Raw genomic sequence first — 115,343 nt, 5'->3', positions numbered from 1 at the left:
CATATCGGCCACACGCCACGGGGCGACCGCACCGGAGACCGCGAGCAGGCGCACGGGAATGCCCGCATCCAGTGCCAGCCGGGCGAATTCGAAGGCCACCACCGAACCCATGGAGTGCCCGAATACGGTGATCGGCACGCCACTGTTCTGCGGAGAACGCACGAATTCCGCGAACGCTCCGGCCGCGATGTCCGGGACGCTGCGCAGGGCTTCCTCGCGGGCGCGGTCCTGCCGGCCCGGGTACTGGAAGATCGAGACGTCGAAGTCCTCGCTGAGCGCCTTGGAGAAGGGCCGGTAGGTGGAGGCGCCGCCGCCCGCGTGCGGGCAGATCAGCAGCGGCGGGTTGGCGGCCGCGCGGGGGCGATGGAATTTGCGGATCCATCCGAGGGTGTTGCTCATGGTCGTTCGCTCCTGTTCTGCACGCCGGAATTCCCGCTGCTCACTGCCACATCCGGCGCATGACCAGCAGGCCGTGGTCCTCGTCGCCGATCACCGTGGTCGCGTCGATGCGACGGTCCGGGTCGAAGGCGATGGCGCGCAGGGTGTCGTGGAAGGCGGCCTCGATGATCTCGGCCTCGGTGGGGTCGAAGGAGTCCTCCGCGTAGAAGACGACCGCTTGCACGCCGTCGGCGGGCAGCAGCGAATTGGCGGGGAAGATCATCACCAGCAGCGCATTGTCGGTGGCGCCGCCGCCTTCGAAGGTGACGAGTTCCAGTTCCGCCCGGGCCAGCAGGCTTTCGAGTTCCTCGCGGCCGGGCGGGTAGGACTGGAAGACGAACATGCTGTCGAACAGCTTGCGCACGCCGGTGGCGCGAATGGCGGAGGTGAGCCGGTACTGGTGGAACTCCATGAGATCCACGCGCCGGCGCTGGATTTCGGCCAGCAGGTCACGCCAGCTGGCGTCGCCGCGCAGGCCGACCGCGACGGGGATGGTGTTGGCGAAGCAGCCCACGGCATTGTCGACCTCGTCGAGGTCGGCGGGGCGGCCGGAGACCACCTCACCGAATACCGCAGTGTCCGAACCGGTCACGTAGTGCAGCACATTCGCCCAGGCCAGCTGGCAGACCACGCTGAACGTGGTGCCGAGGTCGGCGGCCAGGGCGGTGAGCCGGTCCACCACTTCCGGGTCGATGACCGCCGCGCGGCCGGTGGGCACGCCGCCGCCGTCCGGCACCCGGTCGGGGGCGACGAGGCAGGGCGGTACACCGTCGAGGTAGCCGGACCAGGCTGCTTCGGTGGCGGCCTCGCGGTCCTGGGTGAGGCGCAGGAACTCGGCGAAGGTATCGGGATTGCCGAGCGGTGCCGCGGTGCCATCGCTCAGGTAGGCGGCGAAGATCTCCTGCGGCAGCAGCTGTCCCGACCAGCCGTCGGTGAGCAGGTGGTGCGAGGTGAGGACCAGCATGTGCACCGCGCCTGGCAGGTGCACGACGGTGGCGCGGGTGAGCGGGCCGTGCGCGAGGTCGAACTGCTCGCCCTGATCGGCGCGCAGGAAGTCCTGCAGCCGCTCGTCGGCGTCCTGCCGATTCGCGTAGTCGACTTCGCGCACCTCGACATCCACGTGATCGGTGACGATCGCGTAGGGTTGGCCGCCCTGTGAGACCGAGATGGCCACGCGCAGATTGGGATAGCGGTTGATCACCGTGTCCAGGGCGGCGGTCAGGCGCGGCAGGTCCAGGGCGCCGCGCACGGCGATCATGGTCTGCACGTTGTAGAAGTCCTTGCCGCCCGAGCCCAGTGCGGTGAAGTACAGGCCGGACTGCATGGGCGCCAGCGGGTGCACGTCGGCGAAGGCGCCGTAGAGGGTCTGCCAGCGGTCCAGGTCCAGCTGGGTGACCTCGCGGGCGAGCACATCGCTGGGGGTGAGTCGACGGATCGGGTTGTCGCGCACCGTCTTCGCGAAGTCGCGCAGGCCACCCGCCCACAGGTCGGCGAGTTCGTGCACGTCCGCGTCGGAGAGCACGCCGGCGGGGAAGCGGAACGACGCCCGCAGAGTGGCGTTGTCGCCGTCGGTGACGGTCACCGTGTTCACGTCGAGGACGGCGGCAACCGGCATCGCCGGGTCGGCGTGGCCACCCAGGTAGCCGAATTCCGGTGCAGCATCCCAGGTTTCGGCGGTCTCGGCGACAGCGAAACGGCCCATGTAGTTGAAGCTCAGCTGTGGTGCGGACCGGTCGGCCAGGACCGTGCGGCCCTCCTCGTTCAGCCAGCGCAGCAGACCCCAGCCGATACCGGAATCGGGCACGGCGAGCAGCTGCTCCTTGACCGCCTTCACCGCGTCCACGATGTCGGCCTGCCCGGCGCGCAGCACATTCAGCGCGACCGGGTAGGCACTGGTGAACCAGCCGACGGTATTGGCCAGATCGGCTCCGGCGAACAGGGTTTCGACGCGACCGTGCCGCTCCATGGTGAGCGAGACGGTATCGGCGTCGGCATCACGCGAACGGCGGAAGCGGTGCACGGCAACCGCCAGCGCAGCCACCTGGATATCCAGGAAGTCGCACCCGAACGCCTGCGCGCCCGTGGTCATGAGGAATCGAGTGTCCTCGGCATCGAGCTCGGTGGTGACCTCGTGCAGCGTCGCGATGGTGTCGACGGCCGGATCGAAGGCGCGGCTGCCCAGCAGCGGGTCGGCGCTCTCGGCGACGGCCTGCCACCGCGGCAGTTCCGCCGCCAACTCCTCCCCCTGCGCGTAGCGAACCAGGTTGGTATTCCACGTCTTCACCGAGGTCCCGGTCTCCGGCTCCAGCGCACCGTCCCGCCAGAACTGGCGCAGATCATCGTGCAGGATCCGCCAGGAGACACCGTCCACCACCAGGTGATGCACGACCAGCAGCAGGCGGCCGGTGCTCCGATCGGGCGTCCGCGCCCACACCGCGGCGACCATCCGGCCCGCGGCCGGATCCAGCGATGTACCCGCCGCATGCAGCTGCTCCTGCAACAGATCCGGCGTGATGGCTTCCCATTCCGCGTCGTCGATCACCACCTCTGTCACCGGCACCTCGGGCTGCGGCTCGTCGGCCGCGGGCACGTAGTAAGCCGGACGGCCCCTCCGACCAGCGCCGGCCGAGATCGCGGACAGGACCTGCGCATGCGGATCGGCGGCAGTTCGCGGCGCGGTGAGATCGCCGGAACCGGCGGCGGCCCGCGGTATTGCGGTGTCACTCGATCCGCCGGCAGCCTGAGACAGTACGACCTCGCCCGATCCGCCGGCAGCCGCAGCTGCGTGGGCGGGAACAGCCTGCGCGGCAAGGCCTTCCGGCGCGGCGGCGATGCGGGCGCGCAGCAGCGAGTGGCGGTCCAGCAGGGCGCGGACGGCAGCGGTGAGGCGTTCCATGGTCGCGTCCGGCGGCGTCACCACGGCCGTGGCCTGGCTGTATCCGGTGTATTCGCCGACCTTTTCGACGAGCATGGCGGCGATCGGGCCGAGGGGGATCCAGCCCGTGTCGGCGCCGGCGTCTACCAGGGCGGGGGCGCCGGTGTCGAGGATCGGTTCGGTGGCGGCGGCTATGGCGGCTATGGTGCGGGCGTCGAAGAGGGCGCTGGTGGTGATGGCGAGGCCGCGCTTCTTGAGGGCGGAGGCCATGCGGATGGCGGTGATGGAGTCGCCGCCGAGGGCGAGGAAGTCGTCGTCGGCTGCTAGGTCGATGTCCGCGGTCAGGCCGAGGACCAGGCGGGTTACCTCGGCTACCAGTTGTTCGGGGCCGTCCTGCAATTCGCGGCCGCGGCCGGTGCTGCCGCCCAGGTCGGGGACGGGGAGGGCACGGCGGTCGAGTTTGCCGTTGGCGGTCAGGGGCAGGGTCGGCATGCGGACCAGGGCGGTGGGAATCATGTAGTCCGGCAGGCGTTCCGCGAGGTAGGCGCGGATGCGACCGGCCACGACGGTCTCGGATTCGGTGGCGCACTCCGTATTCGGTTCGGCTACGTAGTAGGCGACCAGGACCGTGTCATTGCCGCGGGGCAGGGCGACGGCGGCGGCGGAGCCGATGCCGGGCATGCGGCGCAGGGTGGTGCCGATCTCGCCGAGTTCGATGCGGTGGCCGCGGATCTTCACCTGATCGTCGACGCGGCCCAGGTATTCGAGGCGACCGCGCGAATTCCAGCGCACGATATCGCCGGTGCGGTACATGCGCGCACCGGTCTCGGGGGCGAAGGGGCAGGCCACGAAGGTGGCGGCGCTCAATCCCGAACGGTGGTGGTAGCCCTGGGCGAGCTGGACGCCGCCCAGGTAGAGCTCGCCGGTGACGCCGGGCGGCACCTGACGCAGCTGCTCGTCGAGGACGAAGACCGAGGAATTCGATTCGGGGACACCGATCAGCGCGGAGCGGATCTCGTCGCCGCCTTGCGTGCCGGCGAAGTCCTCGTGGGTGAGGTCCATGGCGGCCTCGGTCGGACCGTACAAGCCGAGAACCGTGCCGCCGAAGACGCGGCTCGCCTCCTCGACCAGGGCGGGCGGCACGGATTCACCGCCCAGGTATACGTAGCGCATGGACTGCAGCCGGACCGGGTCGGGACCGGCGTCCAGGAAGGCGCGGGTGACGCTGGGTACCAGGGACAGCTGGGTCACCCGGTGCCGCTCGATGATTCCCGCGAGCGCTTCCACATCGGCCTGCCACCATTCCGGGTGCGGCAGCACGGTGGTGGAGCCGGTGCAGAGTGCGTTGACGAGCTCGAAGACCGAGACGTCGAAGCCGATGGGGGCCTTCTGCAGAATGCGTTCCACACCGAAACCGAGGTAGTCGCGCATCCACTGCACGTGGTTGGCGATGGCGCGGTGATGGATCACCACACCCTTCGGACGGCCGGTGGTGCCGGAGGTGTAGAGCAGGTAGGCGGCATCCAGCGGGTGGATGGGACGCGCGAGTTCCTCCGGGCGAACCGGGGTGGCATCCGCGGCGGCGAGCTCGGCCTGCACGGCCTCGTCGGCGAGATCCATTACGGGGACGGCGATTCGGGCCGTGAGCCGGCGTTCCGGCGAGACCGAGGTGATCAGCAGCCGGGGGTCGGCATCGCCGAGCATGTACTCGATGCGGTCGAGCGGGTAGCTCGGATCGGCGGGCACGTACACCGCGCCCGCCCGCAGGACGGCGGCGAACACGATGGGCAGCCATTCGCTGCGTTCGGCGTACACGCCGACCCGATCGCCATTGCGCACGCCACGTTCCAGCAGCATGCGGGTGAGTCCGTTGACGCGGGAATCGAATTCGGCGTAGGCGAGTTCGGTGTCCTCGAACACCACGGCCACTCGTTCCGGATGATCCTGCGCCGAGGTGCGGATCATGGCGTCGACGGTTTCCGGGGTGATGTCCGGACGGTCGCCGAAGGACCAGTCGTCGAGGCGGGCACGGTCCGAGGCGGACAGTGTCTCCAGCGATCCGAGGGTGGCGCCGGGGGTAGCGGCGGCCAATATCTGGTCGATGTACTCGTGCAGCCGCTCGATGGTGCCGACGTCGAAAAGGTCGGTGCGGTAGGTGATCTGGACGTCGGTGCGGTCGTGATGCATGAAGGTCTCGACGACCAGCGGCAGCAGGGCGCCGCCATTGTCGATCAACTCCCAGCTGGTGACCGCGCCCGGCAGCTGCGGGCCGTCGATCTTCTGGTGCAGGAACAGCACCATGGTGTCGAAGAGTTTGGAGCCGACGTGGCCGGTGGCCTGATTGGCGGCCCGGACGATGCCTTCCTGCGGGAAGTGCTTGTGCCGGAACGCTTCCGTGGTGGTGGTGCGCACCTGCGTGACGAGTTCGGCGAAGGTGGCCGCGCCCGCTCCGGTGAAGCGCAGCGGAATCATGTTCGACAGGTTGCCGATCAGCAGTTCCTGACCGGATTCCTCGCGATTGGCCACGGTGGTGCCGACCACGATGTCCCGCTGGCCGGTGGTCTGGCGCAGAGCCAGGTAGTAGGCGGCCAGGAAGACGGAGAACGGGGTGCTGCGCAGGTCGGTGCCGAGCCGGCGCAGATTCGCGTCGGCCCGTGCGCTCAGCAGCCGGTCGAAGCGATCGCCGCGTTCGGTGACGGTGACGGGGCGGCGATCGTACGGCAGTTGCAGTTCGTGGACTTCACCGTCGAACCGGCTTGCCCAGAAGTCGGTGTCGGCACTGTGGTCGCCGTCGCGGAAGCGGTCCTGCTCCCATTCGGCGAAGTCGGCGACCTGCAGGCGCAGCGGCTCCACGGTGATGTCGCCGGTGCGGGCCTGGCGGTAGAAGTTCTCCACATCGCGGGACAGGGCGGGCAGGGTCATACCGTCCCAGGCGATGTGCTGGATGACCACGACCGCTACGAGTCGGTCCGGGCGGGTGCGGGCGAAGGTGACGCGCAGCGAGGATTCGGCTGACAGGTCGAAGGTTTCGTGCGCCGCCGCGCGGGTGAGCTCCGCGAGCACGCGGTCCGCCGCGGCCGCCACACGTTCGGCGACGGACTCCGCGGTGGCGGTGCCCGCTATGACGGAGTCCGCGGTGGCGACCGGATCGCCCTCGGCCGGACCGGCGGTCGTCAGGTCGATATCGGTGAGTCGGGGCGGCAGGTCGTCGTGGATGAGCTGGTAGGGGTCGCCCTGCTCGTCATTGTGGTAGGTGGTGCGCAGGACCTCGTGGCGGCGGACCAGTGCGAGGAAGGCGCGGCGCAGGGCGTCCGCGTCCACCTCGCCGTCGAAGGTCAGGGCCAGGCACAGGTTGTAGGCGGCGCTGTCGGGTGAAATCTGCTGGTGCGCCCAGACATAGCGCTGCCCGAAGGACAGGGCCGCCCGGGTGGGATCACGACGGACCGGGACCGCAGGAGTGGCGGCCAGGCCTTCCCGCGTGAGCCGGGCCAGCATGGCTTCCTGCAGGTCTTCCAGTGATTTCATTGCTGTCGAACCAATCCTTGTCTTCGGGATTCCCTTGCGCTGCAGCATGTTCCGGCGGCGGACCGCTCAGGACACGGCGACCGGTTCGGGCAATGCGACCTCGGCGAGCTCGAGCAGGATCCGGGCCACCTGATCCAGGCGATCCGGAGTGGACTCGCCCGCCAGCAGCGCCGCGCAGATACCGCGCACCGTGCGGCCCTCCAGCACGCCGGTGACGCCGAAGCCCTCCACCGCGAGCAGGCCGCGCAGCTTGGCGGTGAGCGTGGTGGCCAGGATGGAATTGCCGCCCACCTCGAAGAAATCGGTGGTGGCGCCGAGCCTTTCGATACCCAGCACCTGGGTGGCGATGTACTCGACGGCCGCTTCCAACGGGGTTTCCGGGGCGGCATAGGTGTCGCGGGCGGCCTCGTCGCCGGCGGCCACCATGCGGCGGATGGCGGCACGATCCAGCTTGCCGTTGCCGGTCAGTGGGATGGCGGGCACCAGTTCGACGATTTCCGGAATCATGTGCGCGGGCAGCAGTTCCCGCACATCCGCGAGGATCGCGTCGGTGGAAACCGCGCCACCGGAGCCGGCACCGGCGGATGACGCGTCGGACGATCCCTCGGTTCCGAAGGCGGCGACCGCGGCCAGGCGGCCCGAATCGGTCACCAGCGCAACGGCTTCCCGGATGCCCGGCTGGGCGGCGAGGGCGGATTCGACCTCGCCGAGTTCTACGCGGAAGCCGCGGATCTTCACCTGGTGGTCGGCGCGGCCCAGGAAGTCCAGGGTGCCGTCGGGCAGGTAGCGGGCCATATCGCCGGTGCGGTACCAGCGGAGGCCATCGACGGTGACGAAGCGGTCGGCGGTGCGGTCGGCATCGCCGCGGTAGCCGTCGGCGACGCTGACGCCGCCGATCCACAGTTCACCCGGTACCCAGTCCGGGCAGTCCTCACCGCGGGTGTTCACCACGCGGCAGCGCACATTCGCCATCGGGGTGCCGTACGGGACATTGGCCCGGTCGGCCGGGTAGGCGTCGGTGATCTCGCAGACCGTGGAGTGGATGGCGGTTTCGGTGGTGCCGCCCAGGCCCGCGAAACGCACGCCCGGCACCAGGTCGCGGAAACGGTGTCCCTGCTGGGATTTCACGCGGTCGCCACCGGTGATCACCACGCGCACGGTGCGCAGCTGCGCGGCGGACGCGGTGTCCAGCAGCATGGTGATGAGGCCCGGCGCGCAGTTCACCACGGTCACACCGGTTTCCGCGATCAGCCGCGACCAGGCGACGGCGTCGCGTTCGATCTCCGCCTCGACCGCGACCACCGCGCCGCCCAGCGACAGCGGCGCGAAGATGTCGAATACCGACAGGTCGAACTCGAGCGCGGACAGCCCGATGGTGTGATCGTCGGCGCCCAGCTCGAAGTGCGTGATGAGGGCGTCGATGGTGTTGGCCGCCGCCCGATGACTCACCTCGACGCCCTTCGGCTCACCGGTGGAGCCGGAGGTGAACAGCACGTACGCGATCGAATCGGCCGGCGGCACATGGGCGTTGTCCAGGCGCGGGCCCTCGCTGGCTTCGGTCAGCAGCAGCGGTGTCACCTGCGCAGGCAGCTCGACCGCGGCATCCACGATGATCACGCGCGCGCCACCACGCTCGAGAATGCGGTTCCGGCGCGCCGCCGGCTGCTCGGTGCCGATCGGCAGATACGTCGCACCCGCCGCGAGCACACCGAGCACGGCCGGAATCTGCTTGTGTCCCTTGGGCACCATGACCGCCACGGTGTCACCGGGCCGCACACCGGCATCCGCCAGCGCCCGGCCGATCGACAGCGCCTGCCCGGCCAACTCGGCGTAGGTGTGCTGAGCTACGGCGCCCGCTCCCGCGAGCACACCCGCAGTGTCCGTGGACCGGTCGGGCGCACAGCCGGTGAGCGCGCCTGAGGCTACCGCGCCACGGCCGCTCGAATCCGCGGCTACCGTGCCGAAGTCACTCGAATCTGCGGTGTCCGTGCTGTGTGCGCTCGGGCCGGCCTGCCAGCGCAGCGCGGGCCGATGCGGATAGCGCTGGGCCAGTGCGAAGAACGCCTCGTGCAGGGTGCGGGGGCCGCCCAATTCCAGGTCGGTCGCGTTGACGGCTTCGCGGACCGCGCGCTGGGCGGGCGGGAGGGCGATGGCCAGGTCGGCGTTCCAGTCGGCGTCCGGGGCCACGAGTTCGTCCAGCAGTGTGCGGAATTCGGTGAACATGGCCTCGGCCACGCCCTCGGGGAGGGCATCGCGGCGGATGTCCCAGTTCACCAGCAGGCCGCCGTTCAGTTCGACCACCTGGGCGTCCAGATCCACCTGCGGGCCCTGGGAGATGATCCACACCGGTTCGCCGAAGGCGCGCAGGACGCGCTCGGAGAACAGTTCACCCAGGTCGAGGCCGGAGGTGAAGACGACCGACGGGGTGACGGGTGCGCCGCGCAGGCGACCCAGGTCGCGCAGCACGTCCAGGCCCTCGTAGACGGAATGCGCTGCGCAGGTGTGCAGTTCGCGCTGCAGGCGTTTGGCGCGCGACACCATGGATTCGCGTTCGGCGGCGTCGACATCGACGAGTACCGAGTTGGTGAAGTCGCCGACCACCTGATCGACGTCGTCGTGCAGTTGTTCGCGGTTGAACAGCGGCACGTTAAGCAGGAAGCGCTGTTGCGCCGACCAGCGGGCAATGGCTTCGGAGAAGACGGTGGCCAGGGCGACCGCGGGGGTGACGCCGTGCCCGTGGGCGGCGCGGTGCAGGCGGGCCTTGGCCTCCGGATCGAACCAGTGGTGCAGGCGGACGCTGGCGCTCGGGTCGCGGCGCTCGGATTCGGGCAGTACCGGGAGGGCCGGGATGTCCGGCAGGTCGCCGATGCGGTCGCCCCACCAGCGGCGATCCGCCGAATTATCGGGCGCGGTGCGCTCTTTCGCGTCCAGGTAGGCGCGGAAGGTGTAGGTGAGCGGGGCGAGGGTGTCGGCGTCGGCCTCGTACAGGGTGGCCAGATCCTCGAGGATGCGGCGGTAGCTCTGGGCGTCGGCGGCCAGCATGTCCACGTCGACGTGCAGGCGGTGGCGGCCGTCTTCGAGGGTGGACAGGGTGATGTCGATGACCTGCCCGGCGGCCACGTCCATGCGCTGGTGGCTCTTGGCCTGGCGCAGGCGTTCCAGCTCGGCGGTCTCGGAAGCGGCGTCGATCGTGACGGATTCGAAGATCGGGCGTTGTGGTTCGGGCAGGGTGCGCTGGGTGCCGCTGTCGGTGAACCGGGCGCGCAGCTGCTCGTGCCGGCGCACCAGGCGGGTGACCGCGCGGCGCAGGCGCTCGGGTTCCAGGCCGCTGCCGTCGAATTCGACGTACAGGTGGGCGGCGACGCCGCCGAGGGCCTGATCCTGGCGGCGGCCCATCCAGTAGGCGTGCTGCATGGTGGCGAGGCCGAATTCGGCGTCGGCCGGGGCGGATTCGGCGGGGGCGGCGGCCGCGGAGGTGGCGGCCAGGATCGCTGCGGCGCCCGCGGCGGCGGAGGTCTGCTCGGCGTGGCCCGCGCGCAGCAGGGCGGTCCAGGCGGCGAGGGTGGGTTCGAGGGCGAGCTCCGAACTGCGGACCTCGTAGCCGCGCTTGCGCCATTTGGCCGACAGCTGCATGAGCATCATGGAGTGCATTCCCAGGCTCACGAGATCGTCGTCGTCACCGATCGATTCGGGGGCGGCGTCCAGCGCGGCCGCCACGATTTCGCGAACCTCAGCAATGTCGAGCATCGAACTCCCTCATCAGCGAACAGTCAGCCGTCATCCCGTGCAGTAGGAAAGGCTTGCCTAACCTTTCTGGGATGGTAGCCCATGGTTACCCACCGGGTACAGCGGTGTGGTTTGGCTTACCTAAACTGTTCACTTCATGCCTCTGACAAGCGAATACGCCGACGGGGCCCGGGGGACGACCTGTCCCACGGACCCCGTTGACCGCTCCGCGCGGCGGCTCTCCGACGCGGGATCAACCCACGCGCGACTCCTCGGATGCCCTCGAATCGGCGGCCACCCCGGCAAGATCGGACGCCATTCCCGCGAATCCCGACAGCACGGCATTCCAGCGCGCGACCCGGGCATCCACCGCGGATTCGTCCAGGACGGCCGCGTTCACATCGAACTGCGCCACCAGCGAAGGACCATCCGCCCGCGGCACCACAGCCGTGGTGACATCCACGGTGAACCGCAACGGCAGATCCGGATGCGCCGCCACCCCGAACTCACTCGTGAACTCGGCCAGCGGCACCGGAGACCACGGCCCGGAACCGAACTGCAGCACATCGAAGCGCCCCAGATGATTCAGCCGCAACTGACCTCGCGCCGCGAACGTCCGATCCGACAGATCCGGGAGAACATCGGCCGGCGTCCAAGCCCCAGCCTCCTCGACCGGGACCAGCACCGTCTCTTCGACCGTGAACCAGCCGACGCGACGCGAGTCGTCCTCGGCCGGGCGGCCGTGGGATTCCCGGGTGATGGCGATCCGATCCGCCGCGTCCGCGATATCGGGGAAAGTCCCGGCGCACGCCAGGATCAGCGCATCCTCGAGTCCGACCTCCGCCTCCGCACAACGCGCGAGCAGCTCCGCGGTACGTTCCGGGCCGAACTCGACCACCCGCTGCACGACATTCCCCGCGCGGTCGGTAGCCGGATCCGTGAGCCGCCCGGCCAGCGGTGTGCCCAGTACCTCGGCGCCGGAAGTAATTGCCACCGAATCGGTCTCGCCGTACGGAGTCTCGTTCGGCGGAACCTCGCCCTGCGCCATACGACGCAGATCGTCCGCCACGATGAGCCACGAGACAACGTCCACCGCCAGGTGATGGACCGACAAGAGCAACCGCGGCTGTGGCCCCTCCAGGATCGTCGCGGCCACCATGCGACCGGCCTCGGGATCCAGCCGAGCAACCGTCTCCGCCAGATGCGTTGCGGATGAGCCGGTTCCGGATCCGACGCGCAACCAGGACCCGGCCTCCGGCGACTCCTCGACCAACAGCGCCGGCGTGCCGCTGCCGCCGGGTGTCGCGCCCCCACCGGCACCCGGTGCCGATCCTGGCCGTCCGCCTGCCAGGACCAGAGATTCGCCCGCCGGGATCAAGGAGTCGCCCGACTGGACCGATGTGTCGCCCGCCGAGCGGGGTACGTCGATTGCCAGGCGGGATGCCTCGGCCGCGATCGACGTCGACCCGCGATCCGCCACGGTGTCGGAGGCTGTGCTCCAGATCAGTCGCGAGCGCAAGGCCGGGTGGGCGGTGGCCAGCGCGGCCAGGCGATCCGCCACTGCCTCCGGCGTCGCGTCCGCTGGGAGCGAGATCACCTGGGACTGGGCCAGATATCGGTAGTTGCCGTTCGCGATGATCTCGCGGGCCAGGGCGGTCAGCGGGAGGACTGTGCCTGCCGGGGTGACCGGTGCGGCTTCCTCGTCGGCGCCGCCCGCCGCGAGTTCGTCCAGGCGGGCCGCCAGTTCGCGGAGATCGCCCGCGGCCAGGACATCCCGGGCGGCCACTCGGAAACCGGCGCCGCGCAAACGGGATACGAGGTCGATGACGCCGATGCTGTCGATACCCAGATCGACCAGGCTGTCGGTGATGCCGGGCCCGGCTCCGGCGTTCGCGGCGCTCAGGGCCGACAGGACGCCGAGCAGGGTGCGTTCGGTGCCGGTGGCCGGTTCGGTCCCGCGCGCTCCGGCCACCGGGGCGGTGAGCAGGGCGGTGGCGGCGTGCACATCCAATTTGTCGTTGCGGTTCAACGGAATTTCGGCGACCGGGACGATGCGGGTGGGCACCAGGAAGCGCGGGAGCCGCCGGGCCAGACCGGCGCGCAGGCGCGGGACCGGGACCTCGCTGACCACGAGCGCGCCCAGGCGGGTGCGGCCGTTGTCGATGTAGGCGAGGACTGCCGCGTGCTCGACGCCGTCGAGTTCGCGGAGCACCACCGCCGCCTCGTCGGGTTCGACGCGGTAGCCGTTGATCTTCACCTGGCTGTCGATGCGCCCCTCGTAGATCACGGTGCCATCGACCGCGCGGCGTACGAGATCGCCGGTGCGGTAACGCCTTCCAGCCGGGCCGGCCACGAAGGCGGCGGCCGTGGTGCCCGGACGGCCCAAGTATCCGAGCGCCAGCTGCGGGCCCGAAAGATACAACTCGCCCAGTCCACCCGGCGGCACCGGGCGCAAGCGATGGTCCAGCACCTCGGCGGTCATCCCGTCGAAGGTGCGGCCGATGGTGGGCGAAACATGGTCGTGCACATCGGCCATCAAGGCTTCCACGGTGGCTTCGGTGGGCCCGTAGAAGTTGATGACCCGAGTCTCCGGCAGCCGCTGCAACCGCCTCCAGGTATCCGGATCGATGGCCTCACCACCCAGCGCCAGCACCGCCAGCGCACAATGCTCCACACCATCCCGCTCGGTGAACAACCCGAAAGCGATGAGCCGCGCCAGCATCGACGGCGAGGTATCGAAGATATCGATCCCCTGCCCGCTGATGGCCGCCGCGATCTGCTCCGCATCCGTACGCGCCTGCTCCCCCAGCATCACCACGGTATGCCCACTGAGCAGTGCAACGGTCGGCTGCCACGCCGCGTCGAACCCCGTCGACCACCCGTGCCCGATCCGCAACTGCCGCCCCACCCGCGCGGCCGCCGGCGCGAAGATCCGCCGCTCATGGTTCGCCCAGTGATTGAGCAGCGCACGATGCGGCACCACAACACCTTTCGGGCGCCCCGTGGTACCGGAGGTGAAGATGACATAGAGAGGCGTATCGGGCGTCGCCACTGCCGCTGCGTCCGGAGTGATGCGCGCGCCCGAGCCGGGCTGCGCCACTTCGCCATTCGCGCTGCCGACCGGCACTGCGGTGCCGAGCGACCCGCCCGGCTTCACACCGTCGCCGCAGGGCCCCGCGGCATCGGCACCAGACGTCCGCAGAGCATTGCCGCCCGCGGACGACAGGTCGTCCGCACCGAAACCGAGGAGGTGGAGTGCGCCGTCGCCGGTCGTGACACCGTGCACGCATTCCACGCCCTGCGCCCGGACCTGCACCAGCACGTCCATCAGCACCTCGTCACCGAGAACCAGGCGGGCGCCGGAGGTTTCCAGCAGGTAGGCCAGGCGGTCGGGCGGAGTGCCCGGATCCACGTGCACGCACAGACCACCGGCATGGGCGATGGCGAAGGGCGCGTGCAGTACTCGGCGATCGCGCGGCAGCACGACGGCGACGGCCGCGCCCGGGCGCAGCCCGCTCTCCCGGAGCTGCGCGGCCAAGGTACGGACCGCGGTGGCGAATTCGGCGAAGGTCTGTTCACCCGCCCCGTCGACCACCGCGACCGCGTCGCCCGCTCGGCCGGCGGCCGCGAGCAAGACATCGGACACGCCGAGGCCACCCGCCGCGGACGTGAAGGGAGAAGCGGTCCCGGCGAGGACTGCGGATTCGGCCGGCTCCTCGGAGGATTCGACTCGTGGTGCGCCATCCGAATTGTTCGAATCCGCATCGATGTCGCTGATCGCTTGCGGTACCGCGGAAGTCAGTTCGGCGGGTTCGTCCGCCAGAAGGAGGCTCATATCGGCGGCATTGGGGGCGGCGACGATTCGCTCGACTACCGCGAGCATGCGGTGGGCCAGGCGGTCGGGGTCGAAACGGGCTGTCAGGTCGGGGCGGACTTCTACGCGGGTGATGAGTTCGCCGTGTTCGACTACCGGGACCACTGCGATCGGGTAGTGGCTCGGGGAGTCGACTCGGCGGGGTTGGAGGCGGGCGCCGCGGCCCATGGGCATGTCGGCGGTGACGGCGCCCATCGGGGTGTTCTCGAAGACCAGGAGGGTGTCGAAGAGCTGGTTGCCGCCGGTGTGGCGGGTGATGTCCGCGATGCCCAGGTATTCGTGGGAGCGGAGGTGGGCGACTTCGCGTTGCAGAGCCGCGCCGATCTCCGCGGGGGCGCGCTGGTCCAGGCGCACTCGCACGGGGATGGTGGTGACCAATGCGCCGACCAGGCGATCGGCGTCCGGCAGGGAGGCGTCACGGCCGGACGTGGTCTGACCGAAGACCACGTCGTCGCGGCCGGTGAAACCCGAAAGGATACGGGCCCAGGCCATTTGGAGGACCGTGTTCAGGGTGAGGCCGTGGCTGCGCGCCCAGGCTGTCACCTGCTCGGTGGCCGCACGGTCCAGACAGGCTTCGCCCAGCGCCGGGATATCGGCGGGTGCGGGGGCGGCGAGCATGGCCATGGGGGCGAGGTCGGCCAAGGCCTGCTGCCATACCCGGATCGAGGCTTCGGTGTCGCGGGCCGCCAGCCAGGCGGCGTGGGCGCGCAGGGGCGGGGCAGGTGGCAGGGTCCCGGCCGTATCCGAGTGCAGGGCAATGAGATCCGCGAAGAGCAGCGGGATGGACCAGCCGTCGATGATGATGTGGTGTGCGGTGCACACGAGTTCGTAGGCGTGCTCGCCGACGCGGGCAGCGACAACCCGGAACAGGGGTCCGCTGTCCAGGTCCAGGCGGCGACGGCCTTCGTCCCAATACAGTTGCCGCGCAGCCGCTTCCGGGTCGGCGGCCGAGCGGAGATCCAGCTCACGCCAGCCGATTCGGCCGGCCGTGGTCATGACCAGCACCGGATGCGGCAGGCCGTCGGTCAGGACCGCGCCACCCAGGTGCGGATAGCGCTCCAGCAGGCCGTCGAATGCGGTACGGAGCGTGGACAAGTCGGTCAGATCCTCGATGCGCACCGAGAATGTGACCAGGTAGGGGTCCACCTCGCCGGACATGGCGCTGACCGAATACAGGCCGCGCTGCAGCGGGGACAGCGCGACGACGTCGAGAATCTCCACGCTCACCGGCCGGCGAGCTTCCCGGTCAGGGCGGCCAGCGCGGCCGCGTCGAGTCCGGAGGCCGCCAGCGGGGCCACCTCGGCGGCCGGGGCGGGGGTCGCGGTGTCGGCGCCGGTCAGGTTGGCGGCCATCTCGTGCACGGCCGGGAATTCGAAGACCTGCTGCACATCCAGGAGGTGACCGCGTTCGGCGAGCACGGTGACGAAGCGCAGCGCGGCCACACTGTCGCCGCCGAGCGCGAAGAAGTTGTCCTCCCGGCCGATCTCGTCGTCCTCGTCGAGTTCGAGAATCTCGCGCAGCGCATCGGCGACGGCCTGCTCGGCCGGGGTCTGCGGCGGACCACCGAGACCGGAGATGGCCAGCGGATCCAGCGCGAGGTCATCGTCGCCGGTGATGAACCAGTCGCACGGCTGCACCGGGATCTCGGTGCCCGATGCGACATCGGGTGCGGCGGACCAGGATTCGACGGTCTCCCGCAGCTGCCGCGCGAACTCCTCGGCGGAGTGGCGGCGTGACAACTCCTCGGCGAGATCGACGGTCACCGTCCAGCCCTCGGGGCCGACAATGGCGTCCACGACCAGGTCCACACCGTGCGGGCGGGCGGCGGCCCGCGCAACCTCGCGCACCCCGCCCTGACCCGCGATGCCACCGCCGCGAACGATCTCGCGCACGATACCGGCGGCCGCGGCGTCGGCGGCACTCGTCGCGCTGCCGGCCCCGGCCGCAGCGAGCGCGTCACCGGTGTCCGGCCGGGTCACGGCGCCATCGAGAATTCCTCCGGCAGTACCGAATTCGAGCGTGGCGCTGCGCACCGAGACCAGGACCTGGAAGAGGCCGCCCTTGGCGGCGCCGCCCGGTCCGCGCAGTTGGTGGGTCAGGCGTTCGATGCGGGTACCGGCGTGCGCACGGGCCTCGTCCAGGAGGTTCGCGGCGTCGGTGACCAGCTGCCACGGGGCGCCGCCGCGCGGCGAGTCCACCCGCACCACCAGGTAGTTGGCGAAGTTGCCGAGCACGTCGGCCGCGCCCTCGGGGCGGGCGGGGTCGGCGAGGCCGATCGGAACATCCGACGGGGCACCGAGTTCCCGCAGGGTGTCCGCTACCAGCGCGGTGAGCACGGCATCGGGTTCGGAGGGCAGGGCGGCGAGCACCGCGGCCGGGATCTGCAGCACGGCGCGGGCGCTGCGCGGGGTCTGCGGTCGCTCGCGCAGGGGCAGCAGCTGGTCCGGCAGGCCGGCCAGGCGCTGCTTCCAGTAGGCCAGTGAATCGTCCTCGGCTGCCAGGAGTTTCATCTGGGCGGCCGCGAAATCGCGGTACTGCGCGGCCGGCTCGACCGGGGCAGCGCCGAACAGGCGCGCTACCAGCAGGTCCAGGGTGCGGTCGTCGGCGGCGACCGGATGCACGGCGATGGACAGCACCGCCCGATCGGTCAACCGGTATAGCCGCATCCGGATCGGCACATCCCGGGCCAGGTCGAAACGGTGCCCGGCATCGACCATGAGCGCCGCGGGCAGGGCCAGGGCCTCGATCGCGACCGTCTCGACGGACGTGTCCGGCGCGGCCTCGACCCGCTGGTACGGCACCCGGCGATCATCCGGGTAGATCGTGCGCAGGATCTCGTGACCGGCCAGCAGTGCGGCCGACCGCTCGACCACGCCGTCCGCCAGTTCGGCCGGGAACTCCAGGGCCACATACACATTGGCGGCGGCCGTGCGCGCCAGCCGCTCGGGCAGCAGCGCGGCCTGCTGCGCCGGCGACAACGGCGCGCCACGCTCGGCGGACCGGTTCGCGGCGCCATCGGTGGACCGGGCGGGCGCGGCGGAGGTATCGAGGGTCATGACGAGAAGTCCTTCCTGGCTTCCGGCGACTAGCTGCCGGCGACGTTCGCGAACGTCGGTTCCAGCTTTTCCAGCACGTACGGCACCGACAGCGCCGTCGGCTGATTGATGGCATTGATGGCAACCACGTCGACGAACGCGATGCCGTTGTGGCGCACCGCGGGCAGATCGTTGTAGCCCGGCAGTTCCTTGAACTTGGCTTCGAAAGCGGGCATCGCACCGCACACCAGCAGATCGGAGGTGAGGTCACTCAGGCGTTCCGGCGACAGCGCCAACCGGCCACCCGAAGGGGCCTCGGCCACGATCTTCTCCGGCATGGTCATACCCAGGCGCTCGAACAGCGCGGCCGAACCGTCCTTGGGATCGGCCAGCACCATCAACTGCTGCGGACCGGTGAGCATGCAGGTCAGGAAGGTCTTGCCCTTCAGGCCCGGATGCTTCGCGGCCACCGCGTCGATCTTGCCGTTCACCTCGGCGACGACCTTGGCCGCCTCGGCGTCCTTGTGCAGCACCTTGCCCAGCGTGGTCACCTGGTCCTGCCACGGATCGATCTGCGCGCTGGACAGCGAATCGATGGTCGGCGCCAGCTTGGACAGCTTGTCGTAGGTGGCGCGATCGGCCATGAACGACGGCGCCACAATGAGATCCGGGTTCAAGGCGGCGATCTGCTCGCTGAAATCACCGGACATGTCGATGCGCTTGGCAGAATCCGGGATCTTCGGCTCCCACGGCACCGAGGACACCAGCCCCGGCACCACATAGCCGACCGGGGTCACGCCCAGCGACAGCACCGCGTCCAGCCACTGCGGGCCGAGCGCCACCACCCGCTTGGGCACGCCCTGAATCTCGGTCTTGCCCATCACATGCTCGACCGTGATCGATCCGCCACCGGACCCGCTGTCGCCGTCACCGGATCCGCACGCCGCCACGCCGATCACGAGTCCCATTGCCAGCACGCCGAATCCGGCGCGACGCACCAGTCCTCGCAGTCGACCTGTTCTCATTCCGCTCGCTCCTCGAATCCGGTGAACGAGGACCCCGCGGTCCTCGAAACTGCTGTGGCCTCCAGTACGGCGGCCAGGCCGCAGACCGATGGGGTGTCGAACACCGCCCGCACATCGATCTCGAACCCGAACTCGGCGTGGATCCGCGCCGCCAGCTGATTGGCCAGCAGCGAATGGCCGCCGAGTTCGAAGAACGAATCATCCGCGCCGACCGTGTCCCGGCCGAGCAACCGGCCGTACAGGGCGGCCAGCCGGATCTCGGTGCCGGTCACCGGCTCCCGATACGGCAGCGCGGTCACCCGCACCGGCTCGGGCAGGGCGCGGCGATCCAGCTTGCCGTGCTCGGTCAGCGGAATCGCGTCGATCACCGCGAAGGCCGTGGGCACCATGTATTCGGGCAGCGCGGCGGCCGCGTGCGCACGTACCGACTCCACCTGCACCGCACCGGATTCGGGGACCAGGTAGGCGGCGAGCAGGGGGCCTACGGCGGCATCACCGGCCAGTATCACCACACAGTCGCGCACCTCCGGATGCGAAGTGAGAGCAGCCTGCACCTCACCGAGTTCGATGCGGTAGCCGCGCACCTTCACCTGTTCGTCGGCGCGGCCCACGAATTCGAGTTCACCGTCGAGATCGCGGCGGGCCAGGTCACCGGTGCGATACAGGCGCGCACCCGGGAAGCCCGGGGAGGCGGGGCGGAACGGGTCCGCCACGAAACGCTCCGCTGTCGCGGGCGGACGGTCCAGATAGCCGCGCGCCAATTGCGGTCCGCCCAGGTAGATCTCACCGATCACACCCGGCGGGACCAGGCGCAGCCGGTCGTCGAGCAGATACAGGTCCACATTGCGGTTCGGGCGGCCGATCGGCACGATGCGACTGCCCTGCGGGCCCTCCACCGGCATATGGGTGGAGCTCACCACGGCCTCGGTCGGGCCGTAGTGATTGCGCAGTTCGGCATCCAGCACGCCCGCGAAACGGTCGGCGATCTCACCGAGCAGCGCCTCACCGCCCACCGGGACGAAACGCAGAGTGCGCCAATCACTCACCTGCGGCATCGACAGGAAGGTGCGCAGCAGCGACGGCACCATATGCAGCACCGTGATGCCGTACCGCGACATCAGGCCCGCGATGTACGCGAGATCGGCGAAACCACCCGGACGCGGAATGACCAGGCGCGCACCGAGAGTCAATGTCACGAACACATCCAGCAGCGAGGCGTCGAAACTCACCGAGGAGGATTGCAGCAGGCGATCCTCGGCCGTCATACCCCACTGGGCGGTGAATCCGACCAGATGATCGGCGATCGCGGCATGGCTGACCGGCACACCCTTCGGGCGGCCCGTCGAACCGGACGTGTAGATGACATAGGCCAGATTGCCCGGCCGCAGCGGTCGCACCCGATCGGCATCCGACGGATCCTGCGCACCGAACCCGGTGGCCTGCTCCTCGGCCGCATCCAACTCCACCCGACCCAAGACCAGACGCGGATTCGCATCGGAGATCAGGAAATCGATGCGTTCATCCGGATACGCCGGGTCGATCGGCAGATACGCCGCACCCGACTTGAGCACCGCCAGCACCGCCACCACGAACTCCACCGAGTTCGACAGCCGCAGCGCGACCACATCCTCCGCGCCGACACCTTGACCGATCAGCCAGTGCGCCAGGCGATTCGCGCGGCGATTCAAGGCACGGTAGGTCAGTTCGATATCGCCGGACACCTGCGGCGCGACCAGCGCGACCGCGGCGGCCGCCGCGTGCGCGCGCTCCTCGAACAACGCCACCAGCGTGGTCGGCGGCAGCGCCGAGCGATCACCATGCGACAGCGCCAGCAGTTCCGCCCGCTCGGTCACACCGAGCATGTCGAGCTCACCCAGCCGGCGATCCGGCAGGGCCACACCCTCGGCCAGCAACCGCACATAGTGGGTCAGCAGCCGATCGATCAGCTCCGGCGCGAAAGACCCGGTGCGGTACTCGGCCTCCAGATAAGCGCCGTCACCATCGCGAACCACGGTGAGCCGCAAGGACACCCGCGGCGCGGGACTCCCCAGCTCCAGCCGCTCGGCGCCGACACCGTCCAGCGCGGGACCGGTCGGCGCCTTGCGCACCCCGAACCCCAGCCGCACCAGATGATCCAGCCCGTCCCGATCCACACTGCGCTCGGGATTGACCGCGTGCACCACCCGATCGATCCCGACCCGCCCATGGGACTCGGCCTGCCGCCACGAATCACTCACGCCCGCGACGAAATCCTGGAACGCGGTATTCGAATCGACGCCCGCACGCACCAGCACACTGTTGCCGAAGTACCCGATCGGCGCGCTCGCACGACTCGGCGCCGACTGCTCGTCACGCGTGCTCACCGGCACCGACACGAGGAAATCGACGGCCCCGGTGTAGCGGTGCGTCAGCACCTCGAACGCGGCCAGCAGCACCGCGAACGGCGTCAGCCCACACTCTTCCGCGAACTCGTCCACGCGGGTCACCAGCTCCCGCGGCAACTCCCGCGCGGACCGCTGCGCACGTTCCGTCTCGGCCCCCGCACGGCCGGGCAGCTCCAGCGGCTCCGGCAGCGGTGACAATGCCCCGCGCCAGAACTCGAGAGCCCGCGCGTCCGGATCCATCTCACTCACAACGAAATCCGCCGCATTCGAGTCGGCAGCGGCCGATGCGGCCACGCGGACATCGCGTAGGTAACCGGTCGCGCCGGCGACCACCGAATCACGCACGCCGGCATCACTCGCGAAGTCGGTCGCGCCGGAAGACACCGAATCGCTCACGCGGTCATCGCCGGAGCGGTTTTCGCGGAACGGCACGGCAGTGCCGGGGTCGGGCGGGTGAGTGCCGGGCAGGGCGATAGCGGTGTAGGGGGTGGCGGGGGCTGCGGGGAGGCGGCCGTTGTAGGCGGTGGTGAGGTCGCGGGCGAAGATCTCCCAGGACTCGTCGTCCCAGCAGAGGGCGTGCGCGACCAGGACGAAGGCGAATTCGTCTGCGCCCGTGCGGAAGAGGGCGAAGCGGATGGGCGGGGTGGCGGCCGGGTCGAAGGGTTCCGCGCAGACGCGGCGGATGAGGACTTCGGCGCGGCGGGCGCGGCGGACGGGGCTCAGGTTCGAGAGGTCGTCCTCGCGCCAGTCCGGGGCTGCTTCGAGGGAAACCACCTGGTAGGGCTCGCCGTTCGTGGCACCGTAAGTGGTGCGGAGGATTTCGTGGCGGGCCACCACCTCACCGACGGCGGCGCGCAGCAGGGCCGTGTCCAGGGCGCCCGTCAAGCGGTAGGTCACGGCCACATTCAGGCTGGTGTCCGCGGGTTCGCGAGTCTGGAGGAACCAGGCCCGGCGCTGACCCGGGGAGAGTGGGCGGCGCATCTCCGTCTCGGTCTCCTCGGCGGCGGCCGGCATGACGGCCCGTCTCATTCGGGGGTGTCGGTGAGATAGCCGCCGCGCACGAAGAATTCGGCGCCGTCGCGCTCCACACCGTCGGCGGTGCGCACCCGGGTGATCACCAGGCCGTGATTGTGGCCGTGCCGCGGATTGGGGCCGCACACCACGGCGCCGCCGTCCTCCTGCACGATCACCCGGCCGGGGGTGCCGCCGTAGCGGGCCTCGGAGACGCGGGCGGCCAGCACCTCGACGCGCTCACCACGATAGAAGGAGAAGGCGGGCGGGTACGGGGCGGCCAGCGCGCGCACGAAACGCTCCAGATCGACCGCGTCCCAGGACCAGTCGATGCGGCTGTCACGATCCGAGCGCTTGTGGAAGTAGGTGCGTTCGGCCTTGTTCTGCGGCTGCCATTCCGCGGTGCCGCTCTCCAGCGCGCGCAGCGCCTCGTGCACCGCGCCGGGGATCAATTCCATTCCGGCGCGCACCAGTTCGGGGCCGGTGGCGTCGGCGGGGATGGTGAGGCGGTGCTGCACCAGGATGTCGCCGGTGTCCAGCTGCTCGTCCATGCGGTGCACGGTGAGGCCGAATTCCTCGGCGCCGCTGATCAGCGCCCACAGCACCGGGGAGAAGCCGGTGAACTTGGGCAGCAGCGAATCGTGCAGGTTCAGGGTGCCGTGCGGGGGCAGCTTGTACAGCTCCGGCGGCATCCAGGTGTACCAGCTGTTCACCACGATCACATCGGGTTCCGCGCGCTTGACGAGGTCGATGGTCTCGGCGTCGGCGCGCTCGGTGAGATGCACCGGAATGCCGTGCTCGCGGGCCAGCTCCTCGACCGAATCATTGAAGATGGCCTTGTAGGACGATTCGCTGGCCGGGTGGGTGACCGCGAGCACCACCTCGTGCTCCGAATCGATCAGGGCCTGCAGGGTTTTCCGTCCCCAGGTCTGGAAGCCGAACGACACGATACGCATTGAACCGAACCTCATCTCCTCTAAGTAAGGCAAGCCTAGCCTAGGAACCGGCCCGCGCGGGTTCCGACCCCACCCCGCTCGCACGGTGTGCTTGCTCACTAGTAGCTACTCTTGCCGACCGCAGCACACGATCCGAGAGTTCGCCCAGGCAGCTGAGATTCGGGAAGCCCGGACCCTGCGTCAGGGCGGCCAGGTTCGGCAGGAACAACTTCGACTCCAGACCGGAAACAGCCAGGTCATAGCCGATCGCCGTCTCGATGCGCGACTGCGTCACCGGGCCCCCCACCGCCAGCTCCAGCAGATCCGCGGCATCGGAATCGAACAGGTCCAGGAACCACAGCGGTTGCCCACCGGTCGCATCCACCACCAGATCGAAGGTGTGCACCTGATCGGGGCGGGGCGAATTGCGAAGCGTGAGAGCCACACCCGCACCCTCGTCGGCCACCCGCACGACCCGGCCCTGCAAGTGATGCACGCGGTTGTCGCCCAGCAGACTCTCCTGCACGCGCACCGAGAACACCCCGCGATCGGTGCGGCGGATGACATCGCGCCGCTGATCCACACTCAGCCCGGCCCACTTGGCGGGATCGCTGTAGAGCGAATTCTCGAAGAAGCTCTCGCCACGGGTGTACAGGGTGGCCATCGGCGAGATCACCGACACCGTCAGCATTTCGTGCCGGACCAGCTCGTCCAGCGCCGAACCCGCGGTCTCACCGCCGCCGATCACCGCGACCCGCGAGGACACCGGCAGTTCACGGCGGCCCGCCAGCTCCCAGAAGGCCGCGATGCTCAGCACTTTCGGATGCTCGGCGAGGGTCCCGCTGCTGCGGCCCGGACCGGTGATCATCAGCTCGTCCGCATCCAGCTGGCTGAGCACGCCGTCCGCGTCGGTCACCGAGACCAGCCAGCCGTCGGCGGCGGGTGCGATCGAATTCACGCGTCCCTGCACGAGTTCCAGGTCGCTCCGGTGCCCGACCCACTGCAGGTACTTGGCCCACACGTGATGCTGCGGGCTGGGCCGGCCGCGATCGATCCACTCCGCGTAACCACCCTGATCCACCAGGAACGACGTCCAGCTGAACGCCTGCATGGCCGCATCGATCTCGCGATTGCGGCCGCGCGCCCAGGTCGAGTGGTACGGGAAGCCCACATCCTTCTCCGGGCTGGTGCCGAGCCGGTGCCGGCCGTCGGTCCAGCCGCCGCTGGGCAGCCAATTGCCACCCACCGCATGCGCTTCGACCACCACGACGCGCGGCGCCGGCAATCCCAATTCGCGCAGGACGTGCGCTTTCGCGGCAACCGCAAGGGCTTTCGGGCCCGCACCGACGACCAGAAGTGTCTTCACCGGGTTCACACTCACTCTCTCTCGACCGCCTGGCGATCGCGTCACAGCGGCGGGGATCCCCTCCTATGTTTGCATAGGCTTACCTTATATTGCAGGGTATGGCCAGAGCACCGCTCGCGGGCTCACCGACCACGACGATGGGATGAACACATGCGCACCACCACCCGAAAAAAGCTGGGAGCAGCGGTTATCGCTGTCGCCGCCACCCTCGGCGGACTCACGGTCGCGGCCGGCGCACCGGCCCAGGCCCTGCCGATCGCCGCCCCGATCCGCGCCGCCCAGCCCGGCCTGGGCGACCTGCAGTCCCAACTGCAGCTGCTGCTCAACACCGGCGGCTCCCGCAGCGACCGCGCCAACCAGCTCGAAGCGGGTGAAGCCGGACTGCCACTGCTCGACCAGATCGGCGGTGTCATGAACACCGTGCCCAGCCTCGAGTGGAACCTCGCCGGACCCGTCAGCACCAACGGCGACACCACCACCGCCAACCTCCAGGTCAGCGTCGCCGGCTACGGCACCTTCCCGAACATCGAACTGACCTGGCGCGAAATCGACGGCACCTGGAAGCTCACCAAGGACTCCGAGTGCACCATCGCCTACTACGCCGGCCTCGGCTGCACCATCTGACAACGCGTAATCGGCAGCGCCACAACGGCGCCCGGCAATGCCGTGCAGGCCCCGGAGCAACCGCTCCGGGGCCTTTCGCGTAACGGTCAGGCCGGGGCGGCTTCCAGGCGCCAGCCCGCGGCGCGGGTGCGTTCGTTCCAGAACGCGGCGTAGCGGCCGTCGAGGGCCAGGAGCTCATCGTGCGTGCCGCGTTCGACGATGCGGCCCGCCTCCATGAACAGGATCTGATCGGCGTGCGCGATGGTGGCCAGACGATGCGCCACCACGATGACCGTGCGGTCCCGGGTCAACTCGTGAATGCCACGGACCACCACAGCCTCGCTCTGCGGATCGAGGGCGCTGGTGGCCTCGTCGAGCAGCACCACCGGCGCATCCTTGAGCAAGGCGCGGGCGATCGACACTCGTTGCCGCTCACCGCCGGACAAGCCGGCGCCGCCCTCACCGACCAGGGTGTCCCAGCCTTCCGGGAGACGCTCGGCGATCTCGTCGACCCGCGCCGCGGCGGCCGCGCGCCGCACCTCCGCATCGGTGGCATCGGGGCGACCGGCGCGAATGTTCTCCAGCACCGAGCGATTGAACAGATAGACATTCTGGAACACCAGCGACACCTGACCCAGCAGGGTCGGCGACGGCTGCTCGCGAACATCATTGCCGGACACCAGCACCCGGCCCGCACCCACATCGTGGAAACGCGCCGCCAACCGCAGCACCGTCGACTTACCGGCGCCGCTCGGACCCACGATCGCGGTGGTGGTGCCCGCCGGAACGGTGAACGACAGCTCCGACAGCACCTCGTCACCGGTGCTGTAGCCGAAGCTCACCTTGTCGAAGACCACCGCGGGAGCGCCCGGGGTCACCTCCGAATCCGGCTGCGGCAGCGTCGGTTCGGCCAGTAGCGCCGATACCCGATCGGCCGCCGAGGTCGCCATGCGCAGCGCGCCGCCCAACGTCGCCGCCTGCGTCAACGGCTCGATGAAGCGCGCCGAGACCGCGATCAATGCGATCGCCGCGGCCGCCGAGATGGCGCCGCCGGTCACCCAGCCGACCACCAGATACACCAGCACCAGGAACACGGCCTGCACACACAGCGAGAACACGATCAGGCCCGGCACACTCGCGAACAGCAAGCCGGACACCGCCTTCCGCTGCCGAACCAGCGCGGCATCGAGGGCCTTGTTGCCCGCGCCCACCGCGCCGAAGGACCGCAGCACCGGCTGCACCTGCGAGAACTCCAGCACTCGCGCATTGGCTTCCGCCGACGCCTCGTGCAACTGCTCATCCGCGGCCGCATACGAGCGATTCGCCCACAGATTCACCAGATACAGCACCGGCGCGGCGACGAACATGGCGAGCGAGATCCGCCAATCCACGAACAACATGCCCACCGCGACACCCAGCGGCACGATCACACCGGCCAGGATCGGGCCCAGCAGATACGCGATCAGCCGCTGCACCTCGCGCACATTGTCCACCGCGAGACGGGACAGCTCACCGGCATTGCGGGTCTCGAACCAGCCCAGCGGCAAGGCATTCAGATGATTCCCCAGGCGGGTCTGCAGGCCCTGCTGCATCCCCACACCGATGCGCAGGCCGTAAACCGCTTGGGCGAAACCGAATCCGATCACACCCGCCACCGCCGCCGCCAGGCCGATCGCCCAGCGCCACGCCGTACCGGTATCACCGTCGAACAACGCCTTCAACACCGGCACCAGCAGCACATAGGCCACGGACTGGCACAGCGCTTGCAGCACGATCGCGATCAGCAGACGCGGGATCAGTGGCGCGAATGCGCGCGGCACCAGCGCGAACACCTTGCGAATCATCGAGTTCCCTCCAACACCACGTCCAGCGCCGCCTCATTGATGTCCCACAGCCGCCGATACAGACCGTCGGCCACCAGCAGCGACTCGTGATCGCCCTGCTCGGCGAGCACACCGTTCTCCAGCACCAGGATTCGATCCACGCCGGTGATCGTGTGCAGGCGATGCGCGATCACCAGCACGGTGCGGCCCGCCACCAGCGCGGCCAGCGCATCCTGCACCGCCGCTTCGGATTCCGGGTCGGCGAAGGCGGTGGCCTCGTCCAGCACCAGCACGGGGGTGTCGGCCAGCAGTGTGCGCGCGATCGAAAGCCGCTGCGCCTCACCGCCGGACAGCGTGGCATCCACGCCGATCTCCGAGTCGTAACCACGCGGCAGGGCCACGATGCGATCGTGGATCTGGGCCGCGCGGGCCGCGCGCTCCAGCGCCGCATCGTCGGCGTCGGGACGCGCCAGCAGCAGGTTCTCGCGGATGCTGCCACGGATCAGCCGGACATCCTGGAAGACGAAGCCGACCCTCTTGTACAACTCGGCGGTCGGGAAATCACGAATATCGCGGCCGCCGATGGTGATCCGGCCCGCATTCACGTCATAGAAGCGCGGCAGCAGCTTGGCCAGCGTCGACTTGCCGGAACCACTCGGACCGACCAGCGCGGTGAGGGTGCCGGGCGCCAACTCCAGATCGACGCCGCGCAGCACCTCGTGGCCGGCGCGGTAGCCGAAGGTGACGGCCTCGAAGCGGACCGTCCCGGCGGGCACACCGGCCACGCCGACAGCAGCGACTGCCGGGGCGGCGGCGGATGCAGCTGTCGCGGCAACACGATCGGCGGAGACATCCGCCATGTCCGCGGTGGCAGACGCTTCGGATTCCGGGGCGCCGGAGGGCAATTCGGGGGTTTGTACGAGTTCGTGCAGGCGCAGGGCCGCGTCACCCGCGGTGCGAAGTGCTTGCCCGGCATAGCCGAGACCCATGAGCGAGCTGCCCAGACCCAGGCCGACCAGCAGGAACGGCAGTACGTCGAGGGGCTCGATCCAGCCCGCGCCGACACAGCCCAGGCCGGCCAGCACCACCAGGAGCAGTACGAAGACCGGGGACAGCGCGGCATCCGAGAGCGATTGCACGCGGATGTACGGTTCCTTGAAGCGGCGCAGGCTCTCGGTCTGATGCTCGACCGCGTCCTGGAAGTCGGTGTGCGCCTTGCCGGCCCGGCCGAAGGCGCGCACCACCTGGATGCCGTCGACGAACTCGACCGTCGCTTCGCGGGTGCGCTGTTCGGAGAGGTTGTAGGCCAGAATGCGTTCGCGCCCGGCCTCATCCATCATCACGCGCATGCACAGTGCGTAGATCACCAACGGCACCAACAGGACCAGGGCCAGCCGCCAGTCCACGGTGAACAGGTAGACGAGCGTCACCAGCGGGATGGTCACGCCGCCGACGAAATCCAGGCGGGCGTGCGCGACCAGATAATGCAGGGCATCCACATCGTCGTGCAGATACTTCTTCACCTCGGACGAGGTGCGAACACCGAACCAGCCCAGCGGAACCCGGGTCAGCTTCTCCGCCAGCAAGCGGCGCAGGGTCAGCTGATAACCCGCGTCCACGGTGTGCGTCCAGGTCAGTACCGCGGCCTGCAGGATCGCGCGGGCGACCAGCACCAGCACCGCGATCAGCAGCAGCCGCCACACCTTGCCGGTGTCCACCGGGGAGTGCAGCAGTTCCCGGCACGCGGACACGATGAGCAGGAAGGGCACCACGGCGCACACCGACGCGACCGCGTAGATCAGGCTCGCCAGGGACAGCACGCCGGCCACCGGCGCCATGATCTCCTTGCGTGCGGCGGCCTCCCGCTGCTTGCGTTGCTTCGCCTCCGCCTTCGGCGGCGCGACCTCGACCGTCATCAGTTCTGTTCCTCCACCCTCATCGGAATCGCCTCATCCTCACACAAAGAACGCCGACTTGATAGGTTAGGCTAACTTTCACTGGATGCCCAGAAACCCGCCACACCACCCCGGCTAGGGTCTTCTCGGTGAGACGCAGGCAGAAACCGCCGCTCCCCAAGCGGCACGGGCTGGACCCGGCCCGGTTGCGGCTGCCCGAGGAGGGCGACTGGACGACCATCCGGGACCACCTCGTCGAACGACTGCCCCGCGTCGCTCCGGGCCGCATCGACGAACTACTCCGCGAGGGCGGCATCGTCGACCTGGACGGGCCCATCGCCCCGGACGCGCCCTACGTCCCAGGCGGGGCGGTGTGGTTCCACCGCGACCTCCCGACGGAAACCGAGGTGCCGTTCCCCATCGGCATCGTCTACCGCGACGACGACATTCTGGTGGCGGACAAACCGCACTTCCTGTCGACCATCCCGCGCGGACAGCACATTCTGCAGACCGCGCTGGTGAAGCTGCGGCGCGAACTCGACCTGCCGGATCTGATTCCGGCGCATCGGCTCGACCGGGTGACCGCTGGGCTGGTCCTGTTCGTGGTGAATCCCGAACGCCGCGGCGCGTACCAGACCATGTTCCACAAACGGCTGGTGCACAAGGAATATCGGGCCATCGCCCGCGTCGATCCGGCGCTCGAACTGCCGCGCACGGTGATCAGCCGGATCGTCAAGGAACGCCAGGTGATCAAGGCCTACGAGACCGACGGCGAACCCAATGCCGAGACGCATATCGAACTGCTCGAGCAGCGCGACGGACTCGGCCGATATCTACTACGGCCGCGCACCGGGCGCACGCACCAACTCCGACTGCATATGAACAGCCTCGGCATCCCGATCCTCGGCGACGACTTCTATCCCGAACTCACCGACAAACCGGTCGACGACTACACCCGGCCACTGCAACTCCTGGCGTCGACGCTGGAATTCACCGATCCGATCACCCGGGAACCGCGGCGCTTCGACACCACCCGGACCTTGCAGGCTTGGGACGATTTCGACGGCTGGACGCGCGGAAATCAGCGGGCTTGACCACATTCGAAGACCATTCTTAGATTCCAGGCGTACGCTGGCCGCAATGTCTCAGAACGATAACGGTGAGGTCGCCGTACTCCCGGCCCCCGCCCCGATCCCCGGCCGCAAACTCCACGCATACGTCGACGTGGCCGTAGTAGTGATCGTTTTGACCTGCACCAACCTCATCGCCCACTTCACCACGTCCTGGGCCAGCATCATCACCGTCCCGATAGCCGCGGTGGTGCTGGTGGCCATGGTCCGCCGCCGCGGACTCGGCTGGTCGGAACTGGGCCTCTCGCCACGACACTGGCGACGCGGCACCCTCTGGGCGGTCGCGGCGGTCGGCGTGGTGCTGGGCGCGGTGGCCATCGGAGCATTGCTGCCGATCACCCGGCCCTTCTTCCTGAACGACCGGTACGCCACCATTTCGGGTGCGCTCATCGCATCCATGATCGTCATTCCGCTGCAGACCGCGATCCCGGAGGAACTCGCCTTCCGCGGCGTACTGCACGGGACCCTGGACCGGGCGGTCGGAGCGCGCGGACTGTTCGCGGCCGGATCGATGCTCTTCGGGCTCTGGCATGTGGCCTCCTCGCTGGGACTGACCAACGGGAACAAGGGACTGTCCGGATTCCTCGGCAGCGGTCTCGAGGGCCAGGTGCTCGGCATCGGCGGCGCGGTGCTGGCCACCGCCGCGGCCGGCGTCGTCTTCACCTGGTTGCGGCGGCGCAGCGGAAGTCTGCTCGCACCCATCGCACTGCATTGGTCACTGAACGGCGCGGGCGCGCTGGCCGCGGCCATCGTCTGGCATACCGCCCTGCGCTGACCGGCGGGCGCACCCGCCGGGGCAAAGCTCCGCCGCGGCAAAGCAAACCGGGCCCGCCGCCCTCGAAAGGGAAGCGGGCCCGGCTCGTTCGGACCACATTGTCCGTGCAGGTCAGCGGCGTGCCGTCCCCCGTTCCGGATCCAGGCGCGCCCACTCGGAATCCAGGTCCACCTCGCGGGCATCCCCGCCGTGACCCGGCCACCAGGCCTTACGGCCGATCAAGGCCGTCACCGCCGGCGTGAAGAACATCGCCATGACGAAGGCCGCGATCGCGATGCCCACCGAGATGGCGAAGCCCATCTGCGACATCATGTCGTTGCCCGACAACATCATCGAGGCGAAGGTACCCGCCAGGATGACACCGGCCGCCGCCACCGTCGGACCCGTGTGCCGCAGCGCCAGCGCGGCCGCCTGATGCGGATCCTTACCCTCCCGGGCCTCCTCACGCAGCCGGGCCACCATGAGGATGTTGTAGTCGGTGCCCAGCGCCACCACGAACAGGTACATGATCAGCGGCAACATGAAGATCAGGCCCGAATCGCCCCGCAGATGCTGGAAGACCAGCACCGCCGCACCCAGCGTCGCCGCGAAACCGAGGAACACCGACGCCATCAGATACCAGGGCGCCACGAAGCTACGCAGCAACAGCGCCAGCACGATCATGATCAGTACCGCGGCCACCGGGAACACCACCATGTAATCGCGGTTCATGGCGGCCTGGAAGTCGACGAACACCGAGGTCATACCGCCCACGTAGGCCTTGTCCCCGGCCGGCGCCGCCGCATGCGCGGCATCGCGGAGCGGACCCTTCACCGTCTTCAGCGCGGCATCCGACTCGGGCGAATCCGAAAGTGTCACCTGGTATTCGGCGATGGTCTTGTCATCGGACAGCTTCGCCTCCGAGACCTGACCCACGCCCTTCACCGCCAGCGCGGACTTGAAGTTGTCCGTCTCGGCCGTGGTCAGCGGGCCGTTCCCACTCTGCAGGTACACCTGCGACGGCTGCGTGGTGCCCGCGGGCATGCCCTTGAGCAATTCCTTCTGGTACACAACCGATTCCGAGGCATTCGAGGTCGAGCTCGAAGTCATATCGAAGGTCGGGTGGAAGTTCAGCGCGAAGATGCCCAGGATCAGCAGCACACCACCGGACACCGCCGCGAACACACCGGGCCGCCTGCCCAGCGCCGCACCCGCCGCTCCGAAACGCGCGCCCGTGGGCTCTTTCTGCCAGGCCTTCGAAGGCCAGAACACCTTGGTGCCCAACAGGGAAACAATGGCCGGCACCAGGGTCAGACCCGCCAGCAGCGTCACCGCCACCGCGATCGCCAGCGCCGGACCGAGCGATCGGTACATGCCCAGCGTCGACAGGGTCAGGGCGCCGAAGGCGATGATGACCGCGGCCGCCGCCGAAGTAATGGCCTCACCGACCCGGGCGACCGAGCTGACCATGGCGGTCTTGGGATCCTCACCCGCTCGCAGCCGCTCCCGATAACGGAACATCAGGAACAGGATGTAGTCGGTGCCGACCCCGAACAACACCACCGACAACAAGGTCTGGACCGAGGAATCGATCTTCAGATCGAAGGCGTGCGACACGTCCGCCACCAATCCGCCGACCAGCATGAAGACACCCACGATCACGATGATCGGGAGCAGCGCCAGCACCGGACTGCGGAATATGAGCAACAACAGCACCAGAATCAGGCCGATGGTCGCGAACATGATGATGGCCAGCGCCTTGTTACCGGATTCGGTCTGATCCAGCGTCTGCGCGGCCGTGCCGGTGACACCGGCCTTCAATCCGGTGCCGTTCACATCCTGCTTCAACGCGGTACGCAGGGCCTTCACGGCATCGGACTGCCTGGTGTCGCTGGGGTTGGTCACCTTGGTCATATCGACCGCGGCGATCTGGACCAGCCGGTTCTCCGAAGGGGGCGTCGCCTGGATCGCGGTGACATCCTTGATGTTCTGCCCGGCGAGCTGATTTGCCGCGTTCACGATGGTCGCGGAATCGGTCTCGGTCAGCGGTGCGCCGTCGGCGCGTTCGAAGACGATGAGCGCGGCGGGCGTGGTGCTGTTGGGAAACGCCTTCTGCTGCAGGTCCATCGCCTGGATGGACTCGTAATGCGAAGGCAGGAAGTCGGATTGGTCAGTGGTGGCGGTGAGCTTGGGCGCTGTCGCGACCACTGCGACGATGGCGATCAACCAGGCGGCGATCACCAGCCACGGGAATCGGACGACGAAGCGCCCCAATCGGGAGAACATGGCGGGAGAAGTCCTTTCAGGGTTTCGGCCGCGCTATTCAGATATCGAGGAATTGCGTTGATGGGTTCTCCACCGCATCGGCGACGATGCGGTAGACCTTGGCGGGAATCCGGTCGCGCAGTTCGTCCAGGGAGTCGACGATTTCCAGCGTGAAGTCGCCGGATCCGTCCTCACCGAGGCCGAACATCTCGCGCCAGTCCTTGAAACCCTTGGCCCAGTGCGTGAATACGGAGAAGTCCGAGCTGGTCGAGGCGCGGCGGGCGATCAGGAATTCGTCCTTCTTCTCCTGATAGGCCTGCTTGGTGGAGGCGGTGAAGTCGGCCCACTCCACGATGTGGCGGTGAATGACCAGCTTGCCCTTGCGGCTCTGATACACCCGGACCACTTCGGCGCCTTCGGGATTGAAGCGCTGCGACTCGCCGAGCTCCTTGCCGATGAAACGCTGGACGCGGTGGCCGGCGGGGCCGACGCGGACCTGGATCTCCTTCATGCCTTCGGGCAGTGCGTCCTGCACCAGCGCGGTGGTGGGCCGTGCGTCGTCCTCGCCGGGGTTCTGGATGTCGTCCATGACGTGCTCCAATTCATATTCGAATGCGCATATAGGCATGCGTGTACAGCACGGGTCTCTGGCTGATGATCAGCTGTGCCGCAATGGTTTTCGTGGTTCAGGGCGCTCGATGCCACCCATGAGAAGACTATAAGTAGACGTATACGTATAGCGCAACCCCGAGAACACCCTGAATTCCCCCTGAAACGCGAAAGGCCCGCCTCCACCTGGAGACGGACCCACGTGACCAGCCCGGATACGCCCGAAGACGGACCGGTATGCGACTAGCGGCCGCGTCGCTTACCCGGCTTCTTCGCCGCGCCCTGACGCGCCGCAGGCTTGCCGCCCTGCTTCGCCGCCGGCTTCCCGGACTGCTTGCGCACCGGCTGCTTCGCACTCCGCTCCGGCGTACGAGCAGCCTGCGGCGCCCGCGAACTGTTCGCCGAACGCCCGCGCACCACCCCGACGAACTCCTCCACCAGCTCGGTGGTCCGCGCCACCGGCCAGGCCAGTGCGATCTCCGTCTCCGGGACATCGGTCATGGTCCGATAGACCAGATCCTTGCGGTGATGCAGGCGCGCGATCGAATGCGGCACGATGGCCGCGCCGCTCACCGCCGCCACCAACTCCATGGTCATGGCCGCCGCATCCAGATCGGCGGCATCCTGCATCCGCTCATCTGCCAGATCGGCAGTACTCACCTGGTCGAACAGGGAGATCGGGTGATCCTTCGGCACCACCACGACCGGCACCTCACGATAGAGCGGGATGGCGTTCATCCCCTCGCGGTCCATGGGCAGGCGCACGAAACACATGTCCACCCGGCCCTCGCGCAGCGCCGACTCCTGTTCCGCCATCGGCACATTCACCAGATGCAGCCGGATATCCGGGAAACGATCGGCCCAGATCCGCTCCCACTTGGTGACCGTGACACCCGGCACGAAACCCACGCGCAGCCGCTCGGCGCCATCATCGACGGGTTCGGGTTCCGCCGCCTCCGCCGCGGCGATCAGATCCTTCGCCGCGGCCAGCAGCTCCCGGCCGGACTCCGCCAGCTCCGTCGGCTGCGAACCCGGCACGAACAACTTCGTACCGAGCTCCTCCTCCAGTTCGATGACCGTCCGGCTCAGCCGCTGCCGCGCAATACCCAGGTCACGGGCCGCCCGCGCGAAGTGCAATTCCTCCGCAACCGCGACGAACCAGCGCAGACGCTGCACCTCGATCGCCGCGAACCGGCCGGATACCGCCTCACCCGGCGCGGGCACCGCCTCGCCGCCGATACCGCTCGCCGTGTCTTCCGGGCCCTGACCGCTCATGTCCCCAGGTTATTGCACCGCGCGGTCCGTCCTGCCCACCCCGCCCGATACCCTTGATCGGTGAGCCCGGACAAGAACCCCCAGAACATGAAGCCGCTGACCGCGGCCGGCAAGCTCGATATCTACCTCCCGGCAACCCCCGAGGAATTCCGGAACTCACCCATCACCCGCGCCCAGCTCGAGGAACTGCGCACCAACCCGCCGCAATGGCTGCAGGACCTGCGCCAGAACGGCCCCTTCCCCCGTGATGTGGTGGCCCGCAAACTCGGCATCACCAACACCGGCCTGGCCCGCAACGGCATCGGCGACGCCCTCACCGCCGCCGAAATCGACGGCCTCCTCGCCGACCCGCCCGAATGGCTGCTCCGCGAACGCGAAAACCTGGTCAACGTCCGCAAGGAAGCCGACCGCGTCAAGGAAAAGGAAGCCGCCCGCCGCGCAGCCACCAACCGGCCCGCCAAAAACCGGTTCGGCAAGTAGTACTCAACCGGCATCAGTGCCGAGTGGCACACCAGGTTCGCGAATCGCGAGAAGCCTTGTCCGTCATGTGCCACTCGGCGGCATAGACCCAGGGTGACGGCGGGTCAGAGGCGGCGGAGGATTCTGTCTACGAAGTCCGGGGCCGCGCCGAGGTAGTTTTCGGGGCGGAGCAGGTCATGCAGCTCCGGCTTGGTGAGATGGGTTGCTACGTCGGGGGATTCGGCGAGAACGTCGACCAGGGGGCGGTTGGTCGCGTGGGATTCGAAGGATGCGGCTTGGAGGGTCTTCTTCGCGGTCGGTTTGCCGAGCAGGGGGGCCAGGCGGATCGAGAGGCGTTCGGAGACCAGTTGGCCTTCGGTGAGCGCCAGGTTCTCGCGCATACGGTCGGCATCGGCGGTCAGGCCCTCGGCGAGTTCGACGGCGGTGTGGGCGGCGCCGCCCACCAGGAGCAGGCAATCGCGCAGCGGCTGCCACTCCGCGTGCCAGGCGCCGGCGGGGCGCTCGTCCTCCGCCACCAGTGCACCGAACAGCGTGCAGGCCAAGGCCGGAACCTGCAGTGAGGCAGCGCGGATCATGGTGCTGAGCACCGGATTCCGCTTCTGCGGCATGGCCGAGGACTCGCCGCGACCGGGTGCCGCAGGCTCCGCCAGCTCGGCAATCTCGGTGCGGGACTGGGAGATCACATCCACCGCCAGCTTGCCGAGCACACCCGAGGTGAGCGCCAGCGCGGAGGCGAGGTCCGCGATCGGGGTGCGGATCGTATGCCACGGCGTGGCGCTCACCGACAATGACAGTTCCGCCGCGAATCCGGCCGTGAGACGCTCCATGATCTCACCGGTGGACGCCTCGGACAGCTCCGACTCCGCGCAGCGCGCACATTCGATGTACGAGGCCAGAGTGCCTGCGGCCCCGCCCAGTTGGACCGGCAGACCCGCACGCACCCGCACCAGGCGATCCCGGGCGTCGAGCAGGCCCTGCATCCACACCGCGACCTTCGCGCCGAAGGTCGTCGGCACCGCGTGCATGGCGAGGGTCCGGGCCGCGATGGGTGTGGTGCGATGCCGCCGGGCCAGCTCGGCCAGGGAAACGGTGACATGCTCCAGATCGTCGATGATCACGCCCAGCACACGGGAGGCGATGACCATGGTCGCCGTATCCAGGATGTCCTGGCTCGTCGACCCGTAATGGACATAGTTGGCGCTCACCGGATCGACCTCGGCGACCGCCACGTGCAGTTCCTCCACGAAGCTCACCACAGGATTGGCCGCACCCCGCGAGGCCCGCGCCAGCGCCCGAGCATCGAAGGCGTGCTCGCGCAGCGCCTCCGCCATGTGCTCCACGACGCCGGCGGGCACCATGCCCAGCCCGGCCTCCGCGCGGGCCAGTGCCAGCTCCACATCGGACATGGCCGCGATCCAGGCGTCATCGCTCAGCAGGGATTCCACCGGCGCACCGACACGCACCGGAGCGAACAGACCGCTGTCGTGTGTCATATCGTCCTGTCTTTCCGTGGAATTCGCCGCCGGCTCGTAGCGGTGGGCGGTGAGGATCTCGCGGGCGATGGCATCACCGTCCGCGAGGGTAACCGAATTGACACCCGGGCGCGGACCGGCCGCCGTCACCCAGCGCACCGCCTCCGTCGGCACGCCGAATGCGTAGCGGCGCGGGTGGATTCGATTGCCGGCGTCCACCAGGTGATGGGATCGCGGGGCGATGGTGAGCCCGCCGGTGACATACGCGGTGCCGTCGGGCGAACGGATCTCGTAACCGTGCACCTGCCCCCGGTCGAACAGGTTGCGCAGCAGGCGATCCGAGGTGCGGCGCAGATCCGGCGCCGGGAGGAACGCGTCGACGAGGACACCGCTCATGGCGCGGGAACCGTCCACGCGCGGTGACTCCGCGGTGAAGCAACCGAGTTCGGCATCCACGCCGACCCGCATGCCGGGACCCACGATGCGCACGATGCCGGCGCGGATCAGGGCCGCCAGCTCGGCGATGCGCTGCGCGGGCGGGCCGATGGACAGGAAGGCGTTCATCGGCGTGTACCAGCGATCCAGATCGTCCCGATACGACGACCCGGCGATACCGCCGTGATCGACCACCAGCCGGACCTCGTTGCGCAGGTCACGCAGGACATCCAGGGCCGCCTTCACCGGTCCGTGCAGATTACCCAGATTCGCTTGGCGCACATCGGCGTCCAGATAGTCGAGCAGCCATTCCTGGAAGGCGGCCGGATCGGAGAAGCGGCGGCCACGGGCCGGATCGGTGAGCGTCTCCCAGTCCCAGCGCTGCTGAATACCGCTCGCGGACAAGATCTCCTCGGTGACGCGGGCGGTGGGGGCGGCCAGATACAGCTCGCGGAAAACCCCCAAGGCGCGCGGGCTGGTGCGTTCGGCGATGAGGGCCGAGTAGTACACCGATTCGACCTCGCGCGCGATCAGCGGCCACACATCGTCCCGGAAGGACACGTCACCGTATTCCCTTGCGCGCCGCTGCAATCCGGCGATCCGCGCGGGTGTCAGCAGCAGCGGCGTGTGCCGGCCGTCCACGCCCTTCTGGTTCTCGCCGCGCGCGTGATGCGGGACGCCGCGGCGGCAGCCGGCGATCATCAGGGGTTCCCGGCCGGACGCGACATACTCCAGGCCACAATCGGATTCCTTGAAGCGGCCGCCGCGGCCGACCGTCAGCAGGACGAGATAGTCGAAGAAGGTGAGGCCCAGACCGCGCATCAGGACCGGCAGCCGCTCCGGAATCCGGTCCACGTCGATATCGGCGGCATTGCCGGGCGGAATGTGCGCGAGGCCGGAGCGGCGGGCCGAATCCGGCAGGGAGCCGGGCTCCACGGGCGGGGTCTCCCCCAGGTGCCCCTGGGTCAGGACGATCGCGTGCAGGCCGCGTATCCATTCCCCCGTGCTCAGGTGCAGGTCCTGCAGGCCGGTCGGACCGTCGCGCACATCCACTGCCGTAGCCACGATTTCGCGGATATGCACCCATTCCGCGTATCGGTCCCGGGTTCTTTCGAAAGCCCAGCGCAGATAATGGCCGTAGTAGTAGCGCGGCGGATAGGTGTCCGGCCGGATACCGAGGGCCTCCTGGTAGGCGGATCCGGGGAGTCCGGCGAAATTGCCGATCTTGGTAAGGAAATCCGACCATTCGTATAAACTCGGCCCGCGATCCACGGGCCCGGCCATTTCCACCGTATCGTCGGTGAATATGGTGACCTGCTCCGCGACAGTGTTCATCAGCAGGTGAGGCGACTGATCGGTCCGCCAGACCGCTCCGGTGCCGACCCTCTTCGCGTCGAGCAGAATCAGCTCCACGCCCGCGGTGAATCCCAGTTGCCGGGCATTGGCGCAAATACGTTCGAAAACATTGAGGCCACGAGGACCCATACCTACGACGGCGACGCGCAACACATTGTCGAGCATTCAATTTCACCGATCGAGCTCGAATCAGTTCGCCCGATTGCGAACGCGATGCCGAGGCTAGCAGCGCCCCGAATTCTCCTCAAGAACGCGTGGTATGGAATGCCTCGTTTACCCGAAAGGTCGGTAACTCCGGTACAACCGGCGCACGCCGCTCCAGCACCGCCGACACCACGGCCACCCCCAATGCCGAAACCGCCAGCGCCACACCGACCCAATTCGCCGACGTGTACCCGTAGCCGGCCGAGATCACCAGCCCACCCAGCCACGCCGCGATCGCATTCCCCAGATTGAACGCCCCGATATTCATGGCCGAAGCCAGCGTCGGCGCCGCATGCGCCTCATCCAGCACCCGCTTCTGCAGCGACGGAACCGTCGCGAAACCCAGCGCGCCGATCAGGAAGATCGTCACCGCGGCAAGGACTTTGCTGTGCGCGGTCACCGTGAACAGGCCCAGCGCCACCGCCAGCACACTCAGCGAGACATACAGCATGAGCATCGGGGCGCGGTCGGCGAACTTGCCGCCCACCAGATTCCCCAGCACCATACCCAAGCCGAACAACACCAGCAGCCACGTCACCGAACCCGACGAGAAACCCGCGACCTCGGTCATCATCGGCGCGATATAGGTAATGGCCGCGAACACGCCACCGAAACCCAGCACCGTCATGAGCATGGCCAGCGACACCTGAATGTTCTTGAACGCGGCCAATTCATGACGCAGATGCACGCCCTCCGGCTTCGGCACCTCCGGCACCAGCTTCGCGACCCCGAGCAGACCCGCCACCCCCAGCGCGGCCACCAGCGCGAAAGTGACACGCCAGCCCAGACTTTCGCCCACGAACGTACCCAGCGGCACACCCACCACATTCGCCACCGTCAAACCGGTGAACATGTACGCGAGCGCCGCTGCTTTCTTGTCCGGGGCCACCAACTCGGCGGCGACGACCGAGCCGATGCCGAAGAACGCGCCGTGCGTGAACGACGCCACCACCCGGCCCAGCAGCATGACCCCGAAGACCGGAGCCACCGCGGACAGCAGGTTGCCGGCAATGAACACGCCCATCAGCAGCAGGAGCATGCGCTTGCGGGGCACCTTGGTGCCGAGCACGGTCATGATCGGCGCACCGATCACCACACCCAGCGCATACCCGGTCACCAGCCAGCCGGCGGTCGGGATGGAGACGCCGAAATCACCCGCGACCTGCGGCAACACCCCCATGATGACGAATTCTGTGGTTCCGATTCCGAACGCCCCGATGGCGAGGGCGAGCAGCGCGAGCGGCATGAGAGCACCTTCCGAACGATTGCACGAGCGCTTACTTGCAGACACAATAGTTGCAGACGCGCGTTACTTGCAAGCGCGGGCTATCTCGAAGGTGGGCTATTCTGTTGAGCACCGCCTGGACCAGAGCAAACGCCCCGGAGAACAGCCATGACAGCCACCGACCCTGCCCTCACCGCCCTCGCCCAAGGCTGGTGCGCACTGTCCCTGCTGCACGGCAAGATCGAAAGCCACATCGAACGCGCCCTGCAATCCCGGCACCAGCTCAGCGTCCGCGAATACTCCCTGCTCGACGTCCTCTCCCGGCAACACGACGGCGACGGCGGGCACCTGCAGATGAAACAGGTCGCCGACGCGGTGGTACTCAGCCAGAGCGCCACCACCCGACTCGTCACCCGCCTCGAAGACCGCGGGCTGCTCGAGCGCTACCTCTGCCCCACCGACCGCCGCGGCATCTACACCAATGTCACCCCCAGCGGGCGCGAACTCCTCGAAACCGCCCGGCCCACCAACGATTCCGCGCTCCGCGAAGCCCTCGACGAGGCGGCGACCGATCCGGAGCTCGCGCCACTCGTCCGCGTCGTCGAGAACCTGCGCATACCCGCCTGACGACACCGCAGGCCCGCCTCCGACCGGGAAGCGGGCCTGCGGTTTCCGGCCGATCAGCGCGGCCCCGGCAACAGGGTGATCAGTCCAGCTCCCGGCTCAACGGCAGATTCACAAAACTCGGCTCGTCCGGATCCAGCATCAGATGCTGCGGCGCGAGCCGGCTCTCCACCAGCAGCGGCGGCAGCAACACACCGCGCGGGAAGTTGCTGGCGTACACATCGATCCGCGCCCGATGACCCGGCTGCAGCACCGCATCCACCGGATTCACCGCAATATCCAGCACCGTCGGCTGACCCGGCACCAGCGGTTCCCGGTCCGCCAAGGTCAGCTTGTAGGCCGTCTCCGTGTAGTCGCCCGCGGCGTCCTTCTTGCTCTTCGCCTCATCCACGGCACGCAGCGACGCGGTCAGCTGACCGCTCGCCAGCACCGTCGAACGACCGTCCGGCGCAATATCGTTCAGCGTGACGGACCAGTAGCCCTCGGTGGTGTCGTACATGGTGTTCAGATGCGCGGTGATCGGACCGGAGATGGTGGTGGCCTCCGAAACCGGTGCGCTGGTGAAGGTCAGGCCGCCCAGTTCGTGAATGCGATCGTCCTCGGCACAGAACGGGAGGATCGACAACGCACCCGCGGACTCCACCGCGGAATCCCGCGAGCACAAGGCCGTCGCACCCTGCAATGGCCAAACCGTCAGCTGCGCGGGGGCATCCGGGGCCTGAGCGGACAGCGAACCGTCATAGACACTGTTCGCCGTGCCACTGCGCGCCGCGGACAGATACACCCGCCGATAGTCGGCATCCGGCTTCGGGAAACCCTGCTGACTGACGAACCAGCCACCCTGCTGCCACAGGACGACCGGACCGTACTTGTCGATGCCATTGTCAATACCCTTGAGCCACTTGTCGTACCAGGCCATCTGCAATACATCCAGGCGCGGCGGACGACCCGGATTACCGAAACCGGAACCCGGATTCGCATGATACGTATTGCCCATGATCAGCTTCTTCTGCTCCGGCGGCAGCGGAATCCGGTCATAGACCATCGAACTCGACGGGGCGAAGATGTCCTGCCAGCCGCCGTACGCGAAGGTCGGCACATGAATACGCTCGGGATGACTGTCGGTGAACGCATTTCGCAGCGGACTGCCCGGCTCCAACTGTTTACGCAACGGCTCGGGTAGCTGACTCACATCCGGGACCAGCGCCATCAGGATGTAATCGAAGAATTCGAACGGCGTACCGATGCGGTCCAGCAGCCATTTCAGGTCCAGATGACCCATCAGCAGGCCGACCGGATCCGGGACGTTCTTGAGGGCGTCCACGCCGGCGATATACAGCGGCGCGAAAAGGCCCAGTCCCCCACCGGGAGCCGCGACATCACCGACGAGGTCGGAGCTGCCCTCCACCGGGAAGATCGCCTTCAGATGCGGCGGATTCTGCTCGGCGGCCATGTATTGATTGATGCCCGAATACGAGATGCCGTTCATGCCGATATTGCCGTCGGACCACGGCTGATTCGCGGCCCAGTCGATCACCTCGGAAGTGTCCTGGGTTTCCCGGGATTGGAAGAACTGCCAGGTGCCCTGCGAATAACCGGTGCCGCGCACATCGACCACGATCTGCGTGTAACCCTGCTGGATCAGCCTGCGGTCGGCGCCGAAACCCCGTGCGGCGCCGCCACTCAGCACACGGGTGAGATCGGTGAGCGACTGCAGCGGGGTACCGGTCAGGTCGACCGAATTGACCAGCTGGATGAGCGCATCGGACAACACCGGCACGGACAGCGCCACATCGGCCAGCCAGGAGGCGAACTTCGTGTACGGGGTGAGGTTGACTATGGTCGGCAGCGGCGTGTTCACCGGCGCGCCGTTCGCGTCCACGGGGCGATAGATATTGGCCTTCAGGACCGTGCCGTCGCTCATGGTGATCGGGACGTCGAAATCGATGTGGACCTCGCCCGGATAGCGGCCCGGGTACTTCGCGGGGCCGTCGTGCGCGGCGAGCCAGGAGCCCGCGAGTGCGCCGCCGTCCGACGGGGTGTCGGCGTGCGCGGTCGGCGTCACCCAGAGTGTGGTCAGGGCCAGGGTCACCGATAAGACGGCGGATCTGGCCAGAGCTTTGCGGAATCTCCTCATCATGCGGACCCCTTCCGGCGTCCCTTGCCCAGGGCGCGCGCGGCTTGTAAACAGTGGCGTACCTATGTTGGAGGTGAGCACAAACTGTCTGAGACATATTGAGGATTTTGTGCAGTAGATCACATGACAACGATCACTATGCTCGAAACATGGGACTGGAGACCGACATCGACCGCCGCCGCCTACCGCGCGGCACCCACGGGCTGAACCCCGCCGATGTCGTGCACTCCCAGCGCATGCGCATGTACATGGGCGTCCTCGAAGCCGTCGCCGAACGCGGCTACACCGCCACCACCGTCGCCGATATCGTGGCCCGCGCCAATGTCTCCCGCCGCACCTTCTACCAGCAGTTCACCGGCCGCGACGACTGCTTCTCCGCCGCCTTCGACGCCGCCGTCGACCTCGTCATCGACTACCTCGACGAGAGCATCCGCGACCTCCCGCACACCGACTGGCGCGGCCTCATCCACACCACCCTGCGCGAATACCTGCGCACCCTCACCGACAACGACTACTGCGCCCGCGCCCTCCACCTCGAATGCCTGGTCGCCGGCCCCACCGTCGCCGAACAACGCCGCCGCATGAAAACCCGCCTGGCCCAACGCATGCAAGCCGCCTTCCACATCGGCCGCACCCGCGGCGACATCCCCGCCGACCTCCCACCCGAAGTCTTCGAATCCCTCATCGGCGCCATCGACGACCGCATCCGCGACTGCCTCCAACTGACCGGCCCCCAAGCCCTCCCCACGCTCCTCCCCCACCTGCACGCCTTCACCCTCGCCCTCTTCGGCACCCCCGACTGGCCCGCACGCGCGAACTGACGCAACCCAATACCCGCACTGATCAGCGGTGATAGCATCCCGCTCCATGACCGAAGGTGGAGGCGGCCCAAACCTCTCAGTCGTCCCCGACGACGTCCGAGCCATCGGCGTCTACGCCTACGACCTGGCCGACACCCTCCGCCGAGCCCTCGCCTCCGCAGCCCGCGAAGTCGACGGCCTGACCGGCAAATCCTGGACAGGCACGGCCGCCGACAGCTTCGCCGAAGGCTGGTCCGAAGTCCACGACAGCGGCACCGAAATCCTCGACGCCCTCACCACCCTCGCCCGCGCCCTCGGCGTCACCGCCGACACCTACACCACCCGAGACACCCGATTCGCCACCGACATCACCACCCTGGACCTCCCATGACCGGCGAATTCGAAGTCGACCTCCCCCACCTCGACGAGGTAGTAACCAAACTCGCCAACCTCACCACCTACCTCACCGACCACCTGGCCACCCTCGACCAAAAGGTCGCCACCCTCCACACCGGCTCCTGGACCGGCACCGCCGCCGAAGCCCACCACCGAGCCCACACCGAATGGTCCAAAGCCGCACAAACTTTCACCACCGGCGTCTCGAACATGACCACCGCCGCCCACAACGCCCACACCCACTACACCAACGCAATCACCGCCAACACCACTATGTTCGGCGGACACTGACATGGTCGCCGTCGACCCACAGGCGTATGCCGATACCGCCGAGCAACTGTCCAAGCTCGGTGACGACATCGACACCGCCGCAACCACACTCACCACGAGCCTGGCCGGTACCGGGTCCATGGCGGGAACGACCGACCATGCCAAGCAGTGGGCCGCCGCTTACGACTCCAAGGCCGCCAACGCCACCGACAACACGCGCAAACTGGCCCAAACCCTCCGCTACTACGCGGGTCTGGTCGCGCTCGCGGGCCACAACCACGCCCTGGCCAACTATCAAGCCGATACGAATACCGCCAAGGGTCCTGCCCCGGTGAAGCCGCCGACCCCGGAATCTCCCGTTCCCTTCTGCTGGGTCGGCGCACCTGCGGCGGGTGGCCCCGGCCGCGGCCTGGAAACCGACATCCCCGATCTGCTCGAAAAGATCGGCATCCCGGTCCCGGACGGCGACACCGACAAACTCGACAAGGCCGCCCAGGCCTGGCACGCCTTCGCCCAATCCCCGGCCATAGCCGAATCCCAGCTCACCATCGGCGCAGCCGCCTCCCTCATCAACGGCATGGACTCCCCCGAGGTCCCCGACATCCTCGGCCACCTCACCACCCTGAGCTCCGCGGCCCGCAGCATCGAACTGGCCGCCACCACCCTCGAAGCCGACTGCCACAACCACCGCAGCCGCCTCACCGACCTTCGAAACAAGATCAAACACTTCATCGACGACCTCGCCGAAATGATCGCGGTCAGCATCGCCGTCTCGATAGTCGCCACTTTCATCACAGCCGGCATCGGCCTCATAGTCGACGCCGCAGCCGCCGCCAAAGCCGCCAAGAACATCACCGACACCGCCGCCCTCATCAAAGACGCCATCGAAACCAGCAAACTCTCCGAAACCCTCACCACCGCAGCCGAAGAAACCGACGCCCTCGCCACCACCAACTCCGACCTAGACAAACTCGCGCAACTCCCCGCGAAAGTCATCGACGAGGAATCCGCCGAGGCGACGGAGGCCTCAACAATCCGACTGGGATCGGACGTGAAGACCGTCGATGAGCAACCCCTATCGATCGATGGCAAACAGATCGAAGCGAAGTTCAAGCACGCCCAAGACTTCGGCGTGACCGAGGGCAGAGGCAGGGAGGGCTTCGATCAACTCACAGATGCCGTCGGGGAGCAGGTCGAAAACCCGAATACCCTGCATATCGCCGGTACATACCGCGGTAATCCAGCAATCCTGAACTACAATCCGGACTCTGGTCTGGTTGTTGTGCAATCGCCGTCGGGCGAGTTCGTATCCGGCTGGAAGCTGAGCCCGGCGCAGGCGAAATACGTTCTCGAACAAGGAAAGTTAGGTGGTGGATGATGGCCGCGAGCCAAGCGGAGGTCGATCGGATGCTGGCCAACTACAGGGAGTTGATTCATCGATTCATCGCCGGGGAGTCCAACGCCGACGACTTCGAACGAGACTTCCTGCGCACCTTCAAGAACGACACGAATCAGATACCCAGCACTGAATTCGAAGTACTGGACTCACTCTTCGCCGATGTCGATGACTATGTCGCCGATCAAGGTCTACGTGAGCAGGTCGGTGGTCTCGACGCGGAGGAACTCCGCGCCCGCGCACGTAACGCCTATCAGCGACTCTATCCCTGATCTTCGTCGTCGCATACCGAGCCACCGAACAACGAATGCCCGCTCTCGAATGAGTAGCGGGCATTCATGTTTCGAGCGCCGGGTGAATCAGCAGTAGTAGCAGATGCCGTTGGCGGGGAGTTCGGTGAAGCAGTTGGTGCAGACGGCTTTGCGGGCTTCGGGGTCTGGTTTGGGGGTGGAGGCGGGGGTGGTGGAGGTGACGCGGAGGGGGGCGCCGCCGTTGCGGGGGATGAGTGGGGGGATGCCGCCGTCGGCGGGGATGTCGGCGCCGTAGGCGGCGTAGCACTGCCAGCGGGCGTAGGCGGCGTGGACCTCGAGGTCGGCGGGGATGGGGAGGTGGGCCAGTTCGAGGACGTATTTGTAGCTGTCGCTCACCTTGTGGTTCTGCTTGACGCACAGGGCGGTCAGCGGGGGTTCGCCGGCGTTGTGGCAGCGGCGGGCCACCTTGCGGAGGATGGCGTCCATCCAGGTGCGGGTGGGGGCGTCGGTGCGGATACCGGACATCTCTTGGATGCGCTCGGCGAGTTCATTGATGGTGACGAAATGACCGTAGCCGGAAGCGGATTCGACCAGGACTTCGTGGGCGGCCAGTGCCCATGCCACCGCGGCATCGCGGAAAGTCACCGCTTCGCCGTCGTCCGTCCGCCAGGCTCCCGAAGTTGTTGCAGCATCCCTCATAGCCCGTCCAGGCTAATGCGTCGCGCGGGCGACACGCCAATCCTGTTTGGACATATAGAGTTTCAGTTTCATCACACTTGGACGTGTGCCCGCATACGTATGACGAACTCGCAAGAAAAATGTGAAGGACCCGCCCCTGGAAGAGGGCGGGCCCACCACGAAAAACACTGGCCCGCTTCCGTAAAGGAAGCGGGCCAGTGTCATGACTCGATCAAGTCATGGAGCAGGCTTACTTGGCCTTCTCCAGCACCTCGACCAGACGCCACCGCTTGGTGGCGGACAGCGGACGGGTCTCCATCAGCTGCACGCGGTCGCCGACACCGGCAACCTCGTTCTCGTCGTGCGCCTTGACCTTCGAGGTGGTGCGGATGATCTTGCCGTAAAGCTTGTGCTTCACACGATCTTCCAGCTCGACCACGATGGTCTTGGTCATCTTGTCGGAGACGACGTAGCCGATGCGCACCTTGCGCTGGCCACGGTCCTCCTGCTTGGCCGGCGTCTTGGCCGGGCCCTTGGCGTCACTCATGCCGCGTCTCCCTTGCCTTCAGGACCGGAGGCCAGGCCGAGCTCGCGCTCACGCATGACCGTGTAGATGCGCGCGATCTCGTGGCGGACCACACGCAGGCGCCGGTTGTTCTGCAACTGGCCGGTCGCCATCTGGAAGCGCAGGTTGAACAGCTCTTCCTTGCCTTCACGCAGTTTCGCGACGAGCTCCTCAGCGGTCAGCTCGCGCAGCTCTGCAGCCGGAGTTCCGGTAGCCATCAGAACTGCTCCTCTCGCGTCACGATCCTGCACTTCATCGGGAGCTTGTGCATCGCACGGCGCAGGGCCTCACGAGCGATCTCCTCGGTGGGGTAAGAGATCTCGAACATGACCCGACCGGGCTTCACGTTCGCGATCCACCACTCCGGCGAACCCTTACCGGAACCCATGCGGGTTTCGGCCGGCTTCTTGGTGATAGGACGGTCCGGGTAGATGTTGATCCAGACCTTGCCGCCACGCTTGATGTGGCGAGTCATCGCGATACGCGCCGACTCGATCTGACGGTTGGTGACGTAGGCCGGCTCCAGAGCCTGGATGCCGAACTCGCCGAACGTCACCGCGGTGCCGCCCTTGGACATGCCAGAGCGCTTGGGGTGATGCTGCTTACGGTGCTTGACCTTGCGGGGCATCAGCATTGGTCAGCCCTCCTGGTTCTCTGCCGGAGCCGGCGCCTCCGCGACTGCAGTCGCGGCCCGGCCGGCCTCGGTGCTGGTCGCCGTGGTGCCCTGGGCACCCGAGCGACGCGGACGACTCGGGCGCTCACGACGCTCGCGACGGTCACGATCACCGGACGGCGCGGCGGCAGCAGTGACCTCACGCTTGCCACCGACGATGTCGCCCTTGTAGATCCAGACCTTCACGCCGATACGACCGAAGGTGGTCTTGGCCTCGTACAGGCCGTAGTCGATGTCCGCACGCAGGGTGTGCAGCGGCACGCGACCCTCACGGTAGAACTCCGAGCGCGACATTTCGGCGCCACCGAGGCGGCCCGAGCACTGCACACGGATGCCCTTGACGTTCGGCGAACGCATGGCCGACTGGATGGCCTTACGCATCGCGCGACGGAACGCCACACGGTTCGACAGCTGCTCGGCCACACCCTGAGCAACGAGCTGCGCATCCGACTCGGGGTTCTTGACCTCGAGGATGTTCAGCTGCACCTGCTTCTTGGTGAGCTTCTCCAGCTCGGCGCGGATGCGGTCGGCCTCGGCGCCACGACGGCCGATCACGATGCCCGGACGCGCGGTGTGGATATCCACACGCACACGGTCACGGGTGCGCTCGATCTCGACCTTCGAGATGCCGGCCCGCTCCATGCCGGTGGCGAGGAGCTTGCGGATCTGGACGTCTTCGCCGACGTATTCCTTGTACTGCTTGTCGGCGTACCAGCGCGACTTCCAGTCGGTGGTGATACCGAGGCGGAAGCCATGGGGGTTGATTTTCTGTCCCATTTACTTTGCCCCTCCCTTCCGGCGGCTACGAGTGGCAGCGCCGGCGGTGGGCACGCTCTCGACCTCGATGGTGATGTGGCTGGTGCGCTTGCGGATCCGGAACGCGCGACCCTGGGCCCGCGGCTGGAAACGCTTCATGGTCGCGCCCTCGTCGACATACGCCGTCGAGATGACCAGGGTGGCCGGGTTCAGGCCGAGGTTGTTCTCGGCGTTGGCGGCCGCCGAAGCGACAACCTTCGCGACCGGCTCGCTCGCGGCCTGCGGCGCGAACTTCAGGATGTTCAGCGCATCCTCGACACGACGGCCACGGACCATGTCCACGACGCGACGCGCCTTCATCGGCGTCACGCGAACGTGCTTGGCGGTCGCGCGCGCGGTCGGGTTCTGAGTTTCAGTGCTCATCGCCGCTTGCTCTTCCGATCTTCCTTGACGTGGCTCTTGAACGTACGAGTCGGCGCGAATTCACCGAGCTTGTGTCCAACCATGTTCTCCGACACGAACACCGGCACGTGCTTGCGGCCATCGTGGACCGAGAACGTGTGACCGATGAAGTCGGGAATGATGGTGGAACGACGCGACCAGGTCTTGATGACCTGCTTCGTGCCCTTCTCGTTCTGGACGTCCACCTTCTTGAGGAGGTGTCCGTCGACGAACGGGCCCTTCTTCAGGCTACGTGGCATCTTTAACCTCCTCCTTAACGCTTCTTGCCGCGGCGGCGGACGATGAGCTTGTCGCTGGGACGGTTGGGCTTACGGGTACGGCCCTCGGGCTTGCCCCACGGGGAGACCGGGTGGCGACCACCGGAGGTCTTACCCTCACCACCACCGTGCGGGTGATCGACCGGGTTCATGACCACACCACGGACGGTCGGGCGAACGCCCTTCCACCGCATACGGCCGGCCTTGCCCCAGTTGATGTTCGACTGCTCGGCGTTGCCGACCTCGCCGACGGTGGCGCGGCAGCGCACGTCGACGCGACGGATCTCACCGGAAGGCATACGCAGCACGGCGTACTGGCCTTCCTTACCCAGCAGCTGGATGCTCATGCCGGCCGCGCGGGCCAGCTTGGCGCCGCCACCGGGACGCAGCTCCACCGCGTGGATGGTGGTACCGGTCGGGATCGAGCGCAGCGGCAGGTTGTTGCCGGGCTTGATGTCCGCGCCGGTGCCCGACTCGATCTTCGTGCCCTGGGCAATGCCCTTCGGCGCGATGATGTAGCGCTTCTCGCCGTCCGCGAAGTGCAGCAGAGCGATATTGGCGGTGCGGTTCGGGTCGTACTCGATGTGCGCGACCTTGGCCGGGATGCCGTCCTTGTCCAGCCGACGGAAGTCGATCAGACGGTAGGCGCGCTTGTGGCCGCCACCCTTGTGACGGGTGGTGATGCGGCCCTGCGCGTTACGGCCACCGGTCTTGGTGAGCGGACGCAGCAGCGACTTCTCGGGGGTCGAGCGGGTGATCTCGGCGAAGTCCGAGACCGATGCGCCGCGGCGACCCGGGGTCGTGGGCTTGTACTTACGGATTGCCATGAGTTCTTCTCTACTTTCTGGATGTCCGACCGCTTACGCGACCGGGCCTCCGAAGATCTCGATGGGCTTGCTGTCGGCCGAGATGGTCACGAGCGCGCGCTTGGTGCTCTTACGCGTGCCATAACCGAAGCGGGTCCGCTTGCGCTTGCCCTGACGATTGGCGGTGTTGACGCTGGTCACCTTGACGCCGAAAACCTTCTCGACGGCAATCTTGATCTGCGTCTTGTTCGAGTCCGGGTGCACGATGAAGGTGTAGGTGCCCTCCTCGATCAGTCCGTAGGACTTCTCGGAGATCACCGGCGCCAGCAGAATGTCGCGCGGGTCGGCGATGGTGGTCACTTGCTCTCCTCCTGTGCAGCTTCGGCAGGGCCGTGCACGAAGGCGTTGAGCGCCTCGACCGAGAACACGACCTCGTCCGACTTCAGGACGTCGTAGGTGTTCAGCTGATCGGGGGCGATCGGGTGCACGTTCTGCAGGTTCGCCACGCTCTTCCACGCGGTGACATCTTCACGACCGACGACGACCAGGATGTTCTTCCGGTCCGAGATCTCGGCCAGGAAGGACTTGGCCACCTTGGTCGACGGGGTCTGACCCGCAACCAGTTCGGTGATCACGTGGATGCGCTCGTTGCGCGCCCGGTCCGACAGGGCGCCACGCAGTGCGGCGACCTTCATCTTCTTGGGCAGGCGCTGGGTGTAGTCGCGCGGCTGCGGGCCGTGGACGGTGCCACCGCCGGCGAACTGCGGCGCACGGGTCGAACCCTGGCGCGCACGGCCGGTGCCCTTCTGGCGGTACGGCTTCTTGCCACCACCGCGGACTTCACCGCGGGTCTTGGTGGCGTGCGTGCCCTGGCGAGCCGCGGCCTGCTGGGCCACGACGACCTGGTGCATCAACGCGATGTTCGCCGTCACGTCGAAGATCTCCGCGGGGAGCTCGACGGTGCCCTCGGTCTTGCCGCCAGCGGCCTTGACCGTGAGCGTCAGGTTGGTCTTGGTCTCGGTGCTCATGCCCGGGCACCACCCTTCACTGCACTCTTGACGACCACGATGCCGCCGGTGCGGCCCGGGATCGCGCCCTTGATCAGCAGCAGGCCGTTCTCGGCATCCACCTTGTGGACCGAGAGGTTCTGCGTGGTGACGCGGTCGTTACCCATCCGGCCGGACATGCGCATGCCCTTGAACACGCGACCCGGGGTGGAGCAACCACCGATGGAGCCCGGACGACGGTGCACGGCCTGCGCACCGTGCGAGGCACCCTGGCCACGGAAACCGTGACGCTTCATGGTGCCCGCGAAGCCCTTGCCCTTGGAGGTGCCGGTCACGTCGACGTAGGCGCCCGCCTCGAAGACATCGGCGTTGATCTCCTGGCCGACCTCGATGCCGGCGACATCGGCGAGACGGATCTCGGCGATGTGGCGGCGCGGGGTGACACCGGCCTTGGTGAACTGGCCGGAGACCGGCTTGTTCACCTTGCGCGGGTCGATGGCGCCGTAGGCGACCTGGACGGCGGAATAGCCGTCGCGCTCGACCGTGCGGATCTGGGTAACGACGTTCGGGCCCGCCTTGATGACGGTCACGGGAACGACGCGGTTCTTTTCGTCGAAGACCTGGGTCATGCCGAGCTTGGTGCCCAGGATGCCCGCGGCCGGACGAGTCTTGTTGTCAGTCATATTCGAAGTCCCCGTCACTGAATGTTGACGTCGACACTGGCCGGCAGGTCGATGCGCATCAGGGCGTCAACCGTCTTCGGCGTCGGGTCGAGGATGTCGATAAGCCGCTTGTGGGTGCGCATCTCGAAGTGTTCGCGCGAATCCTTGTACTTATGCGGCGAACGGATGACGCAGTACACGTTCTTTTCGGTCGGCAACGGCACCGGTCCGACGACACGGGCGCCGGTACGGGTCACCGTCTCGACGATCTTGCGCGCAGACGCGTCGATCGCCTCATGGTCGTAGGCCTTGAGCCTGATGCGGATCTTCTGTCCCGCCACGCTGAGTGTCCTTTTCTCCGCTTGCGTTGTGGGCCAAGAGGTTTCCCTCTCAGACCACCCTCATTTGCACAGCCCGAACACACGAAGACGCATCAGCCACCACACGACCGGCCACCTGGGCCCGATCCATCGCCGCTGTTCATCTGTCATGGTTCATCCGGTCCACGCGGTCGGGCGTGTCGCTCCGCCGCTCATTCCTCGGCCCCGGAGTAAATCCGCTATGGCCTCGGAACATTGTCCCGGACGCACCCACGCCGCTATCAGCGGGGTGCAAAATTGGGTCATACTCACCCACGACCTGCATCTTTCCAATGGAATTGACACAACTCGGTGTGGGCAACCCGAACAGTATGCCTCGAGCGCAGGGCCGACTTCAAATCGGACCCCCTCCGCTACGTGACGGCGATGGCCCTGGTCACAACTGCCGCGACGGGTGATCCAGCCACGGCTCGTCGGACTGCCGATACCAGCGCAGGAAGCGACGGCCCAGCAGATGGATCAATGCGATCAGCGCCACACAGCCGGCCGCGAACATCAGCAGCCAGCGCGGCGAATCGGTGATGGCGGTATCCGCCGGAGGTTCGGCGGCGGCCTACTTCCGCTTAACTTACTTTTGAGTAAGATCGGCCGCATGACCAAAGAGACCGCCACCTACCGCGGCTGGAAGAAGCTTCCCGACAACCGCATCGGCCACACCTTGTTCTCCCTCGGCATGGTCGCGCGGGTCCCCTACTTCGGCACCGTGCTGCCCAGCGTGGTGCGCCTCGAGCCCGGCCTGTGCGAGGTGACGGCGCCCAAGTGGTTCGGTATTCACAACCACCTCGGCACTTTTCACGCCATCGCCGCCTGCAATCTCGCCGAGGTCGCCATGGGCATGCTGTCCGAGGCCACCGTCCCGGGCACCCACCGCTGGATCCCCAAATCCATGAACGTCCAATACCTCGCCAAGGCCAACTCCGGCCTCCGCGCCGTGGCCGAACTCCCCGAAGTCCCCGACTTCGACAAGATCACCGAAGGCCGGGACCTCATCGTCCCCGTCTCCATCTACGACAAGTCCGGCCTCGAAGTGGTCCACGCCGACATCACCACCTGGGTCACCCCGAAGTAGCCGACGATGGGCCCGGGCCGCCGGGCCCTTTTTGCCGCCCGCGAGAGACCGGGACGATGCTGGCGGACGTGGGGGCGGGCTGGTTGGATGCGGGTATGAGTGGCCGGGAGGTCGGCGGGGCGGCCGACGTGTGTGTGGTGGGGCTCGGGCCTACGGGGCGGGCGTTGGCGCATCGGGCGATGGTGGCGGGGATGCGGGTGATTGCGGTGGATCCGCGACCCGAGCGGCTTTGGGGGCCCACCTACTCCTGCTGGATCGACGAGCTGCCGGAGTGGTTGCCGCGCACGGCGATTGCCAGTCGGATCGAGGCGCCGGTTGTTTGGACTACCAGTGAGCATCGGATCCCTCGGCCCTACTGCGTGCTGTCGAAGCAAGGGTTGTTCGATTCGGTGCCGTTGGATGATGCGACCGTGATCGCGCGGCGGGCACGGACTGTCGAGGCGCATCGGGTGGAGCTGGCCGATGGGACCGAGGTGCGGGCCGCGACGGTGATCGATACGCGGGGGCAGGCCGGGCCGGGAGCGCGGCGGACCGCCAGTGCGCACGGGATTTTCGTGGATGAAGACATCGCGGCGCCGATGGTGAGTGCGGGGCAGGGGCTGCTGCTGGATTGGCGGGCGGAGAACGGGGCGGGGGCGGATGAGCCGCCGTCGTTCCTTTACTCGGTGCCGCTCGGGGATGGGACCGTCATCTTCGAGGAGACGAGTCTCGGACTGCGGGGTGGGATGCCGCAGCACGAATTGCGACGGCGGACGTTGAATCGGCTTGCTGCGCACGGGATTACATTGCGGGGGGATGAGCCTACCGAGGCGGCGCACTATCCGCTGGATCAGCTGCCGCCGAAAGCCGGTCGGGGGCAGGTGATTCCGTTCGGGTCCCGGGGCGGGATGATGCATCCGATCACGGGATACTGTGTGGCGGATTCGCTTTCGCTGGTGGATACGGCGGTGGAGGCCATCCGGCGGGGGCAGGATCCGATCGAGGCGATGTGGCCGTGGGAGGCGCGGCTCGTGTACTGGATGCGGATGCGGGGGGTGTACGGGCTGGGGCGGCTCACGACCGCGCAGTCGATCGCCATGTTCGAGGCGTTCTTCACGCGGCCGCCGCGGCAGCAGCGGGCACTGTTGTCGGCGCACGACGACTACACCGCGCTGGGGTCGGCGCTGTTCATGACGGTGGCCAGGACTTGGCCGTTCCGGTGGCGGTTCGATCTGGTCGGGTGGACCAACCGGAATCGGTGGGTGGGGTGGGAGTATCCGCGGCCCGCGGCCGGGACTTCGCTTTCCCGCCACGAGGATTCCCGGCACGAGGATTCCCGGCACGAGGATTCGGCCACGCCGTAGCGGTCACACCCAGTTTTCGATCCAGTACTTCCAGATGATGGGGGCGTAGGCCTCCAGCGGCGGGACGCGGATGTCGGTGCCGGACAAGGCGGCGGCGGTGTGCCGCGCGTCGAGCCGGCAGTTCAGCTGGGTGTGCTCGATGAGGTCGGTGGGGACGCCGACCTGGCGCAGCGCCCAGCCCATGCCGGGGACGCGGAGGGTGACGTCGAGGGTCTGCTTGGGCATGACCTCGACCAGGTGCGGCGCCCCGGCTTCGTCGGCGAAGAGGTTGAAGACCTCGGCGACGGTCTGGCGGCGCGGGTCGACCAGGTGGTAGGTGGTGTTGTCGCCGTCGGGGCGGTGCGCGATGTGGTCGAGGGCGCGGGTCACGAAATCGACCGGGACCAGGTTGGTTTCGCCGAGCTTGGGGGCGACGACGGGCAGGATGCGCGGCAGTTGCGCGGCCATGCGCAGCAGCCGGAAGAAGTAGTAGGGGCCGTCGATGCGGTCGATCTCGCCGGTGCGGGAGTGGCCGATGATGATGGATGGCCGGTAGATGCGCCACGGTACGGCGGTCTGTTCGCGCACGGCGTGTTCGGCCTGCAGCATGGCGCGCTGGTAGGGGGTGGCGAGGACCTGGCCGACCTCGGTGGTGTCCTCGGTGAACATGCCGTTCCAGGAGCCGGCGACCTGCACGGTCGAAACATGGTGCAGGCGGCCCGCTTCCACGGCGGCGGCGAGTTCGGTGACGCGGCGGGTGCCGCCGGCGGGGCCGGCGGTGTCGTAGCCGCCGGCGAGGTGGAAGACGTGGTCGATCGAACCGCGCTGTGCGGCAATCCAGCCCGGGTCGATGCCGAGTCCGGGTGCGCCGAGGTCGCCGCGGACGGGCCGGATGCGGCCGGTCGGGCCCCAGGTGCGGAGGCAGCGGTTGAAGCGGAGCACGGAGTCTTCGCCGGGGCGCACGAGTACATGGACGTCTTCGCCTCGACGCAGAAGTTCGGGGACGAGAAACCGACCGATGAACCCAGTTGCCCCGGTAACCAGGTAAGCCATGCGGCCCACCTTAACGTGACACAACACGCATTCCGCCCGTACCACGGTCGGGGCGCGCGTATTTCGGCGATCCGCACAGTGCGGATCGCCGAGGCTGGTGAGGTGGGCCGGACCGATCGGGGCTCCCGGGCGGCGATCCGCACAGCGGGTGCGGACCGCCGAAGCGACGAGAGTGAATTACGCGCCCGTCTCGGCGGCGCGGCGGTAACCGCGGATCGCCGGGTACGCGAATATGACGATGGTGCCGAGCACCCAGGCGAGTGTCTTCCACAGCGGCGTGAAGATCGGCCCGTCGTAGGCGAGCCCGCGCATGGCGTCGATGGTGGTGCTCATCGGCTGGTTCTCGACCACCTTCTGCAGCCACCGCGGATACGCGTACACGGGAACGAAGCCGGAGTTGAAGAACATCAGCAGATTGCTGATGATGCCGACCACCGATACCAGCACCACGCCGTCGGAGAGGGTGGCGAGCGCCGTGACCAGCACCGCGAATCCGATGCCGAAGAAGACCGGCATCAACACCATGCCGATGGCGCCGCCCGGCCCGTACCAGAATCGGAAGCCCAGGCAGATGCCCACTATCAGCACGAACAGCGTGGTGACGAGCACGCGGATGGCCTCGGCCAGCAGTCGTCCGGTGAATCCGGCGGCCCGGTGGGTGGGCATGGTGTAGAAGCGGCCGAGCAGTCCGGTCGCCTTCTCCGCCTTGAATCCGAGTGCGCTGATCACGGATCCGGACATGGCCGCGACCAGCATGACCATCGGTACCTGCCCGTAGACGGCGGGGATACCGGTGACCGAGCTGATCGTATCGCCCAGCACCACATGGAACATGAGCAATGTGAGGGCCGGATAGATGAGGGCCTGAACCGCGGTAGCGGGGTCCCTGGACCAACCGATCAGCAACCGCTTGGTCTGGATGAGGGTCTGCTCCGCCCAGATCCCGATCGTCCGCTCGGAGCGCGGCTTCACCTCGGGCAGCGGCTGATATCCCGCCCAATCCTTTTCGGCCACACCGGCCTCGACCGTGGTCATGATCGCCTCACACTCGCCCAGACCGCCATCGGCAGGAATACGACCGAGAGGCCGATCAGCCAGACCAGCGGCACCCAGAACACATGCCATGTCACGCCGCCCTGGGCCATGTCACGCAGCGCGTAGGAGAACTGCGAGATGGGCTGATTACGGGCGAACGGCCGAATCCACTCCGGGAAACCGGCTTCCGGAACGAACCCACAGGACAGCATGCCGAAGATGAGAGTGGGCAGGGTCAGCGCCTGACTGAGGGATTCGGGACTCTTGGTGAGCGATCCGAGTCCGTCCGCCCCGATCGCCAGCACGGTACCGACCAAAAGGGAGAACGCACAGAACAGCACGGCTTGTCCCGGACCGGCGATGAATCGGAAGCCGATCATGTAGCCCCAGCCGATGGCGGCCGCCAGGGAGGTCACCGAACGCACCAGGCCCGCGGACAACCGGGACAGCAGTGGCACCAATTTGCCGATCGGCATGGTCTGCATGCGCATATTGAGTCCGGTCAAGGTTTCGAATGCGGCGAGCTGCGCGTTCGACATCATGGTGAAGGACATGGTCTGCAGCACGATGATCGGCATGACGTACTGCGCGTAGTGAATGCCCTTGACCTGCATGACGAATTTGAGCGGCAGGTAGAAGCCGACAGCGAACACCAGCGGCGTGATCGCCGCGACGATGAGTTCGCCCTTGGTGGCCATGACCCAGACGATGCGCCCGGTGAGCGCCCGCCACTGCGCGAAGCTGTTGGGCCGGGTGGGCGGGACGCCGGTGAAGAGGTCGGCGGCACTGGTCGCGGGGGCGCTCATTGCGACTCTCCCGCTTCGAGTTCCGGGGTGCCGGAATGTCCTGTGAGGGAAAGGAATACGTCGTCGAGGGAGGGCCGGCGCAGCCCGATGTCGGCGAGTTCGATGCCGACGCCGTCGAGGCGGCGCAGCGCATCGGACAGCGTGGCGGCGCCGTCCGGCGCGGGGATCGAAAGCCGGTCGTGCCCACCGATATCCGCGCGGACCGCGGCCGGCACCAGATCGCCGAGGGCGTCGGCGACGCGGCTCAGCTGGGTGGGGTCCAGCGGCACGATCTCGCAGTAGCTGCCGCCGGTCTTCTGCTTGAGGGCGTCGGCGGTGCCTTCGGCGATGACGGTGCCCTTGTCGATGACGATGATGTTGTCGCTGAGCACGTCGGCCTCTTCGAGGTACTGCGTGGTCAGCAGGACGGTGATGCCCTGGTTCTTGAGGGCGGTGACGAGGTCCCAGACGCCTTGGCGGCTGCGGGGATCCAGGCCGGTGGTGGGTTCGTCGAGGAAGACGACTTCGGGCCGGACGACGAGCCCGCAGGCGATGTCGACGCGGCGGCGCATGCCGCCGGAGTAGTGGCGGACGGCGCGGCGGCCGGCGCCGGTGAGGTCGAATTCCTCGAGCAGGGTGTCGGCGCGGCGGCGGGCGTCCTTGCGGCCGAGTCCCATGAGGCGGCCGAACAGTTCGAGGTTCTCGCGTCCGGAGAGATTTTCGTCGAGGGCCGCGAACTGTCCGGTCATCATGATGGATCGCCGTACCGCCGCGGGGTCCTTGCGGACGTCGTGCCCGGCGACGCGGGCGATGCCGGAGTCGGGGCGCAGCAGGGTGGACAGGATTTTGACCGTGGTGGTCTTGCCGGCGCCGTTGGGCCCGAGGATGCCGAGTACGCGGCCGCGGTCGGCGGTGAAGGAGATGCCGCGCAGGGCGTGCACCTCGCCGAACGACTTGCGGACGTCTTCGACGTATACGGCCGGGTCTCCGACGCCGGTTTCCGTGTGCGGCGTTTTCGAATCCGGTCTGTCCAAGCTCGGCATCAACTCTCCACTATTGCTGGGCGGGCACGATTTTCTGACGCCCCGTGCGACGGGTCCCCACATCCCTGCCGGGATGATCCACACCGTCGGCCGCGATGTTACAGGCGAGTCTGGAACGGGACCTTTCCTTCGCCAAAGCAGTTATTCGACAAACGTGTCCTTGGTCACAAACCGATCGGTCACCGCATAGCCGCTGATCCAGGCACGGACCGGGCGGTATGCAGTGATTTCGCTACCTTGTCGCATCTGCGACTCGAACCATAGTCTGGCGAAGCGGGGAGTAGTTCAGTGGCCGCGAGAGGGTAACCATGGCCGAATCCGCGCAGGCTCGTTCCGAACAGCCGCGCGCAGCGCGTACCGGGGCGAGCAGACCGAAGGTCCTCACCTCCTACGATCCACGCACCGGAGAGGTGCTCGGCGAATACGCCGTCATGGGCGCGGGTGAACTCACCCGCACCGTCCGCTCCGCGCGCACCGCCCAGCAATGGTGGGCCGCAATCGGATTCGACGGCCGCAAACGCTGGCTGCTGGACTGGAAACGCAGCATCGCCCGCGGCACCCGGGACCTGGTGGAGCTGATCAGCAGCGAGACCGGCAAACCCCGGATGGACGCCGCCATCGAGGTGACGCTCGCGGTGGAACAGCTGGATTGGGTTGCCCGCCACGCCGAACGCATGCTGGGCCGCCGCGTCGCCGCCCGCTTCCGCCGCGACCGCGAAGGCTCGGTCGCGCGGCTGCCGCTGGGCACGGTGGGCGTGCTGGGGCCCTGGCACAATCCCGTTCTCACACCGATGAATTCGATCGCCTCCGCCATGGCGGGCGGCAACAGCGTGGTCTTCAAACCCAGCGAACTGACCCCCGGTGTGGGCGCGTGGATCGCCGATACCTGGAGTCACCTGGCACCGAATCAGCCTGTGCTGCAAGTGGTCACCGGCGACAGCAGCACCGCCGCCGCGCTCACCCGCGCCCGCCTGGACAAGATCGCGTACGCCGGATCCGCCGCGGGCGCCCGCGAGCTGGCGGTGCTGTGCGCGCAGTCCGGCACTCCGCTGACCGTGGAGCCGGGCGGCCGCGGCGCCATGGTGGTGCAGGTCGACGCCCGCCTCGATACCGCCGCGGCCGCGGCGGTTTACGGGGCCATGGCCAATTCCGGTCAGCACCCGGCGGGTGTGCACATCGTCTACGTCGCGGATTCGGTCTACGACCCGTTCCTCGAACTGATCGCCGACCAGGCCGGGCGGCTGCGTCCCGGTGCCGACCGCCGCGCCGCCTACGGGCCCATGCTGGTCGAGGCCCAGATCGATGTGGTGCGCAAGCAGGTTCGGGATGCGCTCACCCGCGGCGGGCACGCCCTGGTGGGCGGCCTGGATTCCATCCGGGAGCCGTATATCGAGCCGATCGTGCTCACCGATGTGCCCGACACCAGCTCGGCGGTGACCGGCGAGGCGGTGGGACCGGTGCTGATCATCCACCGGGTGGCCACCATGGACGAGGCGGCCGAGCGCATCAATGCCGCCGAAACCCCGCTGCCCGTAGCGGTTTTCACCCGGGACGTGCGCAGTGTGCCCGATTTCGCCGCACGCCTGCGCACCGAACTGGTCACCGTCAATTCCACACCCGTCTACGGCATTCACGGCCCCGGGCGCACGCGCGACCCGCTCACGCCGGAGCTGTTCACCCGGGCGCAGACCATTACCGACAAGCACCCCACAGATCAGGTCACCCTGGGCACCTTCGACCGTCATCCGCAGCGCCTGCGGGTGGCCCGGGCGATCTTCCGCCTGCGACATCGGGTGTGAAGCAAAGACACCGCTGCGGGCAGGGCGATCGGGTCCTGCCGTGGAGCACCGCCCCGTTGCTCGGCCCTCTCGCGCGGCACAGGTCAGCCTTGCCGCGCGACACTCGTCGACCTTGCCGCGCAGCATTGTTCAGTCATGCCGCGCAGTGACTGTCAGCAGTTGCCGCGCAGCACCGTCAGGCAGTGGCGCGGAAGGCTATTCGGCCGTGGCGTTCGCGCCCAGCAGCACCGCGCGCATGAGCGCGCTGACGCGGGCGAGGTTCTGCGGGCGGCCGTCGAAGCGGATGCGGCGGCCGACGTCGATGACCTGTCCGATGGCGGCGTGTACTCGGAAGCGGGCCTCCACCTGATCGCCGTCGAGCAGGTTGGCCCATTCCAGGACGTTCTGGCGCTGGATGGAGCGGAGCCGATGTTGTTCGGAGGCCGGGATGTTCGAGAACTCCGAGAAGTAGACGGGGAGGATCTCGGGCATGGCGAAGGTCATGCGGGCGAAGCGGTCGGCGATGCGGACCGCCGCGTCGGCGCGAGAAGTGGCCTCGGACAAGGCTTCCGTATTGGCGATGGCGACGCGTTCGCCGGTGCGGTGGAAGGCGGCGGCGAGCAGATCGGCCTTGCTGCTGAAGTAGCGGTAGACGCTGGAGGCATTGATGCCGGCCGCGGCGCCGATCTCCTCGATGCTGGCCTCGTGGTAGCCCTGGCGGCCGAAGATGCGGATGGCCTCGGTGAGCAGTTGCTCCCGCTTGGAGATGACCGGCAGGCCGCGCAGGATCGGGTCGCCGGTGACGGCCGGCGGGGCGGGCGGCAGTTCGACGCGCAGGATGTCCCAGCAGATGTCGTTGATCAGGTTGACCAGGCGGGTGGTGGACAGGGCCGTGCGGTGCGCGGTGATGCTGCCGATGACGCTGAGCACGGCGGCGGCGCGGAGCTGGATGTCGGCCGGGTCGGCGTCGGGGTAGAGCGCGGCGATGGGCTCTTCGACGGTTTCGTGGAGGGCGGTGTAGACGACCCGGATGCGGGCGCGGTCCTCGCGTTCCAGGTAGCGGCGTTCCCAGCGGTAGAGTCCGCCCTCGCGACGCACGTCGATGGTGTACTCGGCGATGCCGCGGATCAGGGCGGTGAGTCGCGGTTCCGGTTCCAGGGCCGGATCGTCGGCGGCACGGGCGGCGTCCAGCAAATGCTGTGCGCCCATTTCGGCGGCCGCGACCAATAACGCGTATTTGTTGGTGAAGTGCCGGTAGAGGGCCGGGCCGGAGATTCCGACCTCGGCGGCGATCTCGTCCACGCCGACCGGGTGATAGCCCCGCTCAGCGAAGGCGCGTGCGGCGACGCGCACGATCTGGGCCTTGCGATTCTTGGGGCGGCGGCGCGGTCCGGATTCACCGTCGGGTCGCGCGGAAGCGAGGCCCAGCTCGCTGCTGTCGGCGACCATACGGTTTCTCCTTCTCAGTGGCTCCGGCTGTTGACACGGCCGGACGGACGCCCCTAAGTTAACCACAATTCGCAAAAGTGAACATATCGCGCGGCGTGCCTCACCCGCACGCGGAGCTAGGAGCGGACATGAGTTATACCGCGACCACCACTGGCTACACGGCGGTTCTGGACAAGCGGGTGCTACGCATCACGCTCACCAACCCCAAGCGCAAGAACGCCATCGACTACGCCACCATGCTCGGGCTCGGCGACACCATACGCGCGGCTTCGGCGGATCCCGCGGTCCGGGTGATCGTACTGACCGGCGAGGGCGGCGATTTCTGCACCGGCGCCGATCTGTCGGTGAGCGGTGATTCGATCGATGAAGACACCGCCGATCAGACCATGGTGGCTGCCAATGCGATGGTGAAATCCATTGTGGACGCACCCATTCCGGTCATCGCCCGGGTGCGGGGCGCCGCGGCGGGCATCGGCGTCGCCCTCGCGCTGGCCGCCGACCTCACCTACGCCTCCGAGGAGGCGTACCTGCTGCTGGCGTTCATCAATATCGGCATCATGCCCGACGGTGGCGCGGCCGCCATGGTCGCGGCGGCGGCCGGTCGCCCGCTCGCAGCCGAGATGGCGTTGCTGGGCAATCGGCTGCCCGTGACCGAGGCCGTGCAGCATGCCTTGATCACAGGGGTCTATCCGGAGGCGGAACTGGACGCGAAGGTGGAGGCCGCCGCGGACAAGATCGCCCACGGCCCGCGGCGCGCGCTGGAGCTCACCAAGCGCGCCCTCAATACCGCCACCCTGGCCCCGCTCGACGCCGTGCTGGCGGCCGAGCGGAAGGGTCAGGTCGAACTGCTGCAGCAGCCCGACTTCGCCGAGGGTGTGGCCGCCATGCTCGGAAAGCGCAAGGCGGTCTTCGGGGAATGAGCACCGAATAGCCTTGCGCCCCTTACGGGATCAGCTTCCCTGCACGGTCAAGTAGATCAGCAGGATGTTGAGGACGCTGATGATCGCCGCCACCAGCCAGGCCAGTGCCGTGGTGACGCGGTGATTCACGTTGTCCCCCATCAGCTCCCGATTGCTGGTGAAACGGACCAAGGGGATCAGTGCCAGCGGAATGCCGAAGGACAGTACGACCTGGGAGATGATGAGCGCCCGCGTCGCGTCCACGCCGGCGGCGAGCACGGCCAGCGCCGGGATGAGGGTGACGACGCGGCGCACCACCAGTGGGATGCCGCGATGCAGCAGGCCCTGCATGATCATGGCGCCGGCGTAGGCGCCGACCGAGGTGGAGGCCAATCCGGAGGCCAGCAGGCCGACGGCGAGCAGCAGGCCCGCGAGCGGTCCGAGCGAATCCCGCACGGCCGCATGGGCGCCCTCGATGGTGTCCACGCCCTCGCGTCCGCGCAGGGTGTTGGCGGCCATGAGCAGCATGGCCAGGTTCACCGCGCCGGCCAGCAGCATGGCCAGGCCGACGTCGTAGCGGGTGATGCGCAGCAGCCGGGTGCGGGCCGGGCCGGGCTCGGGGTGTCCGTGCCGGTCGCGGGACATGCCGGAGTGCAGGTACACGACGTGCGGCATGACGGTCGCGCCGATCATGGCGGCGGCAAGCAGCACGCTCTCGCTGCCGTCGAAGCGGGGCACCAGGCCCTCCAGGGTGCCGGAGGCGGAGGGCGGTGAAATGACCACGGAGGCAAGGAATCCGATGGAGATGATGCCGAGCAGGCCGAGGATGATGCGTTCGAAGGGTTGCTGCCCGCGCCGGTTCTGAATGGCGAGCAGGCCCAGTGAGACCACGCCGGTGATGACGCCGCCCAGCAGCAGCGGCAGCCCGAACAGCAGTTTCAGTGCGATGGCGCCGCCGACCACCTCGGCGAGATCCGTTGCCATGGCCACGATTTCGGCCTGCCCCCAGTAGGCGAGGCGAACGGGCCTGCCGGCCTTGTCCCGCACCAATTCCGGCAGGGATCTGCCGGTGACGAGTCCCAGTTTGGCGGAGAGGAACTGCACCAGCCCGGCCATCACATTGGCCATGACGATGACCCAGACGAGGAGGTAGCCGAACTTGGCGCCCGCGCTGACATTGGAGGCGACATTGCCCGGGTCGACGTAGGCGATGGCCGCGACGAAGGCGGGACCCAGTAGCAGCGAGGCTGATCTGGCTCGTTGGAACGCAGTGCGATGTTCGGCCACGCTGGTACTCATTTCCATAGTTTACGGGTACCCGAACTTTTTTGTTAAGTACTGCCGTAGAACTGTGAACAAGACCGCAAGAAACGAGCCGAAAACGAAACCGCCCCGGCGTAAACGCCGGGGCGGTCAAGTATGCGCTGGTTCGGATCAGATGCCGAGGCCCTGGGCCAGGACCGGCCAGGAGTTGATGAAATCGTCCCGCCAGTAGCCCCACGAGTGGGTGCCGGTGGACGGGAAGTTGTAGGTGGCCGGGATGCCGATCGAGTTCAGCTTGTTCATCAGGTTGTGGCTGCAGAAGTTGGTGCCGGACTCGATGGCGCCACCGATGATCATCTGGTTGGCCAGGCCGTAGGCGCCGGGCAGCGCGTACTGACCGTTGAGGGTGTCGTACTGGCCGGGCAGGCCGCTGCCGGACGAGATGTAGAGGTTCATGCCGCGCAGCTTCTCGGCATTGATGACCGGATCGTGCTCGGCCCACTCCGGTGAATTGTCGTCGCCGTACATGTTGGTCAGATCGCCGCCGCCCCAGGTGTCGACGGTGAGGCGCATGAACTCACGGCCGACCGGGTCGGCCATCTGCGCGCAGCCGGAGTAGGCGGCGACGGACTTGTACAGGTCCGGCTTGGCCTCGGCGAGGGTGAGCACGGTGGTGCCGGAGGTCGAGATGCCGGCGACGGCGTTCACGCCGTCGGTGCCCAGCGCGGCGTCGATCAGCGGCGGGAGTTCCTGGGTGAAGAAGGTGGTCCACTTGTTGACGCCCAGCACCGGATCGGTCTTGTCCCAGTCCTGGTAGTAGGACCATTTGCCGCCGATAGGCTGGACGACATTGACGTTCTTGTCGCCGAGGAAGCCGCCGACGATATCGGTGTTGTGCACCCAGGTGGCACTGTCCTGGCCGCCGCCCGCACCGTTCAGCAGGTACAGGGTGGGGCGCGGGACGGACGCGTCGGCGGGACGCTGCACATCGATCGGGTAGGTGGCGTCCATGGCCGCGGAGTAGACGTAGAGCCGGATGTTCCGGCCGTCCTTCATCTCGGCCTTGGTGATCTTCGATCCGTCGGAGGAGACCGGATCCGCCAGGAGCTTCTTGCCGTCGATGATCGGGTCAGCGGAGGCGGTGCCGCCACCGATACCCGTCATGAGGCCGGTGAGAACCGCTGTGGCGGCGAGGAAGGCCGCGGCCTTGGCGCCGCGGCGGCGCGCTACCCCGTTCCGGACAGTTCGACGAATCAATGTTTCGCACCTTCATCTCGTGTCGATTTGCAGGTCGGCAGACCCCGCGGCCGGGTGCTCCGGTGTAGATGGCCGACCCTGACAGACCGTACGGCCTATCCAATCGCCGCGACAGCGCCCCATGTTACGGGTTGATCGCTGGGATGGACGCATCGGCCGGACGGAATGTCATCGAATCCGTCCGGCCTGCCTGCAATGTCGCAATTACGCTGCGCTGCTCCGTCACTGCCGCGTTGCGCGGGCGTGTCACGCCCGCGCTGCGCAGGTGTATTACTGCCCCGCGGAGCGGCCGTGCTCGGCCAGTCCGCCGAGCGCCTGCACCCAGCCTTCGACCAGTTTCTTGACCTGTTCGAGGTCGAGCACCGCACCGGCGAAGTCGAAGCGGGCCACCAGGCCGTCCTGACTGGTGTCGACGGTGACGTCCAGGTACAGGTCGTCGGCGACCGGTTCCGGGTAGACCCGGGCCGGGCGCAGATCGCGGTAGCGGAAGCCGATGCGGCCGACCGGCAGGGCGGCGATATCGGCGACGGTGGCCGAGTTCAGGTGCGCGAGCAGCCCGAATCCCACACCGCGCGAGGGTACTTCGCGGCACCGGTCGCGGATCTGCTCGATGACCGATCCGGCGTCCCGCCCGCCCGCCCGGACTTGTGCGAAGTCGATATCGTCCAGGCGCAGCGGGAAAGGGTAGGTGGTGCTGAACGCGCCGACGGTGCGCAGTCCGGCCGGATCGCCGGGCAGTCGCCCGTCGGCGACCAGCCGCACCACCGAACCCGCGGTGTCGCGGGCGGATTCGGCGCCCGGGTCGAGCAGGGCCACGGCGAGCGCGCCGAGCAGCACCTCGTCGATGGTGGCGTGGTAGCGGCGGGCCGCCAGGTCCACGGCCGCCGCGCCCTCACCGGTGATGGTCACCGAGACGCGGCCGCGACCGCCCAGGCGGCCGTCGGCGGCCACCTGCTCCGGGGAGACGCCCGGGATGGCGCCGGCCAGTTCGGTACGCCACCAGCCCAACTCGGCGACGGTGCCCGGGTCGAGGGCGCGGTCCGCCAGGGCGCCCGCGATGCCGACCGGGTGGGCGTCGGCGCTGGGCGGGGTGGCGTGGCCGCCGGACCAGGAGGCGGTGAGGTCCTCGATGACGGTGCGCCACGAGGTGTCGTCGACGACCAGGCCGTTGGCGACCACGACCAGGATGGCCGCGGGGCGTTCGTCCGGATCGGCGGCGTTGGCGGCGTTCTCCATCAGCACGAAGCGGATGTTGTACCCCTTCTCGGGGTCGAGTTCCGCTGCGGCGGCGTGGATCACGGCTTCGACGGGATCGCCGACGGCCTCCACCGACGGATCCAGCTGCCACACCACGGCCGCGCCGCGCGGCTGCTGCGCCGGAATATCCAGCACGGCCGCTTCCCCGTCGCGCCGCAACCGCGCCCACAGTCCCGGATGCCGATCCAGCAGCGTGGCCACGGACCGCCGCACCCGGCTACCGGAGATCCCGGCCGCGATATCGAGCGTGATGGCCCGCACCCACAGCCCGGACGGCTCGAGCTCGAGCAGCGTCATCGCACCGGCGGGCAATGCCGAAACCTCCCCCACCGCAGTGAGTCTCGGTCCCATATGCACGGGCCGGACCGCAGTTGATCGCGCCGCGGAGTCCCCGGTCGCCGCCGTGGCGGAGTCACCGGATCCAGCGGTGGAGTCCGCTCCCCCGGCAGCGGTATCACCAACGGCGTCCGCGGTGGCGGTGTCGTGGCCGCGTTGCGGGCGGGTGTTGCCGTCCTCCTGCTCGGCAGCCTGAGGTGTTGTGCCGGAGTCGGATTCGGGTGCCGGTGTGGTGGCGCCGGTTTCCGGGTTGTCCGGGTCGGTGGTTTCCCCTGCTTGTGCCGATTTGCTGTCGGCCGCTTCCCCATTTGCGGGAGCATAAACTTCGGGTTCCGGGTCGTCGGCCGGAATCGGCTCCGACGCGGCGAGTTCCGGGGGCGTGTCGGAAAGCAGCTTGACCGGTACGAGGTCCTCGGGGCGGATGACGGGGAGGACCTGGGTGACGGCCCAGTCGTCGCCGGCGTCCGGAGTGTCCGAGGTGTCGCGTTTGCGGTCGGCGGCGTCGACGAGCTCGGTCAGCTGCGGGCCGATCAGCGCGAAGGCCTCCGCGGTGACGAGCAGCTGGTGCCGGAACGGCATGGAGTGCACATTGATCCGGCCCGTGGTGTACGGCCGCCACTCCTCCGGGGAGCGCTGCTCGTAACCCTCGGTGGGCACCTCGGCGTAGAACAGTTCGACATCGCCGACGAATACGCCCGCCCGGTGCTCGGTGCGCAGCGCGACCGTCCGCACCGCGCCCTGATAGATGCGCCGCACCCGGTCGAGGGTGAGCACGCCGAGGTCGGTGGGCAGCGCCGCGTGCAGGGCGGCGAGCGCTTCCTCGCTGAGTTCGAGGAGATCCCCGTCGGGGAACGCCTCGGGGCCGATGCCGAGTTGCGCGAATTCGTCGACGATGGCGTCGCGGAAGTCCGCGAATTCCATGTCCGGGAAGGTGTCCAGGATCGCCACCAGGTCGACCTTGTCGCCGTCGGCCTGGAGTTCGGTGGCGATGGCCTGGGCCAGGGTGCCGCCGAGGGAGAAGCCGGCGAGCCGGTACGGGCCCTCGGGCTGGATGGCGCGCATCTCGGTGATGTACCGCCGCGCCACTTCACGCAGGGAGGTCGGCGCGTAGTCGGTTTCGGTGAATACCGGCGACTGCAGGCCGATGATCGGCTGATCCTCGGGCAGCACGCGCGCGAGACCGGCGTAGCACCAGGCCATTCCGGACATGGGCGGCGGGCAGAACAGCGGTGTGCGGCTGCCGGTCGCGCGGATCGGCAGTACGACGGCGAGCGCGGCCTCGGAGGCCGAGTCGTAATCGTGCTCGCTCTCCAGCGCGGCCACGATCTGCGCCGCGAGCCCGGCCGCGGTCGGCCCGGTGAAGAACCAGGCCACCATGACCTGGGCGCCGGTGAGCGCGCGCAGCCGGCTGACCACCTGGGTGGCCAGCAGCGAGGTGCCGCCGAGCGCGAAGAAGTCGTCGTCGATGCCGACCTGGTCGAGTCCGAGGACTTCGGCGACGGTCTTGGCGACGGCCTCCTCGAGCGGGGTGCGCGGGGCCCGGTATTCGCGTTGCCGCAGTACGGGTTCCGGCAGTGCGGCGCGGTCGAGCTTGCCGACCGGGGTGAGCGGCACGGCGTCGAGCACGGTGACGGCGGTGGGCACCATGTACTCCGGCAGCTTGCCGGACACGAACTCGAGGAGCGCGTCGACGTCGATCTCGCGACCGGCGACCGGCAGCACGTAGGACGCCAGGATGGTCGCCCCGGCGTCGGTCTCGTGCCCGACCGTGACCGCGAAGTCGACGGTGTCGTGCGCGACCAGGGCCGCGTCGATCTCGCCGAGTTCGATGCGGAAGCCGCGGATCTTCACCTGGAAGTCGTTGCGCCCCACGTATTCCACGACGGCCTGGCCGTCGTCGTCGGTGCGCCAGCGCACCACGTCGCCGGTCCGATACATGCGGGCGCCGTCGACGTACGGGTTGGCGACGAACCGTTCGGCGGTCAGCCCGGGTCGCGCGTGGTAGCCGCGCGCCAGCTGGATGCCGGACAGATACAGTTCGCCCGCAACGCCTTCCGGCACCGGCCGCAGCCGGTCGTCGAGGATCAGCGACTGCATGCCGCGGATCGGGGCGCCGATGGTGACCGGATCGCCCGGGGTCAGCGCGTCGCTGATATTGGTCATGATGGTGGTCTCGGTGGGACCGTAACCATTGTGGAAGGCGCGAATGGCGCCGTTCGCCAAGGGAACCGCCCACTTCTCCACGAGATCGGCCGGCACGGCTTCACCGCCGGCGACCAGCACCCGCAGCGAATCCAGCCCGGCCGGCCCGAAGGTGGACAGGGCGGCGGGCGTGATGAACGCGTGCGTCGCCCGCTCGCGCCGGATCACCTCGGCCAGTTCCTCGCCGCCGTAGATGCCCGGCGGCACGATGACCAGGGCGCCGCCCGCACCGATGGCGAGCAGGTACTCCAGCACCGACGCGTCGAACGAGGGTGACGCGAAATGCAGTGCGCGCGAATAGGAGTCGAGCCCGTAGCGCTCGGTCTGCTCGGCCCGGAAGTTCGCCAGGCCCGCATGGGTGACGACCACGCCCTTGGGCAGGCCGGTCGAACCCGAGGTGTAGATGATGTACGCCGCCTGCTGCGGCGACACCGGCCCGCGCCGGTCGGCATCGGTGACCGGGGTGGCCGCACGAGTTTCGACCTGCGCGATGAAGCGCGGGTTGTCGAGTGCGATCCACCCGGTCAGGGTATCGATGGGCGGCAGGTCCGGGGACTTGACCGACAGCATGAGACCGAACGCCGCGCCCGAGTCGTGCACCATGTGCGCGATGCGGTCGGCCGGATAGTCGGGGTCGACCGGAATGAAGACCGCGCCGGTCTTGATCACGGCCCAGATCGCCAGCACCGATTCGATGGACCGCGAGATCGCCACGGCCACCCGCACTTCGGGTCCGGCGCCCTGCACGATGAGTTCCCGTGCCAGCTTCGAGGAGGCCGCGTCCAGGTCGCCGTAGCTGAAGGACCGTCCGTGCAGCGAGACCGCCGGGCCCTTCGGGTTGGCGAGGACCGCGGCGCGCAGCAGTTCCGGCAGGGTGACGGGCGGGACGGCCGGGCCGCCGGTGCGGTCCAGCAGGTCCGCGCGTTCGGCGGGGGCCAGCAGTTCCAGCTCGCCGACCAGCGCCTGCGGCTCCGCCACGATCTGTTCGAGCAGGCGGGTGAACCGCTGCGTGAACTCCTCGGCGGTGACCGGGTCGAACAGGTCCCGCGCGAAGGTGAGGATGGCGTGCATGCCGGCGTCGCCGCCGTCGCTGACGGTCAGCTGCAGATCGAATTTCTCGATCTCCACATCGAATTCGACGGGTGAGACGGTCAGCCCGGGGAGTTCGAAGGTGCCGGTGGGCAGGTTCTGGAACGACAGGGCCACCTGGAACAGCGGATTGCGCGCGGTGGAGCGTTCCGGGTTCAGCAGTTCGACGAGCCGCTCGAACGGAATGTCCGCGTGCGCGAACGCCTGCAGGTCCGTGTCCTTGGCCCGGTCCAGCAGTTCGGTGAAGGTGTCACCGCCGTCGACGGCGGTGCGCAGCACCAGGGTGTTGACGAACATGCCGATGAGATCGTCGAGTTCGGCCTCGCCACGGCCTGCGATGGGCGTGCCGATGGCGACATCGTTCACGCCGGCCAGGCGGGAGACGAAGACCGCGAGCGCGGCGTGCAGCACCATGAACATAGTGGCATTGCGTCCGGTCGCGATGTCCTGCAGGCCGTGCCGCAGTTCGGGGCTGATCGGGAAGGCCACCGCACCGCCGCGGAAGGACTGCACCGGCGGGCGCGGGCGATCCGACGGCAGGTTGGTCTCGTCGGGCAGGTCGGCGAGCTGGGTGCGCCAGTAATCCGCCTGTGCCGCAATGAGACTCGACGGGTCGTCCTCGGCGCCGAGTACTTCGCGCTGCCAGAGCGCGAAGTCCGCGTACTGCACGGGCAGCGGCTGCCACATCGGTTCCTGGCCATTGGCGCGCGCCGCGTACGCGAGCATGACATCGCGGGTGAGCGGTCCCATGGACCAGCCGTCCGCCGCGATGTGGTGGGCGGTGAAGACCAGCACGTGTTCGGCGGGTTCGGCGTCGATGCGGAACAGCTTGGCGCGCAACGGCACTTCGGTGGTGACATCGAATCCCGGTGCGATGACCTCGATCACGCGGCCGACCACCTCGGCGGGACTCACCGGGATCGGCGTGAGGTCCGGAACCGCCTGTGCCGCGGGCAGGATCACCTGGGAGGGCGGATTGCCGTGTGTACCGGCGTCCGCGGGCTGCGGGTAGACGGTGCGCAGGGTCTCGTGCCGTTCGATGACATCGGCGACGGCCTGCTGCAGGGCGTCCGTGTCGAGGTCGCCGCGCAGCCGCACCGCGATGGGCACGTTGTAGGCGGCCGAAGCCGGGTCGAACTGGTTGAGGAACCACATGCGCTGCTGGGCCAGCGACAGCGGAATCGCTTCCGGCCGTTGCTGTGCGGTGAGCGCCTTGCGTCCACCGGTGCCTTCGAGCGCGGCGAGTTCGGCGGCCAGCCCGGCGACGGTGGAGGCGGTGAACAGGGTGCGCACCGGTACCCGGATATCGAGGGCCGCGCCGAGGCGGGCCGCGACCTGGGTCGCGAGCAGCGAGTTGCCGCCGAGTTCGAAGAAATCGTCATCGGCGCCGACTCGTTCCACACCGAGCACATCGGCGTACACCTTGGCGACGGCGAGCTCGGCTTCCCCACTGGGAGCACGGAATTCACGCGTGGTGAGCACCGGTTCCGGCAGCGCCCGCCGGTCGACCTTGCCGACCGGGTTGAGCGGGATGGCGTCCAGCACCATGATCGAGGCGGGCACCATGTACTCCGGCAGCCGCACCGCGAGATCCGTGGTGAGCGCGTCGGTGTCGATCTCGCGACCGGCGACGGGCAGCACATAGGAGACCAGAATGGTTGCCCCGGCGTCGGTCTTGTGGCCGACGGTGAGGGCGTAGTCGACGGTGTCGTGCGCGACCAGGGCCGCGTCGATCTCGCCGAGTTCGATGCGGAAGCCGCGGATCTTCACCTGGAAGTCATTGCGGCCCACGTATTCGATGGCGGGCCGTCCGGTGCCGTCGGCGCGCCAGCGCACCACGTCGCCGGTGCGGTACATGCGCGCGCCCTCGAGGTACGGGTGCGCGATGAACCGTTCGGCGGTGAGCCCGGGCCGATCGTGGTAGCCGCGGGCGAGCTGGAGGCCCGCGATGTAGAGCTCACCGGAGACGCCTTCCGGCACCGGCCGCAGCCGGGCGTCCAGCACGAGTTCCTGCACGCCGCGGATGGGTCCGCCGATGACGAGCGGATCGCCCGCGGACAGCGGGTGACTCATATTGGTGACGATGGTGGTCTCGGTGGGGCCGTACACATTGTGGAAGGCGCGCACGCGGCCGTCGGCGGCGGGCACGGTCCACTTGGCGACCATGTCGGACGGCATGGCCTCGCCGCCCGCTGCCAGTACCTTCAGGTCGTCGAGACCGGTCGGGTCCATGGTAGCGACGGCCGCGGTGGTGATGAAGGCGTGGGTGACGCGTTCGGTGCGCAGGATCTCGGCGAGTTCCTCACCGCCGTAGACGCCCGGCCGGACCACGACCATGGTGGCGGCGGGCCCGGCGGCCAGCAGGATCTCCATCATGGCGCCGTCGAAGCTGGGTGACGCGAAATGCAGGGTGCGCGAGGAGGAGTCGAGCTGATAGCGGTCCAGCTGCGCCCGGCTGTAGTTGGCGAGACCCGCGTGGGTGACGACGACGCCCTTGGGCACGCCGGTGGAACCGGACGTGTAGGTGATGTAGGCGATATTGGCGGGCCGCAGCGGCGCGCTCCGGTCGGCGTCGGTAATGGTTGCGCCGGAACGGTTCTCGACGTCGGCGGCGAACCCGGGGGTGTTCAGCGCCAGCCAGGGTCCGGGCAGTGCGGGCAGCGCCGGAATGGCGCCCGCCATGGCGATGCCGAAGCGCACGCCGGAGTCGCTGACCATGTGGGCGATGCGGTCGGCCGGGTAGGTCGGGTCGACGGGCACCAGGGCCGCACCGGTCTTGGTGATGGCCCACATGGCCAGCACCGATTCCACCGAACGCGGAATGGCCATGGCGACCCGCACATCCGGTCCCGCGCCCTGCGCGATGAGTTCCCGCGCCAGGCGCGAGGAGGCGTCGTCGAGTTCGGCGTAGGTGAAGGTGCGCCCGGCGTAGGTGATGGCGTCACCGTCCGGGTTGGCCGCCACCGTGGCGCGCAACAGGTCGGGCAGGGTGGACGCGGGCACGACCGGGCCGCCGGTGTGGCTGAGCAGGTCGGCGCGTTCGGTATCGGAGAGGATCTCCAGATCCCCGACGGGCGTCGACGGTGCGGCCACGATCTGCTCGAGCAGGCGGGTGAACCGCAGCGCGAACACCTCGATGGTGGCCTCGTCGAACAGGTCTCGCGCATAGGTGAACAGCGCGAGCATGCCCGCGTCGGCGCCGGTGTCCCGCATGGTCAGTGAGAGGTCGAACTGCGCGGCCTCGATGCCGGAGTCGAGCGCGGCGATGCGCAGGCCCGGCAGTTCGAAGTCGGTGTCCGGCAGGTTCTGGAAGGACAGGGCGACCTGGAACAGCGGGTTGCGCGCGGTGGAGCGTTCCGGGTTGAGCAGTTCGACGAGCCGCTCGAACGGAATGTCCGCGTGCGCGAACGCCTGCAGGTCGGCGTCCTTGGCGCGGGCGAGCAGTTCGGTGAACGATTCGCCGCTGTCAACCGCGGTACGCAGCACCAAGGTGTTGACGAACATGCCGATGAGATCGTCGAGTTCGGCCTCGCCACGGCCCGCGATGGGCGTGCCGATGGCGATGTCGTCGGTGCCGGACAGCCGGGCCAGCAGTACCGCGAGCGCACTGTGCACCACCATGAACAGGGTGGCGTTCCGCTCACGCGCGAGGCGCCGCAGCCCTTCGTGCACCTCGGGGGTGATCGGGAAGGTCACGGCCCCACCGCGGAAGGACTGCGCCGGTGGGCGCGGGCGATCGGCGGGCAGGTTCAGTTCGTCGGGCAGTCCGGCGAGCCGGGTGCGCCAGTAGTCGGCCTGCGCGGTGATGAGGCTGTCCGGATCCTGTTCGGAGCCGAGGGTTTCCCGCTGCCACAGCGCGTAATCCGCGTACTGGACCGGCAATTCGCTCCACTGCGGGGCCGCGCCCCGACTGCGCGAGATGTACGCGGTCATGAGGTCGCGGGCCAGCGGGCCCATGGACCAGCCGTCGGCGCTGATGTGGTGGGCGACGAGCGCGACCACGTGCTCGTCCGCGCTCAGCTCGTAGAGCCGGACGCGCAGCGGGATTTCGCTCGTCACATCGAATTCGGCCGCGACCAGGGCGGCGATTCGCTCCGGCAGGACCGCGAGTTCGACCTTTTCGGGTGCGAGGTCGACGACGGCTCGTTCGACGGGCAGCACCACCTGGTGTGCGACACCGGCGGTTTCGGGGTAGACGGTGCGCAGTACCTCGTGCCGCGCCACCAGGTCCGCGACCGCCTGCCGCAGGGCGGCGACATCGAGTTCGCCGGTGAGCCGCAGGGCGATGGGCAGGTGGTAGGCGGTCGAGGCGGCGTCGAAGCGGTTCAGGAACCACATGCGCTGCTGCGCCAGCGACAGCGGAATGCGTTCCGGCCGGGCACCGGCCACCAGCGCCGGTCGGCGGATCGCTCCGGAATGCGTGGCCAGCACGGCCGCCAGCTCGGTGACGGTGGGTGCGTCGAACAGCATGCGCACCGGGACCCGGGTCTCGAGTTCCGCGCCGAGGCGGGCCGCGACGCGGATGGCGATGAGCGAGTTGCCGCCGAGTTCGAAGAAGTCGTCATCGGCGCCGACCCGCTCGAGGCCGAGCACGTCGGCGAATACCGCGGCCACCGCGATCTCGACAGGCGTTGCGGGAGCGCGGTATTCGCGTTCGGGCAGCACGGGTTCCGGCAGGGCCCTGCGGTCCAGCTTGCCGACCGGCGTGAGCGGCAGTTCGTCGAGCACGACGATGGCCGAGGGCACCATATGCACCGGCAGACTGCGCGCGACGTGCTCGCGCAGCTGTTCGGCGTTCACCGACGCACCGGGCGCGCCCAGCACGTAGGACACCAGTACCGTTGAGCCCGTGGCGTTCTCGCGGCCGAGGGTGATGGCGAATTCGACCTCGGGATGCCGCGCGAGCACGGCGTCGATCTCGCCGAGTTCGATGCGGTAGCCGCGGATCTTGACCTGGAAGTCGGTGCGCCCGACGTAGTCGATCTCCCAATTCACCGACGGCACGGCGTAATTGCCATTGCGCTGTTCGGTGTGCGCGTACCAGCGCACCAGGTCACCGGTGCGGTACATGCGCGCGCCCGGAGCGCCCCAGGGGTTGGCGATGAACCGTTCCGAGGTGAGGCCCGGCCGGCTCCAATAACCGCGCGCCAGGCCGCCGCCCGCGAGGTACAGCTCGCCAGGCACGCCCGGCGGCACCGGCTGCAGCCGGGAATCCAGCACCAGCGCCGACATGCCGCGCACGGGCGTGCCGACGGTGATGTGCCGTCCGGCGCGCAGGCGCGCGTACGAGGAGATGATGGTGGTTTCGGTGGGGCCGTAGCCGTTGAAGTAGTTGCGGTCCGGCTGCCATTTCGCCAGCAGTTCCGGGGTGGTGACATCACCGCCGACGGACAGCATGACCAGCTGGTCCTGCCCTGCCGGGTCGACCGAGCCGAGCACGGCCGGGGTGATGATGGCGTGCGTGACCTGCTCGGAGCGGATGAGGTCGGCGAGCTCGACACCGCCGAGGATCTCGCCGGGCACGATCACCAGGGTCGCGCCGGTGCCGAAGGCGACCATCCATTCCAGTACCGACGGGTCGAAGCTGGGCGAGCAGATGTGCAGGAACCGGTGTTCGGCGCGCAGCTGGTACAGCCCGACGGCGTGGTCGAAGAGCCCGCCGAGACCGCCGTGGGTGACGGTGACGCCCTTGGGCTTTCCGGTGGAGCCCGACGTGTAGATGACGTAGGCCGGGTGCCGCATGTCCAGGGGTTCGAGGCGGTCCGCATCGGTGACCGGCAGGGCCGGCTGCTCGGCGCACTGCTGCACGGTGGCGCGTTCGTCGAGCAGCAGCCAGTGCGTGTCTTCCGGCAGGCCGGCGCGGTGTTCGCGGCTCGTGATGCCCAGTACCGCACCGGAATCCGCGAGCATGTAGCGCACGCGGTCCTCGGGATAGGTGGGGTCGATGGGCACGTGCGCGCCGCCGGCCTTGGCGATGGCCAGCACCGCCAGCACCATTTCGTAGGAGCGCGGGAAGGAGACGGCGACCAGCTTCTCGGGGCCGACGCCGTGTGCGATGAGCACCCGGGCCAGGCGCGAGGAGTCCTCGTCGAGTTCCCCGTAACTGATACTGCGGCCGCGGTAGCGCACCGCGATGCGCTCCTGGCCGAGTTCCACGCCGCGGGTGAGCAGTTCGGGCAGCAGCGCGGTGGCCATGACGTCGTCGCGGGCGACGCGGGTGAGCAGGTCGGTCTCGGCGCTGTCCAGCATGGGGAGGCGGCCGACCGGGGTCTCCGGATGGGTGGCCACGGCGACCAGCAGGCGCACGAACCGTTGCGCGAACACGCGCACGGTGGCGGCGTCGAACAGATCGGTGGCGTAGGTGAAGCCGCCCGAGATGCCTTGCGGCACACCGTCGGCGGCGGTCCGCTCGACCAGGGTGACATCGAGGTCGAACTTGGCGACCGGCACGTTCAGGTCGACATCGGTGACGGAGACGCCGGGCAGGTCGAGCGCGGCGGCCGCCATGTTCTGCAGCGTGAGCGCGACCTGGAACAGCGGGTGCCGGGCCTGCGAGCGCGGCGGATCCAGCAGTTCCACAATGCGTTCGAACGGTGCGTCGGCATGCTCGAAGGCGGCCAGGTCGGCGCCGCGGGCGACGGTCAGCAGGTCGCTGAAGGACTGCGCCGGGTCCACGTCGGTGCGCAGCACCAGCGTGTTCACGAACATGCCGATCAGGTTGTCCAGGTCGGCCTCGCCGCGGCCCGCGATGGGCGCGCCGACCGCGATATCGCGGCTGCCGGACAGGCGCGACAGCAGTACCGCGAAGGCGGCGTGCAGCACCATGAACAGCGTCGCATTGTGCTGCTGCGCAAGCCGATTCAGTGCGGCGTGCACGTGCGGGTCGATATCGAAGCCGTAGGTGGCGCCGCGGCCGGAGGCGGCGATCGGACGGGGCCGATCGGTCGGCAGCTCCAGCTGATCGGGCAGCCCGGACAGGGTGTCGTGCCAAAAGGCGAACTGGCGGGCCAGCAGCGAATCGGAATCGCTTTCGTCGCCGAGGGTTTCGCGCTGCCACAGCGCGTAGTCGGCGTACTGCACGGGCAGCGGCGTCCACTGCGGTTCCGCGCCCTGGATGCGGCTCAGGTAGGCGGTCATCAGGTCGCGGGTGAGCGGGCCACCGGAGAAGCCGTCACCGGCGATGTGGTGGACCACGCACACCAGCACATGATCGTCCGTGGCCAGCCGCAGCAAGCGCAGCCGCAGCGGCGGGGCCACCGTCACATCGAAGCCGGAGAACGCGACTTCGGCCACGGCCGTGGGCAGTTCGGCCTCGGTGATGTCGATCATGGACAGCGACGGGCGGGCTTCCGGATCGTCGGCGCCCAGCACCACCTGATGCCCGACGCCCTCGTGCTCCGGGTAGACGGTGCGCAGCACCTCGTGCCGCTCCACCAGATCGTGCACGGCGGCGCGCAGGGCGTCCACGTCGAGGGGGCCCTGCACGCGCAGCGCGATGGGCAGGTTGTAGGTGGCGGCCTCGGTGTCGAAGCGGTTCAGGAACCACATGCGCTGCTGCGCATAGGACAACGGCACCAGCGCGGGCCGCGGCATCGGCCGCAGCGGACCGGTGTGCGACACCGCATGCGAGCCCGCGGTCGCCGCGAGTTCGGCGACAGTGGGCGCTTCGAACACGGCCCGCACCGGAACGCGCACGCCCAGTGCCGCACTCAGCCGCGCGACCACCTGGGTGGCATTGAGCGAGTTGCCGCCCAATTCGAAGAAGTCATCGTCCGCGCCGACCCGTTCCGCGCCGAGCACGGCCGCGAACACCTCGGCCACCGTGCGCTCGGCCGCACTCGACGGCTCCCGGTACGCGCGCGCCTGGAACTCCGGCACCGGCAGCGCCTTACGATCCAGCTTCCCGGACGCGTTGAGCGGCATGGCATCCAACCGCACCACGGCCGACGGCACCATGTACGACGGCAGCGCCGCCCGCGCATGCGCCAGCAGGTCCGCGTCGGTGACCTCGGCGGCCGACGCACCGGATCCCGTGAACGCAACGTTCGGCAGTGCCGCGGTGGATCCCGGGGGCACCTGGTCCAGCGCATCCGCGCCGTAATTCGACAGTGCCGCGGTGGATCCCGGTGATGCCGGGTCGAGCGCAGCCGCAGCGGACAGCGCCGTGCCGGATCCGGCGGCGGCCTCCGGCACGATGTAGGCGACGAGGCGGTCACCGGTGGCGCCGCGCACCAAGGTGACGGCGGCGCGGTGGACGGCCGGGTGGCTGAGCAGCACGGTCTCGATCTCGCCGAGTTCGATGCGCTGGCCGCGGAGCTTCACCTGGAAGTCGCTGCGGCCCAAGTATTCCAGGGCATGACCATCCGCTCCGCCTCCCCGCGCTTCGATGGGGATCCAGCGGACCACGTCGCCGGTGCGGTAGAGCCGCTCGCCGTCCGTGTGCGCGACGAAGCGTTCCGCGGTGAGGGCGGGGGCGCCGAGGTAGCCGCGGGCCAGCTGGACTCCGGCCACGTAGAGTTCGCCGGCCGCGCCGAAGGGCACCGGTTGCAGTTGCCGATCCAGTACGTGGACACGGGTATTGGCGACGGGGCTGCCGATCGGGACCGCATTGCCGGCGGTCAGTTCGGCCGGGTGGGCGGTGACCACCGTGGCTTCGGCGGGACCGTACCAGTTGACGAGGGCCGTATCCGGCAGGGCGGCCGCGAATTTCGTGGCGCTCTCCGCGGAGAGGGCTTCGCCGGCGGCAAAGACCCAGCGCAGCGACGGATGCCGGCGGGCGGCGCCGTCGAGGTAGGCGTCCAGCATGGACGGCACGAAATGCACCGAGGTGATGCCGTATTCGTCGATGGTGCGCGCGATGTAGGCCGGGTCGCGATGCCCGTCCGGTTCGGCGATCACGACGGCCGCGCCGTTCTGCAGCGGCCAGAACAGCTCCCAGGTGGAGATGTCGAAGGTGATGGGCGTCTTGTGCAGCACCATGTGGCCGACGCCGTGCGGGTAGGTGCGCTGGGCCCAGCGGAACTGGTTGGCCATCTGCCGGTGCGTGATCACCACGCCCTTGGGGCGGCCGGTGGAACCCGACGTGTAGATGACGTAGGCGGCATTGTGCGGCCGCGGCTGCGCGGGTCGCACGTCGACGAGCGAGTCCGCGCCCGCGAGGGCCTCGACGAAGAACAGCGGTACGCCGGAACCGGTGACGAAGTCGTCGTCGGCGCGGGTGAGGACGCAGACCGGAGTCGCACTGGTGAGCACGTATTCATTGCGCTCGGCCGGATGGTCCGGATCCACCGGCACGTAGGCGCCGCCGGAACGCAGTACCGCGTAGATGGCGACGACCAGGTCGATACTGCGCCGCATGGCCACGGCGACCCGGGATTCCGGGCCGACGCCGCGCAGGGTCAGTTCCTGGGCGAGCCGCCGGGAGCGGGCATCCAATTCGGCGTAGCTGAGAGTGGTCCCGCCGAACATGAGCGCGGGCGCGCCGGGTGTCCGTGCCACCTGGGCGTCGAACAGGGTGAGCAGGGTCGAATCGTCCAGCAGCTCCGGCACATCGGTGTCGTTGACGGCGGCCAGTTCCGCGCGCTCGGCGGGGAGCAGCGCGTCGATATCGGCGACCCGCGCCTGCGGGTCGGCGGCGAAACGGTCCAGCAGTGCGGTGAGCCGCTGCACCACGGCCTGCGCCGCGTCCGCGTCGAACAGGTCACGCAGGTACTTGAGCGTGAACCGCAGTTCGTCGCCGTGCGGCTGCGCCATGACGGTGAGCGGGTAGTGGGTGCCGTTGGTGGAGGACGCGCCGAGGATGCCCGCATTGTCGATGGGCGCGGCGGCGTCGTCGAGGGATTCCTCGTCCACCGGGTAGGAGGAGAACACCACGATGGAGTCGAAAAGCCCGTCGACTCCGGCGATCTCCTGGATCTCGCCCAGCCCGACATGATGATGGTCGAGCAGCGCGGCCTGATCGTCCTGCAGGGCGCGCAGCACCTGCGCGAGCGTGCTACCCGCGGTGAGCCGCACCCGCACCGGAATCGCGTTCAGGAACAGGCCGACCATGGTTTCGATACCGGCCAGCTGATGCGGGCGACCGGACACGGTGGCGCCGAACACCACATCGTCGCGGTCGGCGCTGCGGGCGATGAGCAGACCCCACGCCGCCTGCACGACGGTATTGAGGGTGACGCCCGCGTCGGCGGCCACCCGGGAGAGGGCCGCGGTCGCGTCGGCGGGCAGGTCGAAGCGGATTTCGCCGATGCCGGAAGCGATTTCGCGGGAACGATCCACGGAGGCGAGCGGCGTCGGCTCGGTGAACCCGGCCAGTGCCTCGCGCCACGCGTCACGCGCGGCACTGTGGTCGCGCGCGGCGAGCCAGGCCAGGTAGTCGCGGTACGGGCGCACGGCCGGAAGCTGCGAGGCCTCGCCATCGGCGGCGTACAGCAGCAGCATGTCCTGCGTGAGCAGCGGCATGGACCAGCCGTCGATGAGGATGTGGTGGCTGGTGATGGCCAGCCGGTACCGGTCGGCGGCGGTCCGGTAGAGGGCGATGCGCATGAGCGGCGCGGTGCTCATATCGAAGTGGCGGGCCACCTCGAAGGCCATCAGCCGGTCGATCTCGGCGACCGCCTCGGCCGGGTCCCGATCGCTGAGATCCAGGTACTGCCAGGGCAATTCGACATCGTCCAGCACGACCTGGATGGGGTTGCCGTTGGCGTCCTCGGTGAACACGGCGCGCAGGTTCACATGCCGGTCCAGCATGGCCTGGGCGGCGGCGTGCACCCGGTCGACCTCGATCTGCCCGGCGATGTCGATGGCGAACTGCACCATGTACGCGTCGACCGAGGATTCTGCCATCTGCGCGTGGAAGAGCATGCCGGACTGCAGCGGGGTGAGCGGCCAGACCTCGTTGAGGTTCGGGTATTTCGCGCGCAAGCGGGCGAGATCGGCCGCGCCGAGGGCGACCAGCGGCCCGGTGGCCAGCTGCTCCTCGGGCTCGCCCGGATCGACCGTTTCGGCGACGGCGGCGAGCGCCTCGACGGTGCGGGATTCGAAAAGATCCTTGGGCCGGAAGGCGACACCGAGCGCCCGCGCCCGGGACACGATCTGAATGGAGGTGATGCTGTCCGCGCCGATGGCGAACAGATCGTCGTCGAGACCGACCTGTTCCACTCGCAGCACGTCGGCCACCACATCCGCGATCGCCTGCTGCACCGGCGTTTCCGGCGCCCGGTACTCCTTGGCCCGCAGCACCGGCTCGGGCAGCGCCCGGCGGTCCAGCTTGCCGACCGGGGTCAGCGGAATGTGGTCCAGCAGCATGACGGCGGTGGGCACCATATGCACGGGCAGGCTGTGCCCGGCCAGTTCGATGAGTTCCTCGGCGGTGACGGTCTGCCCCTCGCGCGCATGCACGTAGGACACGAGAACGGTGCCGCCGCTGGGCAGTTCGTGGCCGACGGTGACGGCCAGATCCACGGCCGGATGCTGAGCGAGCACGGCGTCGATCTCGCCGAGTTCGATGCGGAAACCGCGGATCTTCACCTGGAAGTCATTGCGGCCCATGTATTCGATGCCGCCGTCGGCGGTCCAGCGCACCAGGTCACCGGTGCGGTACAGGCGGGCGCCGGGTTCGAACGGGTTCGCCACGAAGCGCGAAGCGGTCAGCGCGGGCTGCCGGTGATACCCGCGCGCCAGCTGTGCGCTCGCCAGGTACAGCTCCCCCACCGCGCCGGTGGCCGTGCGATTCAGTCGCTCGTCGAGCACATACGAGGTGACCGTCGGGATACCGGGCCCGATATGCACCGGCTGATCCACCGATTGCTCGGCGATATTGGTCATGATGGTGGTCTCGGTCGGCCCGTAGCCGTTCCAGAACGCGCGGCCGGGAACCGCCCAGCGCTGCACCAGATCCGGCGGGCACGCCTCGCCGCCGACGACCACGACCCGGAAATCGTCCAGCCCGGCCGGATCGACGGAGGCGAGGGCCGCCGGCGTGATGAAGGCATGGGTCACCCGCTCGCGCCGCAGCACCGCGGCCAGGTCCGCGCCACCGAACACGGTGGGGGCGACCACGACCATGGTGGCCGCGCCACCGAGAGCGAGCAGCAATTCCAGCACCGAGGCGTCGAAGGACGGAGACGCGAAGTGCAGGGTGCGGTCCGCGGCGGTGACGCCGTACCAATCCCGCTGCACCTCACAGAAACCCGCGAGACCCGCGTGGGTGACGATGACGCCCTTGGGCTTTCCGGTGGAACCGGAGGTGTAGATGACGTACGCGGGATGCTCGGCGCGCAGCGGGCCGACCCGGTCGGTATTGGTAATGGGATCGGCCGGATAGTCGGCGACCGGCAGTTCATCCGAGTCGATGGCCAGCCATTCGATCAGCCCCGGCATTTCCGGCCGGGTATCGGTGACCGTGAGGCCCAGCACCGCACCGGAATCGGCGACCATGTGCTCGACGCGGTCCGGCGGATAGTTCGGATCGACCGGCACGAATCCGGCACCGGCCTTGGCGACCGCCCAGACCGCCACCACGGATTCGATCGAGCGCCGGATGCCGACGGCGACCAGATCCTCCGGGCCGATGCCGCGGTCGATGAGCAGCCGGGCCAGCCGGGTCGACCGCTCGTCGAGTTCGGCGTAGCCGAGCGTGGCGAGGGTGCGTTCGGCATCGGCCAGTACGACGGCGGTGCCGCCGGGATTGGCCTCCACCGCCGTGGCCATCAGCTGCGGCAGGGTGGGGACGCGAGGACGCCGGGTTCGAGTGGGACGTACGCGAGCCGTGCGGGTCATGCGAGCACCGCCGGCATCTCATAGCGCCGGTCCCCGACCACTCGAATCATTTAGGTGTCCTCATCCTGTCTGTCATCACTACAGCCGCCCGTTCACCCCTCGACTTTCATCGAGCGGGAACGGGCGGTGTGTTACTCATCCCTGCGCTGGTCGGCGGTGACCGGCGCAGTGACCCGGTGCGGTGGCGCCGACCCCTTACGCGGCGCCGTCCGACAGTTCGGGCAGAGTGACCAACAATGCTCGTTCCCAGTTCTCCGGCACCTTATCCGCATCCACGACGACAGCGTGCAGATCCTCGAGGGCCCCCGGATCGACTTCGGCCAATCGGGCCTGCTCGGCGATCAGATGTGTGACCCATTCGTCGGCCAGCGCACCGGTCAGGCCCGCCGCTCCCGCGGTCGGATCCGGCAGCACCATGGACGCGCCGACCCCGCCCACGGCCACCAGTTCGACCAGCGCCAGCGGACCGCGGCCGCGACCCAGCTGATAGGTGCGCGACTCGAAGGTCAGCTCGGCGGCCGAACGCACCCGGTCGGCCAGGGCCGCCAGCGCGTCGTAATCCAGGGTGATCGCGCCGGGTGCGGCGAAGACCGTATCGTCGCCGCGCAGCGCGCGGGTGCGGTGCGCGTAGGTGACGGGGCGCGCGGATTCGGCCGTCATCTCGGCGGCCACCGACGGATCGTCGAGAGCCAGCCAATCGATGCCGGGCACCGGCGCCGGAGCGCCGATCGTCAAGCCGACCTTCACATCCAATCCGGCCGGCGGCACGGTGTCCGTCAGCGGCAGCGGCACCACGGCCGCGCCCGCCTTGAGCACCGCCCAGGTCGCCACCGCGAGTTCGACACCGCGATCCAACCGGATCGCCACGCCGGTGCCCGGACCGCAGCCGCGGCCGATGAGCACCCGCGCCAGCCGCGAGGAGCGGGCGTCGAGTTCGTTGTAGGACAACGCTTCCTCGCCCCACACCAGGGCGGGACCGTCCGGATCATCCTCGACCACCGCCGACAGCGACTGCGGCAGCGCGGTGCCGCGGGCATTGGCGGGCGGCTGCGCGACCGGGGTGTTCGCCTGCGCGCGTTCGTGTTCGGTGGCATCCAGGATGTCGATATCGCCGACCGGAATGTGCGGGTCGGCGGCCACCGCGGTGAGGATGCGGGTCAGGCGGCGGCCCAGCGCCTCCATGGTCTCCGCGTCGAAGAGATCGGTGGCGTAGGAGAACAGCACCAGCAGTTCGCCGAGGGCGCCGTCCGCGCCGGGCAGCGGATCCACGCCGATCTGCAGATCGAACTTGGCCTGGGCCAGTTCCGCGTCCACGGCCGAGACGGTCAGGCCCGGCAGGTCCAGCACCGGGGTCTCGGTGTTCTGCAGCGCCAGCACCACCTGCAGCAGCGGATTGGCCGCGCCACGACCGGGGGCCGCCACCTCGGCGACCCGCTCGAACGGCACATCCGCGTTGGCGAAGGCGGACAGATCGGTTTCGCGGGCCCGCTCCACCAGATCGTCGAAGGAGGCCGCGGTATCGACCTCGGTGCGCAGCGTCAGCGTGTTCACGAACATGCCGACCAGATCATCGAGGGCCTGCTCGCCACGACCCGCGATCGGCGTGCCGATGGTGATGTCCGAACTGCCGGACATGCGCGCCAGCAGCACCGCGATGGCCGCGTGCACCACCATGAACAGCGACGCATTGTGCCGCCGCGCAATCCGATTCAGGCCCGAGTGCACGTCCGCGCCGACACTGAAGTCGACGAACGCGCCCACCATGGAGGCCACCGGCGGCCGCGGGCGATCCAGCGGCAGCAGCGCCGTCTCCGGCAGTTCCGCGAGCTGTTCGCGCCAGTACGCCAATTGCTGTGCGGCGACCGAATTCTCGTCCTCGTCGGAGCCGATGACCGCACGCTGCCACACCGCGAAGTCCGCGTACTGCACCGGCAGCGGCGCCCAGCCCGGGTTCTCCTCACCGGAGCGGGCCACGTACGCGGTCATGATGTCGCGGGCAAGGGGGGCCAGCGACGCGCCGTCCGCGGCGATGTGGTGGGCGACCAGGATCAGCAGGAAGTCGTCGGGGGCGTCACCGGTGAGCAGCCGCAGCCGCACCGGAACCTGTGCCGCCACATCGAATCCGGTGAAGATGAGGTCCTGCACCCGCGCGCCGATGTCCTCGACCCGCTCGGCCTCCAGGCCGCGGGACTGCGCGCCGATGATCTCCGGCAGCGCCTGCGCGACCGACAGCACCTCCTGGTACGGCGCGCCGCCGGGCCCGGACTCGGGGTAGCGGGTGCGCAGCACCTCGTGGCGGGCCAGCACATCCTCGGCGGCCTGACCCAGGGCGGGCAGGTCCAGCGTGCCGGTGAGGCGGATGACCATCGGAATGTTGTAAGCCGGTGAGCTGGTGTCGAACTGGTTCAGCACCCACATGCGCTGCTGCGCCAGCGACAGCGGCACCCGCTCGGGACGCTCGCCGGCAACCAGCGGCGGCCGGGTGCCGACGCCACTGCCCGGCACGATGCGGGCCGCGAGGGCGGCGACCGTGGAGGTCTCGAACAGTTCGCGCACCGAGACGCCCGCGTCGAGCGCCTCGTTGATGCGGGACACCGCGCGGGTGGCGATCAGCGAATTGCCGCCCAGGTCGAAGAAGTCGTCGTCCGCGCCGACCCGTTCGACGCCGAGCAGGTCGGCGAACACGCCGGCCACGATCTCCTCGATCGGCGTCGAGAGGGCACGGAAACGCTTGGCCTCGAACACCGGCGCGGGCAGCGCGCGGCGGTCCAGCTTGCCGGAGGCATTGAGCGGGAACTCGTCCAGCACCACCACGGCCGCGGGGACCATGTAGGCCGGAAGCTGCTGGGCCAGTGCGGACTTCACCGCATCCGGCTCCACCGCGCCGTCCCGCACCACGTAGCCGACCAGCTGATCGCCGGCGTGCGGATCGGTGCGCACCACTACGACCGACTGCGCGACACCCGGCTGCGCCAGCAGCGCCGCCTCGATCTCGCCCAGCTCGATGCGCAGGCCGCGCAGCTTCACCTGGAAGTCGGTGCGGCCCAGGTAGTTCACCTCGCCGTCGGCGGTCCAGGTGACCAGGTCGCCGGTGCGGTACATGCGCTCGCCGTGCCCGAAGGGGTTGGCCACGAAGCGATCCGCGGTCAGATCGGCCCGCGACAGGTACCCGGTGGCGAGCTGATCGCCCGCCAGGTACAGCTCACCGGCAACACCCGGGGCGACCGGGTGCAGCCGCGAATCCAGCACGTACAGGCGGGTATTGAAGACGGGGCGGCCGATCGGCACCGCGACGGTGTCGGCGTCGGTGACCTCGTGATAGGTGACGTCGACCGCGGCCTCGGTGGGGCCGTACAGGTTGTGCAGCTGGGCGCCGGTCAGCTCGCGCAGCTTCTGCGCGGTCGGGGCGGGCAGCGCCTCGCCCGAGGCGAACACGCGGCGCAGCCGCAGGCCGGCGGTGCCGATCTCGCCGCCGAGCGTGGCCACGAAGACCGCCAGCATCGAAGGCACGAAATGCACCGTGGTGACGCCCTGTTCGGACATCACCTGGGCCAGGTAGACCGGGTCGCGGTGCCCGTCCGGCTTGGCGACCACCAGCTTCGCGCCGTTCTGCAAGGGCCAGAAGAACTCCCACACCGACACGTCGAAGGTGGCCGGAGTCTTCTGCAGCACCACATCATCGCCGGCGAGCCGGTACTCGGCCTGCATCCACACGAGGCGGTTGACGATGGCGGCGTGCGAGACCGCCACACCCTTGGGGCGGCCGGTCGAGCCGGACGTGAAGATCACGTAGGCGGTATTGCCCGCCCGCAGCGGCCGGATCCGTTCCGCATCGGTGAGCGGCGCGGAACTGTGCCGGTGCCCGGCGGTCGCCTCCAGCTGCTCGGTGTAGAGCACCGTGAGTTCCCGGTCGCCGACACCGAATTCGTCCCGTTCGGTGGTCAGCACCAGGCGCGGGGCGGCGATGTCGAGGATGTAGCCGGAGCGTTCCAGCGGCTGATCCGGATCGATCGGCAGATACGCGGCGCCGGCCTTGAGCACGGCGTACATGGCGACCACCAGCTCGGTGGATCGCCGCATGGCCAGCGCCACCAGCGATTCCGGGCCCGCGCCGTAGCCGTTCATGAGCAGTTCGCGTGCCAGGCGGTTGGCCCGCTCGTCCAGCTCGCGGTAGGTGAGCGTCTCGTGCTCGTAGGACAGCGCGATGTTGTGCGGGGTGGCCTCGACCTGCGCCTCGAACATCGAAACCAGCGTGGCGGCAGTGCCTTCCGGCAGCCCGACGGCGGCCTGCATATCGAAGGCGGTGGCGTTCCAGTCGCTGAGCACCCGCTGCCGATCGGCGTCGGTCAGCAAGGGCAGATCGCCGACCGGGGCCTCCGGGTCGGCGGTGGCGGCCGCCAGCACCCGCTGGAATCGGCGTGCGAACGAGGCCACCGTGGCCTCGTCGAAAAGGTCCAGCGCATAGGAGAATTCGGCGGCCAGGCCGCTGGCGTCGCCGTACTCGTCGTACGACTCGGCCATGGTGAGCTGCAGGTCGAACTTGGCGAACGGGATCTGCAGATCCGCGCCCGCCACCTTCAGACCCGGCAGCTCCAGCGTGGTGGGTGCCATGTTCTGGAAGGCCAGCATGACCTGGAACAGCGGGTTACGGGCCTGCGAGCGCGCCGGATCCAGCAATTCCACGAGACGCTCGAACGGCACATCGGCATTGCCGAAGGCGCGCGCGTCCACCTCGCGGGCCTGCCGCAGCAGCGCCTCGAAACCGGCGGCCGGGTCCACATCGGTGCGCAGCACCAGCGTGTTCACGAACATGCCGATGAGATCGTCGAGATCGGCCTCGCCGCGACCGGCGACCGGGGTGCCGATGGCGATGTCCCGGGTACCGGAGAGCCGCGCCAGCAGTACCGCCAGCGCGCTGTGCACCACCATGAACAGCGTGGTGTTGCGGGATTCGGCGAAATGCCGTGCGGCGGCGTAGATCCGGTCGTCGATGCGGAAGGCGTAGGTGCCGCCGCGGTAGGAGGCGACCGGCGGGCGCGGGCGATCGAACGGCAGCACCAGTTCGTCGGGCAGATCGGCGAGGGTCTCGCGCCAGAACGCGATCTGCTGAGCCAGCAGCGAATCCGAATCGTCCTCGCTGCCCAGGGTTTCGCGCTGCCACACCGCGTAATCCGCGTACTGCACGGCCAGCGGCGCCCACTGCGGGGCCTTGCCGCCGGCCCGCTCGACGTAGGCGGTCACCAGGTCGCGGGTGAGCGGGCCCATGGAGACGCCGTCACCGGCGATGTGGTGGATGACCGCGACGAGCACATGCTCCTCGGCGGCAATCCGCAGCAGCCGCAGGCGGATCGGCGGCGCGGCGGTGACATCGAAACCGCCGCCGACCACCTCGGCCACCCGGGCCGGGATATCGGCCGCGGCCACATCCAGCACCGGGATGACCGGTAGCGCGCGCAGATCGTCGGCGGCCAGCACCAGCTGGTAGCCCTCGCCGTCGACCTCCGGGTAGACGGTGCGCAGTACTTCGTGGCGCGCCACCAGGTCACGCGCCGCGGCGCGCAGGGCATCCACGTCGATGACGCCGGTCAGCCGCACCGCGGCCGGGATATTGTCCACGGCGCTGGTGGGATCGAAGCGGTTCAGGAACCACATGCGCTGCTGCGCGAACGACAGCGGCACCCGTTCGGGCCGCGGCAGCGAGCCCAGCACGGGACCGGCCGCCGGGACGGGCGTGCCCTCGAGCCGCTGTGCCAGGCCGGACACGGTGGAGGCGTCGAACAGGACGTGCACCGGCACCCGCACGCCGAGCGCGGTGCCGATGCGGGCCGCGGCCTGCGCGGCCAGCAGCGAGTTGCCGCCCAGTTCGAAGAAGTCGTCGTCCGCGCCGACCCGCGCCTCCGGATTGTCCGGAATCAACAGGGTGGTGAAGACCTGTGCGATGGCCTCCTCGGCCGGGGTCGACGGCGCGCGGAAGGCGCGCGCGGCGAATACCGGCTCCGGCAACGCATCCCGGTCCAGCTTGCCCACCGGGGTCAGCGGAATCTCGTCCAGCACCACCAGGGCGGCCGGGACCATGTACGCGGGCAGCGACCCGCCGATGAAGGCGGTCAGCTCGGCCGTGTCGAGAGTGGCTCCGGGACGCGGCAATACGTAGGAGACCAGCGCGGTCGCGCCCGAGGGCAGCGTCTTGCCGAGGGTCGCCGCGTAATCCACGTCGGCGTGCGAGGTGAGGGCATTGTCGATCTCGCCGAGTTCGATGCGCAGGCCGCGGATCTTCACCTGGAAATCGGACCGCCCGAGGTATTCGATGACGCCGGCTGTATCCGATTCACCGCTCGCGGTGGCCGTGCGGCGCACCAGGTCACCGGTGCGATACAGCCGTGCACCAGGTGTCCCGCTGACTTCACCGAACGGACTGGCAACGAAGCGTTCAGCGGTGAGACCCGGCCGCAAGTTATAGCCCTGTGCCAGTGCGGGACCCGACAGGTACAGCTCACCCACCACACCGTCCGGCACCGGCTGCAGCCGCCCGTCCAGCACGAACGCGCCCACACCCGGGATCGCCGAACCGATGACGACCGGCTCGCCCGGCACCAGCGCCGCGGTGCTGGTGGCCAGGATGGTGGCCTCGGTCGGGCCGTAACCATTGAAGAAGGAACGGGTTCCGGTGGTCCAGCGGGCCACCAGTTCGGGGCCGAACTTGTCACCGGCCACCACCACGGTGGTCAGCGCGTCCAGTCCGGCCGGATCGACCGATTCCAGCGCACCCGGCGTGATCAGGACATGGGTGACCTTTTCGCGGCCCAGCAGTTCGGCCAGTTCCACGCCGCCGAACACGCCGGCCGGCGCGACCACCAGGGTGGCCCCGGCGGTGAAGGTCAGCAGCAGTTCCAGCACCGAGACGTCGAAGCTGGGCGAGCACACGTGCAGCACGCGGGAATCCGCGGTGACGTCGTAGTGCTCGCGCTCGGCGGCCACCAGCCCGGCCAGGCCGGTGTGGGTGACCACCACGCCCTTGGGCTTACCGGTGGAACCGGAGGTGTAGATGACGTAGGCCGGGTGCTGCTCGGTCAGCGGGCGCACGCGATCGGCGTAGGAGATGGTGTGGGCGGGCTGGGCGGCGATCCGCTCGGCCTGCGCCGGATCGTCCAGCTCGACCCATTCGGCGACATCGCCGAGCGCCGCGCGGTACTGCCGGACGGTCAGGCCCAGCACGGCTCCGGAATCGGTCAGCAGGTGCTCGATGCGGTCCGGCGGATAGGCCGGGTCCACGGGTACGTAGGCGGCGCCGGTCTTGGCAACGGCCCAGACAGCCAGCACCGATTCGATGGACCGGGTGATGCCGATGGCGACCATATCGCCCGGGCCGACGCCGCGCGCGATCAGTTCCCGGGCCAGCTGCGCCGAGCGCGCATCCAGTTCGCCATAGGTGATTTCGCGCTGATCAGCGGGAATGCCGGTCGGATTGAACCGGATGGCAATGGAATCGGCCGCGGTCTCGACCGCGGCGGTGAGAAGCTGCCCGAAAAGAGGGCTGCCGGACCGACGCCGACGATTTCCGCGAGCTGTACGGCGGGCAGTATCCATTCGAGTGCATTCACCTCTCGGGTCCAACTGGTCCGCGCGCCGAAGATCTTCGGCCGACCCGCGTTCGACGCCAGTCAGTCGAAGCCGGGGGCGGACTCGGGCAATCTTACTGTGCTCGCCGAGCCCGCGACGACGGCTCGAGCTCAGTGACTATCGGATACCACGCCCGGTTGTTGCAACCATGTGAGCTGTGCCACAAGCATTCACAGTGAGCTGTAACCCTTCACAACGAACTCTGTCACAGACGGTCGCAGCCCGCCTATCGGATACGAATGCCGACCGGTGTCACAACCAGCCGCGACGGGTCGCCTGCACGCCCGCCTGGAACCGGGTGCTCGCGCCCAGCCGCTCCAGCAGGCTCGCGGTCCGGCGCACCACGGTGCGCCGGGACAATCCCAGCCGGCGGGCAATGGTGTCGTCGGTCGCACCCATGCTCATCAGCGTGAGAATGGCCTTGTCACGCTCGTCCAGCGCCTCCGAGGGATTCACCGAGATCGGGGTGGCCATGGTCCACAGCGCGTCGAAGGTCTTCACCAGCAGATCGAGGGTCGGCGACGGGCCCACCCGGACACCCATGGGATCACCACGGCGTTCATCGGTGTGCAGCACCAGCACCGCCCGCCGATCGTCGGCGACGATGAGCTTCATGGGCGGATCCGGCAGGGTGCGGGCCAGTGCGCCGACGGCATTGGTGGCCAGCACATGTCGCAGCCGTTCCGGATCCTGGTAGATGGTCTCCTGATACAGGGTCTTGTAGTCGATGCCGGCACTGATGCGCGAGGTCTTGAGCTCGAACATCCGCTCCTCGGTCTCCACATCGGAGAGGAACGGACCGCGCTCCACCACCTTCACGCAGGAATGCGCGGTGTGCTGCAGATCCTCGAAATCGGCCAGCAGCTGGCGGCGTTCGTACACGGCCACCACCGCGCCGTCGGCATCGGTGGTGCGGCGCACCGAGCGGAAGGTCTCCCCCAGCCGGGCGGCCGCGGACTGCATGCGCAGCATCTCCGAGTTGCGGCGGCGAGTCTCGGCCTCCGACAAGGCTTCCGGCGCATGCGCATCCCAGCGCGAGAGGCCGTTGCCGTCGGTGAGCCGGACCGCGGCCTCGAGATGACACAGCGCTTCCAGCGCCGCCTCCGTCACGCGCGGCGGAACGCCGAGGCGCTCCGCGACCTCGAGTGCGGTGGATCGCGGATGTTGTACGAGCAGTGCGTAAGTGCGGCCGTGTAGCGAGCCCGCGTCGAACAGATCGTCCAGTGAAGTCACCGCACCCACCGGTACACGCCGGTCCGGGAAACGCCCGGTCGATGGTGCGGGTGACCTGTCTACTGGGCCGGACCCCACTGCTGCTGCATGAGGACGCCCTTGCTGGCCAACCATGGCAGCGGATCCATCTTCGTGTCGGCGGGATCCCAGATCTCCAGATGCAAATGGGGACCTGTGGAATCACCGCGGTTTCCGACCGATGCGATCACATCGCCGGTGTTCACCCGCTGCCCGGTGGTCACGTACATGTCGTTGACGTGACCGTAGACAGCGGTGGTGCCGTCGTCCTGCTTGACGCGCACCCAGAGACCGAAACCCTGAGCCGGGCCGGCCGAGATGACGGTGCCACCCATCACGGAGTGAATGGGGGTACCGATGGGATCACCGAAGTCGATCCCGTAATGCATTGCACCCCAGCGCATTCCGAAGCCGGAAGTAAGGGGGCCGTCGACCGGCTTCACGGCCGGAGCCGGGGCCAGCTGCTGCTGCAGACCCTTGATGGTCGCCTCGGCCTGCGCGAGCGGACCGGACACCTCGGGCGGCAGGTTCTGCAGGCCGAAGGGGGTGGGGTTCGGCGCGTTCACCTGGTCGGCGACCGGCTTCGCCTGCTGCGGGGCCAGGGCGGCGACATCGGCGGCCTGTTTCAGGTTCGCCGGCGCGGTGCCGTCCTGGACCGCGGCCTTCTGCGCGACCGGGGAGTCGTCGTGATTGGGGAGTAGCGGGGCGGCGTGCGCCAAGGCGGGAACCAGCTGGGTCGCGGTGCCGATGAGGGCGGCTCCTGCGACGGCGGCTCCGACGCCGATCTTCACCCGATCCCGGGTGGTGTGCTCGGTCCGGTGCTTGCGACGGTTGGTGAGACCGTCCCATTCGGCGCCGGAATCGTTGAGCAAGTCCAATACTGAGACGGAGTTCGCGGTCTCTCTGTGATGCGGCACTGCTCGTCCTAGCGTTCGAAGTTCCGGTAACGATTCGGTTTCGCTGTGACGGAAACTGTACTCGGTTGTGACCATTCCGCAACCTTTTGTGCGAAAACGGCAGCTCGGCAGATCGAACTGATGATCACGGCCCGTGACCCGGAGGAGCACACTGGCAGTCATGGTTCTCGACGAGCTGAACACCCCGATCGTTCTCGCGCCCATGGCCGGCGGACCCTCGACTCCGGAGCTGGCCGCGGCCGTCTCCGAGGCAGGCGGGCTGGGCTTCCTCGCCGCCGGTTATCTCACCGCGGCCGATCTCGCAGACCGTATTAAACGGACAAGGGCTATTACTACGGCATCCTTCGGCGTCAACCTGTTCTATCCTTCCGCCCCCACCCCGGCCGACCGGTTCGCCGCATATGTCGCGGAGCTCGGCCGGGACTTCCCGGTCGGCGAACCCCGCCACGACACCGACGACTGGGACGCCAAGCTCGACCTGCTGACCGCCGAACCGGTCGCGGTCGTATCGGTCACCTTCGGCTGCCCGAGCGCCGACGAGATCGGGCGGCTGCACGCGGCGGGCTCCGAGGTGTGGGTGACGGTGACCTCCGTGGCCGAGGCCCGCCAGGCCGTCGACGCCGGGGCGGACGCGCTCATCGCGCAGGGCGCGGAGGCGGGCGGGCATCGCGGCGTCTTCATCGACCGGGCCGAGGACGACGCAGTCGACGCGCTCGGGCTGCTCGCATTGGTCCAGCTGCTGACCGCCGCCGTGGACCGGCCGATCATCGCGGCGGGCGGCATCAGCACCGGCGCGGGCTTGGCCTCGGTGCTGGCCGCGGGCGCCGCGGCGGCCCAGATCGGCACCGCGTTCCTGCGCTCCCCCGAGGCGGGCACCGCAGCGCTGCTGCGGGACGCGGTCGCGTCCGCGACGCCGACCCAGCTCACCCGCGCCTTCACCGGGCGGCGGGCGCGCGGGGTGCGCAACAAGTTCATGACGGACCATCCGGACGCACCCGTCGCCTACCCCGAGATCCATTACGCCACCGGGCCTTTGCGCGCGGCGGCGCGGAGCGAGGGCAACGCCGACGCGGTGAATCTCTGGGCCGGTCAGGCGCATTCGCTGGCGCCGGAGCTACCGGCCGGCGAGCTGGTGCGGCAGCTGTCCGCGGAGGCGAAAACCGCTCTGGAAAAGGCACTTTCGCGACCAATCCAGGGTTGTTGACAACCTTTGTCGATTAGAATCGGCGTTGCCGTGCGGTTCGATGCCTCGCGTAGCGCTTGCGCGTCATGGAACATAGCCCGGAACAGAGATACCCTCCGAACAGCCCTTTACCACTGTCGATCTGTCCCAAAGAGCAGCGTCCAAGGTTCCCGTCCAGGGTAAGTCGGGGATCGCTAAACGACATGGCCGTACCCTCGACGACGTTCGATTCCAGCGGCCCTCTCCCGAGCGAGGCACTTTACGCCGATATTCGAACGTGGCTTGCTGCATGAGGCTTCAAGATCATGTTTGGGAGATGACCGTTCCCTCCCGCAACCCCTGGGAGGCAGAGGCTCATCGCAACAGCGCACCCGAGAACCGGAAGCTCCCAGGGGCCACGTCATGAAGCTTCGCCGTGACGGCGGACTCGTCGCCGCCACACAGCAGAAAATTCAGCAGTTAGGCCCATCCTCTACAACTGAACATAGCGAAACCGCCGAGAGCCTCAAGAGTTTTCGCATATCACGCACCACCCGCCGTCCCGATCGTATCCCCGTTTATCCCGATCACTTCGGCACTCAGCTGATCGTGCGCCCTCGTTATGCCCGTTTGCGACTGCTCGCGACGTTATTCATGATGATTCGGACCGCCAGAACTGCAGGCGTGGCGATCATTCCCGCACTAACCGCGGCCCCGCCCGTCTGCAGGTCTATCTTCGGCGGTCCCGTGCAGGCTATCGTCTCGTTACCTCGTAGGCAGTGATTTTCACCGGAACTCGCACCACCATCCGCACCGCACCGTGCGGGTGGTGGAAACCGCTTCCGTCACCAGCACGGATGCAATAGTCAAACAGCCTGAGTCTCAGGGATCGACCAGGTAATGCATGACTTCCCATGTCTCCGAAGGGAAGCCCGAGCACGTCGTAGATGGACTCCTCCCCTGCACCTATGTGGTGGGGTGGCATCTTGCACGTCGATCAGAGACCAGTTCCGAGAACACCACCATCCGGCGTGTCCGGCTGACAACGTCAACCGAGCCGTACTACCCCGCCCCAACGGCGAACATCATGCATTGCTGATGGCAGCACTCCCATCGCCCCTTCACGTCCGCTTCAGAGCAACTCGAGACTTATGCGCACTGTGGTCGTCGTGGCGGAACCTGCAACAAGCACATCGCCCGTTGTCGGCATGCTTGCCGTCGTAAACTCGCTCAGGACGAGGTGCTGTTGGGCGCCGCAGTCGAGATCGGAGGCCAGCTCGAGTAGATGTTTGGCGGCGAGACCGTCACATGTGACGGGTTGGGCTGCGGGTTGATCCACAGTCTCGGGAGGTCGGGCCTGGAAAAGTGAGGGGTACAGGCCGAATTCCGAGGCTGGGCCGGTAAACGAACCATCGAACCCGCATGTATTCAACGTCACCCCGACGCGACAGCTGGACGTCATATGCATCAGATGCCAGCTGTCCGGGATATGGATATGAAACTTCTTGGCCAATTCTTCCTTGGCCTGACTGTCGGACATGCTCGTCGCTACGACATCGGAACCCACTGCCACACCCGTGACTTTGTGTATTGCGAAGACCAGCAGGGCTAACAGCATTGCGAGAACCGACACAAGTCCCAGCAGTATGAGCGCCCACGCCCGTCCGCGCCGCCGAATTGCGGTAGCCGTCGAACTATCCTGCGGCGCGGCGAATCCCATCCGGCCCTCCTTTCCCTAGACCCTACCAGTGGAACTGCACCAACGCCTTGCCATACCGACGGCCGATCGCGCCCCGCAACAGTTGCTGAATGAGGCTTCGAGATTACGTCTGGGAGACGACCGTTTCCTCCCTCAGCCTCTTGGAAGCAGCGGCCCACCGAGGCGCCGCGCACGTGCAACCGGACGCCCTCAAGGTCCAGGTCCTGGAGCTTCGCCGTGATGGTGGACTCGTCAACGGCCCCAAGCAACGCGCCTGTCAGGTTCACGTCCACCAGTCTCGTTCACGAGGTACTCAACAACCACGGCAGCCTCGGCAGCCACAGCCCCACCACGACCGCCGTACCGACTTCCACCACACTCCTCAGCAGCGGAGGACTCAGCAGCCAGGCCGAGACCCTCGACAACTGAACATAATGAAACCCCCAGAACCTCCGGAGATTTCGTTATGCCAGAAACCGACCTGAGCCGCCCAGATCAGCCGGCTCATTGCGTCGTGCAGCATCTAGGCGTCGACAAGGGCGCGTTCGGTCCCATCGCCAACCAGCGCGATTTGAGATTCTCGGGTCGCTTCACCGACGACTTTGACGGCTCAACTCCACATGACTCCGACAGCATGCACAGCCCCGACTAGTGCGATCGAAATTTGGACCACACAATAATCGTCCACAATTACGGACGATCAGCTCAATGACTATCGCAACGAGGTTTCACGCCGCCGCAAGTTGATCAGCCGCGAAAATATGAATCAGCCGATGGGGTCTGGTTCGACGCCCTGATTGTGCTGGATCTAAACGGATAACACAGATAACTCGCCACCATCCGAGCATCACTCTTTCGCGAAAGGAAAATCAATATCCGGTCGGATACCTCTTTCCATAGCCTCCAGGAAGCTGGTTAAGGGCCTTGATTGGGAGCCGGTGCAGACACGGCGGCCAATTTGGTCCAACTTCGGCGGAAGGCCTGTGAAACATGCATGGACACAGGGCGAATTGACACAGTCATGCCTATCGGCAATCGCCGTGCGCGCACCCCCGGCGGTTACCTTATCGGCAAGACACTCAGCCTCGCTCGGTCAATTATTCCAACCTTCTAAACGATTGGCTAAATCCAGCAGCTCCACAACACTAAATAGCACACCAATAACAATCAACGGCACGAAAAGGGCATGCGATAACGGAAGCCCGCAGCCTTTACGAAACCTCACTTGTACGCTCCACTGCCGTAAAGGATCTGATCCGCGACCTGGACAACACCCAGCGTGCTACTACCATGCTCTCTTTCCCCCCCTGTAAAGCCATAGGTTCCCGCAGCCACACCTAGTGCGTTCTCCGCCGTTCCACCGGCATTGTAGGCGGACCCAAGGAACTGATCCAGCGGCTGCCTCGCGCGTACCTCGGGGATCGCAAGGTTCGCCGCGTCGGTGTAAAGCATCTTCAGGTTGTAGGCAGTCACTTTTATGTCCAGATCATCATTATTGATCAAATCCGACAGTGCAAGTTTATCGGGGAAAGCTGAATATCTTTCCGTAACCTCCAGAAAAGGGTGCAGCTTCAAATTGGTGAGACCGATGGAATTCCCAGCGTCATCATCGTGTTTGGTAATTCCAGCCATCGCGGCATCCAGACGCGCCCAGTCGTAGGCCACCCCCACGCTCTCGCCATCCGGAGCCAGACCAGCTTTATAGGTCGACGGATTTTGCAGGGCTACCAAAAGATTTCTGTCCGTACCCGGCGCACCTCTGTAACCGGTGCGCAGCGGCGCGCCCTCCTGCAGTACCATGGCAAGCACCAAATCCGGGTCGACTCCCGCGTCGTTTCCGTACTTGACCGCCGCTTCCGCCCATCCCTTCATCTGTGGGCCATACACATCCAATGCATCGAGATTAGCAGCACGCGTGAGAGTTGGCGGGGCGTCCCAGGTGGCGCTGACGTGTGGTAGCGACAGGGTCGGATTCATCGGGGGATCGGGAAGAGGAACGGGAAAGTCGAGTGGGTGGACGAGTTGCGGCACCAGACCTTTGGGCACATTGTTTAGGTGTGGCATAAGCCCACCGAAGTTACGACTAAACAAGGAATTCCTTTCAGAACCGCCATCCAGCGGCGTGTAGAAGTTGCGTCCGGTCGACACCGTTGCGGCCGCACTCAAGTTGGCGTCGAAGCGCGAATGACGGCCTGCGTTGCCAGCACTAGTCCACGAGGCCCGCGCGCCTGTTGTCGATCGCGGGCACTCCAGCGCGGACGCGTCGGGTGTCAGCCCTCCACGCGAAATACGCAGTCCAGCAGGATGAACTGCTGACGGCCAGTCTATGCGGACAGTGTGTGACGACAAGCTGATCGACCAACAGCGTTCCTTCATCCGTTCGGGTATCAAACCGCGGCGCTGCTGCGGGACGCGGTCGCGTCCGCGACGCCGACCCAGCTCACCCGCGCCTTCACCGGGCGGCGGGCGCGCGGAGTGCGCAACAAGTTCATGACGGACCATCCGGACGCACCCGTCGCCTACCCCGAGATCCATTACGCCACCGGGCCTTTGCGCGCGGCGGCGCGGAGCGAGGGCAACGCCGACGCGGTGAATCTCTGGGCCGGTCAGGCGCATTCGCTGGCGCCGGAGCTACCGGCCGGCGAGCTGGTGCGGCAGCTGTCCGCGGAGGCGAAAACCGCTCTGGAAAAGGCACTTTCGCGACCAATCCAGGGTTGTTGACAACCTTTGTCGATTAGAATCGGCTGACACCTTCCGCCATCCCATGAGGAGAGCGATATGTCACTCGACGTACCCACCGCACTACTCGAGCGCGCCGAGCGCGGTGAAGTCAGCGACGCCGAATTCGTCGATTGTGTCCGTAACTCGCTGCCTTACGCCTACGAGGTGGTCAGCCGGGTCGCCGCGGACTTGCATTCCGGCACCGAAGAGTTCGCCGACAACACCATCGCTCCACCGGACGAGACGGCCCGCGGCCAGCTCCTGCGCGCCATGGCCTCCGACGCCATCCGCGGCGGCCTGGAACGCCATTTCGGCATCAAGCTCGCCTTCCAGAACTGCCACCGGGTAGCGGCCTTCCCGCTCTCCTCGGTCGGCGGCGACACCTACAGCACCTTCATCTCCACCCGCGCCCAGCTGCTCAATCAGAGCCCCGAGCTCCGCAACTGCTGACGCATCAGCCCGGCGCGACCGAAACCCGGTCGCGCCGAGCTGTGTCCGCCGTGCGCCCTACCGCCGGAGCCGCCGCAGCCGCCGTACCTCGCGCACGACCAGCCAGCAGCAGCCGAGGAACGGCAGCACGAGGATCAGCCAAGCGGCGATCCCGCTGGCGACATCGTCCCAGTCGCTCGCGCAGCTCACCCCGATCACACCGATCGTCATCACCCCGAAAAACAGGAACAGCAAACCCAATACGATCCACCACACCACCCGCCCCGCACCGAACAGGCGGCGGGACGGCTGCGGCGCAAATCCGAAGCCCGGCTGCGCCGCGGCATACGGATTACCCGGCCCGGCGAATGCCATTCCCCCGGCCGCCGAACCATAGTGCGGCACAAAGGTTCCGCCCGCCGGTGACGGCGAACCGAACCCACCGTACGTCGGCGCCGCGGCTCCGGGCAGCTGCGACCCGGGCGATGCCCCACCACCCCAAGCCTGCGCCGCCCCGCCGTCCGTCGGCCGTACCGGTGAATATGACTGCGCTGCAGGTGAGACCGGCGCCTGCCACGGCGCGTCGAAGCCTGGCGCGTCCCCGCGCCCGCCGACGGCCGGGGCCGACGGGTGGCCGGGCGAGGAGGGCATCGAGCCCGGCCACGGCTGCGCGGAAGGTCCGGGTGGGGTCGTGCCGTAGTGCTGCCCGGCATTGTCCGGCGGGAAGGTCGAACCACCGGACCGGGCCCGGTGGGGAGAGTAGGGGTTGGCGGGGCGCTGATCGACCGGGCTCGGGGGCGGGGTCAGCGGGGAGTCCCGGGTTGGGGGTAGGTGGGGGTTCGAGAGTGAGAAGGGGGTGCTCGCATCCCATTTCGTGGTGGGCGGGGCCGGGGTGATGGGACGGCTCGGGGCCGAGTGCTGCAGGCCCAGGGCGGCGCGGGCGGCGGTGGCGAGGGCGCCGGCGGTGGGGTAGCGGTGGGCGGGGTCCTTGGCCATGCCGCGGGTGACGATGCCGTCCAGGGCGGTGGGGACCGACAGGTTGTGAGTGCTGGGGCGGGGTGGGTCGACGGTGAGGTGGGCGGCCATCTGGCCGGCGGGTTCGGACTGGGCGAAAGGCTTTCGGCCGACCAGGCATTCGAAGAGCATGCAGGCCAGCGAGTAGACGTCGGAGCGGAGATCCTCGCTGCCGGAGAAGCGTTCGGGGGCCATGTAGGCCCAGGTGCCCACGGCCGCGCCCGTGGTGGTGAGGGTGGTCTGGCCGATGCCGCGGGCAATGCCGAAGTCGATGAGGTAGGCGAAACCGCTGGGCAGGGTGAGGACATTGGAGGGTTTCACGTCGCGGTGGATGAGGCCGGCGCCGTGCGCCACGTCCAGGGCCTCGGCGACCTGTGCGATCAGATCGACTGCGCGCGAGGGTGACAGCGCGCCCTCGGCGGCCAGCACCTTGCCGAGGTCGGAGCCGTCGACCAATTCCATATCGATGAACAGCCGGCCGTCCAGTTCGCCGAACGAATGGATGGGCACGATATGCGGTCCGCGCAGCCGCGCCGCCAGCCGCGCCTCACGCTCGAAGCGCCGCCGGTAATCGGTGTCCGCGGCCAGCTCCGAGGGCAGTAGTTTGAGCGCGACCTCACGCTCCAGATTGGTGTCCTCGGCCAGCCAGACCTGGCCCATGCCACCGCGACCCAGTAGTTCGACGAGACGGTAGTGACCGAGCTGATCCTGCTGTCCGAATTGGCCGAGTCGGCCATGCCCCGGCACGTGGCCTCCCCCTGGTCTAGCTGATGCAAGGTGCTCAGCATACGACCGCCGCGTGACACCCGCGGCGGAGCGGCGATGACCCCTACTCGCCGGAATTAACCAATAATTCGCCACGCCGCGATGGCTTAGGGGTTGATTGTCCGGTTCCCTTCGAGCAGCATCCGACTGCATGCCGTCGAATCCGTTGAATCCCACCGGCGATATTCCCGACACCGGTATTCCCGAAGCCCTGGCCGCGCACCTGACCATGGCCGAACAACACCAGTGGCACCGCGCCTACCTGCGCCGGCACCCGGTGTCCCGGCGCAACTTCCTGCGCGGTTCGACGGCCGCCGCGGCGGTGGCGGCACTCGGCGGCTCACCATTTGCCAAGCGTGCCTATGCCGAGGACGCGCAGCTCGCCGTGGCGGGCCGCCATGTGGGTTTCGGCCCGGACGCCGCGAGCCAGTTGCGCTTCGGCGCGCAACTCTCACGCAATCCGCAGGGCGCCAAGGTCTTCCTCGATCACGGCCCCACCCCCGCCCTCGGCGGCACCCTGGAGGCCGAGGTACGGAACCTGGTGACCCAGATCCCGTCGAGCGACGGCGGCGTACTCGCGGCCGAGCAGTTCTATGTGCACGCGCCCGTCGACGGCCTGCCCGCCCGCCTCCCGCACTTCTACCGCTGGCGCACCTCCGACGGCTTCACCGGCGATATCCGTGCCGCGTCCACCGCCCTGCCCACGGCGCGGAGTGCCGTGCTGCCCTTCCGTTTCACCATGATGGGCGATCAGGGCACCGACGAAACCCCTACGCAGCCGCCGGGTCTCGCACCGGGCGATTACGACGACCGCTACTACAAACCCGACAACGACCCGGCCGCCCCGCACGCCACCAATGTGCTGCGCCGGATCGCCGACTGCCGACCGGATTTCCATGTCCTGGCGGGCGATATCGCCTACGCCGATCCGTCGGGGGCGGGTAGGAGCCCGCAGTTCGTCCCGTCCGGCGGCCACTCCGCGCGCGGCTTCGACAAGTTCAATCCCTATGTGTGGGACGCCTATCTGGGTGCGATCGAGCCGAGCGCCTCGGTCACCCCGTGGATGTTCGCCACCGGCAATCACGATATGGAAGCCGCCTACGACACCCACGGCTACGGCGGTCATCTCGCCCGCCTGGACCTGCCGGGCAACGGTCCCGCGGGCTGCCCGTCGGCGTACACCTTCACCTACGGCAATGTGGCGGTGCTGTCGCTGGACGCCAATGACATCTCCTACGAGATCAAGGCGAACACCGGCTATTCCGGTGGCGCCCAGAACAGTTGGGTGGAGCGCACGCTGGCCGCGCACCGCGCCGACGGCAATATCGATTTCATCGTCTGCTTCTTCCACCACTGCGCCTACTCGACCACCGATTCACATGCCAGCGACGGCGGTGTGCGCGACGCCTGGTGCGCGCTGTTCGACCGCTATCAGGTGGATCTGGTGCTGCAGGGCCACAATCATGTTTTCGAACGCACCGATCCGATTCGCGCGGGCAGTGCCACCCATGCCGCGGAGGACAATTCGGTCGTCTACCCGGAAACCGACGGCACCGTCTATTACACGGTGGGTGGCGGCGGCCGGCCCCGCTACGGTTTCCAGCCGGGTTCACCGGAGACGTACCGCGGCAACACGGTTGCCGACACCACCGTCCCCAACAGCTATGTATGGACACCGGACGGCGAGAAGCAGGACGAGGCGGCGCCGTGGTCCCGGGTCCGGTTCCGCAACTATTCGTTCCTCCGCGTGGATGTCCGCCCCGGATTCTTCGCCAGCGAAATGGATGTCGTGGCCGTGGACGAGTACGGCCGTGAATTCGACAAGCTGACGTATCGCCGGCAGGTCCGCTCGTAAGGTCCCGTCTTGACCACCGCTCCTCGGTACGGTCGAATTCTCCTCGCAGGAGAACATTTCCAGACCAAAGCAGTTAAGCGTCACCGCTTTACGCACCGAGGAGCACCAGTGCCCAGCGAGCAGTCCGCCGATACCTTCGACCTGTGGGACCAGGACGGCGACGGCCTCATCTCCGCCGACGATATCCTGGCCGGGATCACGGCTCTCGGCCTCGAAATCGACGCCGACGCGGTCCAGCGCCTGGTCGCCGCCGCCGACACCGACGGCGACTGGCTCGTCTCCCGTGAGGAGTTCGAAGCCGCCCGCGCCGACCACGATCCGGAGATCACCGATCCGGACGCCGCGTTCGACACCTTCGATATCGACCGCAACAACCTCATCGAACTCGACGAGCTGGAATCCCTGCTCCGCACCTGCCCGGGTCTCACCGACGAATCGGCCGAATCCCTGCTCGCCGCGGCGGATGTCGACGGGGACGGCTACCTGTCCCGCGCGGAGTTCGCGGCCCTGCTGGCCACGCTGGCCGAGTGACGGTGCTCCGCGCCCCGGTCAGGCCTCCAGCAGCCGGCGCTTGAGCACCTTGCCGGTGGGGTTGCGCGGCAGTTCGGTGAGGAAGACGACCTCGCGGGGGACCTTGTACCGCGCGAGGTTCGACTTCACGTACTCCTTGACCTCGATCTCGGTGCAGGTCGCGCCGTCGTGGATGACGACGAAAGCCTTGAGCCGGGCGCCGTATTGCTCGTCGTCGACGCCGAGCACGGCCGCCTCGCGCACGGCGGGGTGGGTGTAGAGCAGTTCCTCCACTTCGACCGGGAAGACGTTCTCACCACCCGACACGATCATGTCGTCATCGCGGCCGTCGATGAAAAGCCTGCCGGCACTGTCGAAATGGCCGACATCGCCGGAGGACATGAGCCCGCGGACGATCTCCTTGTGCCCACCGCCGGTGTACCCCTCGAACTGGATGATATTGCCGACGAAGATGCGCCCGGTCACGCCGGCCGGGACCGGCTGCCCCCGCTCGTCGATGATCTCCACTCGCGCGCCCAGCACCGGTCGCCCCACGCAGCCGGGTTCCACGGCCAGATCCTCGGGGGTGGCGATGGTGGCGTAGGCGACCTCGGTCGACCCGTACAGGTTGTAGACGACGGGCCCGAAGGCGGCGGTCACCTCGCGGCAGAGTTGCGCTCCCAGTTGGGATCCCGCCACGAAGACGATGCGCAGCGCCGACAGGTCCTTGCCGGTGAGCGCCTGCCCGCCCAGGTCCATCATGCGGTTGAGCATGACCGGCACGACGATCATGGTGGTGGCGTGATGCTCGGCGGCGCTGTCGATGGCCGCCTGCGGATCGAAGCGCCGGCGGACCACCAGGGTGGAGCCGAAGCCGAGCGCCAGCACGGCCATGGCGAAGCCGAGCGTATGGAACATGGGCGCGCAGCATTCGACCACGTCGTTCGTCCGGAACGGGACCTTCGACAGCAGACCACCCAGGGCCGCAAACGATTTCGGCTCCGCGCGGGGCGCGCCCTTCGGAGTGCCGGTGGTGCCGCTGGTGAGCAGGATGATCTTGGGTTCGGCGCCGGGCGCGGGCGGCGGCACCGGTGAGCCCGCGGCGATGAGCGACTCCAGGCTGTCGTCGCGCGGCTCCTCGGTCCAGGCCCGGTAGCTGCCGCGGCGCGGGGTCACCTCGTCGAGCATGTGCGCGTATTCGTCGTCGTAGACGAGCAGGTCGGTGCCCTCGCGGGTGGCCACGTCGCGGATCTGCGGGCCCGCGAAATCGGTGTTCAGCAGGATGATCCGGGCCCCGCACTTGGCGGCGGCGAAGGTGGCGTCCAGCAGGCCGCGGTGATTGCGGGCCAGAATGGCCACGCCCTCACGAGGTTTCAGTCCGCGCTCGCGCCAGGCATTGGCCAGCCGGTTGGAACGGTCGTCCAGTTCGGCGAAGGTCAGCGCACCGAGTTCGTCGATCAGGGCGGTGCGAGTCGGATAACGCGCGGCCGAAAGACGTAGTCCCGCGGCCAAGGTGCCGTAGCGCAGCAGGGCGGTGGCCGCGGCCAGCAGATTGGTCGGCGATTCCAGCCGCGCCAGCCCGGCCCCGGCGACCAGGCGAGCCGATTCGAGTTCGGTGTAGGCGCGCTCCCCCACCGAACGGATCAGTCCGAGCGTCATACATGCACCCCTTCTAGTCCCCGATGACCGCGGGGCCCTCGACCGCGTGGTGCGGGCCCCTCGAAGTCAACGGTAAGCGAAGCCGCGGGTGCGGTGGTTGACCGATTCCGCCACCCTCCCATGGCGCACGGGAGGATGGCGGTCTCTGTTCAGGACAGGGTGATGACCGTCAGCGAGCCGTCGGCGTGCTGGGCGCGCAGCCGCTTCTTGTCGAACTTGCCGACACTGGTCTTGGGCACTTCCTCGATGAAGGTCCAGTATTCGGGCAGTTGCCATTTGGCGAACTTGTCGGCCAGGAAGTCGCGCAGCTCTTCGGGTTTGGCGTCGGCGCCCTCGGCGAGCACGATCGCGACCAGTGGCCGCTCGTCCCACTTCGGGTCCGGGATGCCGATGACCGCGGCCTCGGCGACCGCCGGGTGGCCGACGATGGCGTTCTCCAGATCCACCGAGGAGATCCACTCGCCACCGGACTTGATGACGTCCTTGGACCGGTCCACCAGGGTCAGATAACCATTGGGGCTGATCTTGCCGACATCGCCGGTGCGCAACCAGCCGTCGTGGAACTTGTCGGCGTCGACCGCGCTGCCGGAGGGCGAGTAGTACGCGCCGGTGATCCAGGGGCCCTTGACCTCCAGCTCACCCCACGCGACACCGTCGTTCGGCTGGACGGTCCCGTCCTCGCCGACCAGTCGCGCCTGCACGCCCGCCGGGAAGCGGCCCTGCGTGTAGCGGTAGGCCCACTCGGCCTCGCCCTCCGCCTCGACCGGCGGGTGCGCCACCGAGCCCAGCGGGGACGTCTCGGTCATGCCCCACGCGTGCAGCAGCTTGACGCCGTACTGCTCCTGGAAGGCGCGCATCATGGCCGGCGGTACCGCCGAGCCGCCCACCACGCAGGTGCGCAGGTGCGTGATGTCCTGCGGGTTGGCTTGCAGGCCGGCGAGGACGCCACCCCAGATGGTCGGCACGGCCGCGGCGAAGGTCGGCTTCTGGTCGGCCATCATCTGCAGCAGCGGCGCGGGCTGCAGGAAGCGGTCGGGCATGAGCACATTCGCGCCGGACATGAGGGTGGCGTACGGGATGCCCCAGGCGTTCGCGTGGAACAGCGGCACGATGGCCAGCACATTGTCGCGGGCCGTGAAGCCCATGCCGTTGGGTGAGATCACCTGCATGGCGTGCAGCCAGTTGGAGCGGTGCGAGTAGACGACGCCCTTGGGGTCGCCGGTGGTGCCGGAGGTGTAACACATGCCGGCGGCGGACCGCTCGTCGATGATCGGGTAGTCGTAGGTGTCCGGCTGCCCGGCGAGCAGTTCCGCGTAGGAGTGCACGGTGACGCCCTCGGGCGCGGTGAGCGCGCTCGCATCGCCATTGGCCACGATGACGTGGCGGACGGTCTTCATGCCGGGCAGGTACTGGGCGAACATGGGCAGCAGCGAGCCGTCCACGATGACCACCCGGTCCTCGGCGTGATTGGCCACGAACACCAGTTGCTCGGGGAACAAGCGAATGTTCAGCGCATGCAATACCGCACCCATCGCGGGCACCGCGATGTACGCGACCATGTGCTCGTTGTTGTTCCACATGAACGTGCCGACCCGATCACCCACCCGGATACCCAGGCCCTGCAGCGCATTGGCGAGCCGGGCGGCATCCTGTCCGACCTCGCGGTAGGTCTGCGTGCGGACCCCGTCACCGGTCCAGGTGGAGACGTGGCTGTCGCCCTGGAAGGTCGACGCGTAGCGCAGCAGCGTCGCCAATGACAGCTGCTCGTCCTGCATGGTGCTCAACATTTCCCAACCGCTCCTCGCCAAGTGCCATCTGAAGAGTGAACTGAGTCACTAGCCCGCAGGATAGCCGAAATCGGACACAAAGAGCTGCGGGCGGCGAACCCCACATTCGCCGCCCGCAGCTTTGTCGGCCGGCCCGCCACCGCCCAACACGACGACCGGCCGACCCGGAGGTCCTGATCTGCGACGACGCGCTGATGACGCCCCCTGCGGCGCCACAGAAACAGCCAATCACCAACCAGGACAAGCAAATTGGAGCAATATCTTCCGTGAATATATGCAGGCCGATGGCGAACTGTCCAGTCGAGGACATCGTCGCAGGTCACCACGGTGGCCGAAAATACCGATTCACTGACCGGGTATGTCTTCGCCACCAGCGGTGATAGCTCTACCGTTCAGGTATGCAGCGAGAACCGTCCATCCTCATCATCGGCGCCGGGTTCGCCGGGCTCGGCATGGCGCTGGAACTGATGCGCAACCGGATCGGCAACTTCACCATCCTGGAGCGGGCCGCCGATCTGGGCGGCGTATGGCGGGAGAACACCTACCCGGGCGCGGCCTGTGACGTGCCGTCACCGCTGTACTCGTGGTCGTTCGAGCCGAAATCCGATTGGCCGCGCCGGTTCTCGCATCAGGCCGATATTCACGAGTACATGCGCACGGTCGCCGAGAAATACGACCTGACGTCCCGGATCGAGTTCGGGGTGGAGGTCACCGACGCGGAATTCGATGAGCAGTCCGGGATCTGGCGGGTGCACACCTCGGACGGGGTCACCCATATCGCGGATATCCTCATTCCCGCGGTGGGCCAGCTGTCGCGGCCGGCGCTGCCCAATCTGCCGGGCATCGACACCTTCACGGGCGCGGCCTTCCATTCGGCGGAATGGGATCACTCGGTGGATCTCACGGGTAAGCGGGTGGCCTGCATCGGCACGGGAGCCAGTGCGATCCAATACATTCCGGCGATTCAGCCGAAGGTCGAGCACCTCACGCTGTTCCAGCGTTCCGCCGCGTGGGTGCTGCCCAAGTTCGATACCGAATACAGTCCGCTGCATCACGCGCTGTTCAAGTACGTGCCGGTGACGCAGTTGGCGGAGCGGTTCGCAATCTGGAGCTTCTTCGAAGTACTCGCCTTGGCGCTCACCGATATTCCGGCCATGAAAGCTCCGGTGATCGCCATTGCCGATCGGCATCGGCGCGATCAGGTGCCGGATGAGGCGTTGCGCGCCAAGCTGACTCCCGATTATGCGGCCGGATGCAAACGCGGGCTGTTCTCCAATGAGTACTTCCCGGCGCTGGGGCAGTCGAATGTGAGTGTGGAGACGACGGCCATAGAGTCGGTGACGCCCAAGGGGATTCGCACCGCCGACGGCGTCGAGCACGCGGTGGATGTGATCGTCTACGGCACGGGCTTCAAGGGCACGGAATTCCTTGCGCCCATGAACATCTACGGCATCGACGGGCGCAAGCTGGCCGACGAATGGTCGCCGCAGGGTGCGCGCGCTTATCTGGGCATGTCGGTGCCCGGGTTCCCGAATCTGTTCATGATGTACGGGCCGAACACCAATGTGGGGTCCGGGTCGATCATCTACATGCTGGAGTCGCAGTCCCGGTACATCCGGCAGGTGGTGCGGTATCTGACCGGTAAGCCGGGGCAGTTCCTGTCCGCCCGGCCGGAGGTCGAGCAGGGCTGGGACGACTGGCTGCAGCGGCGGCTGCAGGACACGCCCTGGAACTTCTGCTCCAGCTGGTATCGGAACGCGTCCGGCCGGATCACCAATAACTGGCCCGGCGCGACGGTGCTGTTCCGTTGGAAGACAAGCCGGTTCACGCCGAAGGACTTCGACGAGCGGCGGGCCGCCCGGCGTTGAGCGGGTGCGGGCGGGGTGGCGCGGCCGCGCGCACGGCTCCTTGACTGCGCGCTGCAACTGTCTGAGACTGTGTTCATCTCGACGCTAGATTGTCTGAGACACAGGCGACAGCGTCGAGGATTATCCGATCCCTTCGGAGGTCTCAATGACGCTGACCACCGCCGGCATCCCGGTCGAAACCCTGTCCGAGCGCACCTCGCGCTGGGCCCGCGAATGCCTGGAGTGGGCCAAGGTCCCCTTCCTGCCGACGGGCCAGCGCGTCGGCCGGGTCTACGACATCGTCGGCCCGCAGAACCTGTTCGGCGAGGATTCCCTCTTCATCAACCTCGGTTACTGGCACGACGCACCCGAAAGCCTGGACGAGGCCAGCCGCGACCTGGCCCGGCTGGTCGCCCGGGAAGCCGGACTCGGACCCGACGACATCCAGCTCGACGTCGGATTCGGTTACGGCGACCAGGATTTCCTGTGGGCCCGCGAATACGGGCCCAAGGAGATCATCGGCATGAACATCGCCACCGAGCAGATCGATATCGCCGCCCGGCGGGCCGCCGAACTCGGGCTGTCCGACCGCATTCGCTTCGAATACGGTTCCGCCATCGATCTGCCGCGCGCCGACGCCTCCTGCACCAAGGTGACGGCCCTCGAATCGGCCTTCCACTTCCCTTCGCGCGCACAGTTCTTCGCCGAAGCGCACCGGGTCCTCCAGCCCGGCGGCAAACTGGTGACCGCCGATATCACGGTGCGCCGCAATGCGATCACCGAACCCATGCTGCGCGTACAGGACCGCGTCGAGGCACGCCAGCAACCGAGCGACCGCATCGAACGCGACGTCCTCGACCTCGGCCGCTACCGAAAGGCCCTGCAAGCGGCCGGCTTCGACCAGGTGAACGTCTACTCCATCCGCCGCGACGTCTACTTCCCCCTGGCCCGCTTCCTCGGCAAGCGCCTCCGCGATCCCGACATGCACCGCGTCAACCCGGTCCTCCGCGCCACCTTCAGCCGCCCCGGCCTGCTCGTATGGGGCCCGTGGGCCGACTACATCATCGCGGTGGGCACCAAGAATTAAGTCATAAACCGGATCTATGACGGCATAGGTTGCCGCGGTCTACCCGGTCGGCCGCGGCACGGGCACGCTCGAAGCTGAACCCGTTGGCCAGAGGTCGAACAGACCATCGCCGACCAGCGGCCGAAAGGAGCGATCATGACCCGCCAGCGCCGCCGCCCCACCTTCCCCGAATGGCTGGGCTACACCGTAGGCCGCCCCCTGCCCGCCGACCTGCACACCTGGGTCCTGCACGACCTGACCGGAAAACACGCCTACACAAGGCATCTCATCCGAGGCATGTTCCCCTTCCTCCCCATCTTCGCCGCCTTCCTCCTCTTCTTCCCCGGCCCCTTCTGGATCCGAGCCGCCATGACCCTCCTCTCCCTGATCCTCGCCCTCTTCTACTGCGCCGCCTACATGGCCCCCAACCGCGCCCACCGCCTCCTCCAGCACGGCTTCCCCGAAGACCTCGACGCCCCCGGCATCCTCCACGCCACCCCCCGCGAACGCGCCCTCTACACCGCCAATCACCCCCACTGACACCCCCTCCCACCGCCCCGCCACCGCCCCCACCCACCCTGGAATGCAGCTCCCCACCCTCCCACCAGGTAGACTCCCCGACGTCCCGCCAGGCAGCACACCCCCCAGCCGCCGCCCAGCCCTCGTAGCTCAGGGGATAGAGCACCGCTCTCCTAAAGCGGGTGTCGCAGGTTCGAATCCTGCCGAGGGCACTTCGGGGAAGCCTCATTTCCGCAGGTCAGCCCTGTTCCCCAAATCGCACGGGACTCGGCACGAACACAAAACCCCAGGTCGCATGTCGTAGGTTCGCATCCTACGGGGGTTGCCGGCAGCTAGCACCCCAGCTCAGAGCACTCTTCTGGACAGCGGGGGGGCTATGCCGCACCGGATGCCTTCGTAACACGATCGAGCTTGGTCCCTGCCTTTGATCCGCTCTCCGCGGCGTGCCCAAGCTGTGTCAGCCCTGTCGCGGCTACCGTGAATTCAGTCCGTGGCATCGCATCCTCGACAGGAGATTCGGCATGGGAGCAAAGACTTCACTGCTCGCCTTCACGGACGGAGAGGTCACCGACATGCTCAAGGACGGTGGACATCCCGACGAAACCCGCACCGATCGACTCCTCGAACTGATCCATCCGAGCTCGAACTGGAATCGGCGGCCCGACGGCACATTGGCCGACACCTTCCCCCGCCCGCCGATTGTGTACGCATCGAGCAGGCCGGGACTCGATATCGTCTGCGACCTGGCAGTCTCCTTCACCCGCCCATCAACACTCCCCACCCACTGGATCGAGGCCAGCCAAGGGCGCAGACTGGTCACCCACTCGATGCACAGCACCGCCGACCGGCTCGCGTTCTCGGTATGGACCGACGGACAACTCGAACGATCACTCAGCCTTGGACCCGATGACGGCATCTACGAAAACATCGGGACACCAATGCCATTCGAGGCACCGTACTGGGCCGGCGAGCACCCGGTCGAGGTAGACGACAACTACCCACTCGACAGCTACCCCCTTCCGTTCCATCCACTCGAACTCGGCGAACACGCGCTCCGCGCACTGTTCGGATTCGTCCTGGAAGCGGTTCCCCGCCCCACCGACATCGACCCCACCCAGATCCCTATGCTCGGCTATGAAATCACCGACACCGCGGCACAGTAGAACGCCGAATTCGTGGTCGCCCTACATGACTGACTCAACCGCCAGCAACACGTCGACAGGAGGGCAGCATCCCGCAGAAGGGCAGTCTGTTGATGACCATCGCCCGCGTCGACGTCCTGCCGACACGACCGCAATGGATCTTCGTGACCGGCGCCACCTCCGATGACAACCCCATCTGGATAAACGAGACAGTGATTGTCCGAAGCGGAGGTGGAACGTCCAGCGGTCGTCCGATCGATCGAATTTCATTCACGGCCAGGGGAAACCACGATCGTGCTCGATTACGACCTGGAGGGAGGCCCTTGCTGTTCCCGGCGCAATCATCCTTCGTATTCCGGAAATCTGATGTAGCCCAGCCTCATTGGAGTCACAAGTATCTATCGGTCCTCGGGGTCAGACGTTCCATGGCGGGAAGTCCGCGGCAACGTCGAGGCCGTAGGGCAGCGCCCACCCCAGGAATGCGCCCGAAACGATCAGTTCACCTTCGGTGGTGAGCGCAGCGTCATCGATTCCTGGGCTGCGGCTGAGGGTGTTCAATACTCCCGTAAGCGGCAGTAGCAGATACTGGAGACGAACTGGGGCGTCAGTCGTCGGAGGCAACGACGAGTGTCATGACGCGGCTGGGTCGGTCGATGGCGACAAGTTCGTGAAAGCCATTGATAGCTCCGACAATCCAACCCCAGTCATGTTCGGCATCGTGGGTCAGATCGGGAAGTTCGAACACGACGCTATCTGTCAGTACCGGGTACACCCATCGGTTCAATTCGTCTTGCACAGCGACAGATACGGTCCCGCTGGCCCGGTCGGCCCACTGCTGTAGCAAGGTCTGGGCGGTTCCTGGGCTGAGGTGGTTGAAGCTGTCAGCGGATATGCGGTCGAGTAGGTAGGGCCCGTGCAGGCTGGGCGAGCTTTGGTCATCGGGACCACCGCCGGCATAGTTGTCGCGGTATTGCGGGTGGCGGACGAGCGCGGCGAGCAGCTCGGTGTCGGGCCGATCGGCAGTAATCCGGAACGCCTTCAGACTGACCCAGTGGTACGTGCCGGAATCCAGGTGAACCATCTGCTCGTGATCGAACGCGATCGGGTCATCCATTCTGCGAGCGTGCCATGGGTTCGCCCCTGGACCCCCGGGCGGGCTCCAACCAAATCGGAACGACCGGGCATCGGCATCCGACACGCGCAAAATTCGTGCGGGGCCAGGCGATCATCAGCGGCTCGCAGCTGAGGCTCGAACGCCCCGGTCGCGGCAGTTTCGGACGTTATGTTCCGGGTCGGTGATGTGAAGCGTCGCCGACTGGGATCTGGTGGTGGGGGCTTCTCGGCGTGTCGCCGCCATGAGATCCCACTCGTGGCAATCTCGCTTGTGGGAGGTGAGGATTCGGTCGGGGGGAGCTGGTGGGATCGCGAGTGTCGGATGTGATGGTGGTGGCGGGGCGTGGTGGCGGTGCTTGATCGATTGGCTGGTCCCTTCAAGACACGATCATCGGCAGTAGCGTGCGTTCAGCCAGCCTCGAATGGTCACTGTTGGTTGATCTTCCGCCGTGCCGCGCTGGCCGTTCCGGTCAGCGCGGCATGCGGCAGAAGCGGATGGTCTTAGCGGCAGCCGAGGTCGCCTGTCTGCCGTCGATGTTGTGTCGCACCCTCGCGCTACGCTTCGCGAGCCAATGAACTACTGGGGTGTGATCAGGAATGCATGTCGAAGTAGATGCTGCGATCGAAATTGCGAGGGCTGCAGCAGGATTCGAATGGAGCTGGACGGTTGCCGACTTGGAACCGTTCTGCCGGGCGCTGGGATGGCAGATGTCTCGGCGCGGAGAGAAGAGCGCCATCCTGATCACTGGTCTCGCCATTGACCGAGCAGAGGCGGTCGTCTTCCTCGATGGCAGCCGGATCCGAGAGATCCTTGTATGGGTCTCCGACATCGCGGACTCAGTTGACGCAGCCGTGGGTTCTGCCGTGGTTGGCGGCTTCGAAGCGATCCAAAGTCGCCTGGTCGAGGAGTTCGGACTGCCACCTCGAATGACCTTCGACGAAGAACCCAGTTCGGGTTGGGACCTTCCGAGAGTAGTCCTCATTATGTCCGCCACCCTGAGATCGCTGTGCGTAAGCTTGATAAATCCAGAATCGCAGCGTGCACGCGACGAACCCGTTGATGCGCCAGGAACCTGGGGCGCCAAGATCAGCTGATCCTCGCTACACGGGTTGCGAATTCTCTATCGGTCCGCGCCCCTCCCGAAAGACGACCGCCCAGATGTACTCAACTCGGCAGTTGCGGACGTTTGGAAGCGCTGGCGGCCAACCGGTTTGGACGGCCGACCAACACGCGGGTCGCGGCAGGAGCGGACGTTTCAGCCAACCCGCGCGTTCACCAACCACACTGACTGCCGTAGACGCCGTCGAACTTGCCGAACTACCTCGAGCAGCCGCGAAAACTGCGGCGACCGAGAATTGGCTCAGTACCCAACATCTCGGGAACCCGGGCGGATGATCCCTACTCCAGGGGCGTCCGGTGCGCTCTTGGAGGGCACAGCCTGAAACTCGGCCCTCGGCGCAGGATTCTCATCGACAGAGACATCGCGCGGGGAAACGCAGGTGCCCAGCTCAGGACTGTAGACCTGCTTATTCAGAGCATCGTCCATGGGACAGCTCTGCAATACCGGGGCACCCGCGCTATCACATACGTAGAACGAGTGGGCATCGTCCGGGTTCGGGAGAGAGTCGCCGTTCGAGTTGCATACGACAGGTCGCCAGCTGTCCAAGGTTGCCTGCTGCTGAGGGGTCAACTTAGCCATCATCTACTCCTACAAGTTGAAACGTTCCAAATGTGTTGTCCTACAGGCGATATACGTGCAACATTCCCTGACCGCCCTGTCACTTCCGCCGTTCTCACACGGGTACGTCAGCTCGGCCGACCTCGGGATCGTCACAGCCAGTTGATCTTCCGTCGCATCGCGTTGGCCGGTCCATTAGCGCGACATGTGGCATGAGCACGCATTCAGGACGGGTGCGGGAAGCCCTCTGTCATGTTATTCCGGCGTTTTCTTGGGAAAGCCGCAGTAGACCCGGTCTTTGTACTGGGGGTCGGTGTAGGCAACCGTTCCCTCGGTGCAACTCCTCTCCACCCATTCCCCGTGAATGCATTGCAAGAAGAGGGGGCTCGTTCCGTCGGGAAATTTCGTTTTGTATACGTCGCCGCGACAAGCTATCTCTGGTGGAGTCCACGTTTCGTCGTCTGGTGTAGTCATATCCGAGAGTCCCTCCTAGCGAGGTGTTCTCGATGATTGTCCCAGTGACAGTGCCAGTTCGTCGGATAGTTCGCAGACCGGCGTCCAAGCTGGACACGTCATCGCACGGTCTTCGGCATTACCGCGCGTTGAAACGTCATGTAGTCAAAAGGGTATGGCCGGTGGCTTGCCTCGTGTTCTGTTGGCGGTTCGTCGGGCCGGGGCGATCGTGAGGCATGAGTACCTCCTCCGATCTGGACGTGTCCTTCGCCGGTGACGATCTCGTGCTCCGACTCGCCGCGCTGGCCTACCTGGCGCAGTTCTCCGTCGGCTCGCGCGTGCACACCAAATCCGACCTGCGCCTGTACTTCTGCTGGTGCGCCACCCAGCAGCTCGCCCCGCTGACGGTGACCCGCACCGAGATCGAACGCTACCTGCGATGGATGCAAGACATCCGCCGCTTCAAACCCGCCACCGTCGCACGCCGCCTGGCAGTCGTGGCCGGGTTCTACCGCACCTGCGTCATCGACGGCGTCCTCGAACACTCACCCGCCGAATACGTCCGCCGACCACGCGTATCGAACGAGTCACCGACACTAGGCCTTTCACACCTACAGTTCGAAGCCCTGCTCTGCGCAGCCCGCGACTCCGACAACCTGCCCGACTTCGCCCTCGTCACCATGCTCGGGCTCCTCGGCCTACGCATCAGCGAAGCGTGCCGCTGCGATGTCACCGACCTCGGCGAAGAACACGGCCACCGGGTCCTGCACACCATCGGCAAGGGCTCCAAGAGCGCACTGATTCCGTTACCACCCGCGGTGGGACGCGCGATCGACCGCGCCGTCGACGGCCGCCTTCATGGGCCGATACTGCTCAACCTGCGCGGTCGACGCATGGACCGCCACTGCGCCACCCGCCGCCTTCGGCGCCTGGCCGAGGTATCGGTGGTGCAGCTGCCGCGCATACACCCGCACATGCTGCGCCACACCTTCGTCACCACCATGCTCGACGCCGGCGTCGACCTCCACGATGTTCAGATCGCCGCACGCCACGCCGACCCGCGCACCACCATGCGCTACGACCGCGCACGCACCAACCTCGACTGACACCCCAACTACATCCTCGCCGCCTACATGGCCTCAGCCACATGACGTTTCAACGCGCGGTAATGCCGAATTGAGGATGGGTCCGAGTGAGTGCTCCGAGCTTGGAAGCCACTTTAGGGATCAGCATGTGTGGTTGGGAGATCCGTGCTGAGAGATGCGTGTGGAGGCAGGCGACTGATGCCCTGCGGCGGTCCGGCAGCCAGTCGGGCGTTGGGTGCAGATCGGTCACGAACTCGACGACCGCGCCAACGCCGAAGAGTATGGCCAACAGCACCATACAGATACCAGCAGAGCAGGCGACGAACACCGCGACGCGGATACCGGTTCGCGCATCGATGGTCTCACTCCCTCTTTACGCGCTGCGATACGAACCCATTTCGCGCAGGATGTTGGCGAACAGCTGCTCCTGCACAGTGATTCGAGCCACACTCCGTTATCCGACGTTGATCTAGTGGTGTCGGATCCGATACGAAGTATCGACGTAGTTATGTGGGCATTCGGTTCATTTCGGATCGATGCCGGGGATGTGGAGGAAATTCATGAAGCGTCGGGTTCTTTCTGCTGGTCTGCTG

The 115,343-nt window shown here is 67.7% G+C and carries 74 protein-coding genes, 1 tRNA gene and 1 pseudogene (1 of these 76 running past the window's edge); 28 read left to right on the top strand and 48 right to left on the bottom strand.

What is annotated here, in order from left to right; all coding sequences use genetic code 11:
• The 9 genes from ACIP5Y_RS42920 to ACIP5Y_RS42880 all read right to left on the bottom strand — a co-directional run.
• Positions 1-399, bottom strand: partial view of a thioesterase II family protein gene (locus tag ACIP5Y_RS42920; protein ID WP_400359170.1) — the 5' portion only. It extends 366 nt beyond the left edge of the window; 399 of the gene's 765 nt are visible here — the first part of the coding sequence; its start codon is at positions 397-399; its stop codon lies beyond the left edge, outside the window.
• Between the two features lie 40 nt (positions 400-439).
• Positions 440-6,838, bottom strand: a complete 6,399-nt coding sequence (locus ACIP5Y_RS42915) for an amino acid adenylation domain-containing protein (RefSeq protein WP_400359168.1) — start codon at positions 6,836-6,838, stop codon at positions 440-442.
• Positions 6,839-6,904: 66 nt separating this feature from the next.
• Positions 6,905-10,585 carry an amino acid adenylation domain-containing protein gene (locus ACIP5Y_RS42910; protein ID WP_400359166.1) on the bottom strand — a complete coding sequence of 1,227 codons (3,681 nt, stop codon included), beginning with the start codon at positions 10,583-10,585 and terminating at the stop codon, positions 6,905-6,907.
• 232 nt (positions 10,586-10,817) lie between these two features.
• Entirely contained in the window at positions 10,818-15,665 is a 4,848-nt protein-coding gene (locus ACIP5Y_RS42905; protein ID WP_400359164.1) for an AMP-binding protein, read from the bottom strand.
• Positions 15,662-17,494 (bottom strand): condensation domain-containing protein, encoded by a 1,833-nt coding sequence (locus ACIP5Y_RS42900; RefSeq protein ID WP_400359162.1) that lies wholly within the window; start codon positions 17,492-17,494, stop codon positions 15,662-15,664. Before ACIP5Y_RS42900 ends, ACIP5Y_RS42905 begins: the two co-directional genes overlap by 4 nt.
• 29 nt (positions 17,495-17,523) lie before the next feature.
• Positions 17,524-18,498: an ABC transporter substrate-binding protein gene (locus ACIP5Y_RS42895; RefSeq protein ID WP_400359160.1), complete on the bottom strand. Its 975-nt coding sequence runs from the start codon at positions 18,496-18,498 to the stop codon at positions 17,524-17,526.
• A complete protein-coding gene (locus ACIP5Y_RS42890) occupies positions 18,495-21,896 on the bottom strand; it encodes an amino acid adenylation domain-containing protein (RefSeq protein WP_400359158.1) in 3,402 nt (1,133 codons plus the stop codon). The genes ACIP5Y_RS42895 and ACIP5Y_RS42890 overlap by 4 nt, the downstream gene beginning before the upstream one ends.
• Before the next feature lie 11 nt (positions 21,897-21,907).
• A complete protein-coding gene (locus ACIP5Y_RS42885) occupies positions 21,908-22,849 on the bottom strand; it encodes a methionyl-tRNA formyltransferase (RefSeq protein ID WP_400359156.1) in 942 nt (313 codons plus the stop codon).
• Between the two features lie 40 nt (positions 22,850-22,889).
• Complete coding sequence (locus ACIP5Y_RS42880) at positions 22,890-24,194, bottom strand: SidA/IucD/PvdA family monooxygenase (RefSeq protein ID WP_400359154.1); 1,305 nt, start codon at positions 24,192-24,194, stop codon at positions 22,890-22,892.
• A 150-nt stretch (positions 24,195-24,344) separates the two neighbouring features.
• Between ACIP5Y_RS42880 and ACIP5Y_RS42875 the strand changes: the two genes are divergently transcribed.
• A complete protein-coding gene (locus ACIP5Y_RS42875) occupies positions 24,345-24,818 on the top strand; it encodes a hypothetical protein (protein ID WP_400359152.1) in 474 nt (157 codons plus the stop codon).
• A gap of 86 nt (positions 24,819-24,904) precedes the next feature.
• Here ACIP5Y_RS42875 and ACIP5Y_RS42870 read toward each other — a convergent pair whose 3' ends face one another.
• The gene (locus tag ACIP5Y_RS42870; protein WP_400359150.1) at positions 24,905-26,641 is read right to left on the bottom strand and encodes an ABC transporter ATP-binding protein; all 1,737 of its coding nucleotides are present in this window, start codon (positions 26,639-26,641) and stop codon (positions 24,905-24,907) included.
• Positions 26,638-28,536: an ABC transporter ATP-binding protein gene (locus ACIP5Y_RS42865; protein ID WP_400359148.1), complete on the bottom strand. Its 1,899-nt coding sequence runs from the start codon at positions 28,534-28,536 to the stop codon at positions 26,638-26,640. The genes ACIP5Y_RS42870 and ACIP5Y_RS42865 overlap by 4 nt, the downstream gene beginning before the upstream one ends.
• Positions 28,537-28,664: 128 nt before the next feature.
• Between ACIP5Y_RS42865 and ACIP5Y_RS42860 the strand changes: the two genes are divergently transcribed.
• Both ACIP5Y_RS42860 and ACIP5Y_RS42855 read left to right on the top strand, forming a co-directional pair.
• Positions 28,665-29,609: an RluA family pseudouridine synthase gene (locus ACIP5Y_RS42860; RefSeq protein WP_400359147.1), complete on the top strand. Its 945-nt coding sequence runs from the start codon at positions 28,665-28,667 to the stop codon at positions 29,607-29,609.
• Between the two features lie 46 nt (positions 29,610-29,655).
• Positions 29,656-30,420 (top strand): lysostaphin resistance A-like protein, encoded by a 765-nt coding sequence (locus ACIP5Y_RS42855; RefSeq protein WP_400359145.1) that lies wholly within the window; start codon positions 29,656-29,658, stop codon positions 30,418-30,420.
• Positions 30,421-30,531: 111 nt separating this feature from the next.
• Here the strand turns inward: ACIP5Y_RS42855 and ACIP5Y_RS42850 are convergent, their stop codons facing one another.
• From ACIP5Y_RS42850 to ACIP5Y_RS42840, 3 genes are all read right to left on the bottom strand, one after another.
• Positions 30,532-32,685 carry an MMPL family transporter gene (locus ACIP5Y_RS42850; RefSeq protein ID WP_400359143.1) on the bottom strand — a complete coding sequence of 718 codons (2,154 nt, stop codon included), beginning with the start codon at positions 32,683-32,685 and terminating at the stop codon, positions 30,532-30,534.
• A gap of 37 nt (positions 32,686-32,722) precedes the next feature.
• Entirely contained in the window at positions 32,723-33,253 is a 531-nt protein-coding gene (locus tag ACIP5Y_RS42845; protein WP_400359141.1) for an EXLDI protein, read from the bottom strand.
• A 263-nt stretch (positions 33,254-33,516) separates the two neighbouring features.
• A complete protein-coding gene (locus ACIP5Y_RS42840; RefSeq protein ID WP_400359139.1) occupies positions 33,517-34,548 on the bottom strand; it encodes a LysR family transcriptional regulator in 1,032 nt (343 codons plus the stop codon).
• A gap of 60 nt (positions 34,549-34,608) precedes the next feature.
• On the opposite strand from ACIP5Y_RS42840, the gene ACIP5Y_RS42835 reads away from it, so the two are divergent.
• A complete protein-coding gene (locus ACIP5Y_RS42835; RefSeq protein WP_400359137.1) occupies positions 34,609-35,028 on the top strand; it encodes a DUF5997 family protein in 420 nt (139 codons plus the stop codon).
• Positions 35,029-35,132: 104 nt separating this feature from the next.
• Here the strand turns inward: ACIP5Y_RS42835 and ACIP5Y_RS42830 are convergent, their stop codons facing one another.
• Both ACIP5Y_RS42830 and ACIP5Y_RS42825 read right to left on the bottom strand, forming a co-directional pair.
• Complete coding sequence (locus tag ACIP5Y_RS42830; protein ID WP_400359135.1) at positions 35,133-38,456, bottom strand: FAD/NAD(P)-binding protein; 3,324 nt, start codon at positions 38,454-38,456, stop codon at positions 35,133-35,135.
• 79 nt (positions 38,457-38,535) lie between these two features.
• Positions 38,536-39,741: an MFS transporter gene (locus ACIP5Y_RS42825; protein ID WP_400359133.1), complete on the bottom strand. Its 1,206-nt coding sequence runs from the start codon at positions 39,739-39,741 to the stop codon at positions 38,536-38,538.
• Positions 39,742-39,888: 147 nt separating this feature from the next.
• On the opposite strand from ACIP5Y_RS42825, the gene ACIP5Y_RS42820 reads away from it, so the two are divergent.
• Positions 39,889-40,347, top strand: a complete 459-nt coding sequence (locus tag ACIP5Y_RS42820; RefSeq protein ID WP_400359131.1) for a MarR family winged helix-turn-helix transcriptional regulator — start codon at positions 39,889-39,891, stop codon at positions 40,345-40,347.
• Positions 40,348-40,426: 79 nt separating this feature from the next.
• On the opposite strand, the gene ACIP5Y_RS42815 is transcribed toward ACIP5Y_RS42820, so the two are convergent.
• Entirely contained in the window at positions 40,427-42,484 is a 2,058-nt protein-coding gene (locus ACIP5Y_RS42815) for a CocE/NonD family hydrolase (protein WP_400359129.1), read from the bottom strand.
• A 146-nt stretch (positions 42,485-42,630) separates the two neighbouring features.
• Between ACIP5Y_RS42815 and ACIP5Y_RS42810 the strand changes: the two genes are divergently transcribed.
• Genes ACIP5Y_RS42810 through ACIP5Y_RS42790 form a run of 5 tightly spaced genes read left to right on the top strand, consistent with a single transcriptional unit; the run spans position 42,631 to position 45,615 of the window.
• Entirely contained in the window at positions 42,631-43,302 is a 672-nt protein-coding gene (locus ACIP5Y_RS42810) for a TetR/AcrR family transcriptional regulator (protein ID WP_400359127.1), read from the top strand.
• A 46-nt stretch (positions 43,303-43,348) separates the two neighbouring features.
• Positions 43,349-43,672, top strand: coding sequence for a WXG100 family type VII secretion target (locus ACIP5Y_RS42805; protein WP_400359125.1), 324 nt, complete (start codon positions 43,349-43,351; stop codon positions 43,670-43,672).
• Positions 43,669-43,968 carry a WXG100 family type VII secretion target gene (locus ACIP5Y_RS42800; RefSeq protein ID WP_400359124.1) on the top strand — a complete coding sequence of 100 codons (300 nt, stop codon included), beginning with the start codon at positions 43,669-43,671 and terminating at the stop codon, positions 43,966-43,968. The genes ACIP5Y_RS42805 and ACIP5Y_RS42800 overlap by 4 nt, the downstream gene beginning before the upstream one ends.
• Before the next feature lies 1 nt (position 43,969).
• Positions 43,970-45,325 (top strand): colicin D domain-containing protein, encoded by a 1,356-nt coding sequence (locus ACIP5Y_RS42795; RefSeq protein ID WP_400359122.1) that lies wholly within the window; start codon positions 43,970-43,972, stop codon positions 45,323-45,325.
• Positions 45,322-45,615: a colicin immunity domain-containing protein gene (locus ACIP5Y_RS42790; protein ID WP_400359120.1), complete on the top strand. Its 294-nt coding sequence runs from the start codon at positions 45,322-45,324 to the stop codon at positions 45,613-45,615. Before ACIP5Y_RS42795 ends, ACIP5Y_RS42790 begins: the two co-directional genes overlap by 4 nt.
• A gap of 87 nt (positions 45,616-45,702) precedes the next feature.
• Here ACIP5Y_RS42790 and ACIP5Y_RS42785 read toward each other — a convergent pair whose 3' ends face one another.
• The 12 genes from ACIP5Y_RS42785 to rpsJ all read right to left on the bottom strand — a co-directional run bounded on the left by ACIP5Y_RS42785 (position 45,703) and on the right by rpsJ (position 51,801).
• Positions 45,703-46,239 (bottom strand): hypothetical protein, encoded by a 537-nt coding sequence (locus ACIP5Y_RS42785; protein WP_400359118.1) that lies wholly within the window; start codon positions 46,237-46,239, stop codon positions 45,703-45,705.
• Between the two features lie 283 nt (positions 46,240-46,522).
• Complete coding sequence (gene rpsQ, locus ACIP5Y_RS42780) at positions 46,523-46,819, bottom strand: 30S ribosomal protein S17 (protein WP_400359116.1); 297 nt, start codon at positions 46,817-46,819, stop codon at positions 46,523-46,525.
• Complete coding sequence (gene rpmC, locus ACIP5Y_RS42775; RefSeq protein ID WP_397006300.1) at positions 46,816-47,055, bottom strand: 50S ribosomal protein L29; 240 nt, start codon at positions 47,053-47,055, stop codon at positions 46,816-46,818. The genes rpsQ and rpmC overlap by 4 nt, the downstream gene beginning before the upstream one ends.
• Positions 47,055-47,471 (bottom strand): 50S ribosomal protein L16, encoded by a 417-nt coding sequence (gene rplP / locus ACIP5Y_RS42770; RefSeq protein WP_400359113.1) that lies wholly within the window; start codon positions 47,469-47,471, stop codon positions 47,055-47,057. Before rplP ends, rpmC begins: the two co-directional genes overlap by 1 nt.
• Positions 47,472-47,474: 3 nt before the next feature.
• The gene (rpsC, locus tag ACIP5Y_RS42765; protein ID WP_397006296.1) at positions 47,475-48,287 is read right to left on the bottom strand and encodes a 30S ribosomal protein S3; all 813 of its coding nucleotides are present in this window, start codon (positions 48,285-48,287) and stop codon (positions 47,475-47,477) included.
• The gene (gene rplV / locus ACIP5Y_RS42760) at positions 48,288-48,689 is read right to left on the bottom strand and encodes a 50S ribosomal protein L22 (RefSeq protein WP_397006294.1); all 402 of its coding nucleotides are present in this window, start codon (positions 48,687-48,689) and stop codon (positions 48,288-48,290) included. It lies immediately after the preceding gene.
• Positions 48,686-48,967, bottom strand: coding sequence for a 30S ribosomal protein S19 (gene rpsS / locus ACIP5Y_RS42755; RefSeq protein WP_040804204.1), 282 nt, complete (start codon positions 48,965-48,967; stop codon positions 48,686-48,688). The genes rplV and rpsS overlap by 4 nt, the downstream gene beginning before the upstream one ends.
• A gap of 14 nt (positions 48,968-48,981) precedes the next feature.
• Complete coding sequence (gene rplB / locus ACIP5Y_RS42750; protein WP_397006291.1) at positions 48,982-49,812, bottom strand: 50S ribosomal protein L2; 831 nt, start codon at positions 49,810-49,812, stop codon at positions 48,982-48,984.
• Positions 49,813-49,845: 33 nt separating this feature from the next.
• Positions 49,846-50,151 (bottom strand): 50S ribosomal protein L23, encoded by a 306-nt coding sequence (gene rplW / locus ACIP5Y_RS42745; protein ID WP_067712168.1) that lies wholly within the window; start codon positions 50,149-50,151, stop codon positions 49,846-49,848.
• Positions 50,148-50,819, bottom strand: a complete 672-nt coding sequence (gene rplD / locus ACIP5Y_RS42740; protein ID WP_400359109.1) for a 50S ribosomal protein L4 — start codon at positions 50,817-50,819, stop codon at positions 50,148-50,150. The genes rplW and rplD overlap by 4 nt, the downstream gene beginning before the upstream one ends.
• On the bottom strand, positions 50,816-51,481 hold the full coding sequence (gene rplC, locus ACIP5Y_RS42735) for a 50S ribosomal protein L3 (protein WP_400359107.1): 666 nt from the start codon (positions 51,479-51,481) through the stop codon (positions 50,816-50,818). The genes rplD and rplC overlap by 4 nt, the downstream gene beginning before the upstream one ends.
• A 14-nt stretch (positions 51,482-51,495) precedes the next feature.
• Complete coding sequence (gene rpsJ, locus ACIP5Y_RS42730; protein ID WP_003938093.1) at positions 51,496-51,801, bottom strand: 30S ribosomal protein S10; 306 nt, start codon at positions 51,799-51,801, stop codon at positions 51,496-51,498.
• Between the two features lie 631 nt (positions 51,802-52,432).
• On the opposite strand from rpsJ, the gene ACIP5Y_RS42725 reads away from it, so the two are divergent.
• Both ACIP5Y_RS42725 and ACIP5Y_RS42720 read left to right on the top strand, forming a co-directional pair.
• Complete coding sequence (locus ACIP5Y_RS42725; protein ID WP_400359086.1) at positions 52,433-52,909, top strand: hotdog fold domain-containing protein; 477 nt, start codon at positions 52,433-52,435, stop codon at positions 52,907-52,909.
• 95 nt (positions 52,910-53,004) lie between these two features.
• Positions 53,005-54,252, top strand: a complete 1,248-nt coding sequence (locus tag ACIP5Y_RS42720) for a lycopene cyclase family protein (protein ID WP_400359084.1) — start codon at positions 53,005-53,007, stop codon at positions 54,250-54,252.
• A gap of 3 nt (positions 54,253-54,255) precedes the next feature.
• Here the strand turns inward: ACIP5Y_RS42720 and ACIP5Y_RS42715 are convergent, their stop codons facing one another.
• The 4 genes from ACIP5Y_RS42715 to ACIP5Y_RS42700 all read right to left on the bottom strand — a co-directional run bounded on the left by ACIP5Y_RS42715 (position 54,256) and on the right by ACIP5Y_RS42700 (position 58,147).
• The gene (locus ACIP5Y_RS42715; RefSeq protein ID WP_400359082.1) at positions 54,256-55,284 is read right to left on the bottom strand and encodes an SDR family oxidoreductase; all 1,029 of its coding nucleotides are present in this window, start codon (positions 55,282-55,284) and stop codon (positions 54,256-54,258) included.
• A gap of 177 nt (positions 55,285-55,461) precedes the next feature.
• On the bottom strand, positions 55,462-56,319 hold the full coding sequence (locus ACIP5Y_RS42710; protein ID WP_400359080.1) for an ABC transporter permease: 858 nt from the start codon (positions 56,317-56,319) through the stop codon (positions 55,462-55,464).
• Complete coding sequence (locus tag ACIP5Y_RS42705; RefSeq protein WP_400359079.1) at positions 56,316-57,125, bottom strand: ABC transporter permease; 810 nt, start codon at positions 57,123-57,125, stop codon at positions 56,316-56,318. Before ACIP5Y_RS42705 ends, ACIP5Y_RS42710 begins: the two co-directional genes overlap by 4 nt.
• Positions 57,122-58,147, bottom strand: coding sequence for an ATP-binding cassette domain-containing protein (locus ACIP5Y_RS42700; RefSeq protein ID WP_400359078.1), 1,026 nt, complete (start codon positions 58,145-58,147; stop codon positions 57,122-57,124). The genes ACIP5Y_RS42705 and ACIP5Y_RS42700 overlap by 4 nt, the downstream gene beginning before the upstream one ends.
• A 308-nt stretch (positions 58,148-58,455) precedes the next feature.
• Here ACIP5Y_RS42700 and ACIP5Y_RS42695 point away from each other — a divergent pair, with 308 nt between their 5' ends.
• A complete protein-coding gene (locus ACIP5Y_RS42695) occupies positions 58,456-59,946 on the top strand; it encodes an aldehyde dehydrogenase family protein (RefSeq protein ID WP_400359076.1) in 1,491 nt (496 codons plus the stop codon).
• Positions 59,947-60,141: 195 nt separating this feature from the next.
• Here ACIP5Y_RS42695 and ACIP5Y_RS42690 read toward each other — a convergent pair whose 3' ends face one another.
• On the bottom strand, positions 60,142-61,374 hold the full coding sequence (locus ACIP5Y_RS42690; RefSeq protein ID WP_400359074.1) for a TetR/AcrR family transcriptional regulator: 1,233 nt from the start codon (positions 61,372-61,374) through the stop codon (positions 60,142-60,144).
• 128 nt (positions 61,375-61,502) lie between these two features.
• On the opposite strand from ACIP5Y_RS42690, the gene ACIP5Y_RS42685 reads away from it, so the two are divergent.
• Positions 61,503-62,294 (top strand): enoyl-CoA hydratase-related protein, encoded by a 792-nt coding sequence (locus ACIP5Y_RS42685; RefSeq protein ID WP_400359072.1) that lies wholly within the window; start codon positions 61,503-61,505, stop codon positions 62,292-62,294.
• A 30-nt stretch (positions 62,295-62,324) separates the two neighbouring features.
• On the opposite strand, the gene ACIP5Y_RS42680 is transcribed toward ACIP5Y_RS42685, so the two are convergent.
• From ACIP5Y_RS42680 to ACIP5Y_RS42655, 6 genes and pseudogenes are all read right to left on the bottom strand, one after another.
• Positions 62,325-63,572: an Nramp family divalent metal transporter gene (locus ACIP5Y_RS42680; protein WP_400359071.1), complete on the bottom strand. Its 1,248-nt coding sequence runs from the start codon at positions 63,570-63,572 to the stop codon at positions 62,325-62,327.
• Positions 63,573-63,707: 135 nt separating this feature from the next.
• On the bottom strand, positions 63,708-64,700 hold the full coding sequence (locus ACIP5Y_RS42675) for an alpha/beta hydrolase (protein ID WP_400359783.1): 993 nt from the start codon (positions 64,698-64,700) through the stop codon (positions 63,708-63,710).
• Between the two features lie 363 nt (positions 64,701-65,063).
• A pseudogene (locus ACIP5Y_RS42670) lies at positions 65,064-82,403 on the bottom strand (amino acid adenylation domain-containing protein); the annotation flags it as partial.
• 249 nt (positions 82,404-82,652) lie between these two features.
• The gene (locus ACIP5Y_RS42665; protein WP_400359069.1) at positions 82,653-90,044 is read right to left on the bottom strand and encodes an amino acid adenylation domain-containing protein; all 7,392 of its coding nucleotides are present in this window, start codon (positions 90,042-90,044) and stop codon (positions 82,653-82,655) included.
• A 285-nt stretch (positions 90,045-90,329) separates the two neighbouring features.
• Positions 90,330-91,310: a LuxR C-terminal-related transcriptional regulator gene (locus ACIP5Y_RS42660; RefSeq protein ID WP_400359067.1), complete on the bottom strand. Its 981-nt coding sequence runs from the start codon at positions 91,308-91,310 to the stop codon at positions 90,330-90,332.
• A gap of 59 nt (positions 91,311-91,369) precedes the next feature.
• On the bottom strand, positions 91,370-92,206 hold the full coding sequence (locus tag ACIP5Y_RS42655; RefSeq protein WP_400359065.1) for a M23 family metallopeptidase: 837 nt from the start codon (positions 92,204-92,206) through the stop codon (positions 91,370-91,372).
• A gap of 199 nt (positions 92,207-92,405) precedes the next feature.
• On the opposite strand from ACIP5Y_RS42655, the gene ACIP5Y_RS42650 reads away from it, so the two are divergent.
• The gene (locus ACIP5Y_RS42650) at positions 92,406-93,449 is read left to right on the top strand and encodes an NAD(P)H-dependent flavin oxidoreductase (RefSeq protein ID WP_400359063.1); all 1,044 of its coding nucleotides are present in this window, start codon (positions 92,406-92,408) and stop codon (positions 93,447-93,449) included.
• Positions 93,450-93,830: 381 nt separating this feature from the next.
• The gene (locus tag ACIP5Y_RS42645; protein ID WP_400359061.1) at positions 93,831-94,190 is read left to right on the top strand and encodes a hypothetical protein; all 360 of its coding nucleotides are present in this window, start codon (positions 93,831-93,833) and stop codon (positions 94,188-94,190) included.
• A 349-nt stretch (positions 94,191-94,539) separates the two neighbouring features.
• On the opposite strand, the gene ACIP5Y_RS42640 is transcribed toward ACIP5Y_RS42645, so the two are convergent.
• Together ACIP5Y_RS42640 and ACIP5Y_RS42635 are read right to left on the bottom strand one after the other, a co-directional pair.
• Positions 94,540-95,127, bottom strand: coding sequence for a hypothetical protein (locus ACIP5Y_RS42640; RefSeq protein WP_400359059.1), 588 nt, complete (start codon positions 95,125-95,127; stop codon positions 94,540-94,542).
• 1,200 nt (positions 95,128-96,327) lie between these two features.
• The gene (locus ACIP5Y_RS42635) at positions 96,328-97,272 is read right to left on the bottom strand and encodes a hypothetical protein (protein ID WP_400359057.1); all 945 of its coding nucleotides are present in this window, start codon (positions 97,270-97,272) and stop codon (positions 96,328-96,330) included.
• Between the two features lie 309 nt (positions 97,273-97,581).
• On the opposite strand from ACIP5Y_RS42635, the gene ACIP5Y_RS42630 reads away from it, so the two are divergent.
• Both ACIP5Y_RS42630 and ACIP5Y_RS42625 read left to right on the top strand, forming a co-directional pair.
• Positions 97,582-97,827 (top strand): nitronate monooxygenase, encoded by a 246-nt coding sequence (locus ACIP5Y_RS42630; protein ID WP_400359056.1) that lies wholly within the window; start codon positions 97,582-97,584, stop codon positions 97,825-97,827.
• A gap of 57 nt (positions 97,828-97,884) precedes the next feature.
• Positions 97,885-98,277 carry an SCO5389 family protein gene (locus ACIP5Y_RS42625; protein ID WP_397006252.1) on the top strand — a complete coding sequence of 131 codons (393 nt, stop codon included), beginning with the start codon at positions 97,885-97,887 and terminating at the stop codon, positions 98,275-98,277.
• 57 nt (positions 98,278-98,334) lie between these two features.
• Here ACIP5Y_RS42625 and ACIP5Y_RS42620 read toward each other — a convergent pair whose 3' ends face one another.
• Positions 98,335-100,017 (bottom strand): protein kinase, encoded by a 1,683-nt coding sequence (locus tag ACIP5Y_RS42620; protein ID WP_400359054.1) that lies wholly within the window; start codon positions 100,015-100,017, stop codon positions 98,335-98,337.
• Between the two features lie 169 nt (positions 100,018-100,186).
• On the opposite strand from ACIP5Y_RS42620, the gene ACIP5Y_RS42615 reads away from it, so the two are divergent.
• Positions 100,187-101,890, top strand: a complete 1,704-nt coding sequence (locus tag ACIP5Y_RS42615; protein WP_400359053.1) for a metallophosphoesterase — start codon at positions 100,187-100,189, stop codon at positions 101,888-101,890.
• 108 nt (positions 101,891-101,998) lie between these two features.
• Positions 101,999-102,421 carry an EF-hand domain-containing protein gene (locus tag ACIP5Y_RS42610; RefSeq protein ID WP_397006246.1) on the top strand — a complete coding sequence of 141 codons (423 nt, stop codon included), beginning with the start codon at positions 101,999-102,001 and terminating at the stop codon, positions 102,419-102,421.
• An 18-nt stretch (positions 102,422-102,439) separates the two neighbouring features.
• On the opposite strand, the gene ACIP5Y_RS42605 is transcribed toward ACIP5Y_RS42610, so the two are convergent.
• Positions 102,440-104,059 carry an acyl-CoA synthetase gene (locus ACIP5Y_RS42605; protein ID WP_400359051.1) on the bottom strand — a complete coding sequence of 540 codons (1,620 nt, stop codon included), beginning with the start codon at positions 104,057-104,059 and terminating at the stop codon, positions 102,440-102,442.
• 149 nt (positions 104,060-104,208) lie between these two features.
• Positions 104,209-105,846 (bottom strand): long-chain fatty acid--CoA ligase, encoded by a 1,638-nt coding sequence (locus tag ACIP5Y_RS42600; RefSeq protein WP_400359049.1) that lies wholly within the window; start codon positions 105,844-105,846, stop codon positions 104,209-104,211.
• A 398-nt stretch (positions 105,847-106,244) separates the two neighbouring features.
• Here ACIP5Y_RS42600 and ACIP5Y_RS42595 point away from each other — a divergent pair, with 398 nt between their 5' ends.
• The 5 genes from ACIP5Y_RS42595 to ACIP5Y_RS42575 all read left to right on the top strand — a co-directional run bounded on the left by ACIP5Y_RS42595 (position 106,245) and on the right by ACIP5Y_RS42575 (position 110,441).
• The gene (locus ACIP5Y_RS42595; protein WP_400359047.1) at positions 106,245-107,714 is read left to right on the top strand and encodes a flavin-containing monooxygenase; all 1,470 of its coding nucleotides are present in this window, start codon (positions 106,245-106,247) and stop codon (positions 107,712-107,714) included.
• Positions 107,715-107,859: 145 nt separating this feature from the next.
• On the top strand, positions 107,860-108,780 hold the full coding sequence (locus tag ACIP5Y_RS42590) for an SAM-dependent methyltransferase (RefSeq protein WP_400359045.1): 921 nt from the start codon (positions 107,860-107,862) through the stop codon (positions 108,778-108,780).
• A gap of 135 nt (positions 108,781-108,915) precedes the next feature.
• Positions 108,916-109,299, top strand: a complete 384-nt coding sequence (locus ACIP5Y_RS42585; protein WP_400359043.1) for a DUF5313 family protein — start codon at positions 108,916-108,918, stop codon at positions 109,297-109,299.
• Between the two features lie 118 nt (positions 109,300-109,417).
• Positions 109,418-109,490, top strand: a tRNA-Arg gene (locus ACIP5Y_RS42580).
• A 309-nt stretch (positions 109,491-109,799) separates the two neighbouring features.
• On the top strand, positions 109,800-110,441 hold the full coding sequence (locus tag ACIP5Y_RS42575; protein ID WP_400359042.1) for a DUF6928 family protein: 642 nt from the start codon (positions 109,800-109,802) through the stop codon (positions 110,439-110,441).
• Between the two features lie 393 nt (positions 110,442-110,834).
• On the opposite strand, the gene ACIP5Y_RS42570 is transcribed toward ACIP5Y_RS42575, so the two are convergent.
• Together ACIP5Y_RS42570 and ACIP5Y_RS42565 are read right to left on the bottom strand one after the other, a co-directional pair.
• Positions 110,835-110,978, bottom strand: a complete 144-nt coding sequence (locus ACIP5Y_RS42570; protein WP_400359040.1) for a hypothetical protein — start codon at positions 110,976-110,978, stop codon at positions 110,835-110,837.
• Between the two features lie 46 nt (positions 110,979-111,024).
• Positions 111,025-111,534, bottom strand: a complete 510-nt coding sequence (locus tag ACIP5Y_RS42565; protein WP_400359038.1) for a hypothetical protein — start codon at positions 111,532-111,534, stop codon at positions 111,025-111,027.
• 596 nt (positions 111,535-112,130) lie between these two features.
• Between ACIP5Y_RS42565 and ACIP5Y_RS42560 the strand changes: the two genes are divergently transcribed.
• Complete coding sequence (locus ACIP5Y_RS42560; RefSeq protein WP_400359036.1) at positions 112,131-112,628, top strand: DUF6301 family protein; 498 nt, start codon at positions 112,131-112,133, stop codon at positions 112,626-112,628.
• 266 nt (positions 112,629-112,894) lie between these two features.
• On the opposite strand, the gene ACIP5Y_RS42555 is transcribed toward ACIP5Y_RS42560, so the two are convergent.
• Positions 112,895-113,233 carry a chitin-binding domain-containing protein gene (locus ACIP5Y_RS42555; RefSeq protein WP_400349036.1) on the bottom strand — a complete coding sequence of 113 codons (339 nt, stop codon included), beginning with the start codon at positions 113,231-113,233 and terminating at the stop codon, positions 112,895-112,897.
• A 668-nt stretch (positions 113,234-113,901) separates the two neighbouring features.
• Between ACIP5Y_RS42555 and ACIP5Y_RS42550 the strand changes: the two genes are divergently transcribed.
• Both ACIP5Y_RS42550 and ACIP5Y_RS42545 read left to right on the top strand, forming a co-directional pair.
• On the top strand, positions 113,902-114,771 hold the full coding sequence (locus ACIP5Y_RS42550; RefSeq protein ID WP_400359034.1) for a tyrosine-type recombinase/integrase: 870 nt from the start codon (positions 113,902-113,904) through the stop codon (positions 114,769-114,771).
• Between the two features lie 214 nt (positions 114,772-114,985).
• Positions 114,986-115,343, top strand: a 358-nt coding sequence (locus tag ACIP5Y_RS42545; RefSeq protein WP_400359032.1) for a hypothetical protein, incomplete at its 3' end; no start/stop codon positions are given.

The sequence above is a fragment of the Nocardia sp. NPDC088792 genome (assembly GCF_044750615.1).
Lineage (GTDB): Bacteria > Actinomycetota > Actinomycetes > Mycobacteriales > Mycobacteriaceae > Nocardia.
Note: the sequence above shows the minus strand (reverse complement) of the source record. Positions and strands in the feature narration are given on the sequence as shown.

Coding starts and splice junctions, on each gene's coding strand:
- ACIP5Y_RS42915 (WP_400359168.1), bottom strand. CDS start 6,838: ATGAAATCACTGGAAGACCTGCAGGAAGCCATGCTGGCCCGGCTCACG.
- ACIP5Y_RS42910 (WP_400359166.1), bottom strand. CDS start 10,585: ATGCTCGACATTGCTGAGGTTCGCGAAATCGTGGCGGCCGCGCTGGAC.
- ACIP5Y_RS42900 (WP_400359162.1), bottom strand. CDS start 17,494: ATGACCCTCGATACCTCCGCCGCGCCCGCCCGGTCCACCGATGGCGCC.
- ACIP5Y_RS42895 (WP_400359160.1), bottom strand. CDS start 18,498: ATGAGAACAGGTCGACTGCGAGGACTGGTGCGTCGCGCCGGATTCGGC.
- ACIP5Y_RS42890 (WP_400359158.1), bottom strand. CDS start 21,896: ATGCCGGCCGCCGCCGAGGAGACCGAGACGGAGATGCGCCGCCCACTC.
- ACIP5Y_RS42885 (WP_400359156.1), bottom strand. CDS start 22,849: ATGCGTATCGTGTCGTTCGGCTTCCAGACCTGGGGACGGAAAACCCTG.
- ACIP5Y_RS42875 (WP_400359152.1), top strand. CDS start 24,345: ATGCGCACCACCACCCGAAAAAAGCTGGGAGCAGCGGTTATCGCTGTC.
- ACIP5Y_RS42870 (WP_400359150.1), bottom strand. CDS start 26,641: ATGATTCGCAAGGTGTTCGCGCTGGTGCCGCGCGCATTCGCGCCACTG.
- ACIP5Y_RS42865 (WP_400359148.1), bottom strand. CDS start 28,536: ATGACGGTCGAGGTCGCGCCGCCGAAGGCGGAGGCGAAGCAACGCAAG.
- ACIP5Y_RS42855 (WP_400359145.1), top strand. CDS start 29,656: ATGTCTCAGAACGATAACGGTGAGGTCGCCGTACTCCCGGCCCCCGCC.
- ACIP5Y_RS42850 (WP_400359143.1), bottom strand. CDS start 32,685: ATGTTCTCCCGATTGGGGCGCTTCGTCGTCCGATTCCCGTGGCTGGTG.
- ACIP5Y_RS42845 (WP_400359141.1), bottom strand. CDS start 33,253: ATGGACGACATCCAGAACCCCGGCGAGGACGACGCACGGCCCACCACC.
- ACIP5Y_RS42840 (WP_400359139.1), bottom strand. CDS start 34,548: ATGAGCGGTCAGGGCCCGGAAGACACGGCGAGCGGTATCGGCGGCGAG.
- ACIP5Y_RS42830 (WP_400359135.1), bottom strand. CDS start 38,456: ATGCTCGACAATGTGTTGCGCGTCGCCGTCGTAGGTATGGGTCCTCGT.
- ACIP5Y_RS42825 (WP_400359133.1), bottom strand. CDS start 39,741: ATGCCGCTCGCGCTGCTCGCCCTCGCCATCGGGGCGTTCGGAATCGGA.
- ACIP5Y_RS42820 (WP_400359131.1), top strand. CDS start 39,889: ATGACAGCCACCGACCCTGCCCTCACCGCCCTCGCCCAAGGCTGGTGC.
- ACIP5Y_RS42815 (WP_400359129.1), bottom strand. CDS start 42,484: ATGATGAGGAGATTCCGCAAAGCTCTGGCCAGATCCGCCGTCTTATCG.
- ACIP5Y_RS42810 (WP_400359127.1), top strand. CDS start 42,631: ATGGGACTGGAGACCGACATCGACCGCCGCCGCCTACCGCGCGGCACC.
- ACIP5Y_RS42805 (WP_400359125.1), top strand. CDS start 43,349: ATGACCGAAGGTGGAGGCGGCCCAAACCTCTCAGTCGTCCCCGACGAC.
- ACIP5Y_RS42800 (WP_400359124.1), top strand. CDS start 43,669: ATGACCGGCGAATTCGAAGTCGACCTCCCCCACCTCGACGAGGTAGTA.
- ACIP5Y_RS42795 (WP_400359122.1), top strand. CDS start 43,970: ATGGTCGCCGTCGACCCACAGGCGTATGCCGATACCGCCGAGCAACTG.
- ACIP5Y_RS42790 (WP_400359120.1), top strand. CDS start 45,322: ATGATGGCCGCGAGCCAAGCGGAGGTCGATCGGATGCTGGCCAACTAC.
- rpsQ (WP_400359116.1), bottom strand. CDS start 46,819: ATGAGTGACGCCAAGGGCCCGGCCAAGACGCCGGCCAAGCAGGAGGAC.
- rpmC (WP_397006300.1), bottom strand. CDS start 47,055: ATGGCTACCGGAACTCCGGCTGCAGAGCTGCGCGAGCTGACCGCTGAG.
- rplP (WP_400359113.1), bottom strand. CDS start 47,471: ATGCTGATGCCCCGCAAGGTCAAGCACCGTAAGCAGCATCACCCCAAG.
- rpsC (WP_397006296.1), bottom strand. CDS start 48,287: ATGGGACAGAAAATCAACCCCCATGGCTTCCGCCTCGGTATCACCACC.
- rplV (WP_397006294.1), bottom strand. CDS start 48,689: ATGAGCACTGAAACTCAGAACCCGACCGCGCGCGCGACCGCCAAGCAC.
- rpsS (WP_040804204.1), bottom strand. CDS start 48,967: ATGCCACGTAGCCTGAAGAAGGGCCCGTTCGTCGACGGACACCTCCTC.
- rplB (WP_397006291.1), bottom strand. CDS start 49,812: ATGGCAATCCGTAAGTACAAGCCCACGACCCCGGGTCGCCGCGGCGCA.
- rplD (WP_400359109.1), bottom strand. CDS start 50,819: ATGAGCACCGAGACCAAGACCAACCTGACGCTCACGGTCAAGGCCGCT.
- rplC (WP_400359107.1), bottom strand. CDS start 51,481: ATGACTGACAACAAGACTCGTCCGGCCGCGGGCATCCTGGGCACCAAG.
- ACIP5Y_RS42725 (WP_400359086.1), top strand. CDS start 52,433: ATGACCAAAGAGACCGCCACCTACCGCGGCTGGAAGAAGCTTCCCGAC.
- ACIP5Y_RS42720 (WP_400359084.1), top strand. CDS start 53,005: ATGAGTGGCCGGGAGGTCGGCGGGGCGGCCGACGTGTGTGTGGTGGGG.
- ACIP5Y_RS42715 (WP_400359082.1), bottom strand. CDS start 55,284: ATGGCTTACCTGGTTACCGGGGCAACTGGGTTCATCGGTCGGTTTCTC.
- ACIP5Y_RS42710 (WP_400359080.1), bottom strand. CDS start 56,319: ATGACCACGGTCGAGGCCGGTGTGGCCGAAAAGGATTGGGCGGGATAT.
- ACIP5Y_RS42705 (WP_400359079.1), bottom strand. CDS start 57,125: ATGAGCGCCCCCGCGACCAGTGCCGCCGACCTCTTCACCGGCGTCCCG.
- ACIP5Y_RS42700 (WP_400359078.1), bottom strand. CDS start 58,147: ATGCCGAGCTTGGACAGACCGGATTCGAAAACGCCGCACACGGAAACC.
- ACIP5Y_RS42695 (WP_400359076.1), top strand. CDS start 58,456: ATGGCCGAATCCGCGCAGGCTCGTTCCGAACAGCCGCGCGCAGCGCGT.
- ACIP5Y_RS42690 (WP_400359074.1), bottom strand. CDS start 61,374: ATGGTCGCCGACAGCAGCGAGCTGGGCCTCGCTTCCGCGCGACCCGAC.
- ACIP5Y_RS42685 (WP_400359072.1), top strand. CDS start 61,503: ATGAGTTATACCGCGACCACCACTGGCTACACGGCGGTTCTGGACAAG.
- ACIP5Y_RS42680 (WP_400359071.1), bottom strand. CDS start 63,572: ATGAGTACCAGCGTGGCCGAACATCGCACTGCGTTCCAACGAGCCAGA.
- ACIP5Y_RS42675 (WP_400359783.1), bottom strand. CDS start 64,700: ATGACGGGTATCGGTGGCGGCACCGCCTCCGCTGACCCGATCATCGAC.
- ACIP5Y_RS42665 (WP_400359069.1), bottom strand. CDS start 90,044: ATGGATACTGCCCGCCGTACAGCTCGCGGAAATCGTCGGCGTCGGTCC.
- ACIP5Y_RS42650 (WP_400359063.1), top strand. CDS start 92,406: ATGGTTCTCGACGAGCTGAACACCCCGATCGTTCTCGCGCCCATGGCC.
- ACIP5Y_RS42645 (WP_400359061.1), top strand. CDS start 93,831: ATGAAGCTTCGCCGTGACGGCGGACTCGTCGCCGCCACACAGCAGAAA.
- ACIP5Y_RS42640 (WP_400359059.1), bottom strand. CDS start 95,127: ATGGGATTCGCCGCGCCGCAGGATAGTTCGACGGCTACCGCAATTCGG.
- ACIP5Y_RS42625 (WP_397006252.1), top strand. CDS start 97,885: ATGTCACTCGACGTACCCACCGCACTACTCGAGCGCGCCGAGCGCGGT.
- ACIP5Y_RS42615 (WP_400359053.1), top strand. CDS start 100,187: ATGCCGTCGAATCCGTTGAATCCCACCGGCGATATTCCCGACACCGGT.
- ACIP5Y_RS42605 (WP_400359051.1), bottom strand. CDS start 104,059: ATGACGCTCGGACTGATCCGTTCGGTGGGGGAGCGCGCCTACACCGAA.
- ACIP5Y_RS42600 (WP_400359049.1), bottom strand. CDS start 105,846: ATGTTGAGCACCATGCAGGACGAGCAGCTGTCATTGGCGACGCTGCTG.
- ACIP5Y_RS42595 (WP_400359047.1), top strand. CDS start 106,245: ATGCAGCGAGAACCGTCCATCCTCATCATCGGCGCCGGGTTCGCCGGG.
- ACIP5Y_RS42590 (WP_400359045.1), top strand. CDS start 107,860: ATGACGCTGACCACCGCCGGCATCCCGGTCGAAACCCTGTCCGAGCGC.
- ACIP5Y_RS42585 (WP_400359043.1), top strand. CDS start 108,916: ATGACCCGCCAGCGCCGCCGCCCCACCTTCCCCGAATGGCTGGGCTAC.
- ACIP5Y_RS42575 (WP_400359042.1), top strand. CDS start 109,800: ATGGGAGCAAAGACTTCACTGCTCGCCTTCACGGACGGAGAGGTCACC.
- ACIP5Y_RS42565 (WP_400359038.1), bottom strand. CDS start 111,534: ATGGATGACCCGATCGCGTTCGATCACGAGCAGATGGTTCACCTGGAT.
- ACIP5Y_RS42560 (WP_400359036.1), top strand. CDS start 112,131: ATGCATGTCGAAGTAGATGCTGCGATCGAAATTGCGAGGGCTGCAGCA.
- ACIP5Y_RS42555 (WP_400349036.1), bottom strand. CDS start 113,233: ATGGCTAAGTTGACCCCTCAGCAGCAGGCAACCTTGGACAGCTGGCGA.
- ACIP5Y_RS42550 (WP_400359034.1), top strand. CDS start 113,902: ATGAGTACCTCCTCCGATCTGGACGTGTCCTTCGCCGGTGACGATCTC.